This is a genomic window from Metabacillus sp. RB-C-LZQ-3-1, from assembly GCF_058315175.1.
The window spans coordinates 230686-343964 of sequence record NZ_JBZFLI010000006.1 but is presented as its reverse complement, the minus strand read 5'-3'; the positions used below and the strand labels follow the sequence as shown (position 1 = coordinate 343964).

The following is a 113279-nucleotide window of genomic DNA, read 5'->3' as shown; positions in this document are numbered from 1 at the left end:
AACTTTTGCATTGATTTAAGCTATAATAAATTACGTGAAAAGGCTTTAGGAGGGAAATTACATATGAGAATGGAAGGTACAGGAATAGAGGGTATTACGATAGATCTATCACGTTTAGATGAGATTATGGATGATATTGGATTAGTGCGTGCCGGGCAGTGGGATTATGAACGAGTTACATATGACCGTAAGATTGAGGCAAAAGGTGATGTTTTCTACCTACGTGTTCAAGCATTTGCTGTTGAAGGGGATGTTGGAGGACGACATGCTGTTGTAAAACTTATTACACCTCTTTTAGGAAAGCATTATTATCCACACGGTGTTGAGTATGGAGAAGGTGAAGAATTTCCTGCGGCAGTAGTGAATACTAGTAAGAACTTACTTGCACAAGTAGCAGAAGAACTAAAAAAAGTACAATCTTAAAGTAAATAGTTCTTATACCTAACAAAGTAAAAAAGCAGAGGACTTGTTCCTGCTTTTTTATTTTTGGTTTTTGTCAATCTCGTGACTTTTTCATCCTTTTTATACTTGATAAATTGGATGAAATTTCTTTGTTTTCTGTATGTTTCATACTATAATGAAATTAGAGATGTTTCATTAGAGAGGGGCACAATATTGACCAGCATTTTAAACAAAAAGGTTCTACTTATTATCCTATCAATTATTATTATTGGTGCTATTTTATTTTTCATTTTACCAATATCAGTTCCACTTATAGTCGCTTTTATCACTGCCCTATTTCTTGAACCAGCAATTCGATTGCTTCAGCGCAGAGGAAATATGAAACGACAGCTTTCTGTATTAATTGTCTTTCTCATGTTTGTGATATTAATAAGTGTAAGTGGTTATATTTTAACAACTAAAGTTGTTGGTGAAGTTGTTCAAATTGCAGAAAATGCACCAACTTATATTAATGAATTAACAAAGGTTTGGGAAAACTTAGAGGACGATATTGCAAACACAACACAAGATCTTCCCCCTATCTTTGTAGAAGAAATTAGTAACCAAGTGACAAACTTTCTTCAAAAAACAAGGTCTGAATTAACTAGCTATGTGAATATTGAAAATGCTAAAGCTCTTTTTACAAATATTCCAAACTATCTAGTTAATTTAATCGTCTACTTAATAGCTCTCTTCTTATTTATGATTGATTTACCGAGATTAAAAACTAAAGCTTTTTCTTATTTAACAGATAAGACGGCTGAAAAAGTCTCATTTATGATATCAAGATTAACTTTTGTTGTGGTCGGATTTATTAAAGCTCAGTTTTTAGTCAGTATTATTATTTTTGTGGCTTCCTTAATTGGGTTATTATTTATCACACCTGAAATTGCGCTTTTTATGTCACTAATCATTTGGATAATTGATGTCATTCCATTAATCGGTTCAATTATCATTATGGGGCCATGGACATTGTATCACCTAATAACAGGTGACGTTGCACTAGCGGCAAAACTTGGTGTATTAACAGTTGTATTGTTAGTCATAAGAAGAACTATTGAACCAAAGGTAATGGGAACCCATATTGGACTTTCCCCTTTAGCCACACTTATTTCTATGTACTTAGGCCTTAAGCTATTTGGTGTCCTTGGATTTTTTATTGGCCCTATGATTCTTATTATTTATAATTCTGCACGAGAGGCAGGGTTAATTAAAATCAAATTTAAGATCTAGACTAGCTTCCATATTAGCGAGTTTATTTTAAAAAAGAAAGAGAAATATCTCTTTCTTTTTTATTCCTCTCCCTTTTGAATTTCCCAAGTAAAAAATTCACCATCCTTTTTTGTACAAATAAATCCCAGTCTATCAAACAAACGTACTGATTCTTTGTCTTGTACTTCACATTCCATCACTATTTTTTTTACAGCCATTTGATATGTTAACCAGTCAATAAATGCATCAATTGCCTCATATGCAATTGTTTCATCTGTTGTCTTTTCTTCAATATGATACGTAAGTCTAACATTCTGTTCTTGAACTGGCTTTCCTTGCATGACAATATCTCCTATAATTTTCTTCTCCTCATATAAAATAATCATCCATACTCCACAATCTAAATCCTTTTCTTCTTTTTCTAAGCTCTCAATATAATATGGCAAGAATCCTCGTACAAAAGCAGACGGCCAACATGTTGGAATTTCTATAGGAGAACGTTTATCTAGCTCTTTTCGATGGAATACTAACGACTTGGCAATATCAAGAGAACAGGGAATAATCATTAACCGATTTGTTAAAATTTCAATCAAGCCATCCTCTCCCCTCTTCGTAATTGGAGCATTCTATAAAGAAAGCTCAAAAAATAGATCAAGCAATTTCCATCCTTAAATTTACAAATGGTGAATTCCTACCGTTCATATGAAATTTAAAAATAATACTTCCTTCGTATTCATTGATCATAACTAATTCACGATCCAATACACAAAAAAATCCATGCTGCTATTAGATATCCTATGATGCATCATGAATATTATCAAGAAAATAAAAAAATGGTTTAGAATATTTTATTCTAAACCACCTTGAAAATATGTTTAAAACCCTAAGATTGCTTTGATAACTGAAGTTGTTTCGCCACCATGATAAAAAACATATAGAAGCAAATATACAGCTACTCCTGTTATAGCAGTAAAAAACCATACAATACTTGTTACAGGCCCAAGCTTACGATGCTTTTGAAAATTCTTTTTATAACCAGTGATTAAAGAAATAATCCCCAATCCAGCTCCTACAGTTGCTAAAGTAATATGAAAAATAAGAAAAATTGTATAGTAAACTTTGATATCATCCGGACCACCGAATGCTGTATTCCCTATAAAAATTGTGCGAGAAGCATAAATTATAAAGAAGATAATTGCAGCAATAGCAGCCCAAAACATCACTCTCATATGCGCTTCGATTTTTCGCTGTTTTATTAAATACCACCCAATTGCAACTAATATTGCACTCAGTACAATAAATGTTGTACTTATAGTCGGTAAAATAGGTAATGATGTATTCATATTTGGATCCTTTCTGTACTGTTAATATTAAATGTATTTTCATATGTAAAGGCTGACGATTTTGTAGTCAGCCCCTCAATATTTTTCCTATTTAATCGGATCTGGTGAAAAGGTCTTTTTTAAATCAATCTCATCCTTTTCCCTTTCTCTACGGGCCCATTGAAAGAAAATATAAGCAAGAATTGATCCATATACAATTTCTTGAATGATTTTCATTAGCACACCACCTAATTGTTGGTCTTCAACAAGCGGTAATGTATTAAACATTTCGGGTCCCGTTAAATTCAACCCTGAAAGCATATCAGCAGGTACACATAATTGTAAGGCAGTTAACCATGCTTGTGGCTCAGAATAAGTTAAATAAAGTGGATCTTTTGCAAAAATAATAAGTGCACATGCTGGTGTTAACAAGACACCGTCAGCAAAGATATATCCAACTTTTTTAATCCCGGAAAGTGATTTCCAATCTGGTAGTGTAGTAAGTAATGGCCACCACATGCACATAGCTCCAAAGAATATAAGCGTTGTGATGATTGAATGATAAAGAGGATCTGTCTTCACAAAATCAAAGACTAATGGCACATGATATAAGGAAAAAACTCCATTAAAAAATATTAGTGCAACAATTGGTTTGGTAAAAACTTTTATAACTGGTTTTATTATTTTCCGATATAGCATCGCTTTCCAAAACCAATCCGGAATTCCCAAAATAAGTAATGGTGGAACAACCAAATATAAGACGGCCATCTGTGACATATGAGCACTAAACATGATATGACCTAAAAGATCAATAGGGCTACCTTTACTTATATAAAGAAATAGAACACCCAGAACAAATAATATCTGTTGTTTTAATGGCACTGGTGAGCTTTCTTTAAACTTAGTTCTCCAAGGTCCTATAATCATAAAATAAAGCGCAGTGATGACTAATATCACGACAATAAAATAAGGACTCCATAAAGCACGAAATCCAAATATATCAAAGCTCATGTAAATTCAGCTCCTTAAGCTAGTCCTTCTGAATTATTATACACTTCCACTAATTTTGTATCAATGAACGTTCTATGACAAATCTGTTAGTCATTAAAATGTTAACATTGACAGAGTATTACTGACATAAAAAGGAGCAATTAGCACCCATTTGCCAATTGCTCCTCTAAATTAATTACCACCAAACAATAGTAACAAACGCTAATACTGTTAAGGCTGCAACTCCAACTCCTGAAAAAAGAAATAATGCTGGAGTTTCATGACCTTTGTGGCTCATATGCATAAAATAATAAAGCTGAAAAATAACCTGTATCACAGCAAGAGTAATAATAAATGGAATCTTAAACCATTCACCAATTCCATCATAACCTACTGCTATAAAAGCTATAATTGTCAAGAAGATCATCATCCCAAATGTAACAACTTGGTGCTTCATATCTTCTGCATTTTTTTTACGTCGATAGGCTAAGTCTACTTTTGGGTTTGCTGAATTATGATTATTTGCCATCAGTTTATCCCACCATTCCCATTAAGTATACAACTGTAAAGATAAACACCCAAACTACGTCAATAAAGTGCCAGTACAAGCTAGCAACATAATATTTAGGTGCATTGTATAAGCTTAGTCCACGTTTGGCGTTTCTTACAATTAAAGTCGTGATCCAAAGTAAACCAAAAGCAACGTGAAGTCCATGTGTTCCAACTAATGTATAGAAGGATGAACCTAATGCACTATCAGTAATTGTAAAGTGAAACTCATGAACATAGTGATTGAACTCATAAATCTCTAAGATTAGGAATCCTAATCCTAATAGAACTGTAATAATCAACCACAATTGCATTTTTCCAAAATTAAAGTTTTTCATGTGATACATTGCGTACACACTTGTTAAACTTGATGTTAAAAGTAACATTGTTGCTGCGAATACTAGTGGTATCTCAAAAAGTTCTTGTGTTGTTGCTCCACCCGCAGTTGATTCTCTTAATGCTAGGAATGTTGCAAATAGAGTAGCAAACAACACAGTTTCTCCACCTAGAAATAACCAGAAACCAATAAATTTGTTCTTTCCTTCGAGGGTAGCTTTTTCAGGCGCAGCCGGAAAATTTTCAGCTGTTAATTTTTCTTCAACAGATGCCATTATGCTTTCCCTCCTTTATCTTCGTTAAGTAAATCTTCTTTATGGATATGATAACCGTGATCATCTATAACTGAACGTAGGAACATACATCCAAAAGTGATAAGGAAGCCTACAATAATTGCAGGAAATGCCCATCCGTAGTCTTCACGGTACATTAATCCGAAAGAAACAATGAATAAACCAAATGACATAATAAACGGTAAGATCGAACCGTTTGGCATATGGATGTCACCAAGTGGCTCAGCTGGTGTCATTTCTTTATTACCTTCCATTTTTTCAATCCATAATGCATCTAGTCCACGAACCAATGGAGTTTGTTTAAAGTTATATTCAGGTGGCGGTGATGAAATTGCCCACTCTAAAGTACGACCGTCTCCCCATGGATCTCTGCCAACCTTTTTACCTTTAACAGCTGTGTAAACAATGTTAATTAATAAAAGTATTGTGGCAGCTGCCATTAAGAATGCACCAATTGTACTGATAAAGTTTCCTGTATCTAAACCTTGACCAGGAAGGAATGTGAATACACGACGCGGCATACCCATAAGTCCTAAGAAATGTTGGATAAAGAATGTTAAATGGAATCCTGTAAAGAATAGGACAAAAATGATCATATTTAATTTTTCATTTAACATTTTTCCAAACATTGTCGGCCACCAATAAACAGCACCCGCAAATAATGAGAATACTACCCCACCTACGATTACATAGTGGAAGTGAGCGACTACAAAGTAACTATCATGGTATTGGTAGTCAGCAGCAGCGGCAGCAAGCATAACTCCTGTTACACCACCCATTACGAATGTAGGGATAAATGCGACTGACCATACCATTGGTGATGTGAAACGGATTGAACCGCCCCAGATAGTAAATAACCAGTTAAAGATTTTAATTCCTGTTGGAACTGCGATAGCCATTGTAGCTACAGCAAAAATAGCATTTGCGATTGGACCTAAACCAGTTGTAAACATGTGGTGTGCCCAAACCATGAATCCAAGGAATCCAATTAAAACAGTTGCAAAAACCATTGATGAGTATCCGAACAAGCGCTTTTTAGCAAATACCGGAAGAATATCTGAGAAGATACCGAATGCAGGTAAAACTAAGATATACACTTCAGGGTGTCCGAAAATCCAGAAGATATGCTCAAATATAACTGTATTTCCACCTAATGCCGGATCAAAGAAGGCTGTGCCAAACAAACGATCAAACATTAAGAATGCTAAACCTACTGTTAATGCAGGGAAAGCAAATAAAATAAGTGCAGATGCAACAAATGTCGTCCATGTAAATAATGGCATACGCATATACGTCATTCCAGGTGCACGCATATTAATTATGGTTACAAGGAAGTTAATCCCCGCAATTAACGTACCTAAACCTGAAACCTGTAAACCAAGCAAGTAAAAATCTACCCCATGGCCAGGTGATTCTAAAGCAAGCGATGCATATGAAGTCCATCCTGCATCAGGTGCACCGCCTAAAAACCAACTTAAGTTTAAGAAAACTCCTCCAAAGAAGAATAACCAAAAACCTAAAGAGTTTAAGAATGGAAATGCTACATCACGAGCACCAATTTGTAATGGTACAACCGCATTCATTAATGCGAATAATAAAGGCATTGCAGCTAGGAAAATCATTGTTGTTCCGTGCATTGTTAGTACTTCATTATATAATCCAGCACTAACAAAGTCATTATTCGGAACAGCTAGCTGAATGCGGATCAGCATTGCTTCTAATCCACCAACAAGGAAGAAGAAGCCACCGGATATCAGGTAAAGGATGGCGATTTTCTTATGGTCTACTGTTGTTAAGTAGTCCCAGATTGTCGCGCCAACCCCTTTTTTCTGAGTTAACGTGCTCACAGTGTTACCTCCCTTTTCATTTTGCTCAAAAATTAGTTGTCAGAGACTTTTAATCCCATTAAGTATTCAGTTAAAGCATCAAGCTCTTGATCAGTTAATTCCGGATAAGTTCCTGTCATTTTATTAGCCGGCTTATATGTCTCAGGATCTTCTAACCATGCACGAACATTCTCCTTATTGTGCTCTAGTACACCAGCTACACGGGCACGTTCTCCAAATGTTGCTAAGTTTGGAGCTGTTCTTGCTGCAGCAGGTCTTTCATCTGTTGGAGAAACAGCATGACATGCGATACATCCTTTTTCCTCAAACAATTGCTCGCCTTGTACTGCTAAGTCAGTTGACGCAACTGCTTGCGCATTTTCCATATCAGAGATCCATTGGTCAAATTCGTCTCTTGAAACGGCTTTTACTTTAAAGTCCATAAGTCCATGTGAAGGACCGCATAGTTCAGCACATTTACCGTAGAAATATTCACCAGCTTGGTCAGCTCTTTCAGAGTCAAATGTCAACCACATTTGGTTTACATTATCTACGTTCGTGTCCATCTTACCACCAGCTGATGGAATCCAGAATGAGTGCTTAACATCTGATGCAATTAAATTAAAGTAAACTTTTTCATCAGTTGGAACAATTAAATCTTGACTCGTAATAACTCCGTAGTCAGGGTATTCAAATTCCCACCAATAAAGATTAGCACGAACGTTAACAACGACCGCATCTTCAGGTTTACGGTTCTCATCATCAATAGCATCCACTTCCGCAAGTTTAAAAGTTGCAGAAACAACTGGAACAGCTAAGACAATAAGCAATAGAATAGGAATAACAGTCCAAATGATTTCTAGCTTATGATTCCCTTCAACTTGTACAGGAATGTTGTTTTCTTCCCCTTTACGTCTTCGGAATTTAACGACAACGTAAATGAAGATTACTGTTACGACTGCAATGACAACGACCATAATCAGTGTACTTAACACCATTAGGTCATACTGCATATCCGCTACTTCACCAGCAGGCTTAAGCGTGGAAAGAAACGGTTCACCACAGCCGGCCAAGACAAGCGTCATTAATGCAAATAATGAAAATAGACGCCACTTTGTCAGCCATTTTCTCATAGCTAAATCAAACCCCTCTTTCAGTAATTTAAAATTCCTATCATTTTAGAAATACAGGAACTCTTTATAAATAAATTCTTATTAAGAAAGAATTTAATAATTAAACAATGGTAAAAAGAACCATTGATACAAACAAAATTGTTAAGTAGTTGATAGAATAAACAAACATTTTTGTAGCCCACTTTAATTCTAATTCTTTGTTTTTAAAACCTTTTATACCTAGAACAATCCACCCTAGATTTAACACAGTAGCAAGGATTAAAAAACCAATACCTAATTCATATAAGTAGAATGGTAAAGGTAAAAGACAAGCAATCCATACCATAATTTGACGTTTTGTTACATCAAACCCATGTACAACAGGAAGCATTGGGATTTTGGCAGCACGATACTCTTCTGTTCTTCTCATTGCCAATGCCAAGAAATGCGGTGGTTGCCAGATAAACATAATTAAAAACAGCACCCAAGCCATAACACTTAAGTTAGAATCAATTGCCGCCCAACCGATTAATGGCGGTACAGCACCTGATACACTACCAATTACCGTATTGATTGTATAAAGTCGTTTTGACCACATTGTATAGAGGAATACATATGTGACCACTCCAACCATCGAAATAATAGTAGCGGTTAATGTAGTCATAAGCATGAGAGCGAATCCAACTGTTAACAAAAATATCCCTATCCACAATGCATGTAATGGATTCATTTTTCCGGTGACAGTTGGTCTTTCCTTTGTTCTTTCCATCAAGTGGTCTATATCGCGGTCATAATAATTGTTGATCGCACATGAACCAGCTATCACAAGAGAAGAACCAATCAAAGTAAATAATACAATATCTATATTTGCTAAAAATCCTTTACCACTAAAGTAAAGGGCTAGCCATATACCAGTAAACGTAGTAATTGCATTGGAATTTACGATCCCTACCTTAATAAGTGCAAGGAAATCTTTCCATAAGGTTGTTTCGTGTATATCATTTGAATGCTGCTTGACGGCTGCATCATCCAAAATTTTTGTATCAGCCAACTTATTACCTCCTTACCCCTTCACAATCCACTTCCTATGAAGTGAATTCTTTCAATACAAAAACTATCCTACTACATATTTTGATGGTGCTTTACTATAGAAGACAGCCATTATGAAGGCGGTTCCAACATACTAATTTTCTACATCTTATGATACTAAAAAAATGATGATTTAAAAACGGTCTACTTGATATTAAAACATAATTCTTCCATCAATTGTGAATAATTTATGAAGTATTTTTGTCGAAATTGTGAAAGGCACCATTCTTCTCAAATGATCGCCATATCCTTAAGCTACCCTATTTTAACATATTTTCTCAGTCAAATCTTTTAAAAATAAATAGTTTTTGTCGAAAAGCGAACACATATCTAGTTCTAGCAAACTCCTTTTAAATATTCAACCCTTTCTGTTCAATAAAGTAAAATTTTTGATAAATTTTCATAATGTTTTCTCTTCTTTATTATTAACTATTCAAATATTTTAAAGCGCTTAACAAAAATATCTAATAACTTTGTGAACTTTTTCATGAATTTATTGTCTTTTTCTTCTACATTGTGTACTATACGATGAGTATTTACTATTATTTATACCAATTATATAAGTAGGTGAACATTTTGCAACGTGCTCTTAACTGGTTCGCCGTTTTCACAACAATTGTCATGTTGTTAGTGTTAATTGGTGGAGCCCTTGTTACAAAAACTGAGTCAGGTGCAGGATGTGGAGATTCTTGGCCATTATGCCATGGTGAGTTAGTTCCAAGCAATATTACTTTTGAACTTGTAATAGAACTGAGTCATCGAATTGTTAGTGGACTTGCTGGGATAGCCGTTCTCATACTTTCAATATGGTCATGGCGCAAAATTGGCCATATAAGAGAAACGAAATTTTTAGCTGTTCTATCTATCTTTTTCTTAGTATTACAAGCATTGATTGGAGCGGCTGCTGTTATGTGGGGACAATCTGATGCTGTACTCGCTCTCCATTTCGGTATATCACTAATTTCCTTTGCATCTGTGTTGCTTTTGACATTATTGATTTTTGAGGTTGATAAAAAATTTGATTCGAAAGCGCTTATAATTGACAAAACTATGAAGTTCCATATGGTGGGGATTATTGTTTATTCGTATATTGTCGTATATACCGGTGCCTATGTAAGACATAAAGGGGCAAGCCTTGCATGTCCTAAATGGCCTGTATGCAGCAATAGAGCTGGTGGTTTTCCTACGACATTACATGAATGGATTCAAATGGGACACCGAATGGCTGCAGCTGTCATTTTTATTTGGATCACATATACAGCCTGGCGTGCCATTAAATATCATAAAAACCAAAAGGTTATTTATTGGGGTTGGATCATAGCTTTCATATTAGTTTCTATGCAGGTTACTTCAGGTGCGTTGGTCGTCCTTACTGGATTAAATTTATATGTATCACTCGCTCACGCCCTAATCATATCTTGTTTATTTGGCCTACTTAGCTACTTCCTGTTACTTGTTAGCAGAAGTAATATTAATGCTGAAATAAGCTCGACAAATGATCAACATTTTACTTAATACTTACATCACTTATAACAATAAAAGAAATGGACATATTCACATGAGAATATGTCCATTTCTTTTATAATTAAATTGATGTGTTCCTTTTAACTTGAACTGTTTTTAGAGTAGCTGGTGCTGGCTGTTCGGTTTGAACTGGTTTTTGATACGTGTCTCTGTATGTTGTAAACATTGAAACATTAACTAGGAGTCCCATTGAGATTAACAATAATAATATGGAAGACCCACCATAACTAATAAATGGTAGTGGAACACCTGTAATAGGTATTAATCCGGTTAAACCTCCTAGATTTATCATTGACTGAATAGCAATCATACTAGAGATCCCTACAGCTAATAAAGTTCCAAAGGGATCCTGGCATTTACGCGCAACTGCAAACCCCTTTAAGACTATAAACGTTAATAGGACAAGCACAAATAACACACCAAAAATCCCTAACTCTTCAGCAATTATTGCCATAATGAAATCTGTATGGGATTCTGGGAGGTATCCATATTTCTGTACACTTTGTCCTAATCCCAGGCCTTTTAATCCCCCTGCCCCTATGGCATAAAAAGAATTAACGAGTTGATAGCCTAAACCATCTTCGTGGCCAAATGGATCTGAAAATCCAACAAATCGATTTAATTGCACTTCACTAAAGAACCCCTTCAAAATAATATATGGTGACATTAATACACCAAATATTAGAAAAAGAGAAACAAGTTTAAGCATACTTTTTAAATTCATTCCTGATGAAGCAATCATACATAATGAAATCATACCTATTATAAAAGCAGTACCAAAGTCAGGCTGAATGACAATTAAAAAGCATATAATTCCAGTAAAAATGATCGGAGGCAAAACACCTCGTCCAAATTCGTTAATATATGTTTGCTTTTTGTCATAAACAGCTGCCAAATAGATAATCACACTTAATTTAACAAACTCCCCTGGCTGCATACTCAAACCGCCAATTTTAATCCAACTTTGTGCATTCCCAGCAACATGTCCAATAAAAAACAATGAAATCAAGAGCCCGATAGATCCAAATACGATCATTTTTAATAATTTGCTATTTAGAAATGCCCGGTATGGAAAAATCATCATAGCTATAAAAGCAATTCCTCCTGCTATGAGAGCAAGCTTTTGCCTTTGAAAAAAATGATCAGGCTCATATCCGTAACGTGCAACTGCAGTAATCATGCTAGAACTGTAAACCATCACAAGGCCAAAACAGCATAATAAGATGATGGCCAATATTAATGAATAATCATATGATTTTAATACCTTCTTCACCATTAGTATCTCTTCCTTACTTAGAAACATAACGTTAATCTTGTTGTTTTCATTTTACTATAACTTCTACTATAAATGAGCATAATCCTTTAAAAACATTACTATATTCACATATATTTTAAATTAAACATTGGTGTAAGATAAAAAAACTCAAACTAATCAAATAAGTTTGAGTTTTAGTTTATTATTTTGTTGTAAATGCATCATGTAATGCAGACAACTCGCGCTCTAGTGTATCGAGCAATGCTTTACCCTCACGTTCCTCAACAAGGCCTAGTCTTACAGCGAAGTCTATTTCTCTAGATAAACCAAACATTTGAGTATCTAAAACCTCTTCATACAGTGGACATTGAGGCATTGTTAAATTATCCATTTGAACCTTGATCAGTCTCATGATCTTGTCAGCATCTGCCTTTAGTACCGCAAGTGCTTTATCTCGATGATTAACAGCAATCTCAGACGCCAAATTAATCCCTCCGTTTCCGAGCGATTACCCTATTCTATGTATTAATATTAAAGCCAATAAGAGAAAAAAGCAAGGACAAACCGACTAAAGAAGCAACTTTGCTCATATTTGTGTTTTTTTCTCCATAATATGTGACAAAGTTTACATAAAAGCTTATACTTATCGTGAAAAGGGGTGTGCTTTAAATGAACTCAATTATTTTGTTGAAAGGCAAGGTAGATTATCAAATTACCTTAGATCCTGGAGTTTGGATTTTTGATGATAGAAAAATTGATTTAACAACCTATTTTCAACAAGAACAAGAAGAACAAAATGAACTGGAAGAATACACAAAAGCAGTTTCTAAACATTGGGAAAGAGAAATAAGAGAAGGTGCTATTTTTCCACCAACACTAAAAACTGAACGAAAGTATGAAAAACAAAAAGTATTAACTGGAACTTTTGGTATACCATTTAAGCCTTTTCTTTTAAATGCTGAGATCCAAGACGACGCGACAGAAGTAAAATTCATAACAGAAGAACGAGAAATAACTGTTCCTCTATCTAAAGCTACCAATTTGATCTTCGGATTCAGTAAAGAAGGTAAGCCGTTAAAAGAAGATGGACCCATACATGTATATTATGGGGATGGTTCAAATGTTGAAAATCCAATTAAAAAAGTAAAAGAAATCATTGTACAGTAATATCCGCCTGAAAATGAGCTAACAATTTGTTAGCTCATTTTCTATTTTCATGTGAGACAGTTCGCAATCAGAGCAAATCTGCTGCTAACTGAGCTAAACCTGACCGCTCACCTTTCACTAATTTTACGTGTCCTGCAATTGGTTGTTCTTTAAATTTCTCCACCACATAAGTAAGACCATTGTTATATTCGTCTAAATATGGATGGTCAATTTGCTCTGGGTCTCCCATTAAGACAATTTTACTTCGCTCCCCTACTCGAGTTAAGATCGTCTTCACTTCGTGCTTTGTTAAGTTTTGCGCCTCATCAATAATGATAATTTGATCAGGTATACTTCTTCCTCTTATATATGTTAACGCCTCTACTTCTATAGATCCCATACCTGCCAAAATGGCATCCAGCTCACCTGGTTTTTTTGTATTGAAAAGATATTCTAAATTATCAAAAATCGGTTGCATCCAGGGTCTTAGTTTTTCCTCTTTTTCTCCAGGAAGAAATCCTATATCTTTTCCAACCGGAACAATCGGGCGTGCAACAAGCAACTTTTTATATGTGCCTAAATCTTCCGTTTGCATAAGACCTGCTGCTAATGCAAGCAATGTTTTCCCAGTCCCGGCTTTTCCAATTAAAGTAACTAAAGGCAAGTCCGTTCTTAACAGGAGCTCAAATGCCATTGTTTGTTGAACATTCCTTGGTCTAATTCCCCAAATATGGTCATGATCAAAAACAAGACGTTGTATTTTCTTACCTGTATGATCTACTTTTCCTATTGCGGAAGAAGATCCACCAAGAGCATCCTTCATAACAACAAATTGATTTGGATAAAAAGGATGATTGGTTATTTCAGATAAAATCAATTCATTTTTTTCATAAAATCGATTTAAGTTTTCTCCACTAATATACAGATCGAGAAAACCTGAATAAATATGATCAATTTCAACGACACGATCACTCAGAAAATCCTCGGCTATTAACCCAATTGCATCTGCTTTGACACGAACTAACGTATCTTTACTAACTAAAATAACAGCTCGGCCATCTTCCTTTGTTTGCTCCTCTAATGATAAGTTTTTTGCTACCGCTAATATACGGTTATCGTTTGTTTTTTCAACAAAAATCTCTTGGAGCTGATGAAATGACCGATGGTTAAGTTCTATCCTTAATGTGCCACCATTTGGTAATGGTATCTTTTCATGTAATTTTCCCGTTTCTCTAAGTTGATCAATTAATTTAGAAACTTGTCTTGCATTTCTGCCGATTTCATCCATATAACGTTTTTTTGAATCAACCTCTTCTAAAACCACTGCAGGAATGACAACCTCATTTTCTTCGAATGAAAAAATGGAATTCGGATCTTGCAATAATACATTTGTGTCTAGAACATAAATCTTCCTCAAACCTCCGCCTCCTACTCCGTTGCTATTTTTTTATGGAGTGAAACAATTAGGGTGAAAAAAGTCAAGCTGTGAATGAAGCGTTGCTAAAATATATGAAAGAATGAATAAAGATAGAAGGTTTATTAGACAATAAAATTAAAAAGCAGGAAAAAAACCATCTTTCAGCACTTTCATAATGTTCATTCTAGAGACAAAAGTGTTATTTTTTTAGGATTCCTGTAAGAACTACACCATTTTCTACAACCAAGATTTTCATAAGAAAAAAGGAGTGATAACATGAAATTCTTACTTACGATATTGTTGATTATAACCCTTACCGGATGTACAGCTAATCAAGGTGCTCCTAAAACTGATCAAGAAAATAAAAATGGTAGCCAACCTATTAATGTGAAAAACAGTGTTGAAGAACATGTCGATCGTAAAACTGGACAAGATATTTCAAAGCACCTTGTTGATATTGCAAATGAGGTTCCTGAAGTAAATGATGCTACCGCTGTTGTTTTAGGCCCATATGCTGTAGTCGGTATTGATGTTAATTCAAATCTAGATCGTAATAAAGTGGAATCAATTAAATATACAGTTGCAGAAAGTCTTATGCATGATCCATATGGTTCTAGGGCGATCGTGATTGCTGATGCAGATACAAATGTAAGATTACGTGAAATGGCCAATGATATTCAAGAAGGTCGGCCAATTGTTGGAATACTTGATGAATTAGCTGCAATTGTAGGGCGAATTGTTCCAGAAATACCAAGTGAGGTCCTTGATAATCAACAAAAACAACCTACTGAGCAAAATAATGATCAACTAAATAAAAAAGAACAGCAAAATTTAGAAAAAGAACAACACGATCAATCAAATGATCATCTAAATAAATAAATAATGAAAAGACTGCCATAAATACCCTCGGATCTTCTATTATCATTTAGTTGATATAATGATCTCATGATGGTAATGAAACGGCAGTCTTTGTTATATATGATAATTCTTCAATGCATCTAATACTTGTTTATCAAGTTTAGCTGCTGCTTTTTCGTCATAGGTTTTTTCGTATTGAGGTTCGGTTGAAATTTTTGAACCATAGAACATGACATCTCGGACATCTAAAATCGAAAGTTCTATTAATGTAAGTTTTAAAGGAACATTCTCTAATTTTTCAACTTTAAGATGTGCATTTCCATTAATGGAGTATGTTGATTCATTTGCGATCAAAGTTAAAACAACAGCAGGATGCTTCTTAATATTGTCAACAATTCTTGACCTTTGATCAATCGCAAATAATATATGTTTTTGATCTGGCGCATACACCCATGAGATTGCACTAACATTTGGTGAGCCTGTTTCATGATCAATTGTAGAAATTGTAACAAATCGTTCTTTTTGCAATTCCTTAAACAATGGATCGATGAGTACTGTTTCTACTTTGTTTGGCATTTCAACCCTTCCTTTCCACTTTATACAATCATCATACCTGTTTTTTTGCTCTGTTCCAACTAAAAAATTCAAGTAAATCTTTTAGATTTCTTCTGTGGTATAATATCTTATGTATATTGACCAAAATTAGGGCCTTATTCGTTTATATACGATAGTCTACAAAACGCAGAAGATTATATAATAGAGGTGTTTTATGAGAGTTAAATGTGTCATATGTGATCTTGTGGAATCAATTGAAGATGAGACAATAGTCGCGAAAAGATTAAGAAACCGTCCAATTCATACATATATGTGCAGTGCATGTCAGGAACGTATTACTGAGAAAACAAATGCAAGAATTGCAACTGGAAGATTTCGTTTGTATCGTGATAAAAAGACTGAAGATACCTGGTAAGAAAAGCACAGGATCTAAGCAATCTGCGGCAAGCATAAAGCGAGTAGGAATAGAAGGTGTTTTTCACCTTCTATTCCTACTTGACCAGACCTAGAGGCAGTCTAAACAAGCGAAACGTTAATCTCCATAACTGCACTTGTACGTCCTCTGCTTCGCATGTGTGGCGTTAAGCTAGACACTAAAACTACGTACAAAATCTTATACATTTTTTCCTTTCGAAAAAGGGTCAGACATTGATTCAATCGTCAACCGATTGACAAGTCTAACCCTTTTTTTATTATCGAATATCTTCTGTTTCTTGTTTTTTAGATTGATGAAGACGAATTTTATAAATAATAAGGATAAGTGCAGCTACAACTAATCCTTCTGCAACAGGTAAAAAGATTCCTAAAAAAGTCAACACCGTACAACCTAACGCTAAAAAAATATAGATAACAGCGGACTTTAAAATCGGTAGTTTTTTAGCAAATCCTAGTTTATAAACTAAAATCGATAGAAACAAAATCGTCAAATATAGCATCCACATTCCTAATTCAGGATGATCAATAACACGATATAAGCTTGGAAAAAACGAGAGCCTTTCTGAAACATCCATTACCTTATCCTCCTTAACTTTAAAGAAATAGGCTGATTCAAAACCAAAGAATCCTCTAGTAGAATCAGCCTTTTATATGTTTTTCTTCTATTACATTCCAGCTAATTTCTTTTTCTTAGCTGCTTTTTCACGTTCATTTTTATCGAGAATTTTCTTTCGTAATCGTATAGATTCTGGAGTTAATTCACAATATTCATCATCATTTAAATACTCTAACGCTTCTTCTAATGACATGATACGCGGTTTTTTCATTGTGCTAGTTTGATCTTTTGTCGCTGAACGAATATTCGTTTGCTGTTTCATTTTACAAATATTAACCACTAAGTCATTTTCACGTGTGTGTTCTCCGACAATCATTCCTTCGTATACATCAACACCTGCTTCAACAAAGATGACTCCTCTGTCTTCAACACCTTGTATACCATAAGTTGTTGACTTACCATTTTCCATTGAAACAAGAACTCCTTGACGGCGGCCACCCACTTTTCCTGGTTGCATTGGTTGGTAGCTATCAAATGTGTGGTTGATAATCCCGAAACCACGAGTTAATGACATAAACTCTGTTGAGTAACCAATTAATCCTCTGGCAGGAACATTAAAGATTAAACGAACTTGACCATTTCCGTTATTAATCATATCAATCATTTCACCTTTACGAGCTCCAATTGATTCCATTACACCACCTGTGTGTTCTTCAGGAACATCAATTTGCACACGCTCAACAGGCTCACATCTCACACCATCGATTTCCTTTACAATTACTTCAGGTTTCGATACTTGTAATTCATACCCTTCACGACGCATATTTTCAATTAATATGGACAGATGTAATTCACCGCGACCAGAAACAACCCATGCATCTGGTGAATCAGTTGGTTCAACACGTAAGCTCACATCTGTTTGTAATTGAGCTAATAAACGTTCTTCAATTTTACGTGCTGTAACAAATTTACCTTCTCGGCCAGCAAAAGGACTATTATTAACAGCAAACGTCATCTGAAGTGTCGGTTCATCAATACGTAAAATCGGAAGTGCTTCTTGGTGCTCAACAGGACACACTGTTTCACCAACATTGATGTCTTCCATACCAGAAACAGCAACTAGATCCCCTGCAACAGCTTGTTCAATTTCAACACGCTTCAGCCCTTGGAAACCAAATATTTTTGATACGCGGAAGTTTTTAATAGAGCCATCGACCTTCATAAGGGATACTTGTTGTCCAACCTTCATCGTTCCGCGGAACACTCTTCCAATTCCAATACGCCCAACATAATCATTGTAGTCAAGCAATGCTACCTGGAATTGAAGAGGCTCCTCACGATTATCAACTGGTGCGGGAATATGACCCACAATAGCATCGAATAATGATGCCATATTTTCTTCTTGATCAGCAGGGTCTGGACTTGTGCTGGCAGTTCCATTGATTGCAGAAGCAAATACAACCGGGAATTCTAATTGATCTTCATTTGCATCAAGCTCAATAAATAAATCTAATACTTCATCTACTACTTCTGATGGACGAGCAAAGTCTCTATCAATCTTATTAACAACAACAATTGGTGTTAAGTTTTGCTCTAATGCTTTCTTAAGAACGAATCTTGTTTGGGGCATACACCCTTCATATGCATCAACAACAAGTAAAACACCATCAACCATTTTCATGATACGTTCTACTTCCCCGCCAAAATCAGCATGTCCTGGGGTATCCATAATATTAATGCGAGTGTCTTTATAATTAATTGCAGTATTTTTTGCTAAAATTGTAATTCCACGTTCACGTTCAAGATCATTTGAGTCCATTGCACGTTCAGCAACCTGCTCATTTGTACGGAATGTTCCAGATTGGTGTAATAATTGGTCAACTAAAGTTGTTTTCCCATGGTCAACGTGGGCAATAATAGCAATGTTGCGAATATCATTTCGAAGTTTCACTATTTCATCTCCTAAAAATATATAATAACAAGAATGAGTATAACTATTTATTTAATAAATGATCTAACCCTATTCTTGCCGTATTCCGAGTGAATATCATCAGTATTTCAAAATCACCTTCGATATTATACCATAAACAATCTAGAAAAGCTGAAAGTTTTTAAGTAAACTGTAGAAAGAGGTAAAATATTTGTTGTATGTTGGGGGCTGTCTGTTGAATGAAACAAGTAAAGTGGATTTTTCTCTTTTTAGCTATTTTAGCGGCTATTAGTATGATCGGTATTGGAATAGCAGTAGGTGAAAGAAGCATTATTGGCATTTTATTAGCTATTATCGCCTTAAACGGCGTTATGGCGGCAGGCTTTATTTTGAAAAAAAGAATGCGGGAAAAAGGGTTAATTTAACAAATTAACACGAAAAAAAACACTTAAAAAAGAAGGGATCTTAGCGATTCCTTCTTCTCATTTACAGCGGTAAAACAGATATCATGTATTCCTTTTGTGTAGCCTCGTCTTTTTCTACCTTAAATTGTTCAAATCCACATTTCCCAAGGAATTGAATCCAGGAAGCCCTCTGAACGGGACAACCTGCAAACAAAACTTTATGGCCTTTTTGTGATAATTCTTCCTTGTAGTGATCTATGATCAATTTTCCATATCCTCTGCGATATTTGGATGGATGGATTAGTATTGTTCCAATCCAAGGCTTTTCATTTGATGGCGACCACTCAACCAAGTAGCTAATTCCTATACAGGTTTCTCCTTCATGCCAGATTCTCCATTTTCCATTATACATTTTATACGAAAGCAAATAAGCTTCCAGCTTGTCACTTGTACATTCCTCTTGCTGCCATTCTAAACTGCTATTTATTAATTCCTGAAAAAAAGGAAGGTCACTCGATTGATAATCTCGAGCATTTAAAATCTTCACTTTCCTAAATATTCCTCAATAATATGTTGATGAAGGTGCTTTTCTCCAATAAAGAAGCTGTTTTTAGATAATAGATCAAGAGGTTGTCCATCTAATGTAGACACGCTGCCTCCCACTTCTTCAATTAAAATAATGCCAGCAGCAAAATCCCATGGAGCTAATCTCATTGTTATATATGCATCTAACCTGCCTGCAGCTACATATGCACACTCAATTGCAGCAGAGCCATATGAACGAGTGCCTCTTACCTTTTTCACAATAGGGACAATTAAATTATGATCAATTCGTTTGTTTTCGGTTACCCAGACAGGGCTTATACTAATAACCGCTTCTTCGATCTTTACTCGGTCCAGCTTTGGTAACGGGAGTTCATTCATGAAAGCACCATTTCCCTTAAATGCATGATAAAGCTCTTTATGAACAACATCATAGATCAATCCTATGTATCCAATTCCATCGCCGTAAATACCAATAGAAATGGCGAAATTACGTTGTTGATGAACAAAATTCATTGTCCCATCAATCGGATCAATAATCCAAATAACACCATCAAGATTCGTTACGTCGTCTCCATATCCTTCTTCACCGAGTATTCGATGATTGGGATATGTTTCTTGAATTTTCCCTATGAGAAACTGTTCTACTTCCTTATCCATATTCGTAACCAAATCATTTGGATTTGATTTGTATTGAATAGAAAGCGTAGATTCAAAAGACGATCTAATCATCTCTCCGGCTTCTTGTATCCATTGTTTTGCATTTTGATCAATTTCCTGCCAATTCGTCATTAAGCGACCTCTTTTCTATGTAAAATCTCACACTTCTAATTGTAGGATACTGTATGGAATTGACTGAAATCAAGTATGAGCGACTTTGTCGCGCAGATAAAAACGAACCTTATCTTTAGGTTCGTTTGTAGATAAACTTAACTCCACCTATGCCTGGAGCTTCATCCACTCTTTTCTAAGCTTCTCTAATTTTTGTTTACATTCTATTTTTTTCTTTTGATCTTTATTTTGCATTGCCTCATAAAGGGTGGCTAATTCGTAATCAAGTTCGAGCCTTAACACCCCAATACGATTATTCATCATTTTCTGACCACTCGTCTTTACAATTTGTTTCATTTTTACCGCCCCTTTCATTCATGTGGTTATTTAAAAAAGGTACCAACTAAGCGATTTCAAAGAGTCTATTTAGGTTTTAATAGTTTTTTTATATAATATGTGCTTATAAAAAAAGTTGGAACTGCTTAGACGAAATTGTGTATTTACCTAGTTAATACCCCTATAAAAAGGTTCAAAACGTTGTTTACCTATTTATAAACAGAAAAGAATAACAAAAGATACGTGTACAAATCATTGTAGAAAAGCCCCTGATTGGTTTATAATTAATAATTATTATAAAAAGAGAATGTATCTAAGTAGGAGGAAACATGAGATGAGTAGTTTTGACGGATTCACAAAAGAAGATTTTGAAACATTTACAATAGATGGTCTTGACGAAAGAATGGAAGCTATTCGCGAGCGCATTCAACCTAAATTCAGAGAGCTTGGACAAGCCTTAACAGACGATCTTTCAGCAAGCTTGCAAACTGAAATGTTTTTACATATTGCCAAGCATGCGAGAAGGACAGTCAATCCACCAAAGGACACTTGGTTAGCAATTGCAGGCAATAAAAGGGGGTATAAACAGCATCCTCATTTTCAAGTTGGTTTATTTGATGACCACTTGTTTATTTGGTTAGCCTATATATATGAATTACCAAATAAAAACGGTATTGCTAAAACGTTTTTAACTAATATCGATGAATTTAACAAATTTTCAAGTAATGATTATTTCATCTCTCTCGATCATACAAAAAAAGATGCAATGCCAATCGAGAAAATAGATCTACCTCGTTCATTAGAACGCTTGAGGGATGTAAAAAAGGCAGAATTCCTTATCGGTCGTCAATTTCAAGCAAATGATCCTGTTCTTCAAAATGGTAAGAAGTTATATCAAATCATTCGTGAAACCTTTGAAGAATTAACACCATTATATAAACTCTCCTTTAAGTAAAATTTAAATTGGCTAATTGCTTGATTGTAGCTTTTATTAATAAACCTAATAAACGCGTAAAAGGTCTGATTCCTAAAGTGGATCAGACCTTTTTATATTTATTACATTTTGATTGAAATTTCATCAGAATCTTTCCCTTTTTTTACAACTTTATAAGCTGAGTACCCACTAACTTCTTCAAATTCGTTACAAATTGTTTTTTCTTCTGCTTTACTTGGTACGATTTCTTTAAACCTTCGATAAGAAGCCATTAATAGTGACCTCTCAATTCCATTTTCATATGCTTTTTCAATACATTCAAAAAATTTTATCACATCTACAATTTCTTCTGTACTCCAATCAAGGGAGATGGGATATTGATAATCCATAACATTTACCTCTCTCTCATTTTATCCGGACCAATGTGCTCTAATTCTTTCCGCATCTTTAATGATACGTTCTAATAAATCTTGAACAGAAGGGATATCGGTAATCAACCCCATAACTTGCCCAGCCCATGCAAAGCCATTATCTATCTTACCATCATATATGTATCTTTTGTTAGCAACACCACTTATATAATCCTTTAATTCCTTATATCCACCGTTATTTTTTTCTATCTTCAAAATTTGATCTGTCCAGTTATTTGCGAGAGCTCGCGCTGGAGCACCTATCGTTTTCTTAATGACGACGGTTTGGTTTTCATCACTTTCTACTAAGGCTTGCTTGTATAGAGGATGTGCGTGCACACACTCTTTTGTTGCAATAAAACGTGTACCCATTTCAATACCTTCAGCTCCTAAACTTAAAGCAGCCATAAAGCCTCGTCCATCACCAATTCCACCTGATGCGATAACTGGAATGGAAACAGCGTCAACAACTTGAGGAATTAAAACCATTGTTCCAACATCGGTTCTGCCTAAATGACCTCCCCCTTCATGTCCTACCACCATAACAGCATCTGCACCTAGCTCTTCTGCCTTAATTGCCTGCCTTTTGGCAGCTACAAGAACTAACTTTTTCGCATCCACACCTTGTAACATCTCAAAAATAGGTGCGGGGTTTCCACCAGTCATTGAAATGACCGGAACTTTTTCATCAATAGCTACTTTTACTAATTGTTCATAACCTTTACCATGCTGCCCGATTGCAAAGTTAACTCCAAATGGATTTGCCGTTATTGCTCTAGTCCTTTTTATTTCATCTCTTAGTGCTTCAGGTGAATCTAATGACATTGCTGTTGACCTAGCCCTCCTGCATTTGAAACGGCTGCAGCTAGCTCGGAATATGCTAAATATGCTAAGCCTCCCTGAATAATAGGATAACGAATACCTAAGATGTCAGTTATTCTCGTCCTCCAATTCATCTTTTCCCCTCCTTACCATTTATGTAAATAGCTATTCTAGATTTTTTAAAAAATCTCCTTTATTTATCAAACACATTATATCTAATAAATTTTGAATTCTATTTTCATATTATTTTTATTGACTGACCTAGTTGATAACGATATAATTCATTTGTTTTATGTTAAATAAATAGTCAGATTTCGACACAAACTCTACATAATAGAACATGTATCTGAAACTGAATTGACTAGGTTAATGACATATCAAATGCAAGTATTTGTCATGTAAACCATTTTAAAATACGATTAATAATGAAAAAGAAGGTGGAAAAACGTTGTCACAATTTGAAACACCATTGTTTACAGGTTTAGTTGAACACGCAAAAAATAATCCAATCCAATTCCACATCCCCGGTCATAAGAAGGGGGCAGGAATTGACCCTGATTTCAGAGAATTTATTGGTGATAATGCACTATCAATTGATTTAATTAATATTGGACCATTAGATGATTTACATGCACCTAAAGGGATGATTAAAAAAGCACAGGATTTAGCGGCTGAGGCTTTCGGGGCTGACCACACATTTTTTTCCGTACAAGGAACAAGCGGAGCCATAATGACGATGGTAATGGCCGTTTGCGGGCCAGGAGATAAAATTATCGTTCCAAGAAATGTACATAAATCCGTCATGTCCGCTATTGTCTTCTCAGGGGCAACACCAATTTTTATACACCCTGAAATTGATAAAAGGTTAGGAATTTCACACGGAATAACAACAGATGCAGTCGAAAAGGCTTTAGAACAACATCCAGATGCAAAAGGTGTTTTAGTTATTAATCCTACTTATTTTGGAATTTCTGCTGATTTACAAAAGATTGTCGAGATTGCTCATTCATACTCTGTTCCTGTATTAGTAGACGAAGCTCATGGTGTACACATACATTTCCATGAAGACCTCCCTTTAAGCGCGATGCAAGCGGGTGCAGATATGGCTGCAACAAGTGTACATAAACTTGGCGGGTCAATGACTCAAAGCTCAGTTTTAAATGTTAGAGAAGGTCTTGTGTCACCTCAGCGTGTTCAATCCATTTTAAGTATGATGACAACAACTTCTACTTCATATTTATTATTAGCTTCACTTGATGTAGCTAGAAAAAGATTGGCAACAGAAGGGCATGAATTAATTCAGAAAACCATTGATTTAGCTAATTATACACGAGAGCAAGTGAACCAAATCCCAAACATTTCTTGCATTGGAAAAGAAATTCTCGGCACAAAAGCAACCTTTGATTATGACCCTACGAAATTAATTGTTCCTGTTTATGAACTTGGTATTACAGGCTACGATGTTGAAAAATGGTTACGCGAAAATTATAATATTGAAGTAGAATTATCCGACTTATATAATATTCTTTGTATTATTACACCAGGTGATACGAAAGCAGATGTTGATATGTTAATTCGTGCCTTAAAAGAATTGTCACATCATTTTCAACCAGCTCATGAACAAGCAACATCAAAAGAACGCATCTTTTTACCAGATATACCTGTGTTAGCACTAACTCCTCGAGATGCATTTTATGCTGAAACAGAAGTTGTTCCTTTCAATGAATCTGCTGGTAGAATAATTGCTGAATTTATTATGGTTTATCCTCCTGGTATCCCGATCTTTATTCCCGGAGAAATCATTACGGAAGAAAACTTAACTTATATAACTAAAAATTTAGAAGTAGGCTTGCCTGTTCAAGGGCCAGAGGATCCTACTTTAGATACAATTAGAGTCATTAAAGAACATCGTGCAATTAGATAAAGTGAATCCTCCATCAGTGGGGATTTTCTTTATCCCCCACTAATGGTTAGTTTAACCAATCGGACCTTTACGGGCAGTTATCCCCCAAGTTATCTTCTTTGTAAACTTAAAAGCTTGACGTGGGTATTACTGCACGTTAAGAGTGGGGATAATATTTCAAACAATAAGGGACAGCCCCAATAGAATATATATCTTCCTCTTCCAGGAAGTACTATATATTCATATTTTTTGGGACTGTCCCTTCATTTTTATGCAAAAAACAATGGGAATATATATGGAACCCCTTTTATTTGCCCTTAACTTTTACAAGATTTTGGCTTTGGTTACAACAATCATGATGACTACATTTCCCATACAAAGTTGTCACTTTTTCCCCTTCAACATGACCAATTGTAGAGTTGCAGTTCTGACATACGATTGTTCCCATCTCCATACCCCTTTTCAATCAAATTTTAACTCTCAAAATCTCCAAAACTTTGAAAGCGTTTAACATTTCTTATAATCATAATAATATAACACATTGAGTTCGTCAATACCCATTTTGTATAACACATTATAAAATAATCATCATATTTTGAAGATTTATGTTACATTCAAAATTATTAGCTTCATTTATGTATAGATTAAACACAGTTGTCTAACGATAAAGTCAGACATTGTATTATTTGTGCACTAAGATGCTCAAAGGAGTGTTTAACTAAATGAAAAACTTCACCCCGGTTTTTATCCTTTCTGTCATTGTAACAACTCTCTTTATTATTTGGGGACTAATACCTCAAAATGTTTTACCTAATGGGAATATTAATGTAGTGACTTCCACTGTTCAAGCATTTATTATTGAAAAGTTTGGATGGTTTTATTTACTTACAGCAACATTTTTCCTTATCTTTGCGATTAGTTTAATTTTTTCAAAATACGGTCATGTTAAACTAGGAAAGGATACCGATGAACCAGAATACAGTTATCTTTCTTGGTTTGCTATGCTTTTTAGCGCAGGAATGGGGATCGGTTTAGTCTTTTGGGGCGTGTCAGAGCCAATCTTTCACTATAGTGGTCCACCTGCTGGTGAAGGATTTACTAATCAAGCAGGAAGAGATGCCCTGCGCTATTCATTCTTTCATTGGGGCTTGCATCCTTGGGCTATTTATTCAACAATAGCTTTGGCGCTGGCTTATTTTACTTTTCGACACGAACAAAATGGTGTCATGAGCAATATTTTACGACCGATATTAGGTGATCGTGTTGATGGAAAAATCGGCATTTTGATAAATTTCATTTCCGTATTTGCCACGGTATTTGGGGTTGCCACTTCAGTTGGTTTTGGTGCTGCACAAATAAGTGGAGGTATTTCTTATTTAATAGAAGGGATTGAAAATAACTTTTCAACGCAACTTATCATAATTATCATTGTGACGGTTTTATTTATGATTTCAGCACAAACAGGGTTAAATAAAGGGATCAAATATTTGAGTAACTTAAATGTTATATTAGCAATTGCACTTATGCTCTTTTTGTTATTTGCTGGTCCTACTAATTTTATTATGGACCTATTCACAACAACAATCGGTAGTTACCTGCAATATCTCCCATCTATGAGTTTTAAGATGACCCCCTTTCAAAGTGGAAACACATGGGTTCAGGATTGGACGATCTTTTACTGGGCATGGTGGATTTCTTGGGCACCTTTTGTTGGTACCTTTATTGCAAGGATTTCACGAGGAAGAACAATTAAAGAATTCGTAATTGGTGTTTTAGCTGTTCCAACGATATTTGGAGCTTTATGGTTCTCGGTTTTCGGCGGTTCTGCAATTTATTTAGACTATTTACAAAATGTGCCGATCGTTGAAATTGTGAATGAACAAGGTAAAGAAGTTGCGTTGTTTGCTGCTTTAGACCACTTTCCTCTTGGAACATTTATGTCGTATATCGCTATTTTTTTGATTAGTACTTTTTTTATTACATCAGCAGACTCAGCTACATTTGTTTTAGGAATGCAAACAACAAATGGAATGTTAAATCCTCCAAATAGAATTAAGTTAATTTGGGGGCTTATTCAATCAGCTTCAGCAGCCATTCTCCTATGGTCAGGGGGCCTAGAAGCTTTACAAACTTCTGCTATTATTGCTGCATTGCCCTTTGCTGTTATTATGATTTTAATGGTTTTCTCCTTACTAAAATCTTTGCAGCAAGATATAAAAAAATCATATAAGTAAATTTCATTTATTCAGACTGTTTAAGGCTGGACATTTTCTTCTTGTTTGGAAATTCTCCATTAAAAGAAGAGGTCATATTATAAGTAGAAACACCTTGTAGGAGATAACGAAAGATATAAAAGATGAAATAGAAAAAAATATCGCAGCCTTCCTCGTTTTCATCATTGAAAATGCAATCAAATAAGAGAGATAAAAAAACATGAGCAGCAAGATTGTTTTGGCTAATAAACTGTCTTTATTTGAAATCCACTCAATAACACTGTAGCTGCTCCATAATATAAGATGTGTACAAGACAATAACCCCCACGTAATTTTCATTTCACAATACACCTCTTCAAACTATATGTTTTCCTTTTGCAATATAGAATTTCTTCATACAAAATTAGGTCTCCCAATTGGGAATTTTAAGTATTTGTATAGGTAAAACGTAATATTTTTCATTTGTGTAACAAATAGATGACAAGGGAAGGTTCAATCAATATGTATGATAAAATAGGAGTAATTTAACATATTGTACGAATCTAGTTATTTTGAGCCCAACTGTACATACTATTTTTGAACTATTTAATTTATTTAAAAGAGGTGGACATGGATGAAAAGATCAATTCTTATTATTTTCATTATTCCAGTCGTTGTTCTTTCCTCCTGCAAAAACATTTTATTTTCAGAGGGGCCCTCAGATTTTACAATCAATCGAGATAAACAAATTGTATTTTTTTCTGACGTTAAAAATATTGATAAAGAAGCCATTTACTATGATGCACTATTAGATATCAAGGAAGAATTCCCAGAAGAATTTAAGAATATGAGAGTGATATCCGAAAATAAAGATAAACATAGATATGAGGTTGAGACATACCCTTCCCTATTGGTCGTATCTAAGGAAGAAATTCTTGTTCAAATTGAGGGAACGGTTTTATCAAAAGAAGAAATATTAGAACCAGTTTCTAATGCATTATTAGAGTAAGTGTTAAATAGCCTCTTATTTTTTAAATTATTGGTCTCAATAATTTTTCTAAAGGATCAAAAAAAGATGCTAACTTTTGAGTTAGCATCTTTTTTATATGATTATTTTACAATATGGATTGGGCTACCAATTGCAACTTCAGCAGCTTCCATTGTAATTTCACCTAATGTAGGGTGAGCGTGAATAGTCATCGCAATATCTTCAGCTGTCATGCCAGCTTCGATTGCTAAACCAAGTTCTGAGATCATATCAGATGCACTTGGGCCAGCAATTTGTGCACCAATGACTAATCCATCTTCTTTACGAGTAATAAGCTTTAAGAAACCATCTGTATCATTTAATGATAATGCGCGGCCATTAGCAGCAAATGGGAACTTAGCAGCAGTTACTTCGATTCCATCCGCTTTAGCCTCTGCTTCTGTGTAACCAACAGATGCAAGCTCAGGCTCAGAGAATACAACGGCAGGAATGCCAAGGTAGTCGATTTCAGCTTTTTCTCCAGCAATTGCTTCTGCAGCAATTTTTCCTTCATAAGAAGCTTTATGTGCTAATTGAGGACCTTCAACAATATCACCGATCGCATAAATGTTAGGGATATTTGTGCGGCATTGCTTATCGATTTTGATAATGCCTCTATCAGTCATTTCAACTCCAACTTGCTCTAAACCAAGTTCATCAGTGTTTGGACGACGGCCAACAGAAACTAATAAGTAATCAGCTTCAATTGTTTTTTCTTCGCCATTCACTTCAAATGTAACTTTTACGCCATTTTCATTTTCTTCAACACTTTTAGCTGAAGCTTTTGTGTGAATTTCAGCACCTTTTTTCTTAAGGTTACGTTTCACAATTGCGCTCATTTGCTTTTCAAAACCTGCTAGAATTTCATCCGCAGCTTCAATGAAAGTAACTTCTGTACCAAAGTTAGCGTAAGCAGAGCCAAGCTCAATTCCAATTACGCCGCCACCGATTACAACAAGCTTTTTAGGAATTTCTTGAAGGTTTAAAGCACCTGTTGAATTGATTACGCGCTTCGTATATTTGAAAGTTGGAATCTCAACTGGGCGTGAACCTGTTGCAATAATACAGTTTTTAAATTTGTAAGTTTGTGAAGATGTTTCGTCCATAACTTTTACTGTTTCATTGTCAACGAAGTACGCTTCACCAGAAACGACATCAACTTTATTACCTTTAAGTAATCCAGCTACACCGCCAGTTAATTTTTTCACAACACCCTGCTTGAATTCTTGCACTTTAGAAAAATCAACTGTTACGTTATCAGCTTTAATTCCCATTTCTTCAGAGTGTTTAGCTGTTTCATAACGGTGACCAGCAGCGATTAATGCTTTAGAAGGAATACAACCTACGTTCAAGCAAACTCCTCCAAGTGTTGCTTTTTCTACTACTGTTACTTTTTGTCCTAATTGAGCGGCGCGGATCGCTGCAACGTATCCGCCCGGGCCTGCTCCTATGACAAGAGTATCTGTTTCAATTGGGAAATCTCCAACTACCATCGATTACGCCTCCATTAAAATTAATTGTGGATCGTTTAGTAAACGCTTGATGTGGTTAAGAGCATTTTGAGCTGTAGCACCATCGATCATTCTATGGTCGAAACTTAAAGATAATGCTAATACTGGAGCTACAACAATCTCTCCATCACGAACAATTGGTTTCTCTGCGATACGACCAATACCTAAGATTGCAACCTCAGGGTGGTTAATAACAGGTGTAAACCATTGTCCACCAGCCGAACCAATGTTTGTGATTGTGCATGAAGCACCTTTCATTTCATTTGGTGCAAGCTTGCCTTCACGAGCTTTTGTAGCTAGTCCATTAATTTCATCTGAAATTTCAAAAACAGATTTACGTTCTGCATTTTTTACAACTGGTACAAGAAGACCTTTTTCAGTGTCTGCTGCAATTCCAATGTTGTAATAATGTTTTTGAACAACTTCTTCTGTTTTATCGTCAAGAGATGTATTAAGAACAGGATACTTTTTAAGCGCTGAAGTAAGAGCTTTCACTACGTACGGTAAATATGTTAACTTAATACCTTGCTCTGCTGCAACATTTTTGAATTGTTTTCTGTGAGAAACTAAATTCGTTACATCTACTTCATCCATTAATGTTACGTGTGGAGCTGTATGTTTTGAGTTAACCATTGCTTTAGCGATTGCTTTACGGATTGGGCTCATTTTTTCACGAGTCTCTGGGAAATCGCCCTCAGAGATTGCTTGAGCTGCTGCTGGCTTCGCTTGTTTTTCTTCTTGTCCAGCTGGTGCTTCCGTAGTTGCTGGTTGTGTACCGGCTACTGCTCCACCTTGTAAGAATGAATCAACGTCTTCTTTCAATACGCGACCATTTTTTCCACTGCCGGATACTTGGCGAATATCAACATCTTTCTCACGAGCATATTTACGTACTGATGGCATAGCAATAACACGTTTATTAGGATCTACCTCAGTTTCAGCTGGAGCTGGAGCTGCAGCTTCTTGCTTTGGTGCTTCTTCTGCTTTTTCTTCTTTCTTAGGCTCATCATCACCGTGGTCGCCTTTGAATTTTAAGTCCTCATAACCTGGTGCATCAAACGTAATAATTGTTTGACCTACAGTCGCAACTGTACCTTCTTCTACGTTAACTTCTGTTACTGTCCCTTTTACTGGTGATGGGATTTCAACAACTGCTTTATCATTTTGTACTTCAGCTAGGACATCATCTTCTTCAACAGTGTCGCCTGCTTTTACAAACCACTTTACGATTTCACCTTCGTGGATACCTTCACCGATATCAGGCAGTTTAAATTCGAATGCCAAATCATTCTACCTCCTAGTAATTGTTTTATGTCATTCATGATTAATGGTTCAAATTAGAAATTGATTACTTTTTTAGCTGTTTCAATAATATCTTTGTAAATCGGAAGCCAAACATTTTCAGCTTCAGTAAATGCATAAACCGTATCAGGTGCAGCTACACGTAATACTGGTGCTTCTAGACTTAAGATCGCACGCTCTGTAATTTCAGCTACTACGTTAGCTGCAATACCAGCTTGTTTCTGTGCTTCTTGTACAACGATTGCACGACCAGTTTTTTCTACAGAAGCAATGATTGTTTCAATATCTAATGGGCTGATTGTACGTAGGTCAACTACTTCTACAGATACCCCTTCTTTTTCTAATTCTTCCGCTGCTTTTAATGATTCATGAACCATCGCACCGTAAGTAATAATAGAAAGATCAGTACCTTCACGTTTTACATCTGCTTTACCGATTTCAATTGTGTATTCTTCTTCAGGAACCTCCTGACGGAATGAACGGTATAACTTCATGTGCTCAAGGAATACAACTGGATCATTATCACGAATAGCAGAAATTAATAGACCTTTAGCATCGTAAGGTGTTGAAGGAATAACTACCTTTAATCCCGGTTGTTGAGCAACTAGACCTTCTAAGCTATCTGCGTGAAGTTCTGGTGTATGTACAAATCCACCAAATGGAGATCTGATGGTAACCGGTGCTGTCCAACGGCCACCTGAACGGTAACGCATACGTGCTAATTGACCATTTAAAGAATCCATTACTTCGTAAACGAATCCGAAGAATTGAATTTCCATAACAGGGCGGAATCCAGTTAAACCAAATCCTACTGTTAAACCACCAATCCCTGATTCAGCAAGTGGAGTATCGAATACACGATCTTCACCAAATTCTTTTTGAAGTCCTTCCGTCGCACGGAATACCCCACCGTTCACACCAACGTCTTCACCATATACAAGGACGTTTTCATCATTTTTTAATTCGGTGCGTAATGCATCAGTGATGGCTTGAATCATTGTCATTTGTGCCATGGATTATTTCGACTCCTTTGCTTTGTAAATTTCATATTGCTCTTTTAAGTTATAAGGCATTTCTTCGTACATGATTTCCATCAAGTCCGTTACCTTCTGTTTTGGATATTTATCCGCTTTTTGAATCGCTTCTTTAATATCTTCTTTCGCTTGTTCAATTACCTTGTTTTCTTCTTCTTCATTCCAGATCCCTTTATCCTCCAGGAACTTACGGAAACGTACTAATGGATCTTTTGCTTCCCACTCATTTTCTGTTTCTTTTGTACGGTAACGTGTTGGATCATCACCTGCCATAGTGTGTGGTCCATAACGGAATGTTAATGTTTCAATTAAAGTTGGCCCTTCACCATTGATTGCACGCTCACGAGCATCGCGTACAGCAGCAAATACTGCCAATGGATCCATTCCGTCTACTTGAACACCTACGATTCCGGCAGCAACCGCTTTTTGAGCAATAGTTTGTGCTGCAGATTGTTTTTCAACTGGAGTTGAAATTGCATAACGGTTATTTTGTACAACGAAAATAGCAGGAGCTTTATATGCACCAGCGAAGTTAATTCCTTCGTAGAAGTCACCCTGTGAAGCACCGCCGTCACCTGTATAAGTGATCGCAACAGCTTGTTTCCCTTTCTTTTTAAGACCTAGAGCAACACCAGCTGTTTGGATGTACTGTGCACCAATAATGATCTGTGGAGATAATGCGTTAACTCCTTCAGGCATTTGGTTACCATGGAAATGTCCACGAGAGAATAAGAACGCTTGATATAATGGAAGACCATGCCAGATGATTTGTGGAACATCACGGTAACCTGGTAAAATCCAGTCTTCTTTTTCTAATGCAAACTGTGATGCAATTTGTGAAGCTTCTTGTCCAGCTGTAGGAGCATAGAAACCTAAACGACCTTGACGGTTCAAAGAGATAGAACGTTGGTCTAGAATTCGTGTATAAACCATGCGACGCATTAACTCTTTTAATTGTTCGTCACTAATTTCAGGCATTGCCGCTTCGTTAACGACTTTACCTTCTTCATTTAAAATTTGGAATGTTTCAAACTGCTTCGAAATAGCTTCAAACTGTTTCTTACTGTCAACAACAGCGCTTTTTGTTTTTGCAGCCATCTTATAACCTCTTCCTTTCCGTTTTAAGAGTTGTTCAATATTGATTAACATGACATAATTTCAACATTGAACTTCATTTAGTTTAGTAAGAGAATTCCAATATTCACAGCAATAGGTTACCCTAAAATCATTTGGATGACACAATTTTTTTGAATTCAACTCTTCTTACCTTTTAAACCACTCACGAGATGCCTAAACCGTTCTCTATGTATGGTGCATGAACTTTAAAAAGTCCATTCTGTATTAGTTTAAATTTTAAATAAACTAATACACGTTAACAATTCATTTACAAGTTTACACTAATGATTTCATCTGCGTCAATTAGTTTGTATAAGGATTTTTTAAAGAAACCTCTTTTTAAAAATGTAAATCAAAATACTGATTTCCAATCTGTATTATTACAAAAAGAAAATCTGTAATAGTGTAGTTGATACAGTTTTCTTTTTTACGCCGGAAATGAACTGCCACTTATAAATTTAAACAAAAAAAGAGGATAACTCTTTGATTGAGTCATCCTCTTTTTTTTATTCACTACTAACCTCAACATTTAACTCCGCTTGTTGATAAAACGAAATTTTTTGGTCATTATACTGTTCTGTTAACTTATTAAATTCTTCATTTTGCTTCATGACAGATTTATAAGCTGTATTGATTTCGGAAATTTGAGTGTCTAGCTCGTCAATCGTTAAATCTTCTTTTTGAAGCATTGTATATAATTCCTTATCAAGTGAGAGAGAAGTTTTATAATTCTCATAAAGCTTTTCATAGGAGCTGTATCGCTCTTCCATTGTTGTTTGTAACTGTTTGGCAGATTCAAGTAATTTTTCATCTTTTATTTTTTCAATTTCTTCATTTATATCTTGGAACTTTTTCTTTGACGACATAATGCTATCATACTCAGATTGAATTTTTTTTTCTCGTTCTTCAACAACGGTTATCGCTTCTTTTGACAAAGAAACAACCTGATCAAATTCGGTCATCCCTAGATCCATAATTTTGTTATAAAGCTCAGACTCTTTCTTTTCAAGCTCAAGAAGTGGTTGCTGTTGTTTTTGAAATGTTTCCTCTATTGAAGCGACCTCCTCCAATGTTTGATAAATATTTTCTTCTGGTGAGGGACCAAAACAACCTGATAATAAAATAGTACTTATAAATAGCGTCAAAATCGTTTGTTTTTTAATCATTTTAAGCCAATTCCCCCTAATCATTCAGACATTTTCTACTATAATCTGTTCCATTTATTTTCACAATGCTTTTTTAATATTTAATGGAATAAAATGGAGATAAACAAACCGTAACATATTATATGAATGCTTGTCTTTTCTTTAGACCAATTATTTTTCAAAAACGTGCCTGGCCGGGTAATCTCTTATTTTTCTTACCCAACATCTGTTTACTTTTTTATTTCTGAGAAAGAAAAGAACTTGATATAAGCAACTGTTATAATGTTTATCCTGTGAAATATCGTTTGAGCATGTTATTTAGGCTCATAATCTTCATAAACGTAAAGAACCTCATTTCATTGGTTTTTCACGTTTCCCTTTTCGTTTTCTATCCCTTCATTTATAATCAATATATATATTTTAGTAAGGGGCATTTTTACATAAAAATACGTATAAGTACTATAAAACAATAAATTGTCGCCGTGTTAAAAGGAGTGTTACATCATGATTACAATGGAAGATATTATTAGAGAAGGACATCCAACGTTAAGAGAAGTAGCGAAGGAAGTTACCTTACCTGCGTCTGATGAGGATAAACAAACGCTAACAAATATGCTTGAATATGTGAAAAATAGTCAAGACCCTGAAATTGCAGAAAAATATGGCCTACGTCCAGGAATTGGTCTGGCAGCTCCGCAAATAAACGTGTCAAAACGTATGATTGCCATTCATACGTTGGACGAAAAGGGAAATCAGCACAGTTATGCACTTTTCAACCCGAAAATTGTTAGTCACTCTGTTGAGAAAAGTTTCTTAACCTCTGGTGAAGGCTGTTTATCAGTTGATCGTGCCGTTCCTGGGGTCGTTCCTCGATATGCTCGTATTCGTGTAAAAGCTACAACCCTTGAAGGTGAACAAATAGATATACGTTTAAGAGGGATGCTTGCTATCGTCTTTCAACATGAAATAGATCATTTAAATGGAGTCATGTTTTATGATCATATTAATCAGGAAAATCCATTCCAAGAACCTGAAAATGCAATTCCAATTGAGCGTTAAGAAAAAGAAAAAGCAAGGGCTTAGCCCTTGCTTCTCTTCATTCACACATCCACTTAAAAATCTTATATCTCTCCACTTACCTTTCTGCGCCTAGCTGAGCTCAAATAAACACCACCAAAAATAAACATTAATCCTATCATCATATTTACCGTTATTTGTTCACCTAGGAGTAAACTGCCCCAGATCATTGCCGTTATTGGAACAATATAGGTTACAAGGGATGCGAATTCAGCACTCCCCTCTTTCACCATATAATAATAAAAAAGATATGCAATACCAGTTCCAAATACACCGAGACCCACTAAGGATAAAAAGATATCGAACGAAGCAAGACTTGATACACGGATTGGCTCGTTAGTAATCAGCATTAGGATAAAACTAATGAGTGTTGACATAGCTAAAGTAGAAACAGAAACAACAGTAATTGGTATATTCTGCAAAAACTTTCTAGCAAGTTGGGCACCTAGTCCATAACAAAAAGTTGCTAATAACATTGTACCTGCACCAATAAAGCTTGCTTCTATTAAACCTTTTACATTTACGTTTAATAAAACTATGATTCCTAAAAAGCCAATTGCAATACCAACCCATTGCCTTTTATTAACCCCCACTAAGAAGAAAACAGACCCAATAATCATTGTCCAAATTGGCGTTGTTGCATTAATAACAGAAGCTAAACTACTGGAAATGTTCAATTCACTCATTGCAATAAAACCAAATGGAAGTGCATTATTAAATAGTCCTACAAAAAATAAAGCAAACCACGGTAATTGTTTTAGATTTTTCACATCATGTTTTTGAAAAATAAATAAAATAAAGGCAAGCGTCAGTGTTCCAAACAAACAGCGCCAAAATACAACTCCCCAAGGCCCAAGGTCCACCACTAACAATTTAATAAATAAAAAAGACATTCCCCAAATCATACTTAGAATAAGTAAAGAACCATATAACCTTTTCATTCCATATCCTCCCAGCATTAACCAAACCTGATACTAAGCTAAGGCAAAAAGAAGAAACTGTCAATTATTTCACAATAATTCCCACTAATCATGGTGTAAAAGAAATGAACCTTCTCCATATACTATAAGTGTATTAAATATTGGACGGCCCCTCATTAAATCTTAAAAAAAGGAGGTTATCGCTATGCTGAAAAAATTAAAAAAATCACTCCGTGAACAATGGAACCAGTTACTTAAAAGAAAACTAATCGCTTAAAAACACTGATTTAAATGGATTTAAACCCTAAAAGTTTGTCAAAAATAAACGATTAACTATTAGTTATAAAAAAAGAACTGTCCACACTTTTCTTGATATACTTGGCTTGGATAAGAATATCGAATATAATAGAAAAAGTTAGTCTAACATTCGGTAGTTAAGGAGAGATTTGGTAAATGATTTTTAAAGTGTACTATCAAGAGAAAATTTCTGAGGTGCCTGTTCGAGAAAGAACAAACACTCTATATATTGAAGCAACATCTGAAGAGGATGTTCGATCTAAATTAAAAGAGCGTGGTTATAACATCGAATTTATCACTCCAGTTGATGGGGCATATTTAGAATATGAAAAGCAAAGTGAAAACTATAAAGTATTGGAGATCTGATTGTTATGAAATTTGTGAAAAATGACCAAGTTGCAATCTTTGCACTAGGTGGACTTGGTGAAATCGGTAAAAACACGTACGGTGTTCAATTTCAAGATGAAATCATCCTTATCGACGCCGGAATAAAGTTCCCTGAGGATGAGCTTCTTGGAATTGATTATGTTATTCCTGATTATTCGTATTTAGTAAAAAATGAAGACAAAATTAAGGGATTATTTATTACGCACGGACATGAGGATCATATTGGAGGTATTCCATATTTACTACGTCAAGTTAATATCCCGATTTACGGTGGGAAATTAGCTCTAGGGTTACTTCGAAACAAATTAGAAGAGCACGGACTTTTACGTCAATCAAAATTAATTGAAATTCAAGAAGAAGACATTATTAAGTTCAGAAAAACATCTGTTACGTTTTTTAGAACCACACATAGTATCCCTGATTCTTATGGAATTGTTGTCAAAACACCTCCTGGAAACATCGTACATACGGGTGACTTTAAATTTGATTTTACACCTGTTGGTGAGCCAGCCAACTTAACAAAAATGGCAGAAATTGGTCGTGATGGTGTACTATGCCTTTTATCCGATAGTACAAATAGTGAGATTCCTACCTTTACTATGTCAGAGAGACGTGTTGGTGAAAGCATTCATGAAATCTTCCGCAAAGTGGATGGTCGTATCATTTTCGCTACATTTGCATCAAATATACATCGACTTCAACAGGTAGTCGAAGCTGCTGTTTCACACGGCCGAAAAATTGCGGTATTTGGCAGAAGCATGGAAGCAGCGATCCAAATTGGACAAGATCTGGGGTATATCAGCTGTCCAAAGGATACATTTGTTGATGCTCATGAGATTAACCGCATGCCTGCGCACCGCGTGACAATTCTATGTACAGGTAGCCAAGGTGAACCAATGGCAGCTTTATCTCGTATTGCGAATGGAACTCATAGACAAATTCAAATTATACCTGGAGATAATGTTGTCTTCTCTTCTTCTCCAATCCCGGGAAATACGCTAAGTGTCAGCAAAACAATTAATCAACTTTTTAGAGCAGGCGCTGAAGTCATCCATGGACCACTTAATGATATTCATACATCAGGACATGGTGGACAAGAGGAACAAAAGCTCATGATCCGTTTAATGAAACCAAAATACTTCATGCCAATTCACGGTGAATACCGAATGCAAAAAATGCATGCAAAACATGCTGTTGATTGTGGTGTTGAAAAAGAAAATTGCTTCATTATGGATAATGGTGAAGTCTTAGCGATCGGCGAGAGAGAAGTTGGAGTTGCAGGTAAAATCCCTTCAGGAAACGTATATATTGACGGAAGCGGTATTGGAGATATCGGGAATATCGTCCTTCGTGACCGACGGATCCTTTCAGAAGAAGGTCTTGTCATCGTTGTTGTGAGTATTAATATGAAAGATTTCAAAATCGCTGCTGGCCCAGACATAATCTCAAGAGGATTTGTGTATATGCGTGAATCAGGAGATTTAATTAATGATGCTCAAACTCTAATTACAAAACACTTAAATAAAATCATGGAACGCCGTACAAGTCAATGGTCTGAAATCAAAAATGAAATCACTGATACTCTGTCACCATTCTTATACGAAAAAACGAAACGTCGTCCTATGATTCTTCCTATAATAATGGAAGTTTAATCATATCCTTACATAAGAAGCCTTCACATCCTGTGAAGGCTTTCTTAATCCTTTTCTGTAAACTGTCTACTTAAAGTTTCCCTCTTATCCAAGTAATCGCTTTTCAAATCGATTTATATCGGTATCTGCTCCAATAACGATGAGAATATCATTTTTTCTGATGATCTCATTTGCTTGTGGTGAAACTATAATATCTTTATCCCTTTTCATCGCCACGATATTAATCCCATACTTAGCACGAATATCTAAGTCAATAATGGAATGACCATCAAGTCTTTCATTTGCGACAATTTCAACAATACTGTGTTCATCAGAAAGCTCCAAATAGTCTAATACATTGTTTGATATAATGTTATGGGCGATTCGTTTCCCCATATCTCTTTCAGGATGAACAATTCGATCAGCACCTATTTTCGATAGAACTTTTTCATGGTAATCATTTTGAGCTTTTACTGTAATATGCTTTACACCTAGTTCTTTTAAAATTAATGTCGTCAAAATGCTCGCTTGAATATTATCACCGATCGCAACAATGACATGATCAAAGTTACGTATACCAAGACTCTTTAGCACTGATTCATCCGTTGTGTCTCCTACAACAGCATGTGAAGCAATATTAGCAAATTGATTAACCTTATCTTCATCCGTATCAATCGCCATGACTTCCATACCTTCCTCACTTAATGCGCGGCAAATACTTCCTCCAAAGCGTCCGAGTCCAATAACTGCAAATTCTTTTCCCATAAATATTCCTCCACCTAGTCACAGTTAGAAATGCTTGGCTTGTCGCCAGGTACTAATGGCAAAAACCTTCGTTTTTCTTTTCCAATCTTCCAATTTTTTTTGTAAAAGTATTAATAATTTTTTCTGATAAATACCATGTAATTCCTACTCTCAAAATGGTACCATAAAACCCCACTCTTTTACAGAAGAACTCTGTAATGACAGATTCAGGAATTATGATAAAATAAAAAGAATAATATAATGGTATCTATAAACAGTTTACCTAGTTAAGTTTATTTAATTATTTTTTCGTAAATATTGGAGGAAAAGACTATTGAATAAAATAAATAACATTGTTTTCCCATACTTAATTGGGTTTTTAGGTGGTTATATCTTCTACATTTTCCATATTCCACTTGCTTGGATATTAGGCCCAATGACCTTCTTAATTATATGGCGCTCAATCTTCACAAGCAATTGCCAATTCTCACAACCTACCTTTCTTAAAAACGGATCTTTTATTATTCTAGGAATATCGTTCGGGCTTTCCTTTACGAAAGAAACATTCCTTTTAGTAGGACCGTATATTCTACCCTTTTTAGGAATCACTATTTTGTTAATTATCATAAGTGTTATAAATGGTGTCTTGATTAGTAAGATTGTCAATGTCGACCGAAACACAAGTATTTTCGCATCAATACCTGGTGGTCTAACTGAAATGGTTGCAGCTAGTGAATCGGTTCAAGCTAATTCTTCTCTAGTTACCATTTTTCAAACCGTAAGACTCTTAACTGTTGTTTTTTTGGTCCCTTTCACGATCCAGCATTTGTTTGAACCACATCATATTGTTCAAACAACGGTTAGCTTAAATGATCATCCAAGCATTTTTTCATTTGGATGGTACATAATCGCAGGCTTTATTGGATGGATTTTGAGAAAAGTATTACCTGCTTCCTTTGTCATTGGACCACTTCTTACAACAGCCTTTTTAAATATTATAGGCATATCTTTACCTTCAATTCATGAGTTATTTTTCATTTTTGCTCAAGTATCAATTGGTGTTGGATTTGGTTTAATGATTACATTTCGTGATCTGAAAAACGGTGGAAAATATTGTGGTCTTTATTTCACAACAACTCTTTTATTAATTTGTGCTAGCTTTGGTTTTGGTTATTTATTTTCACTATTTACTGATTTAGATTTAGGAACTGCGATGCTTTCATTCGCTCCAGGCGGTCTGGTTGAAATGGTGTTAACAGCATCTACTATTGGTGCAGATCCCGCAATTGTTAGCTCCCTGCAATTTATTCGATTATTATTTATCATTAGCTTTGTTCCAAGTATATTAAAATTCAGTATGAATAAAGTACAAAACAACCACCTTAGTGCATAAGAAAAGCTCAAGCGCCTTGGTCAGCCTCGGACAAAAAAGCCGCAAATGAAATGAAGACGTTCCTTGTCTTCATTTCATTTGCGGCTTATGCCCCCATGGGGCTAGGCGCTGGAGCTGGACACCTACACTAAGTACAAAACTTATAAATTCTGATATTAAAAAGAAAACTCACCGATTGGCAAGCCTGAAAAGGTAAAGACAGAGGCCAAGTTGCCCTTATACTTCATACTTAAAATTGGCCACTACTCGAATAATCTTCCACGTTGACAATTTATAATTTCTTACGTCAAAAAAATGCACACATCTAATCATTTCAATCTTAAATAGATGTGTGCATTTCTTTTTAATTATTGATTTCTTCCATTCGTTGTTTACAAATAGCTGCTTTAATTTGAAAATAGTTGATATTATCTGGCAAATTGTCCTTAAGCGGCTTTAATAGTTCTGCTCCAATTTCTTGAATTTTCTCTTTAATTAGGACCTCTTGCTCATCTGTTAGAATACGCGACCAATCAACTAATTGTCCCTCTTCGATAGCACGAATAATATGATTTTGAACAGTGATTTCAGTTAAACCCCGTTGTTCGCTAATCTGTTTAATAGTGGAGTCATCATTAAACAGTTGAAATGTTAAAAGATGACTTGGCGTTTTATCATTGTTAATTGTTAATTTTCCCCCTATAACTTGATGGCCAGGTTCAGTTCTTTCCACTTTAGCATATTCACAGATTGCATTAATAAACTGCTCACCATAGCGTTCTAATTTTGTTTGAGCAACACCTTTAACCTCTAAAAATTCCTGTTCATTTGTCGGGCATTTACTACTCATATCTCTTAAACTACTATCTGAAAAAATAATATACGGCGGTACACCTAATTCTGATGCTAACTCTCTTCTTATCTCCTTTAATTTTTCAAATAAATCATCATTCGCTTGAATAGCCTGTACTGTTATTTGCTCTTTTTTGAATACTTGTTTTTTGTCAACTATTACTGATAAAGCTTTTTTAGTAAGTAATAATACAGGGTATTGAGCATTTGTTAATGATAAATATCCCTCTGCAATTAAAAAGTCAATAAAATCAACTATTTGTTTTTCTGTTTTATCTTTCATTAGACCATATGTTGACAATTTATGAAATTGAAATTGGGTAATTCGCTTATTATTCGACCCCTTTAATACTTGTGCAACTAATGTTTTTCCAAATTTCTCATTCATTCGTTTTACACAAGAAAAAACCATAAGGGCATCTCGAGTTACATCAATCTTACTTCGTGTATCGCGACAATTCATACATTTTCCACAATTTTTTACAGGGCTTTTTTCTCCAAAATATTCAACAATATAGGATTGAATACATTTTTCTGTATGACATAAGTCCACCATTTGTTGAAGCTTTTGATATTCATGTATCTTCTTAACATCATTTAAATTGGATTGCTCAATTAAAAATTTCTGAAGCTGAATATCTTGTCCAGCAAATAATATAAAGCATTCACTAGGTTCCCCATCTCTTCCAGCACGTCCTGCCTCTTGATAATACGCTTCAATATTTTTAGGTAGATTATGGTGGATCACATAACGGACATTTGATTTATTGATCCCCATACCAAAGGCATTTGTTGCGATCATGACCTGAAATTCATCAAATAGAAATAGATCCTGCTGCTTTGCTCTATCCTTTTCAGACATCCCCGCATGATATTTCCCGCAATTCATCCCACTTTTCTTAAGAAATTGTGATAATTCATCAACTTCCTTACGTGTTGCTGCATATATGATGCCTTGTTCGCTTGGATTTGCTTTTAGATATTTTAAAATAAAATCACGTTTATTTTCCCCTTTTATCACATTAAAGGTTAAATTTTCTCTAGTAAAACCAGTTACAAATGTATGGTCATGATTTAGATCCAACAATTGACAAATATCTGCTGTTACTTCCTTTGTTGCAGTAGCTGTTAAAGCGATAACCAACGGCTTTTCAGGAAGCGAAGCAATCATATTTTTAATAGATCTATAGCTAGGGCGAAAATCATGTCCCCATTGTGAAATACAATGTGCCTCATCAATTGCTACAATAGAAATCGGAATAGAAACAAGTAGTTCTCGAAATGCTGCTGCCTCTAGCCTTTCCGGGGCAATATATACAATTTTATATGCTCCATCCCTTATTTCGTTCATTCTTTCATTCAGCTCATGAGCAGATAAACTACTATTTATAAAAGCAGACGAAATACCTATACTTAAAAGTGCATCTACTTGGTCTTTCATTAGTGAAATTAACGGTGAAATGACAATCGTGACCCCGTCCATTAATAAGGCAGGGATTTGATAACATACTGATTTCCCCCCGCCTGTTGGCATAATGGCTAAAGTATCATTTCCTGATAATAGATTCTGTATGATCTCCTCTTGTCCCTTACGAAACGATGTATAACCAAAATATTCTTTTAAAAGTTCCTCTGCTTTTTGAAACATCTTATCACCCTTGTATCTATTGGTTCTACTTGCTAAATATAAATATAAGTATAACACGATATTCATTTACTGTATTTTTATGTAATCCTTCTTTTTTACCATAAAACTGTTTTTATATGGTTCAAAATGGTCATATGATAACCTTACCATTAAGTTTTACTTATAAAAATGTATTTTAATCCTAATTAGAAAAGTTTGGATTTTCCCTATGTGTTAATGGCAAAAAAAGCTAACTCATTTCCTCTCTTTAAAGGAGAGGATGAGTTAGCTTTGCTTTTATCTTATTTGTGAATCCAAACAGCACCTGCCGAGTTATCTTTCGCTTCTCCAATTACCTCAAACTTTAAGCCATGATTAGGAACAATACGACCAGCATCTGGAATCGCAGAGTCGATGTAACTATTTGAATCATCAAATTTTGTCACACCGTTGAAACCAACAAACTCATAAGCTCCACGTGTTGGAGAGTCTACAATGAAACTTGGTGTTTTATCTAATGAGAACGCTGCATCGGCAATTTGATATCTAGTACTTTGTGCAATCGTCTTATCACCATTTAAAGTACCAAATACTGCCTCAGGATGTGAATCTACGACACCTAGGAAGCCTTGTCCTGGATGTACTCCGACCCAGTTATCTGTATAACTCTCATCAGCATACCAAACAACTAAACCAGTGTTATAAACTGCCCCGCGTGAGTAAGCTAAGGCTTTATCAGAGCCAGCGTAATTTCTCCACTCTAGATAATAATGATTGTTTGCTTTTGAATAACCATTTGACACAATAAATCCATCTAATGCAACTTGTGCTTCCCCTTCAGCTCCATCAGAAAAGATTTCCTTGCCATCTGCTGTTACAGAAATATTATCAAGTGCAAATCCTTCTGGCGCTAAGCCTCCGTCTGTTACATATTCAAATACAAGCTTTACTTTTTTACCGGCAAATTGACTTAAGTCATATGTTTTTTCAACCCATTCACCGTTTGTTGTTTCCATTCCACCTTGAGTATTTTCATCTCCGATAAGATCAAGCTCAACTGTTTGTCCATCGCTTGTTACTGCATTTACATAAACGTAGTCGTAATCATATTCTACTTCAAACCATTGCAATGCCTTGAATTCTGCAGTTGTTGCATTTGTTAAATCGAATTCAGGTGTTTCCAGAGCTGTATGAAGGTCATCACCTTTTGTGCTGTAGTAATAGTTTTCCCCACCAGCTTCTGAAGGCATAAAGCCTTTTACATCTTTTTGAGGTAAATTCACTTTTACAATTCCAGGATTATTAGATTTAGTTACACTCTGGTCAATATATGCCGCAACACCATTTTTCGTAATATCCTCATAGTCTACCTCTACCATGTTAGCCCAGTTTCCACCCATGACGTTTTGGAAAAATTCCTTATTTTGCGGTGAAAAACTTGTAGGAGCTGTTCCAGCAATATTACCATTCCAGCTTCCACCACTCATAATAGACCAAGATGCAACAGGTTCACCATGACCTGTATATTGTGTATCATATTCATCAGGTAGTCCTAAATCATGACCAAATTCATGAGCAAATACACCGACAGCACCATCTTCCGGTTGAATTGTGTAATCATATGCCCCCATTTGGCCACCCCAGTAATTAACTTCTGCTTGAGAACCTGGTACCGCATACACTCCATTTAAAGCCCAACGGTGTGACCAAATAGCATCATCTCCAAGCTGACCACCACCAGCTTCTTGACCTGTACCAGCATGAATAATCATCAAGTGATCAACAAGTCCATCTGGTTCATTTTGATTCCCGTCACCGTCTAAATCATATAAATCAAACTCATCAAACTCAGCTAAATCAATTCCAGATGTAACCGCAGCATCAAGTGCTCTTTTTACTAAATCACGTGGTCCTAGTGGATTCAGGTTGTCATGACCGCCCTCTGGATTATCATCACCATAATCAGCTGCATTACCTGGAACCGTTAACCATTCAGAAACAGTTCCATCAACAGTGTAACTGCCGCCTGATTGTTCTTCATAATACTGTTTAAACGTTTTCACTTTATCCCCATTAAATAAAGTGAATTCTTCATCTCCAAACATTAATTTTTCATAATGCTCACGGTTAAAGTCATCTGCATACATATATCCTTCTTCTTGCACGACATTATTATGTTTAAAATCCTCGAACTCAGTCAACAAAACCAGTACTTTATCAGTACGTACTTCTCCATTGTATGGAGCCTGTTTTGCAGAATTCACTTTCACTTCACCATTTGGATTACCCTTTTTAAAATTTTCATGCCCTTTGCTAAGTTGTTTCGTCAGCTTGTCCTTTTGTTTTGTAAGGAAATCCTTTGTTTTTTTGTCCATCAGTACTTCGTCGCTAGACTTATGTGAAACCTTACCAGGCTTTTCGCCTTGTTTCTTTTCGACATATTCCTTTACGGCATTTTTCACTTGTTCGTTACTAGCATTCTTCGAAATTATTCCTTGTTCTTTTAATGAGTTAGCTAATCTTTCTTCAGGAATAATATTCCAATCGATAGGCGCAGATTCTTGAATAGTGCTAGCTGCTTGAACGTTTGAACTGCCAGGTAAATATGTACTAAATAAAAGTCCCCCCATAACGATAGAGCTAGCAGTAATTTTTAAAGTCTTTTTCCACCGCTTGTTTCTCGCTTGAATTCCTCTTTTCAACTTTCTCAATTTAATCCCCCTTCATTTTAGTAGAAATCTCCCAGAGCATATACTCACTAAATGGTTTCTACTAAAATATTAATTATTACAATATCATTATAATCTTTATATGAATATAATAAATAGTTCGAAAATTCTATTTTCTGAAAATTTAAACAGGTTCTTTCTTCCTATATCTTCCTGATTCGTAGGTCATTATATCGAGAGATAACGCAAGTCAAATAAACCTTTAATATTCAATAACTTCGATAGTTTTTCTTACAAAAAATATATCTTAATCCAGCATCCAGCTTAAGTCATAGTAATAAGTTCATTTTGTCACTATTACTTTAAAATACTTTAGCTTTAAAGCTTTTAATTATTAAAGAATATTATTTCAACAAAAATACCACATTATAAATATTACATTTATGACAAAGCGATGACGTTCTCTTTTCATCTGACCAAAAGCCCCCAAAAAACTGCAAAGTTCTACAAAATCTATAAATAAGTATTGATGAAAAGAGGTTTAATATATTATGTTTTCAACAACTGAAATTGGAATAGATTTAGGAACTGCAAATATACTCGTTTATACAAAAAGCAAAGGAATTGTTCTAAATGAACCTTCTGTAGTAGCAATTGATACTGTTTCCAAGAAGGTATTAGCTGTTGGTTCTGAAGCAAAAAGCATGATTGGAAAAACACCGGGCCAAATTGTTGCCGTTAGACCCCTAAAAGATGGGGTTATTGCTGATTATGATGTTACAACCGATATGTTAAGACAAATCATGAGAATTGCATCAAAGAAACTAGGAATGTCCGTGAGAAAGCCGACTGTTGTCGTGTGTACACCTTCTGGAGCAACATCTGTGGAAAGAAGAGCGATACAGGATGCAATACGTAGCTCAGGAGCTAAACAAGTTTATTTAATTGAAGAACCTGTAGCTGCTGCCATCGGAGCTGATTTGCCTGTAGATGAACCTATAGCAAACGTCATTGTCGATATTGGCGGAGGGACAACTGAAGTTGCCATTATATCGTTTGGCGGTGTTGTTACATGTCACTCCATTCGTATTGGAGGTGACCAATTAGACGAGGATATCATTCAATACGTACGTAAACATTACAACCTATTAATTGGTGAGAGAACAGCCGAACAAATGAAAATGGAAATTGGTTATGCATTAATTGAGCATGAAAAAGAAACCATGGATATCAGAGGCAGAGATTTAGTAACAGGATTACCAAAAACCATCACCGTTTCATCAACTGAAATGCAGGAAGCGATGAAAGAGTCACTCTTACACATTTTAGAAGCCATTCGAGCAACCCTTGAGGATTGTCCGCCTGAATTAAGTGGTGATATCGTAGATCGTGGAGTTATTTTAACTGGCGGTGGAGCACTAATGAAAGGCATTCAGGAATGGGTAAGTGGAGAAATGATCGTCCCAGTTCATATCGCTCCTAATCCATTAGAGTCTGTTGCAATCGGTACAGGCAAATCTCTCTCTGTTATTAATAAATTATTAAAAGCCGCAAAATAAATTATTTTAACATTTATGAAAGGATTAAGCACTCTACATCTTAAGGAACCAAGTATGTAGCGGGTTTGATCCTTTTTTACTCTCTATTCCTTTCGCCTCTTTTTCTACCTTTTACACAAACTTTACAAAATAAGTTGCATCAATTCTCTTATTCTTGAATACATTATATCTGGCTTACTAGTGAAGTAAGGAAAATCCTTTTTTGAAACAATGGCTGAATTTTTTTCGTTTAATTAATACAAACCAAAGGAGGCACATGAGTGAAAGATCTAAGTAGACGTATTATCATCAGTTTAACATTAGCAGTCATTATTATGGGAGGAATGAGCGTTTCAATTGCAAATATGCCAGGTAAACCATCTGATGATGAAATTGTTCAAGTTGTTAGTGAATAAGACAAAAGCGAGGTTTTATATGACGATGTTTTTTTACAACAAATCCACTATTCAACATATGATACCGTTTTGCTTTCCAATTACAGCTCTATTTCTTCTCTTTAGCGGGTGGGGAGGTTCCTATACAATTCCTGTCTTTGTCATTCTCTTATTACTGGGTTTTACCTATTCATTTATGTCAATGATGACCAAAAAGGCATTGATTGGATCTATTATTAACCTTTACGTAATCGGCATTTTAATGTTTGGGAGTGCAGTGATGTATATGATCACAATTGCATCAGGTGTATAAGCGTACATAAGCTATATACATATTAGAAAACCTAAGGCTTGTCGCCAATACTAATGGCGTAAGCCTTAGGTTTTCTTTTTCTCAAAAATAAGCATTTATGTGACAACCCGTCTATTTTAATGCTTTATTTCTTTACTCTCTAAACGCTCTGTCGCCTAAAATCTTATATGTGATATCATCAGAAGGGGGATTATGCAACCCTGCTCTAACATCGCGATAATACCTTTGAAGTGGGTTTGAATAGTACAAGCTTTGTCCCCCTACAATTCTCATAGCCAAATCCACTACTTCTACTGCTGTATTTGTAACGATCGTCTTGGCAATGGCCAAATCGTAAGCTAGCTTCCCTCTCTCATCTTCAGTCATACTATCCCATTTTTCAGCGGTTGAATATAATAATGTTCTTGCAGTTGTTAACTTAATATCCATTTCCGCTACCTTTCTTCTTACCTCTGGCACATCTTTGATTGGGTGAGGCAAGCTTGTTGGTTGATAGGTTTTCCCAAAGCTAACAGCTTCATTTCTTGCAGCAACTGCAATTCCAATGTAACATGCAGGAATATGCAGGAGCCATCCTTGAGCTGACGGTCGATCCTTCTTCTCTTTCCTTTCCACTAATGCATTCTCTGGAAGATAAACATCCTTTAAGATAAGATCATCACTTCTTGTTCCGCGCATTCCAACAGTATCCCAAGTTTCCTCAATCGTTACACCTTCTGTTTTCCTCGGAATTAGAAAGTCACCAATTTCTCCTGTTTCTTCAATTGTTGCGGGAACGATAAAGTAATCCAAAGCAGGAGCCAATGAAGTAAAAATTTTCTTTCCATTAATGACCCAATTACCATCTTTTTTAACCGCAAGAGTTTCTGGCTTCCCGCCTCTAGCAGGACTTCCAGAATTAGGTTCGGTTGCGGCACTATTTATTAAAGTTTTATTTAAAATTACGTCCTGACAAACACGTTTATAAGTTTCGTGATCCCATTTTTTTGTTACATGCAAGTGCATCATTAAACCTAAATGCCAACCTAATGACAAGGCAGTAGCAGCATCGCCTTGAGCAATTTTTTCCTGAACTAATAGAAAATCATAAAGACGGGCCCCATGTCCTCCATATTCCTTTGGTATGGTAAGGTGAAGGTAGCCTTCATCTTTTAATACATCAAAATTTTCAAATGGAAATGCTCCATTTCGATCATAATAATCTGCCCGTTTTGCGAATACTTTGGATAGCATATCTGTTTTTGCTAGCCATTTCTCTTGATTCGATGTTTTAATAAATTGTTCATCCAAATAGTTCACGTTATCACCTCAATACTTCTTATTGTATTCATTTTCCATTCCAACTGAAAGTAATTTGGCTTATGTGTTGGCTTTTTGATTTCTTCTAGTGAATAGTTTTGTTACAATTACCCTAAAGCAGTTTATACATATTTCCTGATACGAAGGAGTGTTTACTTTGACTAATTTTCAAAAAAACCTAGAAAAATATGCTGACCTGGCTGTTCGTGTAGGAGTTAATCTCCAACCAAATCAAAACTTAACAATAAACGCATCAATAGAGGTCGTTGATTTCGTTCGATTAGTTGTAAAAAAAGCATATGAAGCGGGTGCTCGAAATGTATATGTTGAGTGGAGCGATGATGTAATCACTAGAACTCGCTTTGAACTAGCTTCTGAAGAAGCTTTAAGAGATTATCCTGAATGGAAAGCTAAAGGATTAGAAACATTAGCAGAAAACGATGGTGCATTTATGTCCATTATATCTTCCGATCCTGACCTTTTAAGTGGTATTGATCCTAAGAGAATCGCTGCTTCAACCAAAGCCGCTGGAATGGCACTTTCAAAGTACCGAAATTACCTTCAAGCTGATAAAGCAAGCTGGTCTGTAATTGCAGCTGCCTCAAAGAAATGGGCAGAAAAAGTATTCCCAAATGAAAATGAGGACCAACAAGTTAAAAAGCTTTGGGAAGCGATATTCAAGACAACACGTGTGGATCAAGAGGATCCTGTTGCAGCTTGGAAGCAGCACAATGACAACTTACATACAAAAGTAGAGTACTTAAACAGCAAAAAATATAAAAAGCTTCACTATACTGCTGAGGGAACAGATTTGACGATTGAACTTCACGATACTCACACATGGGTTGGGGCTGGAAGCGAAAATGAAAAAGGAAATTTCTTTATGGCTAATATGCCAACAGAAGAAGTATTTACTGTTCCACTAAGAAATGGTGTAAATGGGGTTGTTCAAAGTACGAAACCTCTTAGCTATAGCGGGAATTTAATTGATAACTTCTCCTTAACGTTTGAAAATGGAAGAATCGTTTCTGTAAAAGCGGAAAAAGGTGAAGAAGTGTTAAAACAGCTTGTGGAAACAGACGAAGGATCACACTATTTAGGAGAAATTGCATTAGTTGCACACGATTCTCCAATCTCTCAGTCTGGCATCCTTTTTTATAACACGCTATTTGATGAAAATGCATCAAATCATTTAGCGATCGGAAATGGGTATGCATTTTGTGTAGAAGGCGGAAAAAAAATGTCTCGTGAAGAATTAGAAAAAGTAGGCGTAAATTCAAGTATTACACATGTCGATTTTATGATCGGTTCAGCAGATATGAACATTGATGGTATTATGGAAGATGGGACATCAGAAGCCATTTTCAGAAATGGAACGTGGGCTTTTTAACTTTTTAAATGGGGCTGACAGTTGTCAGCCCTTTTCAAAAGAATAAGAATATGACAAAGGTTTTTACATGGATAAGGAGATTTTTTATGAAGCAAGTTGAAGTATATATATTATCTGGTTTTTTAGGAGCAGGAAAAACTACGCTTCTTCAAAACATACTTTCAGAGGAACAAAAGAGTGACCGCAAAATAGCTGTTGTTATGAATGAGCTTGGTGAAGTCTCAATAGATTCTGATGTGATTCCCGAAGAGACTCCTCTTAAAGAATTACTAAATGGCTGTGTATGCTGTACAATTCAAGGACAACTTGAAGTACAATTAGAAAATATGCTCCGTGAATATGACCTTGATGCGCTCTATATCGAAACAACAGGGGTTGCACATCCAATTGAGGTTCTCGATGCCTGCTTGTCCCCGCTTTTCGCTGACCGCCTTGATGTAAGAGCCATTTTAACGATTGTTGATGCGAAAAGATGGCAAAGCCGAGATAGTCTCAGCATTCAATTACGTAAGTTACTTATGGAACAAGTTGAACATGCCGATGTTGTACTTATTAACAAAGTCGATTCTTTATCTGAAAATGAAAAAGCTGCGATCATCTCTGAAATTCAATCATTAAATAAAAATGGAAAACTGTTTATGACTGAGTTTGCCAAAATTCCTCTTTCATCAATTCAAACGAGTAAAATCAGCAAAAAGCATCAGCATGAACAAGCACATGTACATAACCACCTTCATTTACGGAGCTATGTTCATTCTTTTACAAAACCAGTTGATTTAGGAAAATTCGAACAGTTTTTAAGAGAAATGCCAAATACCATATTCCGTATTAAAGGGTATATTCGTTTTAGTCATTCAGAAGATTCATTTCTTTTCCAATATTCCTATGGCATGCCCTTATATATGAAGGAGCCTATGAAGAGAAAACAAACCCTTGTCTTTATAGGAGAAAATTTGGATCATATCACATTACAAAATCAATTAACGGATATAGAAATAAAAGCTTAATAAACGGCAAAAGCCCAGCAACTATTATAGATGCTGGGCTTGATCTTGATTATAATAACTTATTTATACATAAAGCTCTTTTACTTGCTTTTGAACTTGTTCATCTTCAAGAAATTCATCGTATGTCATTTGTTTGTCCACAATACCATTAGGTGTGATTTCAATAATACGATTTGCAATTGTTTGAACAAATTGATGGTCATGAGATGTAAAGATCATTGCGCCTTTATAAGCAGTTAAGCCATTGTTTAAAGCTGTAATAGATTCAAGATCTAAGTGGTTTGTTGGTTCATCTAATAAAAGAATATTTGCCCCGCTTAACATCGCCTTGGAGAGCATACAACGAACTTTCTCTCCTCCAGATAATACGCTTGGTTTTTTTAATACTTCTTCACCTGAGAATAGCATTCGACCTAAGAAACCACGTAAAAAGCTCTCACTTTGATCATTTGGAGAATATTGACGCAACCAATCAACTAAAGTTGGCTCATCACCTTTGAAATACTCTCCATTGTCTTTTGGAAAATAAGCCTGTGACGTCGTTACACCCCATTTAAATGTCCCGCTATCTGGCTCCATTTCCCCTGCTAAAATTTTAAATAAAGTAGTAATCGCAATCTCATCACGACCAACTAACGCAATTTTATCTTCCTTGTTCATAATAAAGCTAATATTATCTAATACTTTTACTCCATCAATTGTTTTAGATAATCCTTCTACACGTAACACATCGTTTCCGATTTCACGTTCTGGTGTGAAGTTTACATATGGATAACGACGAGAAGAAGGTTGAATATCATCTAAAGTGATTTTATCTAATAATTTTTTTCGTGATGTTGCTTGCTTTGATTTAGATGCATTCGCACTGAATCTAGCAATGAAGTTTTGAAGCTCTTTAATTTTCTCTTCTTTTTTCTTATTAGCTTCCTGACCTAATTTTAATGCTAATTGACTTGACTCATACCAGAAATCATAGTTACCAACATAAATTTTGATCTTAGAGAAGTCAAGGTCGGCAATATGGGTACATACTTTATTTAAGAAGTGACGGTCATGCGATACAACAATAACAGTATTTTCAAAGTTAATTAGAAACTCCTCTAACCATTGAATTGCATGGATATCAAGGTGGTTAGTCGGCTCATCAAGTAGAAGAACATCAGGCTGTCCAAATAGTGCTTGTGCTAATAAAACCTTGACCTTATCTCCACCAGTTAATTCTGCCATTTTTTTCGTATGAAGTTCTTCACTAATTCCAAGACCCTTTAAAAGAATCGCTGCTTCACTTTCAGCTTCCCAACCGTTCAGCTCTGCAAATTCTCCTTCTAGTTCAGCTGCCTTCATACCGTCTTCATCTGTAAAATCTGCTTTCATATAGATCGCATCTTTTTCTTGCATAACCTCGTAAAGACGTTTGTGACCCATAATGACTGTTTTGAGAACTTCAAACTCTTCATATTCAAAATGGTTTTGTTTTAAAACAGCCAAACGTTCACCTGGTGCCATACTGACATCACCGGTTTGGGCCTCAATTTCTCCTGATAATATCTTTAAGAACGTAGATTTTCCGGCACCATTTGCTCCAATTAAACCATAGCAATTACCTGGAGTAAATTTAATATTTACATCTTCAAAAAGCTTTCGATCACCAAATCGTAAGCTAACATTTGTTACTTGAATCATAGAACTCCTCCAATAATAAAGGGTTGTAACCCTATTTCTTTAAAATAATAAAGGGTTGTAACCCTATTTCTTTAAAAGTTAGTATTTTTCTCTACTATATACACTTTTATGAACATGCCTATTATAATGGATAATCCTAGTGATCGCAATGGATACAAAGAAACCGTCCAAACTGAATCTTCATTGTAACAGTACGGTGATCGTCTGTTTAATACGATTGATTAGGTAACTCTAATGAACGTATGATATGTAATAAAGGCATCCATTTGCTTCATGGATGCCCTTTCCTTTTACATGGATAACGCTTTTTGTGCAAGGTTAATATCATTATTTAAAAGCTTTTGTAAATTATAAGATGGATAATAACCTCTTTCTAACATATAATTATAAATTCTCGCATGACTATTAACAGCTAATTGTAATTGCTTAGCTAAAACGTTTCTTAATTCAGGTGTAGCAGTTTCAGTTATGGCTACAGCGTAATTTCTAACAGCTGTTTTAGTGAAGGCAAGTAAATCACCCGCATAAAAAGCCTTATCCAGATCTCTAACTTCATCTCCATCGCGTGGAGCTAGAGGATAAAATTGTAATAACTCCTTTATATTCCTTTCAAGTTCACCTATCGATTGCGAATAGATAGACCTTAATGTTGGACACTTTATTTTTCCAATACCTTTTTTTAGTTTTATTAAACCAATGGAAGAAAATGCTACTAGCTCATGCAGCTCTAATGTTTCATGCCAAGCAAGTTGCCTCGGCTGGCGCTCCATCTCATATGGATATTGTTGATAATACACTATGACTCCCCCCAAATATGTTAATCTTTATACTAATATTCAATAATATAGAAATGGACTATTGTCCTTTCTGAAATGGGCAAAATAAGAAATTTCGTTTTTCCCTCAATCCTCATTTGCTTTTTTCACCATTATCTGTTATTCTATTAAAGAATTATTTTTGTTCGGTCTGTAAGGAAAGAATAAGTGGTTTAAACTTTTCGCCTTTGATATCTAATTGAGCAAGGATAGTAATAAATTGTGGTAATTCCACACGGGAGGCAACAAATTATGCAACAAGGTACAGTAAAATGGTTTAACGCAGAAAAAGGTTTCGGATTCATCGAAGTTGAAGGTGGAGACGACGTATTCGTACATTTCTCAGCTATCCAAGGCGAAGGATTTAAATCTTTAGATGAAGGTCAAAAAGTTTCTTTTGAAACTGAGCAAGGTCAACGCGGTCTTCAAGCAGTTAATGTTGTTAAATTATAATTAACTCTTTTTAATAAAGAAGGTCTCTAATTTAGAGGCCTTCTTTTTTTATAAACAGCGGGTATAAAAAAGCCACTCATAAATGAGTGGTCGAAGTGTTGCTACAAGTATTAAATGGTTACCTCAAGCATACCACATAATCAAGAATATACCTAATTCTTCCCCAATTTATTGTTCTTTTGCTTTATCCCTCTATTTCATGTATAGTTCACTGAAAATTTGTAAACGATTTTATGTATGGAATGGAGGTATTTTATTCTTGTTTTCAACTCGTGGGGACGCACATAAATTGTACTTAAAGTTTAAAAAGATAACTGATGACGGTGAATCATTACACGAATTAGATGAATTAAGAGAGATTGCTGAAATGAAAACATTTTATGAAAAGATCGAAACCCCTACTTTAGAGAAAATATATTATAGAATTTTAAAGGAAAAGAATGGAATGGGGATGATTCCAGTTTTTGTTTCAGCAGGTCCTTGGCTGCTGTTTCTTTTCTCCAAACAACTACAGGAGTTTTTATTTAAAAACGGAAGCATTCCCTTTTTTATTTTTATTACATTCTATTTGACCGTTTTAATCATTAGCGTAATTTTACATTTCCGTGAAAAGGCATGGGCATCGATTCATTTGACAATGATCGAGCACATTCTAAAAAAGCGGTCATGAGTTCATGATGTCAAAAAGCGTGCACGATGGCACGCTTTTATCAGTATCCAGTACTTTTATTTTTTCTAAAAACTATGATAGAAAAGATAATCCCCGTTACAATTGTTGTTATTGTTGAAATCATTGCATTTACATTTGTGGTTACAAACAAAGAAGGAATATCGCCATAAACAGTGTCCTCCATTGTTAAAAATAAACAAAGAAACATATTATTTGCTGCATGTGCTCCAATTGAAAATTCGGAACTATTTGTTTTGATTGAAATATAGGTCCAAATAAAGCCCATCGACAGGTAATCTAACGCAACCCAAAAGGCACCGTATTCCATCTCCGGGTTAAAAAAATGGAGACTTCCAAAGATTCCCCCAACAATTAATGTTAAGATAAATGGATTTTGCGTAAATTTCCCTCCCCATTGAAGAAGAAAACCTCTAAACAGTAATTCCTCTGAAGTTGTTTGAATCGGTACAAGTAAAATAACAGCAACACATAACCATATGAACCTTGTCAGATTAAAATCATTTAAGTGGTATTCATGCGGGAAGATAGCAAAATCAAGCAACGAAAAAATGATGAGGATAATAAGAAATACAATAAAACCATAGCCGATTTTTCCCCAATTCAGCTTATCAGCAGGTGTAATAAGCGAAATAAATCTTCTTTTTAAAATAAATTTAACAGCAATAAATAATCCTATAACTAATAAAATGCTTTGAAGATGCAATAAATATAGATCAACAAGGGGATCTGTTACTAGTCCTGTTTCGATATCGAGGAGACCAGGGTTTATTATTTCACCTATAATTAAAGCGATTATGTAGAATAATGAACCTAATATAAGCATAAAAGCTAATATAACAAGAAGAGAACTAATATATCTCTTATGTGTATTTTTCCCTTCCGTCATTTTTATAAAATTCTGATTCATCATCAATCTCCTTTTAATAAAATAGTTGTTAACTCTCTAACTTTAACATTTTTTTAAACAATTCTTAACATCCAAAGACGAAAAAAGCTATCCAATAAGATTGTTTATTTATTGGATAGCCTTTTTTGTTTCAGACATTCAAACACTTTAAACATTCTCCATGTATCATCACAGACTTTCCCAAAGTCCTCAATACTCCAATATAAACTTATGATGGAATGGCAAAAACCCCATAAAATAACCCTCTCTTTATTTAAATCCAATTGCTCAACTAGAATATCAATCCGTTTTTCTATAACCTCTAACAGATTCTCAGATGGGACTTTATTCAAAAGAAATTGAATAATATCATATTCTTTTTCTCCAATAAAGCCTTTCGGATCAATTACAAGCCATGTTTGATCATTTACAGATAAAACATTGTGATGATGAAGGTCACCATGAAGCAAAAATAATTTATCAATTGATCTTGTTAACATAGAGAATATTTCTTCAGCCTCAGCCAATATACGCGCTGTAAGAGGTCCAACCCCATCTTTATAAAGATGGCGAATTTTTTTAAACGCTTCTTCTCTTTGAAAGATCGTTTCAAAAGAAGTGTTTACAGTGGGAGCTTCAATCCATAATTTTTTCATTACTGATGCCATGATCAAGGTAGCCTCTTTATCATCAGGTAGGGAATAAAGCTTCTCGCCTGGTGAAATATGTTCTAAAATCATAATGCCTTTTTCTACTTCAGCATCTAGTAATGAAACCATTCCATTACCCTGAAAATATCTTAAAGCCTCCACTTCTTGGATAATACCTTCTCCGTTCGGTACAACTAATTTCACAACGATATAACTCCCGTCTATTTTAACTGCAGGAGCAACAAAATTATATGACAACTCATAAGGCTGCAGAATTTGACATTCCCATTTTTCTTCACAATAACTCTTTAAATGATCAAATTGCTTTAACCATGTATCTCCCTTCTCCTTATGAATGGATTTGATTGTGTTGACAAAATGATCAGGTAAATAATTCATCTTTTCCTCCTAATCCCTACAGTCTATCCACATCTTCTGTATATCTCTCCTTTTTTCCTTTTAATTTTGAATAGAACGTTCTAAATGGAAGATGACCTCCTCACTTAAATAATTAATCCAACTATGGTAAAATAGATTATCTATACTATATGAGGAGTACCAGCATGAAATTACATACATTAATTGAATATTGTTTACTTATCTTTTTTTCTGGAATTTACTTTGCATTTCTTGGCTTTCAATCCAATGGAATTACATTTATTATTGGAGTAATCTTTATTTACTTTATCATCACGTTGTCATTGAAACGAATTCTTCCACACTATCATATTGAGAATAAAAAGCTCTCAATACTAGTAAGTGTTGCTTTAATAAGTGGCAGTGTTTTTATTACGATGCTTATCTTAACAATATTAGCAACTGATTAATATATTTATTCCTCTGTATTTTTAGGTGGTTGCTTTTGTTGCTTTCTTTTTCTTTTCAAAATAAACCAAATAACAATAAGTATGCCACCTAATATGAATAGAACTGGCAAGCTGCCTATAAAAAACACTACGAATGAAGAGATTGCCCGTAAAACGAAATTAAGTGTCTCCATAAATTGTTTTTTAGTTTCTTTCCATGTGTTTAATTCATTATTTTCAAGATCTGGAACATTTACTTTACTTTCATTTATAAAAATGGATATCGTTGCTAAATTTACTTGGTTATCTAAATAATTCATTCTGCCTTTTAGTTGTTCAATTTCTTCCTGAACTTTTGCAAGATCTGTTGATATTTTTAATAAATCCTCTGTCTTTTCTGCGGTTTCCATAAACTCTAGTAACCGCTTTTCAACCACCTGTTTTGATTTTAATCGCGAATCTAAATCAACATATTCTTCTGTCACATCTTGACCATTAATTGATTCATCTATTACCTTTGTACTTCCATTCTCAACGGTCTTTAAAAATGCTTGGAAGTGTTCCTGAGGAACTCTAACCGTAATCGTCCCTTCAGTTGAATCATCTTCGACTGAATATGAGTTTGAATTAACGATATATCCATCTAATGTTCGAAGTTCTTTTTGGATGAAAGCTAATGTTTCATCATAGCTTTTAACCTGAATAGAAAGATTCGCTGTATAAATGACCATCCGATCTTTTGTACTAGTTGCCTGAGTGGTTTTTGTTTCAGAACTTACTGTCTCACCACGATCTGAAGAAACCTCCTCCTTATTTTCTAATTCAGCCGCTATCTCTGGTCCTGTATGATTTTGGGGTGCACTATTACTTTGATCCGCTTGACTCTCCTCACTTGAATGACTACTGCAACCACCAATAATGATAGCTAGTAAAAATGAACAAACGATCACCATCCACCTTTTCATCTCTCAACACTTCCCTTGTTGTAATCTCTTAGATGTAGACGGATAGAAAAATAAAATGTTACAAAAAAATATCATAAAAAGAGCCGAAGCTTGGGAGCAACGGCATTATGTATTATTCTGTTTTACGAAAATGATCAAATGGATAAAAAATGAATTCAGACTTACCTAAAATACGGCTTGATTCAATGAGCCCTAAGCCATTCCGACTGTCCATACTATTTAGTCGATTGTCTCCCATAACAAAATAGCTTCCTTCTGGTACTTCAATCTCTTCAAAATCTCCTGTTAGAACCATCCCTAACTTCTCGGCTTCTTCACGGTTTTCAGCTAGATAAGGTTCCTCTATGAGTTGGCCATTCACATATACTTGTCCTTCCTCTGCACGGACCTTATCACCAGGTAAACCAATAATTCGTTTAACATACCGAATATCTTCTTCTTTACCATCAATAATGACGATATCCCCTTTTTCAATTTCTCCAATAAATTTTAATGTTTTATTTACAAATAGACGATCACCATCATGTAATGTTGGATCCATAGATGAGCCTTCTACAAGATATGGCTCAAATAAAAAGAACCTTATAATCATCGCTAACCCTACAGCTAAAACGATGGCCTTAGTCCATTCCCATATTTTGGATTTAGTTGTTTCAGTTTCTGTTTGTGACATAAATAGTCCTCCTAAATTCAATCCTCTTCCTTATTATACCTCTTTACAGGGCTATTTGTTAAATTTTTAAAAAATGCTTTATCTTTTCTGGGTGATCCCCCTAAAATAGGAATGTATTGGAAAAAAGAGTATTGGAGGAAAAAATTATATGGAGACCTTATTTTATATAATACGATTTTTGCATATAATTGGAGGATTTGTCGCATTATTTGTATTTTGGATACCTATTGTGACTAAAAAAGGCGGGCAACTTCATCTCATCTCTGGATGGATATATGTATCTGGTATGATTGTTGTTGCTATTAGTGCTTTTTATATGGGGATTTATCGTATTTTCCTCGATACAACATCATCAACCGATGTGATCTCTTTTTCATGGTTTCTTATTTTTATCAGTATTTTAAGTTCCGCTAGTGCTTACTATGGCATTCGAGTATTAAAATTTAAAAAAAGAAAAGGGCGTCATACCCATCTGCTTGATATTGGCTATCCAATGCTTTTACTAGGATCAGGAATCGGAATTAGCTGCTATGGATTTAGTCAATCTTCTCAGTTATTAACTTGGTTTCCAATGGTAGGAATTTCATTAGGAATAATCCAGCTTCTTTATTGGTTTAAAAAACCAACCCGAAAAATGCATTGGTGGTTTGAACATTTTTCCGGCATGTTAGCTTGTTGTATTTCTACAATTACGGCTTTTACAGTATTCGGGGCTCCAAGACTTCTGAATATCGATTCTATTAATATCTTACTGTGGTTTTTACCAACGATCATCATAACACCTATAATCATTGGCCTTGGGATTTATTATGAAAGAAAATTTAATAAACCTAAAAAAATCGGGTTATAAACCCCATAAAAGCAAGCCCTGCCATCATATCTTTATAAGGGCTTGCTTCTAAATGTTTTATTTATTACACAACAACCTCAAGATCTACATTAATATTTCCTCTTGTTGCTTTTGAATAAGGACAAAATTCATGAGCTTTTTCAACCAGTTCCTTAAGCTTTTCCTTTTCAATGCCTGTCCCTTTTACTTGTAAGGTAACCCCAATCTTAAAGCCATCATCTGAATCATCTTTAAGTAGAGATACATTAGCCGTTACTTCAGATTTAAAATCAACTTTTTCTCTTTTCGCGATAAGCTGAAGAGCTCCATCAAAACACGCTGAATATCCAGCAGCAAATAATTGTTCAGGGTTTGTTGCATCAGGATGTTCTTTGGCCTGAGGGGAACCCGGCATTGCCAATTTCATGTTAATTTTCCCATCGGAAGACTCTACTCTTCCATCTCTTCCCCCAACAGCTTTTGCCGATGATGTAAATAATGGTTTTGACATGATTTGTTTCCACCTTTCCATTTGATTATTAGAGCCATTACTAGAATGTACCCTACTTTTAAGATTTCTAACCAAAAAAAAGCTGATTTGATTCAAATACTCGAATCAAATCAGCTTTATATTTTATTGATTAACAGGTTTTTTCAAAATTCCTAGCATAATTGCAGTCACAACTGCACCAATAACAATAGCAAGTAGATATAATAATGGATTACCTTCTACTAATGGGATAACAAATGCACCACCATGAGGAGCACGTAAACCATTTCCAAAGAACATTGCTAAAGCTCCAGCAACAGCTGATCCCGTCACAACGGAAGGAATCACACGACCTGGATCAGATGCTGCAAATGGGATCGCACCCTCAGTAATGAAAGAAGCACCCATAATATAACATGTAATACCTGATTGACGTTCACGCTCAGTAAACTTGCTCTTAAATAACGTTGTAGCCAACGCAATTCCTAATGGAGGGACCATTCCTCCTGCCATAACAGCAGCATGTGGAGCAAAATTTCCTGCATCGATCATAGCAATACCGAATGTGAAAGCAGCCTTATTAATAGGACCACCCATATCGATTGCCATCATTCCGCCTAATAATAATCCAAGAAGTACTAAGTTGCCAGTACCTAAACCACCTAAGAAATCACTAATTCCTGCATTTAGCGCACTTACTGGTTTGTTAACAACGAAGAACATAATCATACCAACTGAAAAAATACTTAACACAGGATATAGCAATACAGGTTTAATTCCCTCTAACGAAGCAGGTAGTCCTGATAGAACTTTCTTTAAGAGAACAACAATGTACCCAGCTAAGAAACCAGCAATTAGACCACCTAAGAAACCAGCTCCACCTTGAGCAGCCATAAATCCACCAACCATACCAGGTGCTAAACCAGGACGGTCAGCAATACTTAGTGCGATAAATCCGGCTAATACCGGAATCATTAAACCAAATGCATTACCGCCACCAATTGTATTTAATGCTTCAGCAAAAACGTTATGTGAAGGATCGTTAGGATCTGATGCGTGGATTCCAAATAAGAAAGATAGGGCAATTAAAATACCGCCACCAACAACAAATGGGAGCATATTTGAAACACCGTTCATTAGATGTTTATAAAAACCTGTTCTTTCACTTCCACCTTCCTCTTTTCTTCCTTCACCATTTCCTTTATAAATAGGTGCATCTTGTTTAACAGCTCGATCTAAAAGCTCCTTTGTTTTACGAATTCCATCCGCTACAGGAACAATAATAACATGTTTTCCCTTAAAACGTTCCATTTCAACTTGTTTATCTGCTGCAACAATAATCGCTGTAGCTTCTTCAATTTCAGCTGCAGTTAATACATTTTTCGCTCCACCTGAGCCATTTGTTTCAACTTTAATTGAGAGATTCAACTCTTTTGCTTTTTCCTTTAAAGCATCCGCAGCCATATACGTATGTGCGATTCCTGTTGGACATGCAGTTACCGCAAGAATTTTCCCTGAATTTGTATCCTTTACTTCTTCACTTTCCTCTTGAACATCGTATTTATCAATAATACCCAACACATCTTCAGGTGTTTTAGCTGCCAATAATTGATCTCTTACTTCTTGCTTCATCAAAATACTGGATAATTTTGATAATGCTTCAAGGTGAGTATTATTTGCACCCTCTGGAGCAGCAATCATAAAGAATAAAAAGCTAGGCTGACCATCTAATGCTTCATAATCTACACCATCAACTGATCGACCAAATACAATCGCTGGTTCCTTCACAGCACTTGTTTTAGCATGCGGAATCGCAATACCATCACCGATTCCAGTTGTGCTTTGCTTCTCTCGATCTAACACGGCCTGTTCGTATACAGCTTTATCAGATAGTTTTCCAGCACGGTCTAAAACTTTTACTAATTCCTTTACAACATCACTTTTAGTTGATGATTGGATACTTAATGTAATTGTATCTTTTGTTAATATCTCTGTAATTCTCATTTTATTTCCCCCTCTATATCTTCTTCACTTCTATTTGAGGTAATAGCTCTTCTATTTTTTCTTTTGTACAAAGTTCAAGTGAGAAAGCTGTTGCACTTCCTGAAGCTACCCCAATCTTAAATGCCTGTTCAATAGGCTGGTTTGTTGAATAGGCGCTTAAAAAGCCCCCAACAACAGAATCACCTGCACCGACTGAATTCAAGACTTTACCTTTTGGAACATTTGCAACAAAACTGCTTGTTCCTGTAACTAGTAACGCACCCTTTTCAGCAAGAGAAACAATGACGTGTTGAACTCCCTGATTAACTAGCTTTTTCGCGTATCCATGTGCTTCCTCAACCGATTCAATAGTTGTATTAAATAATTCACCTAATTCGTGATGATTTGGCTTAATTAAGAAAGGCTTTTCGGACACAACCTCTTTCAAAGCATCCCCTGAGACATCTGCAACCACTTTAATCTCTTTTTCTTTACAGATATCTATAATTCTCTTATAAATGGATGATGGCAATGTTCCAGGGATACTACCTGCTAGTAAGACAATATCGTTATGATTCATTAGTTCAAATTGTTGTAAAAATTGTTCTAATTGCTCATCAGAAACACTTGGACCTAAGCCATTAATTTCAGTTTCAACATCTGTTTTTAATTTTATGTTAATCCGTGAATCACCTGATACTTTAATAAAACGATGATGGATATATTCAGTAGTTAAAAAGTCTTCAATAAAAGCACCGGTAAAACCACCTAAAAAACCTATTGCCTTTGATTCTACACCTAGTCGTTTCATTACTCGTGAAACATTAATTCCCTTACCACCAGGAAATTTAGAATCTTCAGACATTCTGTTCAAAGATCCTAATTCAAGTTGTTCTAGTCTAACAATGTAATCTACTGATGGATTTAACGTAACAGTATAAATCATGAATTCACTACCTTTATTACTATATTTTTTGGATAATGTACTTCTTCATTCATCCATAATGATTTAGTGTCTTTCATACTGAAAATCTATTATTAAACAGGAATGATCAGGAGTTACCATATATCAGCACTCTCCAACCTCTTGTAAGCGAATACATCAATTGCTTACAATTTATTATACTGTCACTTTCAGTCAAAATCAATCATAAATTATCGAAAACTATCATTTTTATCATTTATTTAATTTATATCAATCAAAAACAATCACATGATAGAATTAACAAAATATTCCCTATATTGAAATAGGTTTATCTTAAACTTTCTAATACTTTTAAAATTCCACAACAAAAAACCTCACTTAAACCAAATAGATTGATTAGTGAGGTTCTTCTGATTTATTCATATCGTAAAGATTCAATCGGACTTAACCGGGCAGCTTTGTTTGCAGGAAGCATACCAAATACAATTCCTATTACCATCGAAAATAGTAATCCTCCTGTGACAACTTCCCATGAGATTAGTGGCGGCCACCCAGCAAAGATGGATACGATATTGGCTGCCACAGCACCTAAAATAATACCAAAAATTCCCCCGATAAGCGTAAGGGTTACAGATTCAATTAAGAACTGGGTTAGAATTTGACGTTTTGTTGCTCCTAATGCCTTACGAATACCAATTTCCCTTGTCCTTTCTGTTACCGAAACAAGCATAATATTCATTACACCTATTCCGCCAACAACAAGCGAAATCCCTGCGATGGAACCAATAATTAATGTCATAATTGTTGTAATTTGGCCAATTCCTTCTGCCATTTCTTCCATATTAAAGACTTTATATGAATCTTCAGTATTGTGGGCAGTATTTAAAAGAGTTGTTGCTTTCTCACCAACTTCTTTCATCACATCCGCATTAATTGCTTGTAACGTTATTTGGTTGTATTCATTATGACCAAACGAGTTTCGAAAAGTATTCCAAGGGATATAAACTTCCATTGCCCCAAATGCAAATAGGCCGGTAGGTTTATCTAAGACGCCAATAATTTCTATTGGCTGACCTTTAATCCAAATGACTTCTCCTAAAGCAGACTTATCATCGAACAATTCTGTACTAAGTTCAGCACTAATGATCCCTACTCTTGTTCCTCCAATATAATCACTTTCCAAAAGGTTTCTTCCGGACTGAACGGTTAGTTTATTCACTTCCATATAAGCTTCATTGATTCCATAAACACTAGTATCAGTTGTTTCTTCTCGGTATCTTGTTTGAAAATATTCTGTTGAAGAAGCAACTACCTTTTTCACTTCAGGTATCTCATTTAATTTATTGACATCATCTTGGGTAAAAGCAGCATTCATGTAGGCGTTTGGATTTGATAACAGTTCTTCTTCACTTGGTTCATAATAAACTTCAATTGTATTTCCTGGACCTGTGATCGATGTTTTCAACAATTGTTCTCCACCTTGCCCTATGGCCACAACAAGAATAACTGATGCAACACCAATAATGATACCTAACATTGTTAATATGGAACGCAATTTATGAGCGAGAACTGAGCCTAATGCCATTTTAAGATTTTCTATTAAACTCATCTACGATCTCCCCCGCTCTTCATCAGAGAGAATAATCCCATCTCTAACAGTGATAATTCGGTTTGCGTACTCAGCAACTTCTTGTTCATGTGTGACAAGGATGACAGTGGTGCCTTCTTTATTTAACTTTGTAAATTGTTCCATTATTGAAATACTTGTTTTAGTATCAAGTGCACCTGTTGGCTCATCTGCCAGAATAATCTTTGGCTCATTCACAATCGATCTGGCAATCGCTACGCGTTGTTTTTGTCCACCTGACAACTCATTTGGTAAGTGATTCATTCTTTCAGCCAAGCCAACCTTCTCAAGTGCTAGTTTAGCTCGTTCCTCTCTCTCTTTCTTTTTGAAGCCTGCATAAACCATTGGAAGTTCTACATTTTTTAATGCCGTTAATCTAGGTAATAGCTGGAATTGTTGAAAAACAAAACCAATGGAGAGGTTTCGTACTTTTGCAAGCATTTCATCATTATATGTTGATATATCCTCTTGATCTAATAAGTATGTTCCTGAAGAGGGGTTATCCAAGCAACCAATTACATTCATTAGAGTAGACTTACCTGAGCCTGATGGGCCCATAATAGCAACAAACTCTCCATGTTTTATTGTTAGATTAATACTTTTTAGCACCTCTAATATATCTTGACCTACTTTATAGCTTTTCGTAATAGATGTTAACTCAATCATTTTTCGTTCACTTCCAAGTTATCTCGAACTTCTTCTGAAGGATTAATGATGACTTTTGAGCCTGGTTCCAGACCTGATATGATTTCCATATATTGATCACTTGCTGATCCTATTTCGATTTCTTGACGGACTGCCTTTCCTTTTTCAACTATGTAGACAAAATAGTTTTCCCCATCTTGTTTTACTGCTTCTAAAGGAGCTGCTAAGGCTGAGCGTTTTTCAGTCTCAATATCCATAATTAGCTTAAATCCTGGTTTTGCCTCGATATTGCGATCTCCAATAGAAGCTTCGATTGAATATTGAACGGCTGTTTCTTCATTGTTAATCGCATTTTCATTTTGTACAGGTAAATAACTGACCTTTTTTACTGTTCCTTTCCATTCCTTGTCCGTAAGAACATCAGATCTTAATGTAACTGATTGCCCTTCTTTTATTTTTAAAGAGTCATATTCTGAAATTGTTCCTTTGACAACAAGTTCTTCAGAATTTCCTATATGTAAGATAGGTGATTGAGAGATACCTTTTCGTGCATCCTCATCTATGGATAGAACTGTCCCAGCTATTTCACTTTTCACCACTAAATCTTCCAGCTTACTCTCAATCGTTTCTTTTTGAAGAAGTATCTGTCTTGCTTCAAGGTCCGCCCTCTTTAAATCAGTTTTGAGTTGATCACGCTCATTATCGACTTGCTTTTTGGCCTCCTTTTCACCTAATTGCTCCTTTATCTCCTTTTCTTTCGCATCTAAATCATTGATTTGATCTTTTATTTGATTGATTTGTAAATAGGAAGATTCTAAAGATAGTCCATTTTGTTCTTTCTCTAATTGTAACTGCTCGTTTTCATATTTTAATAAAGGAGTTCCTACTTCCACCTTATCCCCCTCATTAACAAGAACCTCCGTTACCTCGCCATTTTCAGGCACTAAGTAAACAAAATTCTCTTGACTTAAAGAGAGCGTGCCGGGAACCATCACATTCCCGGTTAGTTCACGTTCTTTCACAGTCGAAGTTTCAACTGAAAGAACATCTTGATTAGAAGCCTTATAGATGTTTACTCCAACCAAAAGTGCAATTAACGTCACGACAGCAATTGAAATCCATATTTTTTTCTTCATTATAATTGGGTCAGCCCCTCTAAAGCTCCAGAAGCTGCGGCCACGATAAGTCCTAAAATAAAGAAGATAACTGTAATGGTATAAGCTGCCGGTTTAGATAGCTGCGCTACTTTGACAAGTCCTAATCCCAGTAAGATATAATACCAAATATTAAATACTTCAATCGCTCCTAGTACTGCCCCAAGAGCTCCTTCAGCTCCTATAAAACTATTTATACTTGTTAACATGACCGTCGGATCTGAACCGATCGCATAAATAATAAGTTGGTTTAATAATTGCCCGATTGTAGAAATAATGCTAGTAAAAATAATTAATGAGAACATCTGCTTAAATGTAACGGGGGATTTTGCTATTTTTGTGATTCCAAATAATATTCCACCGAAAATTAGAAATCCTATTGGCGTACCAAATAATGCACCAATACCACCAAATATAATCCCAAACATTTTTGATAATTCGATTTGGTCAGCTGGCATTCCTTCCATTCCCGGAACTGTTGAATAATCGACATTGAAAGCTGCTAGTACTGCTATGACAGTACCTAGTAATGATATAATGATTAACGGTAGCCAAATAACTGGTTTTTCACGAATTCTTTCAAATTGTTCCTCTGGTTGAAAAATCATCCCAAATAATGACGGTTTTTTTGTTTGTATTGTTTCTTGGTCCATCGAGTAATCCCTCCAAAATATATTTTCATTTACTAATACGAGGGGAATTGGAAATAGTTTCATAATATAGGAGTTTATTTGAAAAAATTTATTAAAACATAATTTTCTAAAATAAATACATCTGCAATACAGTCAAACCATTCGATCTGTTCAACATGTGTTTTCCACAATACAAAAAACTCTTAAGTACCATCTCCCATATAACCTACAAAGCCGTGGTTATACAGAATATGGACTTAAGAGTTCTACTTATTTATTCTCTTGTAAAATTTCTTCTTTATACATATCTTTTCTTGCAACACCCGTTTCATGAGCTGCTTTTACCACTGCTTTTCGAACCTTTTCCACAACCTTTTGATTAAAGACACTAGGTACAATATATGTTTCACTTAACTCATCGTCTGAAACAACATCCGCAATAGCTTTCGCAGTTGCAATTTTCATTTCTTCATTGATTTCAGAAGCACGACAATCTAATGCACCTCGGAAAATTCCTGGAAAGCATAGAACATTATTAATCTGATTTGGAAAATCAGATCTTCCAGTAGCCATTACCTTCACATATGGCTCTGCTATTTCAGGATCAATTTCCGGATCAGGGTTCGCCAATGCGAATACTATAGGGTCCTTTGCCATTGATTGTAAGTGCTCGACCGTTAATACTCCTGGGGCAGATACTCCGATAAACACATCTGCATCTTCTATAACATCTGTAAGTGAACCGCTAAGGTTATCAGGATTGGTTATTTGGGCAAAAGCTGTCCAATTTGGATTTTCATATGTCTCATTTCTGTTAATGGCTCCCATACGATCAACTCCAATAAGTTGACGTACACCTGCAGCTAACAACATTTTCGCACAAGCTGTCCCTGCAGCTCCCACACCATTCAGCACAACTTTAATTTCTTTTATGTTCTTGCCTGTCAACTTTAAAGCATTATAAAGTCCTGCTAATAATACAACAGCTGTTCCATGCTGATCATCATGAAAAACAGGAATATTTAATTCAGCTTTAAGTGCTTCTTCAATCTCAAAACATCTTGGTGAAGAGATATCCTCCAAATTAACGCCACCAAAAGCAGGTGCAATTGCTTTGACAATTCTGATGATCTCATCTGGATCTTTTGTGTCAAGGCAAATCGGAAAAGCATCCACATCAGCCATCTGTTTAAATAGCATAGCTTTCCCTTCCATAACTGGCATTGCAGCTAACGGACCAATATCACCAAGCCCTAACACTGCTGTACCATCCGAAACAACAGCAACCGTATTTCTTTTAATCGTTAATGAGTGAGCTTTTTGTGGTTCATCTGCTATAGCATGACAAACCTGTGCAACTCCTGGTGTGTAAACTCTTGATAAGTCATCTCTGTTTTTAATAGGATTCTTCGGTGTAACTTCAATTTTGCCTCCAAGATGTAAAAGAAACGTACGATCTGAAACCGAAATAACCTTTACACCTTTTAGCAGCCCAAGTACATCCATTACACTTTGACCATGCTTCTGATTTTTCACTGTGATCGTGATATCACGGACTGTTTGTGTTTTACTAGTAGAGATCACATCAATTCCGATTATATCTCCGCCAACCTCACCTATAACTTTTGCAATTTCACTAAACGTAATTAAGTTTTTCTGAAAATGCAATCGAATAATAATGTTTGTGCTAGCATTACTTAATTGTGACATCTCTGACCTCCGTATCTTTTACCTTTAAAGGGGATATTAAAACAACTTATGTATTTCATCATTTACCTCAAAAGATTTGGAAGCGTTTTAATATCCTTTTTCCATTGTAGTACAACTTTTCTTCCTTGTAACTGTTTTCTAACTTTTTATCTTAAAATTCTTTTTTGTTACTTAAATGTGTGTTATTTAAGTAATCAAAAATTCTTACAGATAGTACAAAAAAAGCTGGCTCCCCTTGCAAAGGGAGCCAGCATCATGTTTTTATGGATGAACAGCTTCTAAAATCTGATCGTTAAAATAGACAACATGCGAGAGAATTGTTCTACCTTTCATTTTCTTCAGAGATTGTTTGGCCTCTTCTTCATTATCAAACTCGTACATTTTAATATTCTCTTCATCATATAAGGTTATGACCCACATTTTCCTGTTGTGCCTCCAATAATTAGTGGATTTAAAAGTAGACTTTACTTCCAAAGAGAATAATATCTCTAATTTTAAGTAATGTAAATAGATAGGATCATATTTTATATAATGTTCAAATATTAAGAAAAAAGGCGTCCGGTGGACGCCTTTTTTACCCTACCTCTAACATATTAAATTGTGCTTTCACTAAGCCATAATAAATCCCTTTTTTCTCCATTAGCTGCTGGTGATTTCCTTGTTCCATGATGTTACCGTGATCCAGGACGATAATATTATCCGCTTCTCGAATCGTAGAGAGACGATGAGCAATCATGATCGCAGTTCTTCCCTTTAAAAGTGTTCTTAAGGCATGCTGAATTTTCACTTCTGTTTCAGTATCAATACTAGCTGTTGCCTCATCTAAAATGATAATACGTGGATTTGCAAGCAATGCTCTAGCAAATGAAATAAGTTGTCTTTCACCTACAGATAAGACATTCCCTCTCTCTTCAACCTCGGTAAAATACCCATTAGATAAGTTCTTAATGAAATCATCTGCCCCAACCGCTTTTGCTGCTTCAATTACTTCTTCATCAGAAGCACTTGGACGACCAAAGCGTATATTATCAATAATCGTTCCAGAAAAAATAAAAGTATCCTGAAGAACTACACTGATTTGTGCTCTTAGTTCCTGAATTGATAAGTCCTTAATATTGATATCATCAATTTTTACTGTACCAGAAGTTGCATCATAAAAACGGCTTATCAGATTTGCAATTGTCGTTTTTCCAGAACCTGTATGCCCCACAAGTGCGACTGTTTGACCTGCATCAATTGTAAGGGAGATCTCATGTAAAGCTTTTCGAGAGGAATCATATGCAAATTCAACTGATTCAAATGTAATTTTCCCCTCTATATTTGTTAAACGAATTGGACTTTTAGATTCAGCAATAATAGGTCTTTCATCAAGAAATTCAAAAATCCGTTCAGATGAAGCCATTCCCATAAGCAGTTGATTATATACCTGGCCTAATCTTGAAATAGGCTCCCAAAACATGCCTAAGTAAAATGCAAATGATACGAAGGTACCAATTGTTATTGATTCATTTGCTATTAAACTCGCACCGTATGCAACTAAGATTGCGGTCCCAATCGCATTCGTCATTTCCACCATCGGTGTAAACATCGCATTTCTTTTTGTGGCATTCTGCCATGCACGAAAGTTTTCGGTATTAACACCATCGAAAAATTCGATATTTTCCTTTTCCTGTGTATAAGATTGTGTCACTCGGATTCCTTGAATAGACTCATTTAAATGTGAATTTAGCTTGGATTGCTTTAACCTAACATTTTGCCAAGAGCGACGTATTTTTTTACGTAAGCTTGTAGAAATGAAAAACATCAGTGGCACAATAATTAAAATCGCTAGAGTAAGTTCCGGGCTTAGTGTAAATAATAAAGCAACTACTCCAATTAAGAGGATAAAATCCATTAATAGATTAATAACCCCGCTTGTAAACAATTCTTGTAGTGAATTAATATCATTCATAATTCGAACAAGAATAGAGCCCGCTGATCGTTGATCAAAAAATCGATGTGACAAGGTTTGAACATGTGTAAATAAATGCTTCCGAATATCATAAATAACATTTTGTCCTAGCATATTCATCCATTTAATCCGGAATTTATTTGCAATATATGATAAGATATAGAGCCCCGCTATTGTCAAAACTAAAATGGTTAATAAATTAATATCTTTGTTGGCAATGGCATAATCGAGAGTGTATTTTCCTATTAAAATTGGTGCAATCAATCGGACAAGTGCTGATATTAATACTGCAACAAATGCTCCTGGAAGCAGGGTTTTTGAATATGGTTTTAAATACCTAAGCAATCTCCACATTTGCTGCCAGTTAAACGGTTTTTCAATAATTGTATCTGCGGAGTAATGAAATCTCTCCATAATTTTTTCTTTTTTATCTTTTTGATCCATTTTTTCACCTACCCAGCCGTTGACTGTAAGACAGCCTTTTGGTCTTTATATTGAATATCATAAATTCGTTTGTAATATCCATTATTTCTAACTAATTCATCGTGTTTCCCTCTTTCAACAATTGAACCGTTTTCAAGAACAAGAATCTCATCTGCATGCTTTAATGACGAAATGCGATGTGCGATAATAAAGGTTGTTCTCCCCTTCATAACTTCCTTTAAGGCTTTTTGAATATTAAATTCTGTTGTCATATCAACCGCACTAGTTGAATCATCTAAAATCAATATACTTGGATTCATACAAATGGCACGTGCAATCGCAATCCTTTGCTTTTGGCCACCAGATAATCCTAGACCACGCTCACCAAGCATTGTGTCATACCCATCAGGTAATTCCATAATAAAATCATGTGCTTGAGCTCTTTTTGCCGCATCTATAATCGTCTCCATCGAAGCATCTGGACGACCATATGATATATTCGCTTTAATTGTTGAAGAAAATAAAAATGATTCCTGTAAAACAACCCCAATATTTGAACGTAATGTTTTTAAAGAGTAATCTTTTATATCTCGATTATCGATTAATATTTGACCGCTTGATGGGGTATAAAATCTTGTTAAAAGTTGAGTTAAACTGGTTTTTCCTGATCCCGTAGCACCAATTAATCCAATGGTCTTCCCTGATGTTGCTTCAAATGATATATCACTAAGTGCAAGCTCATCCTCATCCTTATATCGAAGGCTTACATGATGAAACTTAACATTCCCATTTATCTTATTAACAGGAGCTACCTGTTCCATGTCTCTGATGGTTTCATCAGCATCAAGAATTTCGAGTAATCTTTCCCCAGAAGCCTTAGATTGAGAGAATAAGTTGATGACAAATCCTAAGTGCATGATTGGGCCCATTAAATACCAAACTAAACTAAAAAAGGCAACGAGCTCACCAGGCTGAAGTCCCCCCTGAATGACTAGAACACTTCCGTATGCCAGTAAGGCAACAACACAAATATTTCCGATGAGTTCCATAAGCGGAAAAAACTTAGCCCATATAAATGAAGTTGTTAGTGATTTTTCCTTATAATCTCCATTTGCTTGGTTAAATTTATTTATTTCAAATTCCTCTCGTGAAAGTGCTTTAACTGTCTGGATCCCACTAATATTCTCTTGGACATTCGTATTCAATTTACCAAACGATTTTCGAATATTCCGGAAAGACGGATGAACTCGTTTATCAAAATGGTAAACAGCCACAGCTAAAAACGGTAAAGCTGCGATCGTAACCAATGTTAGCGGAACAGAATAAATGAACATAACGGTTAATGTACCACCTACTAAAAGAACGAACCGAACGAGCTCTGAAAAACCGAAGGATAAAAAAAATCGAAATCCTTCAACATCTGCTGTTAGCCTAGACATTAAGTCACCTGTTTTGGCGTTGTCATAATACATAAATGGAAGACGTTGTAGTTTTTCATATAAAGCATTCCGAAGTTTGTATACAGATTGAATTCCAAACATATCACCTAAATATTGATGAAAAAAAGCAGATACCCCTTTTACAACCATTAATGCTAAAAATCCACTCACAATCCACGGAATATATTCATATTGTCCTTTTAACACAATTTCATCAATCGTTAATTGAAGAACAATCGGATAGACTACAGTAATGGCTGTGATGAATAGAACAAAAAATAATGACCATAAAAAATATCTTTTGTATGGCCAGTAAAAGCTTTTCAGCTTTTTAAAGGTTTCCATATATACCCTCCCCATTTACATGTTTCCATTTTTCAATCACATTAACTATAAATATAACGTGATACGTTTAAATATATCGGGAATCGAAATATTTTTCCAGAGATTTCTCTGAATCTTCCAAAAAACACGTCTATGGAAGGAAATTCCCTCATCCAAAAGGATGAGAACAGTTAATTTCCCATAAGAATTAACAATCAAGGTGAAAATAAAAGCTTCCTCCACATCATGTCACAATATGCAGAGGAAGCTTTTTTATTCTTTCAAAAACATATCAATCTTGGCTTTTTATGATAAACTATGTTCATATTAAGCTCGAGAAGGATGTGTCATATTGAATAGATTAAAAATTATTATTCCAATATCAGTAATCGTTTTCATTTTTGCAATAAGAGTTCTTGACCAGCAATTTGGGGATGATATTTCAATTGAAATAAGAACAATCATCGCCTTAGGAGGAGCATTATTTTCCGGCCTTATCTCCTATTTTCTTTTCCCAAGCAAACAAGATCAAAAAAACTAACAAGTCATTCGAAGGATGACAATTCATGGTTGGTATCCTTCGAAATGACGTGTCTATACTCCTTTAAATGCTGTGACCCCAAAAGTATCATCTCGAGCATACCCATTTAAGTGAATATCTAAATCATGAAATAAACGATGCAACTGTATCATTGCTTTACGGTTATCACTTTCAATAATCTTTTTTGCCGAATTTTCAATTTGTACAAAGTCATTATATAAATCCTCATTATTAATCTTAATTCCTTTGAAAACTTCGACAATTTCAAGTGCTTTATCTTTTTGTTCTTTATAATTCGCCGTATTTACTCTTCCCCAACAAAGAGTATTGTTGTAATACTGATGAAAATCTGTAATAAATTCATGTCCGTCCGTAAATTCTCCAGTTGTGAATGAAATAATATCCTTTGAAGCAGGCTCATGAATGACTTCTGTCGGGATATCTTTTTGTTGTTGTTCACTTTGTATTGCCGGGACATTCCCGCCTAACGTTGCCTTTTGTTCAGTTTTACCAGATGAAAAAAGGAAAAATCCACCATAGGCGCCAGCAGCAATCAGCATGATCCCAAGTGGTATAATGATTTTCCAATATGTCTTCATCATTCCTCCCCCTTCCATATTTTTGATGTTTATATTTTATAGTATCAGTTGTATTCAAATGGAATCAATCTTTATGCCCTGATCTTGCTCAAACTTATATAAAAATAGTCCTAACAATAAAAGTCTTATACTTCTCCCTTTTAAAAGTACAAAAACTAGCCAATTAAGCAATCGCAAAATTAGCTAGTTTACTAGTTTAGAATTTTTACACCTTAAACCGATCTATTATTAATTGAAGTTCTTCGGCCATATCTGTTAGCGATTTTGATGCCATTGTGATTTCCTCCATGGAAGCGAGCTGCTCCTCTGTTGTAGCAGCTACTTCCTCAGAAGTTGCAGAGCTTTCTTTTGCTATAACAGCCAATTCATTTGCCGAGGCACTAACTTCTTGTACAGCTGCAGTGATTTCCTGTACAACTGCTGAAACTTCATCGATCTGTGGTGTCATCATGTTCATTCGATTCATGATCAAATCAAATTTTTCTGAGGTTTCTATTGAAATGGCAAGTCCTTGTTCAGCATTTTTTGAAACTTCATCCATTACTTCAACAGATTGATTCGTATCTTGTTGAATTGATGAGATAAGAGCAGAGATTTGACCTGCCGACTGTTGGGATTGCTCAGCTAGCTTTCGTACCTCATCCGCAACAACTGCAAAGCCTTTACCATGTTCGCCAGCTCTAGCAGCTTCAATCGCTGCATTAAGAGCTAATAGGTTTGTTTGATTTGCAATTTCTGAGATTGCATCTAATATTTTTCCTATTTCATGTGAACGATTCGAAAGAGATTGGATAACTTTATTAGACTCTAAAACAGAAGCATGAATAAATTTCATCTGTTCCAAACTGTTCTTGACATATTTTCCGCCAATTGCCGCCTCACCTAATGTTTCTTGAGCTAACCCGGATACACTTTGAGAGCTTGAAGTGATGCGAAGAACACCTTGAAGTACTTCTTCTAATGCCTTATTATTCTCCTCAATTTTGAGCGTTTGTTGCTCAGCGCCTGCTGCAACTTCCTGAATCGCCTCTGTCACCTGTTTTGTCCCAGTTGTCGTTTGATCAGCACTTGCAATTAATTCTTCAGATGATGAACTAACACGTTCAGAAGCTGATTGTAAATTGGTAATAACATGACGTAAGTTTTCTACCATTACATGGAAGCTTTTAGAGAGTTTTCCTATCTCATCATTTGAGTTAGTATCAATCTCTATTCCTAAGTCACCATTTGATATTTGATCAGATGTATGAATTAGCTTACGAATAGGTTGTAAGATTGAACGTATAATAACAAATATGATGATACCTCCAATGATAAAGGAAGTGAAAATAACAATTAATGTATCTAGTAAAATTCCGTTTGCAACATCTTTCGTTTCACTTGAATACATCGTACCAGCAATTTTCCATCCGGTAAGCTCATTTGTCGTAAAATCCATTTGTTTGTCTGTACCGTCTATTTGATACGAAAAATTACCCTTTTTACTTTCAAATAAATTTCCTACCCAGTTTCCTGTTACTTTTTCACCTTGCATCGTTGGGTGAATTAAATATGTTTGAGTCTTATCAATAATTGTGACATACCCTTCACTTCCAACCTTAACGTTACTCGTTAACTCACTTAAAGAGTTGATATCAATATCAACCGCTACTACACCAGTGCCATCATTAAGAACCTTTGCAAACGTAACAGATATTTCGTTTGTATCAGCATCAATGTACGGGTCTGTTATGACAACTTCACCTTTATTTTCCATTGCAAGTGTATACCATGGCCGATCTCTTGGATCATAATCCTCTGGTAGGTCAACAGACATTGGTGAGATGATCATATCTCCTGTATTAAAGCCAATGTAAATCGCCTGAGCACTTGCTTTGTCTGGATATATTGATTAAATTTCATCATAATTTTCTCAAGATCTTGCGCCTCTACTTTTGCGTTAGCTGTTTTGGCTGTTTGCGCAAAATATTCGACATCTTCTTTTATCGGCTCCAACTGTGTTTTTATGGATGAATTAATTAGCTGTACACTTTCCTGAGCCGTTTGCAACATGCTCTTCTCCAGCTCCGATTGTGCAGATTTATAGGAAATTAATCCTATCAGGACACTGGGTACAAGTAAAATAAATACAAAAGCCAAGATTAACTTTTTCCTTATTGTTAAATTCGCATTCAACTTTTTACGAGTATTCTTCAAATGAACTAGCATGTCCTTCATGGTGCATATCTCCTTTTACCTAATTATGTATGGAATAATAAAACATTTATTAAACGATTAGACTCACAAAATCACTAGTCCTATCATACTACTTTTACATTTATTTAACCATAAAATATTCTCAATTAAGTAAATTCAGAATTAATAATAACTCTAACCCTTTTTTAATTTTTCCCTACAAAAAGGACAGCCTTAGTTGCAAAAACTGAACTAGGACTGTCCCTTATTAAAATATGCACCTTTTACCATATTCCCAAAATTAGGCAATGGTATATCGTTCATAAAGATCCTTTAATGAATGACACCCTTTTTGCTTGAGCTTATTTACATAGATACTCCAAAGTTGTGCTGTTAACTTCGCGTCATAAAGAGCATGATGTCTTCCATGGATTGGTATACCGTTATGCTCACAACATTCCTCTAAAGTGACCAGCTTTTGATCAGGCTCTGCAATTCGATAGAGAAAAGACATATCGACAAGACGATGTTTGAATGGGGCCCGATATAACTTCCAAGATGCATGTTGAAGGAACACTTTTTCATGATTCGCATGATGCGCAACAAGAGTATAATCCTGAGCATATTGAAAAAATTGAAAAAGCACCTCAGACAATAAAGGAGCATTAGCTAATTCTTCGTTTGTTAAACCTGTTAATTGACTGATTTCCTCTGAGATTTGTTTTTCTGAGCGAACAAGCGAATAAAAAGTTTCTTTTTCTTTAATTTCATCACCTTTAACTTTAATAGCCCCTATCGAAATGATTTGATCTCCTTGATCGGGATAAAAACCAGTCGTTTCAATATCAAACACAATGACATTAAGGTCTGTTAATCTTATATTAAGAGTTTCCTCGACCTTCATTTCACGTTGCAATTGTCTCAAATAGGCAACTTGCTGATGAGATTGGCTTCCTTGAGCTCCACCGAGTTTTCCTTTCATGAAAAAGAACGGATCAAATGTCATGTTAAACACCCTTTATCAATAATCCCTTGTACATATTGATGAAGTTTTTTTCCATCCCTTAAAATTGTTTTCATGTCACGTTTTTCTTCCTTTGACATCTTTTTGATGTTTAAGTAATGTACATCATCATACGATGTAGCGTTTTTAAATAGCATCACTCTGTACTTAAGAAGTTTTTCAAAATTATGTTTATAATGGGGCATATCTTCCTTATATTCACTTATTTTCGACAAGCGATCTAACCTATCTATAGTTGACGTTTCAAAAACACCTTCTTTCATTGCCAAAACTCTTATCGCATTCACATAGGGTAAAAATGCTGTTTTCTTTAAATCGATACATCCTTCGTACGGACCATTTTGCTCTACATAAATTTGCCCTAGAGGACCAACTGATTGTTTAATATGCTGAATATTATCCATAAAGCGCTGCAAAAGCTTTTGTTCTTGTCTTTGATAGTCAAAGATGGCCTTCTTCAAATCTTTTACAAAATCACTATTTCCTACTAAACTTCTTGAATCATAAAAGATTTGCAAATATCTTATCGACTCCCAGCTTTTTTCATCCATCCAATGAATAAGCTGGTCCTTCCAATTCTGTAATGATTTGCACCACATGGGATTTGAGCTCATCACTTTTCCTTCACAATAGGGATAACCAATGAGAAAAAGTCCTTTTGATAACTCTTCTCCAAGTTTCTTAAAATATTCAATTGCTTGACGGGAATGTTCCTCATAAATTAATCCATGATCCTGGTCACTTATGATCCCTTGTTCAAAACGACCTCCACTTCCTGTTATAAACCAGGAAAAATAACAGGGTGGCTTCCCATACGTTTTTTCATGATGAAAGAGTGCTATTCTACTAGCACTCCTCATCATCTCATCATGAAATTCATTTAAGCCTCTAGTATCAAGCTCATAATTGTGAATATGTTCATCTTTCCATTTTTTAATTGATTCATAGGAATCAAAATTTCCTTTCATGAGAGACACTTCCTCACGTTTTGTCAAAATGAGTGTTGTATTCCACTTATCCTGATTATGAACCAACATTTTGATTTTTGGAAGCAAATACTTCTGGATACCCATAGCTTCCGTGCTCACTTATATCTAATCCCATTACTTCTTCTTCTTCTGTTACACGTAAGCCATTCATTACTTTCTTTGCAATGGCAAGAATGACAAACGATACAACAAATGCGTAGATACCTGATACAGCTACCCCCATAAATTGTACTCCAAGTTGATCAAAACCGCCGCCATAGAATAATCCTGGTTTACCAACAGAAGCTAATTCAGGTGTTGCGAAGAATCCTGTTGATAATGTACCCCAAACTCCTGCTACACCGTGAACAGATAATGCAAAGATAGGATCATCAATTTTTCTCTTTTCAAAGAATCTTGCACTGTAGAATACTAGTATTCCAGCGATAAATCCAATTACAACAGCTGCCCATGTGTCCACGAATGCACATGATGCTGTGATCGCAACTAAACCTGCTAATGCACCGTTAAGCATAGTTGGTACATCTGATTTCCCTAAAACCATCCAAGAGATAAGTAGTGCTGCAACTGCACCTGCTCCAGCAGCTAAGTTTGTGTTTAATGCAACAAAACCAAAGAACCCTTCATCAACCGCCACTGTACTACCGGCATTAAATCCGAACCAGCCTACCCAAAGAATTAACACACCTAATGCTGTAAATACTTGGTTATGACCTTGAATATTGTTTGCAGAACCATCTTTATTGTATTTTCCGATACGAGGTTTTAGAAGAATTGTTGCTGCAAATGCAGCCATTGCACCAGTTAAATGCACAACAGTTGAGCCTGCAAAATCTTGCTTACCGTGCTCAGCTAACCAGCCTCCACCCCAGATCCAATGAGCTATAACAGGATATATAAGTGCTGAGAATAAAATTGTAAACACTAGATAAATAGATAATTTTGCACGTTCAGCAAATCCACCTAAAGCAATTGTAATTGAAATACAAGCAAACGCACATTGGAATACAAAAAATACCGCCGTTGATAAACTTGCACCTTCTGCTTGAGCTCCTGAATAAAAGAAGTCTGTTAAACCAACGAAAAAGTTACCATTCCCACCAAATGTAAACGCATATCCTACTGCCCAATAAACTAATGATGCAAGACCAACCGTAAAAATTGTTTTACCAGCAATATGACCAGCATTTTTCATTCTCGTTGAGCCTGCTTCTAGTAAAATAAACCCACCTAACATAAAAATCACTAAAATTGCTGCGAGCATAACCCAAAGGCTATTCATCAAAAACAAAGTGTCCTCCATTACATTTCCTCCTGTCTGATAACTTTACTTACGATGTTAGAAAATATAACATCTGTTTCTTATTTACTATTCTATACGATATTCAATAAGTGTCAACCCGTTTTGGAAAGTTTCTGATAATTGTATGTAAGAATATCTAACACATTAAACAAATTGCTACACGCAAAAATACATCCCACAAAAAGTGAGATGTATCAAATTATCTTTTTACCATTTTCTTTCTTTTTATTTCACCACTAAAGTCCTTAAGTATTGAGAACGACATCGCAATTAGGACAAAAGTCAGAGGAAATGCACTGACTATAATCGCTGTTTGCATCGCATCCAACCCACCTGAAAGCATTAAAACGATTGCTGAAGCTGAAAGGAAAAATCCCCAAACAGTTTTCACAATATTTGGCGGGTTTAGACTTCCATTTGAAGTTTGCATTCCTAATACAAATGTCGCAGAGTCTGCTGATGTTACAAAGAAAGTCGTAATTAACATTAAAGTAATCACAATCAATAACCCTGATAACGGCAATTGCTGATACACAAAGAATAAAACTGTTTCTAATGTTTGTCCACTTACATCTAATCCCTCAAAGAATTCGAAATAAATACCTGTTCCACCGAAAACCGCAAACCAAAAAGCACAAACAAGAGTAGGAATGATTAAAACAGCAATCATGAACTCTCTAACAGTTCTCCCTTTTGAAACACGGGCAATAAATGTACCTACAAATGGCGCCCAGGCAATCCACCATGCCCAATAAAAGATTGTCCAGTCTTGAATCCAAGTAGCATCTTCTTTATTAAAAGGCGCAAGCCTTAATCCCATACTCGGTAAATTTTGTATATAACTTCCTAATGTTGTGGTAAATAAATCTAACAAAAAGCCGGTAGGTGCAAGAATTAAAAAGAGTATAAGCAAAATAACAGCCAAAATTAAATTTGCATTACTTAAATATTTAATCCCTTTTTGAATACCAGTTGTAGCAGATAACATAAATAACACTGTTACGATCGAAATAATGATTAATTGGATTGTAAAAGTAACTGGTATTCCAGTTATATAATTTAGTCCACTATTAATTTGTGCGGCTCCAAGTCCTAAAGAAGCTGCTACACCGAATATTGTGGCAAATACAGCAACAACATCAATAGCAATTCCAAGTGAACCGGTTGCGCGTTTTCCTAGTAATGGAGTTAATGTAACACTCATTAAACCTGGCTGCTTTTTTCTGAATTTGTAATAGGCTAATACTAATGCAATGACAGCGTAAATGGCCCATGCATGAAATCCCCAATGCAAGTATGTATAGCGCAGAGCTACCTTTGCCGCTTCGGCAGTACTTCCTTCTCCAATTGGAGGACTCGCGAAATGAGATACCGGTTCTGATACTCCAAAAAACAATAACCCAATCCCCATTCCAGCACTAAACAACATCGCAAACCAAGTGGCACGTTTAAATTCCGGCTTTTCATCATCAGCCCCAAGCTTAATTTTTCCATACTTGCTAAAAATTAAAAACAAAGCAAAAATTAAAAAGAATGTAGCAGACAACTGGTAAAACCAACCGAAATTACTAAGAAAAAAAGCTTTCGTTTTATCCATCATTACTCCGAGATGATTAGGAGCAATAACACCCCACCCAACAAATAGTGTGGCAATTACGATTGAAATCCAAAAAACCTTTGATACTTTTTCCATTATCTATCTCCTTTTTTATACCCAGGAGAAGAATTGACAAATTCGATTTTCATCCTGAGTTAACTCAATTTCATCGAAATTAATATAAATAGATACTTGTATCCTTCCCATTTTCCATACCCTGTTATGCTAGAAAAAACATGTTATAAAATTGCAATTTGGCTTATAGGTAAGAAAAGGCTATAATATTAATACTTATGTTCAAGTGTATACTGAGTTAAGAAAGAGGTATTGATATGAAGATTATTGAAGCAACAATCGAAAAATTAGAGGATCCGTTTGGGATACTTCCTGGAGAACGTTTTGAAATTTTCCTTAAATTAGATGTTGAAGAAGATGATGAGCTATATAGTGAACTCGGAGTTACACTGAAACTTATTTTCGCTATTGAAAACAATCAATCTAAAATCGCCCAGTATGATTTTATTGAAAACACGACTGATAAAGTGTTAGACTTCGCTTTAGAAGAAGCTGAAGAAAAAGAGATTATAGCTCATTGTGAAGAACTTGTTGCTGCATATTAAAACAAAAAAACACTTAACGTCATATTAATTGTACATATCTACAATTTGAAAACTTAGCATTTTCTTTACAAAAAAGAGGACATCCTTTCGCAGGATGTCCTCTTTTTTATACTACCTGTTTATCTCGTAAGATTTTCCTAATAAATATTGAGTCTTTATGTTTAGGTTCTTTTCTAACAATGATAATAAGTTGAATGATAAGAAAAAATAATAATGACTTTTTATACACTAAGTAACGTGGTGACCAATCAGTTGCAAACTTCGCCTTATATCTGCGTAAACCTTTAAAATTATAAAATCTACAACCATTTAAAAAAGCATATCTAGCTATTTTTTCTTGATAAGGAGAGTTTGGATCTATTCCTACATTTGATAAAGGAGACATCCCTAAACTACAAACAGAATACCCCTTCTCTTTTGCCCAGAGAATCGTCGAAACGAATACCATATCCATAGCTCCCCTCGGACTTTCATTACGGTATCTCATCAAGTCAATACTTAAAGATTCTTCTTGCTGATGATTAGAAGGTAAACTTGCAAATGCTAGTAATCGCCCATTTGGATCACGAAATAAAGAAACTGGAAAATGACCAATATAATTCTCTGAAAAAGCACTAACTGAAAACCCCTTTTCTTTTCGCCCATTTAACCAATCATCTGAAACAGACTTCATTTCATCGATTAGATCCGAGTCGAACGGAGGATATGCTATAGAGAAAAGATACCCATCTTTAGTAAACTTATTTCTTAAATTTCGAATATTCCTAAATTTCTTCCCTTCGATTGCAAATTTTTTCAAATCCACCTTAGCTTCTTCACCAACTTTAAACAGCCTATAACCATACTTTAAATAAAACGAGGTATATTTATTAGTGGCTTGATAAAAAATAGGTGTCAGTCGCTGTTTTGCACCATACGAAAAGAACTCTTCTAATCCATCGTGATGTTTTTCTTCATCTCCAATCGGATCTCCTAGTACAAATAACTTTTTCCCCTTTTGCTTATACGAAATTAATACTGAGTCATTCTGTGCTAAAAACACTTTTTTATCTTCTAAAAACAGAAGATGTGACAAGGTATTCCCGCCATATTTTTTTATAAATGATAATACAAAGGAGCTGTTTAAATGATGATCACCTGTTCTTAGGGATTTAGTAAGTAGGAACGTAAAAACTGAAATGATAAAAAGCAATATCATGATTGTTGTTAACAATTACCTCAAACCCCCTTTTTCTCTTTATACAAGATAACATACCTAGACCTTTTAGAAAATATATTTTAAATTTCAGTTTATTCTAGCATAATTCCCTTAAAGTCGGACATCGTAAAAATAGACTAAAATACGAAATTCAAGATTATATTGCAATGAATATGCATCAAAAAGGAGAGTATGAAATGAATGTAAATCGAGCAAAGGAAATAGCAAGTATGGGCGAAATGGTGAATGTCCAATATGAAGGAGAGTCAATTTATATTCAATCAGTAGATGAGGAACAAGGGACAGCACGTATTTTCCCATTAAATAATCCACAGTCAGAAAAAAGCGTCCCTGTAGAGGGGTTATCAGAGCAATAATAATGAACAAACAAAAGGGGGCTGACAGAATGTAATGTCAGTCCCCTTTTATATTTATGCTTATAATTTCACTACGTCTTCTGCTTGAGGACCTCGGTTTCCTTCAACAATGTTAAATTCAACTTTTTGTCCTTCTTCTAACGTTTTAAAACCTTCACCAGTAATAGCACTGAAGTGAACGAATACATCATTTCCTTCTGCAATCTCTATAAACCCAAAACCTTTTTCTGAATTAAACCATTTTACATTACCAGTTGTTTTCATAAGTAGAACCCCCAAAGATTTTTTCATATGTTGCTCACTTTTGTTTGAAGAACTCGACTTCTCACTTAACCGGAAGGCGGATGTCGTAGTTTCCAATCACATCTATCAACCTAGATAGTGATAGGTTTAAAAATTCACAAATCATTTGTGATCGAATGTTGCCCCATATTTATCACTAGAATATATATTTTCATCTATTGTATTCTATATCGAAATTGCAGTTACTCAAAACAACGAAAGCCCTGCCTCTCTTTCGTCCTTGCGGATCCTTGTCCGCGCCAGCGTGAATTGAAAGCATATCATATGTTTCATCCACAAAATCACTATAAAAGTGAAGAGATAATAAGCATGAAAATTAATTATATTACAAATCTCTTCCAATGTCAAAATTATTAATACGCTTTGTTATTTAACCATTGAACGATTAATAACATACTTGAAGAAATAAGTATCATCGAAAACACCCATAACCATGCCATATCCATCTCTCCACTATCGATCGCAACATAAATAGCTGTTGAAACTGTTTGTGTTTTTCCGGGAATATTGCCGGCAAACATGAGTGTTGCACCGAATTCACCCAGTGCTCTTGTAAAGCTTAAGACAAAGCCTGTTAAAATATATTTCATCGTTAATGGAAGAGAGATCAGAAAGAAAACCGATCTCTCATTTGCACCATCAACACGTGCTGCGTTTTCGATATCAACATCAACATGCTCAAACCCAGCCTTTGTAACTTGATACATTAATGGAAAAGCAACAACAACTGCGGCTACAACACCTGCCCACCAAGTAAAAATCACAGTGGAATGAAAGACCCTCTCAATAAAATGCCCGATTGGACTATTTGAACCAAAAATGACAATTAATATAAACCCTACTACAGATGGAGGCAGCACTAATGGCAAAATCAACAATGTTTCAATAACCATTTTCCCTTTAAACGTTGACCTTGCCATAAATTTACCTATGAATGTTCCCATAATAACGACAAGAACACTCGCTACGATTGCAATTCTTATTGAAAGTATAATTGGATCCCAAAACTCAGTCGTCATTCTTACTCCTCGTCCGCTAAATAAAATCCGTGCTTCTCAAAAATATCAATCGCACTCTTTTTCAGTAAAAAATCATAAAATTGTATTGCTTCTTCTTGGTGATTAGCAGTTTTAAGAACTCCTACAGGATAGACAATTGGGGAATGCAATGAATCTTCAAAACGTTCAACTACCCTTACATTATCTGTACTTTTAGCATCTGTTTGATAGACAATCCCAGCTGTCACATTACCTGTTTCAACATAAGACAAAACTTGCCGTACATCCTTTGCGAATATTAATTTATCTTGTAAAAGATCCCATATTTCAAGATTCACTAGTGTTTCTTTTGCATAATCTCCAGCTGGTACTGTTTCAGGGGTCCCGATTGCAATTTTATCCGCTTTTCTCAGATCCTCTATCGATTGAATAGAAGATGAAGATGAAGCAATTAACACCAAATCATTTTTAAGCAATTTTCTTTTCTCATTTTCAAGAACAAGACCCTGCTCAACTAATTCTTCAAAGCTTTCAAGGTTAGCAGATAAAAACACATCTACTGGTGCTCCTTGTTGAATTTGTTTACTTAATGTACCTGAGGAAGCAAAATTAAAATGAATATCTGTTGAAGATCCTTTCTCATAAACATCTTCAATTTCTTGCAAAGCTTCTTTTAAACTTGAAGCTGCTGATATTGTTAGCTCTATTTGTTTCGAATTGTCCTTGGAACAACTTGTTAAAAAAATCAAGATACAACAAACAAAAAAAAAGGTTTTGACCCTGTTCATAGAGATTACCCTCCACTAACAGGGGGAATAAACGCTACTACATCTCCAGATTTAACAACATCTTCATCAAGTGCATACTCTTCATTCACAGCTACCATAACATTTTCTAACGATCCTAAGTCAAAGGTTGTCATTATTTCATCTCTAATTTCTTTCACGGTAGCAAAATTTTTTTCAATACTTATGCTTTCTTGTCCTACTTTTTCTTGTAAATGAGCAAATAAAAGTACTTTTATCATTCTTTCTCCTCCACTGGCTTCCCATCTGGATATGGTGTTTTTTCTAATTGGTCCCCAATCCATGATTCTCCGTTCTCCCAAATTTCTTTTTTCCAAATCGGGACAATTTGCTTAATTCTTTCAATCGCGTATTCATTAGCTGCATAAGCATCTTTACGATGTGGTGTAGATACAGCAATCACAACAGCAATTTCCGTAATTTCTAATTTTCCAATCCGATGAGTGATCGCTACTTTCGAGTCATTCCATTTCTCATTGATTTCTTTCCCTATTTGTTCAAGTTTTTTCACAGCCATTTTTTCATAAGCCTGATATTCCAGGGATAGGGTACGTTTTCCATGGGTAAACTCCCTCACCGTTCCGATAAAAGTTGTAACCGCTCCTGCTTCATTTCGAATGACTTTGCTTGTAATTTCTTCTATTGAAATTGGACCCTTTACAATTTCAAACATTGGAGTTGTCAATCTGTTCACCTGCTTTGTTAGTTATTAACCACTTTATACATTGATCTCGATTAGAAAACGTCAAGTATGTATCTTCGACCTCGATAGGTAATGCAAAATCAGCCAAAACACACTTTATATTTTGTGCTTTTTGAAGCATTGGGAGATCCTCCTTAGATCGAAGCAAAACAACCTTTGGGTATTTTTCAGTTTTAAATCCTTCTACTAAAATTATATCTAAGCTAAATACACTGTACATAGAAATCATTTGAGGAAGAGTTAACCCAATTTGATCAGAGGATAAAATAAAGGAATCATTTCCTTCGATAAACGTCACTTGAGCACCTGCATCACGATGCTTCCACGTATCTTTACCATCATCACCCTGGATTAAAGCTCCGCCATGTCCATGATGCTTTATTGTACCTACTCTTAGCTTATATTTTACTGCTTCTTTTATATACTCAGTGACAAATGTTGTTTTTCCACTATTTTGGTATCCAACTACTTGAAGGATTCTGCCCAATGAGTGTCACTTCCTATTTGATCTTCGAATAGCAAAAGATCTATCTTGTCCCCTGCCTTATACCCTCTAGTACCACCTGGTAAAACTATGAACACATTAGCATCAGCTAATGAGGAAACAACATTTGATTTATCTAATCCCACAGGACTTGCGAAAACTTGTCCATCTAATAATTGGATTGATCCCCTAACAAACCTTGTGAACGGGTTTGGCTTTAAGAAGTCCTTCCCTAAAATAGCCGATACCTTTTGAAGATGCGGGCGAGATGAATATAAGTAATGTCGAACAATTGGCCGGACAAACAATTCAAAACCAACATAACATGCTGATGGATTACCGGAAAGTCCGAATAATAACTTGCCATTATACTCAGCTACCGTTGTCACACTACCAGGTCTCATGGCAACTTTATTAAAAAGTACTTTTGCCCCTAATCGTTGATAGATTTCCGGCAAATAATCATAATCACCAACCGAGACTCCACCAGTTGTAATTAAAAAGTCGACCTTTTCTAATGCCTCGACTATAGCTTCATAGCAAGTCTCAAAATCATCATCTAATTTGCCAAGGTAAATTGGATTTGCTCCTGCCCTTTTGGCTTGTGCTTCAATCATAAATGAATTACTATTTCTTATTTTTCCTGGTTGAAGCGGTTCACTAACTTCTAATAATTCACTGCCTGTTGCGATAATACCAATCCGTGGCTGTCTTACTACCTGAACCTTGTCATAACCAAATGTGGCGAGCAATGCGATTGTTCCTGGTGTAATAATCGTTCCTTTTTTGACTAAGACACTGCCTTCTGGAGAATCTTCACCTTTAAAAGACACATTGTCTCCTTTATGAAATGGTCTTTTTAATGACATATATGTTTTGTTATCTTTTTCATAGACCTTTGTTAATTCTAGCATGACGACTGAGTCGCTTCCACTTGGCATTTGTGCACCTGTCATGATTCGGACCGATTGATATTTCCCAATAGTTGACTTACTAACACTACCTGCACCAATTTCATCAATCACCTCAAATTCAACAGGTTGATCAGCTGTGGCATCAGCTGTATCCTGTGCTCGAATAGCAAATCCATCATATGGTGAACGATCAAAAGGTGGTACTGGATGAGTAGCAATTAAATCTTCTGCTAAATATCTTCCAAAACTATTTTGAAGAGAAACTTGTTCTATTTCTCCAGTTTTTGCAAAAGTCATCACATTCTTAATTGCTTCTTTTACTGGTAATGGTTTTCTTTTTTCAATCATATAACCCTCTCCGCACAAAATAATTTATTCAGATTCTACTATTTTACCATTGTTTAATAGCATACCATAATCATTTGGTGAGTTAATGTTACAAAATATCTTAGGGTCTGTCTGCAATTCCTTTTCTGTTACATAGCAAACCTCGACTTGACTTAGTAATGTCATCATCTTCCGTTCTTTATTTTCCAATTGTCTCTCAATTAGGGGAAAAACAGAATAATGATACACGCCTACTAAAGGATGCAACTTTCCTTTTATGTTTGGGATAATTATTTTTTTGTCAGGAGAAATAAATGATTGCAGTTTATGAACCAATTCAGCAGAAATTAATGGAATATCACACGACAAAATCATATACCACTCTGATATTTCATATTTCATCGCCGTATATATCCCAGCCATAGGTCCATCCCCTTTGAATTTAGGATCATCCGTTAGTACTATTTCTTCAGTTTCTTCTTTAAATCGTTCCAAGAGATTTTGGTGACTTATGATTAACTGATGTTCTGTTGTTTCTTTCAAAGCCTGCATTGAATACTGCCAAAAGAATTTACCGCTATATTCCGCGAAAGCTTTAGGCTGGCCAAATCTTCGCGATTCCCCTCCCGCAAGTAAAACACCTATTATCTGCGTCATATTTAAACACTCCCTATCAATTAAGTTATGCAAAAAGTCAGTTACCAAAATGAGGTAACTGACTGGTTATAATCTACTCTCTATTTTTCTTAGTTCTGTTAACCATCCAAGTTCCTATTGATTCAGGAAAAAGGCACATGTATTTCATTGCTATTTTTTGTAGAATAAAAAGGCTGACCATCCTTTTTATTACTTATAGAGTCGCTTGTCCTGGTTTCCAGTTTACAGGACAAAGTCCGCCAGTTTGAAGGGCTTGAAGTACACGTAATGTTTCATCAACATCGCGACCAATATTATTGTGATTTACTACTGAGTATTGAAGTTCGCCTTCTGGATTAATAATAAACAAACCACGAAGTGCTATTCCTTCTTCCTCAATTAACACTCCATAATCACGTGAAACTGAATGGTTTGTATCAGCTGCTAAAGCGTATTTTAAATTACCTAAACCATTATCTTTACGATCTGTTTTAATCCAAGCTAGATGTGTGTGAATCGTATCAGTTGATACTCCAATTACTTCCGCATCTAGATCTTCGAATTCTTCATAACGATCAGACAGTGCGATAATTTCAGTTGGGCAAACAAATGTAAAATCCATTGGATAGAAGAATAGTACCGTCCACTTATCGTTCTTCATGTTTTCTTCTAAGCTAACTTTACCGAATTCTTTATCTGCTAATACTGCATCCATTTCAAACCTTGGGGCTTGTTTTCCTACCATACGATCTGCCATTATGTCATCCCTCCACATTATATTACTCATGAGTGTATTTTTGAATTCTTATATTGTTTGTCTATGTAGATATTATGATGATGAGCCATTAAGAGACAATGTCCACTTTTTTCATGAATATTAGGTGAAATGATTAAACATATATAGTATGATCGTTATTCGTATCTACTATTCAATTTGAATTCTCTTCACTATTAAACTTTCGACAAAATAAGCTTAAATCCTTCATTTTCGAACAAAATATGTTTAACATGGAAAGAGACAGGTATTAAAAGTATGTTCTTTCTTACAGAAAAACGGAATTGAATCCTTTTGTACTGAAGAACATGTATTTCGAGAAAGGATGTTGATGTATGGAGTTTTTAGAAAATATTGATTGGTCGGGGCTAATGACCAATGCAGGTATTATTATTTTGAAATTACTTGGAATTGTTATTGCTTTTCTAATTGTTAAAGCAATTGGTAACAAAGTCATTAGAAAAATGTTCAATAGGTTGCAAGAACGTGACAATATATCAAATGGACGAGCGTTAACTTTACAGAGTTTAACCTTAAATATATTTTCTTATGTCTTGATTTTCATTTTTATTGTTATGATTTTTGAAGTTTTTAATTATAATGTTTCTGCATTAATAGCCGGAGCAGGTGTTGTGGGGTTAGCCATCGGCTTTGGTGCACAGGGACTTGTTAGCGATGTAGTTACAGGCTTTTTCCTTCTATTAGAAAAACAAATTGATGTAGAGGACTATGTTACTGTAGCAGGCTTTGATGGGATTGTAGAGCAAGTTGGGCTTCGAACTACCCAAATTAGAGGTTTTGATGGTACACTTCACTATGTTCCAAACAGGGAAATCACTAATGTAAGCAATCATTCACGAGGTAATATGAGGGCACTAGTTGATATTGGGATTTCCTATGACGATGATATCGATAAAGCTATTGCGGTATTACAGGATGTATGTGATAAATTTGCGGCAGAGAATGAGAATATTGTAGAAGGTCCAAACGTCCTTGGTGTACAAGCTCTTGGTTCTTCAGATGTTGTCATTAGAGTACTAGCAAAAACAAAAAACATGGAGCAATGGGCTGTTGAACGAAATCTCCGCAAAGCAATGAAAGAAGCATTTGATGCGAATGGAATTGAAATACCATATCCACATCAAGTAAATGTGAATAAAAAGTAAATAAATGATTTAGAAAAAATAAGGCTTGTCGCATGTGCGAAAGGGACAAGCCTTATTTTTTTCCTTTTTTGTCTTACATGGTGAAACTATAAAAAGACGCATGCGCTCGATCTAGTGGTCTCTCATAAAACCTATTCGCTAAATAAATAAAATGGAGAGCAATTTTTTCACTCTCCATCATCGATTAATTAGCGATTTAATTTACTTTCTACTTGTTGGCAGATTTCATCTGCAGATAAGCCACTAGCCTGAATAACAGATCCAGCTGTTACTGCGTTACTGATCCCCATTACATTAGAATCTTGACCAGTGATCACACAGCAATCACAGCCTTTTGCATCATTTTCATTGTTTAATTGGACAACATCATAGCCTTTTTGTTGTAATGCTGAAGTAACATCAGATAATGATTGTTCTACACCGATTTTTGGCATTATTTATCCACCTCCTACATGTATTGTGTACACGGTTGGATAAAATATACTTTGTAAATTGGTGTTGAGTGTATCTTTAAGCGGAAATTTTTTTACCCTCAAAACTTTTATCTTCGATTTTTAAAATTTATCTTCGGTTCTCAAATTTTATCTTCGATTTTTTAAATATATCGACTATTAGACATTATCAACAAGACGGCAACTTTCCCGATGCAAAAAAATAGCAATCGGATCCCAACCGATTGCATTTTCATTTCATTGATTTGCCTTATAAGAAATATATTTACACATAATATCAACTGCAACCTCAATAGCCGACTCATCCGGCTGTAGTTTTGCATGATGTAATCCATAAGGTGAGCCTACACCCAGCCAAAACATAAACCCTGAAATTTGATCAACCATATATCCAAAATCTTCTCCGGTCATGGCTTCTGAACATTCTCTTACAACATAGCTCGTTTGCTCAGAAATATATTGCATAAATTCTCTTGTCAGCATCTCATCATTGTCCACTTGGTGGTACATTGATCCATAATCAATGGTTGCTTTACATGAATAACCTATTTCGACCCCTTTTACAATCGCTTCAATTCTTTCCTTAACCTTTTCCATTGATTCAACTGATAAAGTTCGAATTGTCCCCTCAAGTCTTGCATTTTCGGCAATAATATTTTGTACAGTTCCACCTGTTATTTTTCCGACAGTGATAACTGCACTATCTAAAGGATCGATATTACGGGCAACGATTGTTTGAAGCTGAGTAACTAGTGAACATGCTGCCACAACCATATCATTTGTTGTATGAGGGTACGCCGCATGTCCACCTTTTCCTTTTAGATCGATAAACAATTCTGATGTGTTAGCAAACAGTAAGCCAGGCTTTGTTGCAATTGTTCCGACCGGGAGCTCTGGTGCTATATGCAGAGCTGTGATTATATCGGGTTTCCACTCTTTAGCAATGTCACTATTTAACATCGGCTCTGCTCCACCAGGTCCCTCCTCTGCAGGCTGAAATAAAAACAATACATGATCAGAAATTGGATTTTGCACAAAATATGTTAAAATCCCAATCGCAATTGTCATGTGAAAATCATGTCCACAAGCATGCATAAACCCTGGATGTTCAGATTGAAAGTCATAGTCTGTTTCTTCTGTTATTGGCAACCCGTCGATATCTGCTCTATAGCCTATCGTTTTTCTCGGATTTAATCCTTTCACTAACGCAAATATACCTGTTTTCCATGTTTTTATTTCTAGGCGATCTTCCGGAAATTGCTTTAAGAGATTTAAAAGATATTGTTGTGTTTTAAATTCCTGAAAACCAATCTCAGGAATGCGATGAAGATCCCTTCGAATTTTAATGAGGTGTTCTGTCCCCACAATGACCATTCCTCTCTATATAGAAGAGGATGACTATAATAGTCCCCCATACATTAGTGGGTAAGAATATTTAAAGTCATCCTCATGTTTCTTATAATTGTCTTAACTCTTGCATAATTTCAGTTTTAGATTGTGTTTGAGCATCGATATCTTTAATTTTACGAGCTGGTGCACCGTAAACAACGGTGTATGGTTCAACATCTTTAGTTACAATTGATCCGGCACCGACAACAGCACCTTTACCAACTGTTACACCCTCAAGAACAACGCAGTTAGCTCCGATTAATACATCATCTTCAATAACTACTGGTTTAGCAGAAGGCGGCTCGATTACACCTGCCAATACAGTTCCTGCACCGATGTGACAGTTCTTACCAACTGTAGCTCGTCCACCTAGTGTTGCGTTCATATCAATCATTGTTCCTTCTCCAATGACAGAACCGATATTAATTGATGCCCCCATCATGATAACAGCATTATCGCCAATTTCAACTTGATCGCGGATAATTGCACCCGGCTCGATACGCGCTTTAATTCCTTTAAGATCTAGTAAAGGGATTGCTGAATTACGACGGTCGTTTTCAATCACGTAGTCTTCAATATTGCCTTTGTTGCTCTCTAATGCTGCTTCAATTTCTGCCCATTCTCCAAAAACAACTCCAGTGTTTCCAGTAATAAATGTTTGAGCAGTTTCACCAAAATTTATTCCTTCAAGGTTTCCTTTTACATAAACCTTTACAGGTGTTGATTTTTTACTGTTTTGTATAAATGAGATAATCTCATTTGCATCCATCATTTTCATATGTATATCCTCCTTGTACTATATCAATTCATTCTTTACTGTATCAAAGGATCAAACCGTTGACAAGAGATCTATTAAATTTGTCTTATTGTTGAATTGATCTGTTTCAATTTTACATACTTAATCACTCTTTTGTTGCTCCTCAACAATTTCAAGGAATGCTTTAACCTGTTTTAATCCAAAAGAAGACTCAAAACCTAACAGCCAAGTATCCCTTTCAATTGGTTTTCCGTCTTCATCAAGGAGCGGTATTTTAAAAACCCCATGTTCCTCGTCTTGTAGTGTGACGGAAGGAAGGATTGCATAACCAATTCCATTTAAAGCCATTTGTTTACAAGTTTCAATTTGATCAACGACAATTGTTCTTTTAGGCGATGTATTAAATTGACGATGCCACCAATCTTGTATTTCTTGATAATAGGAAGAATCACTTTTGAATTGAATGAAAGGTCTTTCTGTCCGGAGTACCTCTTCAATATTTTGTATCTCAGTATCAACTAGGTAAAGTGTGTCGGTCAATAGGTGCTTTTTTAGCCCTTTCCATTCAGGATTTCCACGAATAATCCCTAAATGAACATGATCTTCATACATACTTTTTAAAATTTCACTGCTCCATCCGGTAATAAGAGATATTTTTGCATGTGGATATTTTCTAACATATGTTTTTAACACACTCGGTAGCCAATGTTGACCGATTATAGAAGCGACCGCAAGTTTTAAAGTTCCATGTACCTCACCTTCTAAAGCTAGTATTTCCTCTTTCACTTTTTCTTCTTTCAAAACAACTTCTTGGGCATAGGCAATAATTTTTTCACCAGCTGGAGTTAGTGTGAGACCCTTTTGTGATCGTATAAATATTTGCAGCCCCCAAGATTTCTCGATTGTTTGTAAACGCTGTGATAATGCTGGCTGGGAGACAAATAATCTCTCTGCCGCTTTCCTCATATTCATTTCTTCAGCTAAAACAACAAGCATTCTAAGTTCTGATGTTTGCATACACTCACCTACTAAATATAATAAGTTTTTCTTATGTAAAGTATCAAAAAAATTCTAATTTTATTATGAGATGTCTTTAGTATCATAAGGATATAAGGGAATTTTGTAAAGTATTATTTAGTAGGAGGTTAGTATAGATGGGCATTTCGATTAAAGGGTTAGACCACTTTCAGATTTGTGTTCCAGTTGGGGAAGAAAACACCGCTAGAAGCTTTTATCTAGATTTGTTACAGTTTGAAGAGATTGAAAAGCCTGAAGTATTAAAGAAAAATGGTGGTTTTTGGTGTAAAGCAGGGGAAGTTCACCTTCATATAGGTGTAGAACCATTTGAAAAAACGGTTAGTAAACGTCATCCGGCCTTTCTTGTGGATAATATTGAAGAAGCCCGTAATATTTTGCAAAAACACAATGTCCCAATAAAAGAAGAGACACCAATTCCAGGTATCGAACGTTTCTCCTTTTTTGATCCTTTTATGAACCGAATAGAATTTCTTCAAAGGACATCTACTGATTGATAATAAACGAACTAAGGACTGCCCCACAGATGGAGCAGTCCTCATTATATTTTTTCTTTCCTAGGCAAACATGAAATAAGGATAAAACTCAAAATAGCAAATCCTAACACAACTAAAAAAACATTATGGAGAGCATTTTCAAGGCCTTCCTGGAGAAGCTGTCTTGCCTGAACAGTTAGTGATGTTCTTTGGCTATCATTTAATAGCATTGTTGTTGAATCTAGATTTAATTCATCTTCAACACCTTTGCTAGAAAAAAACAAAAGAAGCTGACTGTTTAAAATACCACCTAATAACGCTGCACCAATTGTGCTTCCTACATTCCGCATAAACATATTGGTTGCTGTTGCAACCCCTCTTTTATTCCACTCTACTGTACTTTGAATCGAGACAATAAAGGCAGTTGTTGTTAATCCCATTCCTACTCCGATTAAAAAAGAATCAAAAGCAGCAAAGATCGGGCTATCGCCGCTTGAAAGAAAAATGAAAACAATGCTTCCCAGAATTAGAGATATTCCCCCAAATATTGATGTTGTTCTAAAACCAATCTTCAATATAGCCCTACCGGAAATTGTTGCAGCAATCGGCCAGCCAATCGACATTGTGGTTAAAGTAAATCCAGCAACTATTGGCTTTTCCTCCATAACTCCTTGTACAAACGTTGGCAGAAATGTTGATAATCCAATCAACATAACCCCTGTTGTTAAGGAGGTAAGATTTGCTATTAAAATAGATCTCTCTTTCCAGAGCTCGAAAGGCATCATTGGTTCATCTACTTTTCGTTCATAAAGAACAAAAAAGAAGAAGCTTATTAAAGTAAGTGCACCCAGCAAATAGACTGGTGTCGATAGCCAATCAAAGCGAACTCCTCCCTCTACTAAGATAAACATAAATGAGGTAATAGCAATTGTTAGAAAGGCAGCCCCGCCATAATCAATTTTCGGTTTGCGTTTTTCTATGTTTTCATGAAGAAATAGATACAGTCCAATTATAGCAAAAATTCCAAGGGGAACATTCATCCAAAAAACAAATCTCCAACTTACAAACTCCACCAGCAACCCGCCGATAGCAGGCCCCAATATAGCCGAGATTCCCCAAACACTAGATAAATAACCTTGAATCTTCGCTCTTTCTTCCTTTGTATAAATATCACCTACAATTGTCGTGGCAATTGGCATTACTGCTCCAGCACCAAACCCTTGTACAAAACGAGCAAAAATTAGCATCTCCATAGATGATGCTACTCCACATATAATAGAACCTATAAGAAAAATGATAATTCCGACCGTTAATACCGGCTTTCTTCCAAATAAATCTGATAATTTCCCGTAAATTAACACAGTAACGGCATTCATTAATAAATAAGATGAAAATACCCAACTGTAGAGAGAAAAATCTTCTAATTCTGCAACAATGGCCGGCATTGCAGTAGCTACTATTGTAGCTTCAATTGCTGCCATAAACATGGCTAACATAACTGTGGCTAGTACATAAGGCCGATTCGTTTTTTGTTCCTTCGCTTTAAACTGTTCTTCTTCCATTGAAAATACCTCCTTTTAAAAAGGTACTATATGTAATAGTCTTAATAAAAGGGACTGTCCTAAGTTTTTGTGAAGTGAGGACGGTCCCTTTCATTTGTCATTTAATTTTTTTCAATCATCATTCGCTTATATGGTCATTTTGATAATGTTGAATTAGTTTTTTTACTTTCTTTAAGATCGCTCTTCTTGTAAAGATTCCTTCAAATATATTGCTTTCATTTACAACACAAACAAATGGATGATTGACGACAAGTTCTAACCCTTTTTCAAGAGAATCATGTAAATACAACCTAGGGATGTCCGTATTCATCACTTCTTCCACTTTCATGTTTTCTAACTTTTCGAACTCGATTCTTTCAAGCCCAAAAATATTATCCATGATTAAGTTCATTCCAATAAGTCCATGCAATTTAAATGAGGGATCTAAAACCGGAATGGCCGTATAACCTGTTTTTGTTAAAACAAGCAACGCATGCTCTAAATTATTCCCAATTTGGACATGAGCTACTTTATCGCCTGAGATCATTAAATCTTGTATAGTTAACCCTATTAATTCATTTGCATCTAAGCTAAACATGTTGTTCTTCCTCTCTAAAAAAGCTATTTTTATCCACAAAGAGGTGTGTTAAAGTTTCCTAATTTATCATATCATAAAATGAAACTCTATTTCTTCCTTCAGTTTCCTATTTAGGTGAAAGATTCAAAAACTTGTCACCGAGTCTTATGGCAAATGTGTTACACATTCTGACACACATACTATTTTTCTTTTTGATCATATAAAAAAATGATACCCTTGGTGGAGTATCTTCTTTTCGGTACTTATTTAATTCTTAGGCGCTCGTAAAGAGATTTTAATTGCTGATATGAATGCTCATCTATTGCCTTTTTACCACACTCAATGTCATTTAGTTCACTGCTAAGCAACTCTATAACGTAATTTTGACTTAATAGTGTTTTAACTAATAATTTTTGCTCATCATCAGTAAATCTCTCCATCATATGCACACAATTGCCCCCCATTAAAAATAACTCCTAAAAAAAGCATACTCAACATTTAAGAAAGTCTTCAAACGCAAGATTCGACATCAACCTGCTGTTCTTTATTCATTTTGTATATCTATTAGCATAGCTAAAAGCAGTATAAGAGTCTGGCTTTATTTTAGCCTCGATTCCCATTGCTTCTATTCTACCAGTCATTTCTTGAATTAATTCCTTTGTCATGCCCTTTCTCCCAATATCCAAATGAATCTCAAAAATTAAATCTGCTCCCTCATCCGCAAAAGGAATCAAAATATCAGATAATTCCATTAAATGCTTTGATGTAAAGTAGTAAGCAATTTCTTGACTGAGTGCTGTTTCCATTGAAATTTTTTCTCGAATACTAGAAATTGGCCGTTTCACAGTATGGTTTTTCAAGCACCCCCATGCACCTTTTCCAACTCTATGAATGTGGATAGCCGTAATGAACTTCGTTTCAGATTGATGAACATGTGAGTCTGATCCTATGGACAATACATATTCAGAACGTGGATCCTTTAACATAAAGCCTTTTATACGCTCAAGGACAGTCTGAAAGCACATTTTTTTCTCAGAGACATTATAAAAGGTGAAAGAATCGTTCATCTCACAACTCCTTGTCATATTTCATTTTTAACCTTCGAAAACAACTTTTTCGATACTATACTATATGACGAAGACAGTGAGTAATATGAATAAAAAGCATTAGAATAAAAAATAGCCATACCAGAGGTATGGCTATTTCCCTTTACTTGTCTCAATGTTTTTAATTGATTCATGACAATGAGCGCACGTAAAGATTACATTTTGGTTAGATTGAGCTGTTAATGATTTTGAAAGTGGTCCTTGTCCATGACAAAATGGACAAATAACAGTAGGATCTTTTTTCATTTTGCCTCCTTAGTCAAACGCGATTATTGGAGGAGATCGAAAATTTCCATAGCAATCATATCGATATTATCGAATTGATAAGATTGAGGCTTTTCACCCTTTTGATAAACCTCAAGCTCAAACGTACTATTTTTGTCAAAATATTTTACACTACAACGTTTTTCACCTTCAACCTCAAAAAAACGTTGCACAGGCTCGCCTGAACCAGAATTTTCTTGAAGATTTTGAAGTCTTGTAATAATTCCTAAAAGTTGTGACACCAGATATCCCCCTTCCGGAAGAGTTAACGTATAACTAATTCCTTCATTTTATTGTTTTACACTACCACTCATTCTATCCACTAAACAACGATTCAATAATCAGCATCTTTACTTTGTGCCATGTCAATTTTACACTATGTATGTAGGGATTTCCAAGAAAATTATCTAATGATGTTAAACTTCCTTGAATCTAATCGACTTTTTGATTAAATTAGATTAAAATGTCGTTTATTATTTCCGATGGAAGAAGTAGCCCGTATAATTGTATCACAATTCCCTCCAACGTTCATAATCTAATTTAATTCCCTTGGTACCAAGTTATTTTTAGTAAAAAACACACTAAATGTTTAATTATGTTAAAATATCCTTTGGATCAATATGTACTATAAGAATTTATTGTTTTGGGAGAGATAAAATTGAAAAAAGTAATTGTTTATACTCAACCTAGCTGCCCTCCGTGCCAAGTTGTAAAACAATTTTTAGATCATCATCAAATTATTTATTCTGAAAAGGATGTTTCTGTCGATTCAGAAGCTCGTCGAATTCTTGTTGAAGACTTACATTCGACCTCAACACCAACAGTTACGGTCGATAATGAGGTAGTAACTGGTTTTGATTTAAAAAAACTTGAGGAATTATTAGGATTATAATGATTGGAATCACTTGGTATTTAACATTGTTCTAATGGCGTAAACCTAGTTTTTCTAAAATGATCATCCATTATTTTTTGTTTTCTGATAGTATAAAAAAGAAAAAAGCTTGGTGACCAGCCAAGCTTTTTCCGCTCTATTAAAGGGGTTTGGGGAAAAACGAGAGTTTATGACTAATCAAATCCCTATGTAGCAATAGGTTTTTATTGATTATCTTTCTCATTTATAATGATAATGATTATCACTTTCATTGTCAATCTTTTTTTAAAAGTTTTTTAGAAGAAAAAATCATGTAAGATCGTTTTTGTTTTCGAATAAAGGTAAGGCATTAAGATTTGATTTAATGTTTGATCTAAGAAAAAACTTTTTTCGGTCTGTTTATTTTCGGTTGTTCGCACAATAGAACCATCTTCTAAATTGTTTTGTTTTGGTGTGAAGTCCATTTCTTCCAAGTTTTTTGTATAATTATTAATTTCAGATATCTTTAATCCTTTTGGTGTTTTCAATAATTTAACCCATTCATAATGATCATCAAAACTTACTGGACCATCGGTAGATGCTGGGAAAAATTCATACACAATGATATGATCTTGCTTTTCAATAATCTTTGTCTTCTCGTCATAAGAAAAAAACGGAATCACGTAAATCGGGAAATCAGTGCCATAGATAATATATTGACCGTTTTCTTCAACCATATTTTCTTTTAAATATTGATTTATTAGCCCTTTGTCGAAATAATCGGATAGGATATGAACCATTTCCTCTTTTTCTCTTGGCTTTTCTGAAAGTGCTTGTTGTGCATTAAACGCATTTTGAAGATGAGATAGGATGTTTTCTCTACTCATATTTTTTTGTTCAGACCCAGATATAGGTTGAGAAAACAAGAGAATAATGGCTATTAATAATAAGCTGTGATAAAGGTATTTTTGTCTCATACAGTTCCATCCTTTCTCATAAACGATTTGGACAAGCAATGTCTCTTCCCTCATTTTACCAACTTTTTTGTCAGAATAGTGATAGGAACGTTCGTAAAATCTATTCAATTTATGACAACAACCTTCATTATTCTCTACCCAATTTGACATAACTCTAATCAAAAAAGCATTCAGATATAGAAATAAAAAAAACAGTGAACTATTGTCCACTGCTTACCATGAAATTGTAAAGGCTAAATAAAAAATATACGCTAATGCAAGAACGGCAGCAATCATATATGCTAAAAAAACAGGATTACGCGTATATGGATGTTCTTGTACCTTTTCATTTAATTGTGTATCATACTTCGCTTTTCTTTCACTAACAAGCTTCCCGATTTTAAATGTATAAATTAAGCTTGTTGCCAAGATTAGTAATGCGACTACACCAAGAACCATTGTAAAATAGGTCATCTTGCTGTCACCCCTTCTATAGATAGGATGACTCACTTATTAAAGAAATATGCCTTATATGTCCTTGGAAAAACTTATAGAAGACCTTCCTCTTCATATAAATAATCGTATGATAAATCAATAAATAAATAATGATTTTGATTTAATGGAAACGAAAAAGTTCGAATTAATTCTCCTGTTTCAATATCACTATACACATCACTTAAAAAACCTTTTTGGTCAAATCTCATTCTCATTATATTAGCCAAAAAATAAGGTCGCCAACTCCAGTTATTTAAATAATATTGAGGTTGAATCTCCCAATTTTCTTGTTTGAATATATTGACAGATTGTTGAAACCCATCTTCATCACAGATATAAATTCTAAAGCTGCAGTCATCTAGATGTTTTGATAGCTGTTGTAGTAAATCTTGATAATCATCAAATTGCTTCCCGACTTTTTGAAGAATTTGCTGTACTCGTTGATTAAAATTCTCTGTGAAAAGATAAAGTTTTTCAAGCTTCTTTTTTTCAGAATGGATGTATGTCTGAAATTCGTGCTTTAACATATCTTTACTATCATCTATTTTAGTAAATTCTCGTTGTGGTTTATTTAGATAAAAACCTTGATAATACCGACCACCATTTTTCCAGGCATATTGAAGCTGGAAGTTTACTTCGATATCTTCATACAACAAAGTGGCTCCAATTTTCCTTGCTAGGAGTGAGATTGAATAAAGTACATCATAATATGATTGTGATGGGGAGCTTAACCGTAATGGCTGTAGATCTATCTTTAAGATTTCTGGTGATAGAAGACCAATTCGATCTAAATTACTACTGGCCTTCCCAATATTATCAATAGCAACTTTAATTCCATATGTTCTGTAATATAATAAAAGGTGATAAAGCTGTTCAATATCTCCACGAAAGTTGTGTTCCGTAATTTCCAATACAATTTGATTAAGTTCTAAGCCTTTTTCCTGCTTCTCTAAAAGGATGTCTAAAAAGCTTTCACCATGATCAATCATCAGTAAATTTGCATCTCGGTTAACAAAAAGGAGAAGATGTGATTCCTTCAATTCTAGAAATTCATCAATTGCCATATGTAAGATAGAGTCATCGACTTCAATCCTATATTCATCTGGAATGTTTTCATCCTGAAAAAATTCCCCGAGGCTTTCTATCTCATCATTTAGTTTTATTCTTCCTAATACTTCATATCCAATTATTCGTTGTTCATCTGCGCTATAAATTGCTTGGTAATTAGGAATAACCTTATCCAGGTTTGTTAATACATCTAACGGATCCATTGCAATCCCCTCACCTATCTCTATCTGTATCAGCATTATTATAGCATATTAAAGGAAGGATTAGAGGTTTTTGCTCATCAATAGATGGTTCTATGATAATTATTTTTATCTGAAGGGACATCATCTTTTCAGAATGGATGCTTATTTAACCACTGAGCTCCATCCATAGTAATACATTCACCATTTATATATGTTGCATCATTTGAAAGAAGGAAAGATGCTAAAGAAGCAATTTCCTCGGGAGTGCCCAAGCGACCTAGTGGGACACTATTAATGGTTCTTTTCGCCGCCTCTTCGGATTCCCATAATCGCTCAGCCCCGCCTGTTCTTTCGATGGGGCCAGGTGCAATAGCATTTACACGAATTCCATATTTTGATCCCCACTCTACAGCAAGTGTCCTTGTCATAGATAACACACCAGCCTTTGCTGCAGCCGAATGAATGACACCAGCACCTGCTCCCCATGCATATGTTGCAACCATGTTAATAATGGAACCGCTTAATTGTTTTTCAATCCAATACTTTCCTACAGCTGATGAACAATAAAAGCTTCCATTCAAAACGATATCAATGACAGACTTCCAGCCATTTATTGAGAGTTTTTCAGCTGGACAGATAAAATTCCCTGCAGCATTATTAACTAAACCATCAATTCTGCCACATGTAGAATCAACGAATTGAATCAATTCTGACACTTTTTCTGAATCTCTTACATCTAACTGAAAGGATAAAACCTGTCCACCTGACCCTTCTATTTCTTTTCGAGCTTCATCAAGCCTTTCTTGATTTCTGCCGACAATCACTACTTTTGCACCCTCTAATGCAAATCGTTTTGCCATTGCCTTGCCCATACCACTGGATCCCCCAGTAACAATAATGACTTTATTCTTCATCCTTATCCCCCTTACCATATTATGAATGACCATTCATTCACATTTTATCATAACTTTTACCTATTATCTAATGAAACTGTTGATTCATCTTTATCTTATGAATAGAACTCTCTCATTAAACCGTGCTATACTTAATAAAAATAAATTAACTATAGAAAAATGCTGGAGAATGGTTGGTATTCAATGTCAAAACTTTATTCTAGAAGATCTTTTCTTAAAGGACTTTTTTCCTTTTCCATTGGAGGTGTCTTAACTTTAGCCGGAGGGTACACCTATTCACGTTATTTCGAACCTAGGTTTTTAGATATAAAAAAACTAACAATTACCCATTCAACAATACCTAAATCGTTTGACGGTTTTAAAATTGTTCAATTTAGTGATACTCATTTAAGTGATTATTTTACAATCGATCGACTTAAGACAATTGTAGATAAAATAAACTCTCTATCTCCAGATTTATTATTTTTTACTGGTGATTTAATGGATGAGCCTAATCAATACACACAAATAAACAAAATAGTCCCCATTCTTGAAAAATTAGAAGCTCCTTTTGGAAAATTTGCTGTTTATGGAAATCATGATCATGGTGGATATGGGACAGATATTTATCGAAATGTTATCACGATGTCAGGTTTCACCTTATTACAAAATGAAGTGCGAAATATTTCTATGTTAGACGGGCATAAAATATCTGTTTCCGGAATTGATGATCTTATGTTAGGGAAACCAAGCTATGAAGGAACATTAGGAAACCTAAAGGAAGATACGTTTAATATTTTATTGGCTCATGAACCAGATGCCGCTCTTGAAGTAAAAAAATATCACGTTCATTTGCAATTATCGGGACATAGTCACGGTGGCCAAGTTCAGTTGCCATTTTATGGCCCGCTTATTACTCCCCCATATGCAACTGAATATTTTGAAGGATTATATGAGATAGATAATATGAAGCTCTATGTTAATCGAGGTTTAGGAACGACAAGACTTCCTTTTCGCTTTTTATCTACACCAGAGCTTACTCAACTAACACTTAAATCACCAACATAACAAGAAAAGAGGACAAATTCATAATTGAATTTGTCCTCTTAGTTATTTAAGTAAAAAGCTAGAATTTTTTATTCTTCATCCTCTAAAACCTGATAGGCTCTGCTAAATAATGTGAGCTGGCTATCAACAATTGGCTCATTCTCTTTGCGTTTAACATAATGATAAACACCATTTTCGTCTTGTTCCCTTGCTTTTACATTGTCAGTTAAATTAAGAGCCAATACCTGGTTAAGTCTCATTTTTATATGACCTTCATAGATTGGAAATAAAATTTCAACACGTTTTTCCATATTTCTAGTCATCATATCTGCTGAAGAAAGGTATGTCTTCTCTTCACCATTATGATGGAAGAAATAAATTCTACTATGCTCTAAGAATCGACCAACAATACTTCGAACTCGAATATTTTCACTTACGCCCTTTATTCCTGGTCGCAGGCAGCAGGTTCCGCGAACGATTAAATCAATTTTGACACCTGCATTAGACGCTTCATATAGCTTTGTGATGATGACTTTATCCGTCAAGGAATTCATTTTTGCAATAATACGTCCATTGGAAAATCTCTTTTGAAAATTAATTTCTTGATCGATTAACTGTATAAAGTCCTTTCTAATATCAAAAGGTGCCACTGATAGATGATGAAACTCCGGCTTCTCAGTGTAACCACTTAAATAGTTAAAGAAGTTGGTTGCATCAATCCCAAATTTACGTTTAGACGTAATTAAGCCCATATCCGTATATATTTTGGCTGTTTGATCATTGTAATTTCCCGTACCCAAATGAACAAACCGCTCAATTCGATTATTTTTCCTTCTCACAACAAGGGTTATCTTACTATGTGTTTTTAAGTACGTCATACCATAAATGACATGGCAGCCTGCTTTTTCTAATTCCTTTGCCCATTGAACATTGTTTTCTTCATCAAAACGAGCTTTTAACTCAACTAAAACAGTTACCTGCTTGCCATTTTCTGCTGCACGTTTTAAGGCATCAATAATAGGAGAATCTCCACTTACTCGATACAACGTCTGCTTAATAGCTAATACATCAGGGTCATCGGCAGCATCAGAAACAAACTCTATAACAGGTTCGAACGATTCATAAGGATGATGGAGAAACACGTCTTGCTCTGATACCTTCTCGAAAATATCTTCGTCAGAGGCAATATCCTCTGGCGGTTGAGGAATTAAAGCTTCAAATACCAAATCTTCTCGAAGTTTTGACATTTCCTTAGCAAAGCCAAAAAGGAAGGTAAGATCAAGGGGCCCATCAATTTCATAAACATCTTTTTCATGGATTTCAAGCTCTTCTGTTAAATAACGTAGTATGTTTTGGTCAAATCCATCTTTTTGGATTTCAAGCCGAACAGCAGCTCCCCATTTACGTTTTTTGAGCTCTTTTTCAATCTCTTTTAATAAGTCACGAGCACCTTCCTCGTGAATGGTCATATCAGCATTTCTTGTTATTCGGAAAACCGATACTGACACGACTTTATAACCTTTAAAAAGCTTATGAATAAATGTACTGATAATATCTTCTAATAAAATAAATTGAGTACGATCAGAGGAAGTATGTAATTTAACAAATCGCTCTAAAACAGCTGGAACCTGAACAATTGCTGTTTTATAGCGATTTTCTTCAAATCCATCATCATCTTCAATTACAATGGCTAAGTTTAAGCTTTTATTTAATAACATCGGAAATGGACGATATGCATCCACTGCCATAGGAGTTAATACCGGGAAAATTTGCTCATCAAAATATTCTTCAAGACTTTTATATTGTTCAGAAGTGACATCAGACATTTTTAATATTTCAATGCTTTCTTCCTGCAGCTTCGGAATAAGTAAATCATTGTATGAATCATATTGCATGCCAACAAGCCGATGCGCATTAAGACCAATTTGATTTAACTGTTGTTTAGGCGTCATTCCCGCTTTATTTTCCGGCTTATTGTATCCAGCCTTTACTTGGTCTTTTAATCCCGCTACGCGAACCATAAAAAATTCATCTAAATTAGAGCTAAAGATAGCTAAAAACTTTAACCTCTCTAATAAAGGGTTACGTTCATCTAAAGCCTCTTCTAAAACACGTTCATTAAATGCCAGCCAGCTAAGCTCTCTATTGTTATAATAAAGTGGACTTTGAAGATCTAAAGCTTTTTGATTGGTTGTATTCATGTTTGTTCACCCTTTTTCGACAATTTCTATTATTTCATCATAGCATTAAGGGACTTATACAATTGTTAAATTTTTGTAAATGTTTTGTTGTTTTTTTGTAAAAGTAGAATCAACCCTTGATTTTTACCCCTCAGAAAAAGTAATCGTTATTGGCTTTTTCAATAGCTTTTCTAAATGCTTCTTTTGCTTTTCAGCTTGATATTGTTCCGGTTTCCAATCATGATGACAAGTTATTTTGAAAGACAATCCATCTTTTTGAGTATGTAAATCAACCGACTTAACAATATTTCTTTTCGTTGCATTTAAGCTATACGAAAATTTTAAGATAGCCCCTAGTATCCTATAGGTTTGTAACTCTTCTTTTGAAAACCATTGACTATATGGAGCAACATACCTTTTAAAGCCTGATTTGCTTGTATAAGAAGCGATAAGGGCAACAATCATACGATCTTTATGAAACAAACCATCGATTGTGCGATTCGCTAATAAATAAAACGTATGTTGACTGCTCGATTCAGAATCAATATAGGAGCCAAGATTATAAACAAAAGCTCCTCTTTTAAGAAATAACTCGTCCTGTTTTGTTGTTGAAATAATCCCTGCTTTATTTAACAATTCTGTTATCATAACAGCATTATTTGTAACATGAAAAACATGATTTAAATTTATATTGTAATCAGTAGCAAGCTCGTAAAAGCTTTCTTCTATAACATTAGGAAAAACGGAAATACCGAAATCCTTTGTTAATTCCTCGAAGAAGACTCCATCACGTAATCCTTTTCTACTTAGTGCGAAATGTCTAGCTCCTACAATGTTAATTAATTGACGAAATACTTCCACCGCGGGAATAATAATATCAGAACGGTCTTTAGAGAGTCCTTCTACCTTTTGCAACTCAGAAAATGATAGAGATTGAAGATATCGATTCATCTCCGAAACATCTTCCCGGCTCATTAAATATTGATGGACACCCGCAACTGGATATGCAATATACTCCTGATGAATTTGGACCATATTACGTGCGCTCCCCCCGATTCCAATAATCGGAAGATATTTATCCCTCACCCAATCTAATTGACTAAATTCGTTATAGATAAAATTACGAAGTGTCATTAACTCTGTCTCAGTGGGAACATCTCCCATAATAAATTGCTTTTTTAATGACAGTGCTCCAAATGGAAAACTATGATAGTTAATAAGCTTCCGGTCATGGAAGTACGTTACTTCTGTGCTTCCTCCACCTATATCAATGGTGATTCCACTATTAAAGGGTGTTGTATTGACTACTGCTAAAAATCCAAAGTAAGCTTCCTCATATTCTGATAAAATACGAATGGAAAAATCAGTGTCTTTTTTCACACGTTCAAGTATTTCCTGTTGATTTTTCGCTTGACGAATGGTGGCTGTTGCAACACATTTTACTTCATCCAATAAATGATGGTTTGTGACTTCCCGAAAACTTAGAAGTGTTTCAACGAGAACATGAATACCTTTCTCTGTTAATATTCCATCTTCTGAAAGAAAATTTCGTAATCGTGCAACAACTTTTACATTTTCAATTTCTTTTAACCTACCGCTTTTCTCACGTAAATAAATCACCAAACGCATTGTATTTGAGCCGATATCAACAATTGCATATTTTTCTCTATCCAATATTCAACACCCTTACTATGTAATTTCAAAATCAGCTAAAAACTTTCCTATTTTTAAATAGAAACGAAGTAACTAATATACACAATCTTCATGACTAAAACATAGAAATGATTAATGATAAATTAATGTACATTATACCACATTCAACCATAAGTTATATTAAGTTTTAACAAGCAATCCTTTATTCCTAGGGCAATTTCACACCAAAAAGGGGGGGCGTTGATGATTCATACTGTTCAAAAGGGAGAGTCATTGGCTATCATTGCAGCCAATTATCGAACATCCTTACAGCAGCTAATAACTGTTAATAGAATCGTAAACCCAAATCTAATTTATATTGGGCAAAAAATTACAATACCAGGTATACCAGATCCAAACAGTATTCCTTTTTCTATAGAGGTTTCTGTTGCAAGGAAACAATTAACGTTAAGGAGAAGCGAGCAGGTCTTGAAAGTATATCCTATAGCAGTTGGAAAAATCGTCACAGCCACACCGGTTGGAGACTTTGTCATTGTTAATAGAGAACCAAACCCAGGAGGACCTTATGGAGCAATGTGGCTTTCTTTATCAAAGCTTCATTACGGTATACATGGCACAAATGATCCCTCTTCCATAGGAAAGGCCGTTTCATTAGGATGCATCAGAATGTATAATGAGGATGTTTTAGAACTTGCTTCAATTGTTCCAAATGGAACTAGAGTTTCAATAAGACCTTAAGAATTTATTAAGATTTTGTAATTTACGTATCAAAAAAACAACTATTACCTTATAATGACAAATGGAATAATGTCATATAAGGAGCAAACTAATGAAAATCTTTCGCAATCGAAATTTTGTCAAATTGTTTTTTGCAGCGCTTTTCTCTCAAATGGGAACGACGATCGGGAACATGGCTTTTGCTTTTTATTTACTAGATCACTTTAGTCATCAACCTTCATATGCAACAATCGCTGAATTAATGTATTCACTGCCAACAATCCTAGTGTTCTTTATTGTTGGAGTAGTTGCAGATCGGTTCGACCGAAAAAAAGTAGCGGAAAATTGTGATTGGATCCGAGCAGCCTTAACGGCCCTCCTTTTTGGAGCTCTTTTCACCAATTCGATTCCACTTATTTTCCTTGTTTTATTCTTTAGAAGTGCAGTTACAAAATTCTTTTTCCCTGCAGAGAACAGTCTTGTGCAAGGAATTCTAAATAAAGAGCAGTATGCCCAAGCTGCAGGCTTAAATCAAATGCTTTTTAGTATCTTTATGGTGTTTGGAGTTGGTTTAGGTGCTGCCATTTATAAAACCGTCGGGATTCACGGGGCAGTCGTAGTCGATTTTATTAGTTTCGTTTTATCTGCTCTCTTAATTCGTTCATGTCAAATACCTACTTCTGCACGGCTACCAAATGGGAAAGTAAACTGGAAAGAGGTAAGTATTAAATCATCTATCAAAGACTTTAAGGATGGAATTCTCTATATTGTTAAAAACCGCTTACTTTCAGTCCTGATATTTGGATTTTTTGTATTTGGCTTCTTCAATGGAGCTTTTGCCATTTTGCCAATGTTCACCATGAAATATGAACTTTCACCGACGAACTATGAATGGTATGCTTCTTTATTCGCTATATCTTTAGGGTTTGGACTATTAACAGGTAGTGGACTCGGTACATTAATTGCTTCCAAATTTAAACCGCACCAATTAATGGTTTTTCCTATTTTCCTAACAAGTCTACTCATTTTCTTTTTAGGTTTTACTGATAAACTTGTTATTTTCTTAGTGATTGTCTTCATTATTGGGACATGCTTAGGACCCATTAATATCGCAATCGGTGGATGGATGCCAAAAATTGTTCATCCAAAGCTAATGGGACGTGTAAGTGGCTGGATTGACCCTTTAATGATGTTCGCTCAATCGTTAACTCTCGGTTTGATTGCTTTACTCTTCCCTAAGTTCATAAACGAAATTGATTACTTATATTATGGTATTGCCTTTGTTATCTTATTGGTTTCCCTATTCTATGCTTTTACTCTTCCGAAGTTAAGCGAAGCCTTTGAAAAAAAGCAAAAACTACTTCAGCCTAAACAAAAGGCACAAAATGCAAGTAATATCCCATCCATATAAAGAAAAATGTATCTGTACACTTTGAAGTGTTAAGCAGATACATTTTTCATTTTGTTTAACTAATCGTTCTTTCGTTTGCTTACAAGAAGGAGAAACCCATTGTTAATATAAGATTTTTGAAGATAAAGTTTTAGCGAATTTTTCAAAATAAATACCGCAATTAGTTGCATTTTACTATATAGCAAGTATAATTTAACTAAGAAAGTTATAAACTGAAAGTGTACCAAGAAAAGGAGAGAACCAATGGAGGATCATAATCGACTCGATCCAAGTAAACAACTATCAATAGAAAACCTCGCGCGTGCTATTTATGTCGTTAATAGACATGCCAAAACCGCACCAAACCCAAAATTTCTTTATGCTTTAAAAAAGAAAGCGTTATTGAAGCTAGTCCACGAAGGGAAAGCTGAAAAAAAAGGACTTCACTTTTCAAACAATCCGAAATATAGCAAACAACAATCAGATGTATTAGTTTCAGCTGGAGAGTATTACTTTCATATGCCTCCTACAAAAGATGACTTCGATAAACTTCCACACTTAGGTTCTTTAAATCAAACCTATCGAAATCCCAAAGCACATATGTCATTATCAAAAGCAAAAATTCTATTACAAAACTATGTTGGTATGAAAGAAGAAAAAAAGCCTGCTCAATCATTTCATTCAAAAAAAACACGTACATATGAAAAGCCTGTGTTTAAAAAATTAGGTGAAAGTTACAGGTAAAACCCTTAGTTTTTCATAACCTACCATTCATAAAGATTTCATACTTTTGATCGTATGGAAAAGGCTATCATGTTTGTTTTATACATGATAGCCTTAAAACTATAAGATATGTTTATCAATTTGTTCGACGAGTTGATTAATTTCAGGTTTACTAATTTGCGAACTAGCTCCAACCAATTGTCCTTTGTGCCGAAGATCCTCCGTGATCAGTGAAGAAAAAATAATAATAGGCAATATATTCAAGGACTGATCATCTTTAATCCGCTTTGTTAAATGATGACCATCCATTTGAGGCATTTCAACATCAGTAATGAGAAGTTGTACTTCATCCTCAATAGCTTTTCCAGATTCCACAATTGAATTTAAGTAAAATAAGGCATCTTTACCATTTTCAAAAAACTCAATTTGATGAAAGCCTGCCTCGTTTAATGTTTCTTGCAGTAATTTCCTAAGCAGTGGAGAATCCTCGGCAATAACTAGTTTCTTTTCAGATCTTTCTCTTTGTCCTAATTTTTTTATATTTTCAATGTTAATACCAGATTCTGGATTTATATCAACGACAATCTTTTCAAAATCCAAAAGCAAAATCATTTGATCATTCATTTTCACTACGCCTGTTATTTGACTTTCAAGTCCTTGGTACATAGCTGATGGTTTTTCAATTTTATCCCATGAGATTCGGTGTATTTGTGTAACCGAATGAACATGGAAAACTACTTTTGTTTGATTAAATTCGGTCACAATAAACTTCTCATCCATTGGACTGTCACTCTTAGGATAGCCCAGAGCTTTAGCTACATCTACCACAGGAAGAATTTCTCCTCGTATTTCTATTATTCCTTCAACATTCGGATGGGAATGTGGAATCTTGGTTACTTGAACAGGCTGAATAATTTCTTTTACCTTAATAACATTAATCCCAAACTTACTTTGCCCTATACTAAATTCCACTATTTCAAGTTCATTTGTGCCGCTTTCAAGTAAAATGCCTTTTTGTTGGTCCATGCTATCTATACTTCCTTCCATTAAAACATTAGTAGTCTATATATCGGCATAATTTACAGAAATTGAAGTATATTTTTAAATGGTTAAAGATGAGATTTATGATAGCACGTAGAGTATGTACATTAAGTGTAACTTGGGGGGTTATTCCAAGCTTTGTTATCAAAATAAGAAATTTAATAGTCTATCATCTGCTAAATTTGTATCAACCTGATATTGATTAGCATCCCGTCCATATTGCCACACCCATACATTCGCTTTGCAATTCGGAATTGCAGGATTAAATCTTGGTGCCTTTCTTTCTGATGTAGCACCTGTTTCAGGTTCAACACTCCATAGAATTGCTTGGATTGCAACTTCATTATTTTCTTTCGCTGCTTGGCAATATGCTTTAGCAAAATCACCATGTAATGAGTCATAATAAAATCCTGGCCTATAGCCTGTTGGAATAAGTGTTTCCACCCACACCCTGATCCATAATGAATCAACATGAATAGAGTTTTCAATGTTGGCAAACAATATAGTCTCTTTTGGAAATCCTAACCTCCTTGCATGGTATACCGCATTTCTAACCCCAATTTGTGCCTGATCGTATCCAACAGCCTCTTTTATGACATTATATATCGGTAATACCTTTATTCCTTTATCTCTAAGAAAGCTTATTTCTTCTTTTGTTAAGCCGCTTGACACATTCGGAATTTCAGAAAGATATCTTCCCCAATATTTTGGCAAACCAAATTGACTTCTTACATAATTAAACAATTCCTGATCAACAGTGCCGGCAGAATCCACTCCCCATATCTTGCGTGCCAGAGACATCACGCCCTTTCTCTCTAAGCTCTACACATATATATGTATACGAATAGTTGTCTCAAGCATAGAAACGAATAAAGTTTGATCTTTTTTTACTTTACTAAAACTGCGTCTAATGATTTTCGTTAAACAAAAATAAGCTCGATGTTACTTGCAAGCCTACATGTTTTAATCCTTTTTAAGCCATCATAATAAACGATCTACATTTTTTTCTGATTTCACTAATGAAAAAATGATGCAAACTTGTGATACTCCTGATATAATCCATTTGTAAATTGTATAACATACGATTTACAGGGTGGGTTGAGGGTTACACTTAAGGAAGGTAAACATTGGATAAATTTTTTCGATTAAATGATAATAAGACCTCTATAAAAAAGGAATTACTTGCCGGGACAGTCTCCTTCTTTACGATTGTTTATATTGTCGTTGTAAATGCCTCTATCTTATCTGATGCAGGAATCCCATTAGAGGCCGGTATTATAGCAACTGTTTTGACATCCATTGTCGGCTGTCTTATTATGGGGTTTTTCGGAAACACACCGATCATCCTTGTACCAGGTATGGGGGTCAATGCACTCTTTACCTA

Annotated in this window: 116 protein-coding genes and 1 pseudogene (1 of these 117 running past the window's edge); 35 read left to right on the top strand and 82 right to left on the bottom strand. The window is 35.1% G+C overall.

The window, feature by feature from the left end; genetic code table 11:
- Positions 1 to 63: 63 nt before the first annotated feature.
- Positions 64 to 423 (top strand): YugN family protein, encoded by a 360-nt coding sequence (locus AC4GZ8_RS12765; RefSeq protein ID WP_491082238.1) that lies wholly within the window; start codon positions 64 to 66, stop codon positions 421 to 423.
- A 192-nt stretch (positions 424 to 615) separates the two neighbouring features.
- On the top strand, positions 616 to 1674 hold the full coding sequence (ytvI, locus tag AC4GZ8_RS12760) for a sporulation integral membrane protein YtvI (RefSeq protein ID WP_491082223.1): 1059 nt from the start codon (positions 616 to 618) through the stop codon (positions 1672 to 1674).
- Positions 1675 to 1733: 59 nt separating this feature from the next.
- Here ytvI and AC4GZ8_RS12755 read toward each other — a convergent pair whose 3' ends face one another.
- From AC4GZ8_RS12755 to cyoE, 8 genes are all read right to left on the bottom strand, one after another.
- Positions 1734 to 2246, bottom strand: a complete 513-nt coding sequence (locus tag AC4GZ8_RS12755) for a GNAT family N-acetyltransferase (protein ID WP_491082222.1) — start codon at positions 2244 to 2246, stop codon at positions 1734 to 1736.
- A gap of 282 nt (positions 2247 to 2528) precedes the next feature.
- Positions 2529 to 2996, bottom strand: a complete 468-nt coding sequence (locus tag AC4GZ8_RS12750; RefSeq protein ID WP_491082221.1) for a DUF420 domain-containing protein — start codon at positions 2994 to 2996, stop codon at positions 2529 to 2531.
- An 87-nt stretch (positions 2997 to 3083) separates the two neighbouring features.
- Positions 3084 to 3986, bottom strand: a complete 903-nt coding sequence (gene ctaG, locus AC4GZ8_RS12745; RefSeq protein WP_491082220.1) for a cytochrome c oxidase assembly factor CtaG — start codon at positions 3984 to 3986, stop codon at positions 3084 to 3086.
- 175 nt (positions 3987 to 4161) lie between these two features.
- Positions 4162 to 4494: a cytochrome c oxidase subunit IVB gene (ctaF, locus tag AC4GZ8_RS12740; protein WP_491082219.1), complete on the bottom strand. Its 333-nt coding sequence runs from the start codon at positions 4492 to 4494 to the stop codon at positions 4162 to 4164.
- Positions 4495 to 4498: 4 nt separating this feature from the next.
- A complete protein-coding gene (gene ctaE / locus AC4GZ8_RS12735) occupies positions 4499 to 5125 on the bottom strand; it encodes a cytochrome c oxidase subunit III (RefSeq protein ID WP_491082218.1) in 627 nt (208 codons plus the stop codon).
- Positions 5125 to 6990: a cytochrome c oxidase subunit I gene (gene ctaD, locus AC4GZ8_RS12730; protein ID WP_491082217.1), complete on the bottom strand. Its 1866-nt coding sequence runs from the start codon at positions 6988 to 6990 to the stop codon at positions 5125 to 5127. Before ctaD ends, ctaE begins: the two co-directional genes overlap by 1 nt.
- A gap of 32 nt (positions 6991 to 7022) precedes the next feature.
- Positions 7023 to 8102: a cytochrome c oxidase subunit II gene (coxB, locus tag AC4GZ8_RS12725; RefSeq protein ID WP_491082216.1), complete on the bottom strand. Its 1080-nt coding sequence runs from the start codon at positions 8100 to 8102 to the stop codon at positions 7023 to 7025.
- Positions 8103 to 8202: 100 nt separating this feature from the next.
- Entirely contained in the window at positions 8203 to 9132 is a 930-nt protein-coding gene (cyoE, locus tag AC4GZ8_RS12720; protein ID WP_491082215.1) for a heme o synthase, read from the bottom strand.
- Between the two features lie 614 nt (positions 9133 to 9746).
- Between cyoE and AC4GZ8_RS12715 the strand changes: the two genes are divergently transcribed.
- The gene (locus AC4GZ8_RS12715) at positions 9747 to 10685 is read left to right on the top strand and encodes a COX15/CtaA family protein (RefSeq protein ID WP_491082214.1); all 939 of its coding nucleotides are present in this window, start codon (positions 9747 to 9749) and stop codon (positions 10683 to 10685) included.
- 70 nt (positions 10686 to 10755) lie between these two features.
- Here AC4GZ8_RS12715 and AC4GZ8_RS12710 read toward each other — a convergent pair whose 3' ends face one another.
- A complete protein-coding gene (locus AC4GZ8_RS12710) occupies positions 10756 to 11970 on the bottom strand; it encodes an FtsW/RodA/SpoVE family cell cycle protein (RefSeq protein ID WP_491082213.1) in 1215 nt (404 codons plus the stop codon).
- Between the two features lie 181 nt (positions 11971 to 12151).
- Positions 12152 to 12433, bottom strand: a complete 282-nt coding sequence (locus tag AC4GZ8_RS12705; protein WP_491082212.1) for an Fpa/YlaN family protein — start codon at positions 12431 to 12433, stop codon at positions 12152 to 12154.
- Between the two features lie 185 nt (positions 12434 to 12618).
- Between AC4GZ8_RS12705 and AC4GZ8_RS12700 the strand changes: the two genes are divergently transcribed.
- Positions 12619 to 13116 carry a peptidyl-prolyl cis-trans isomerase gene (locus tag AC4GZ8_RS12700; RefSeq protein ID WP_491082211.1) on the top strand — a complete coding sequence of 166 codons (498 nt, stop codon included), beginning with the start codon at positions 12619 to 12621 and terminating at the stop codon, positions 13114 to 13116.
- A gap of 67 nt (positions 13117 to 13183) precedes the next feature.
- On the opposite strand, the gene AC4GZ8_RS12695 is transcribed toward AC4GZ8_RS12700, so the two are convergent.
- Positions 13184 to 14512 (bottom strand): PhoH family protein, encoded by a 1329-nt coding sequence (locus AC4GZ8_RS12695; protein ID WP_491082209.1) that lies wholly within the window; start codon positions 14510 to 14512, stop codon positions 13184 to 13186.
- Positions 14513 to 14788: 276 nt separating this feature from the next.
- Between AC4GZ8_RS12695 and AC4GZ8_RS12690 the strand changes: the two genes are divergently transcribed.
- Complete coding sequence (locus AC4GZ8_RS12690; RefSeq protein ID WP_491082208.1) at positions 14789 to 15391, top strand: YhcN/YlaJ family sporulation lipoprotein; 603 nt, start codon at positions 14789 to 14791, stop codon at positions 15389 to 15391.
- A gap of 93 nt (positions 15392 to 15484) precedes the next feature.
- Here the strand turns inward: AC4GZ8_RS12690 and AC4GZ8_RS12685 are convergent, their stop codons facing one another.
- Entirely contained in the window at positions 15485 to 15946 is a 462-nt protein-coding gene (locus AC4GZ8_RS12685) for a pyridoxamine 5'-phosphate oxidase family protein (protein ID WP_491082207.1), read from the bottom strand.
- Positions 15947 to 16139: 193 nt separating this feature from the next.
- On the opposite strand from AC4GZ8_RS12685, the gene AC4GZ8_RS12680 reads away from it, so the two are divergent.
- Positions 16140 to 16340 carry a YlaI family protein gene (locus AC4GZ8_RS12680; RefSeq protein ID WP_491082206.1) on the top strand — a complete coding sequence of 67 codons (201 nt, stop codon included), beginning with the start codon at positions 16140 to 16142 and terminating at the stop codon, positions 16338 to 16340.
- A 277-nt stretch (positions 16341 to 16617) separates the two neighbouring features.
- Here AC4GZ8_RS12680 and AC4GZ8_RS12675 read toward each other — a convergent pair whose 3' ends face one another.
- A complete protein-coding gene (locus AC4GZ8_RS12675; protein WP_491082205.1) occupies positions 16618 to 16935 on the bottom strand; it encodes a YlaH-like family protein in 318 nt (105 codons plus the stop codon).
- Positions 16936 to 17025: 90 nt separating this feature from the next.
- A complete protein-coding gene (typA, locus tag AC4GZ8_RS12670) occupies positions 17026 to 18867 on the bottom strand; it encodes a translational GTPase TypA (RefSeq protein WP_491082204.1) in 1842 nt (613 codons plus the stop codon).
- Positions 18868 to 19085: 218 nt separating this feature from the next.
- Here typA and AC4GZ8_RS12665 point away from each other — a divergent pair, with 218 nt between their 5' ends.
- Positions 19086 to 19271, top strand: coding sequence for a DUF5325 family protein (locus AC4GZ8_RS12665; protein ID WP_491082203.1), 186 nt, complete (start codon positions 19086 to 19088; stop codon positions 19269 to 19271).
- 61 nt (positions 19272 to 19332) lie between these two features.
- Here the strand turns inward: AC4GZ8_RS12665 and AC4GZ8_RS12660 are convergent, their stop codons facing one another.
- From AC4GZ8_RS12660 to AC4GZ8_RS12650, 3 genes are all read right to left on the bottom strand, one after another.
- On the bottom strand, positions 19333 to 19797 hold the full coding sequence (locus tag AC4GZ8_RS12660; protein WP_491082202.1) for a GNAT family N-acetyltransferase: 465 nt from the start codon (positions 19795 to 19797) through the stop codon (positions 19333 to 19335).
- A complete protein-coding gene (locus AC4GZ8_RS12655) occupies positions 19794 to 20585 on the bottom strand; it encodes an inositol monophosphatase family protein (RefSeq protein WP_491082201.1) in 792 nt (263 codons plus the stop codon). Before AC4GZ8_RS12655 ends, AC4GZ8_RS12660 begins: the two co-directional genes overlap by 4 nt.
- A gap of 147 nt (positions 20586 to 20732) precedes the next feature.
- On the bottom strand, positions 20733 to 20921 hold the full coding sequence (locus tag AC4GZ8_RS12650) for a YkzI domain-containing protein (RefSeq protein WP_026560515.1): 189 nt from the start codon (positions 20919 to 20921) through the stop codon (positions 20733 to 20735).
- A 313-nt stretch (positions 20922 to 21234) separates the two neighbouring features.
- On the opposite strand from AC4GZ8_RS12650, the gene AC4GZ8_RS12645 reads away from it, so the two are divergent.
- Positions 21235 to 21855: a YktB family protein gene (locus tag AC4GZ8_RS12645; protein ID WP_491082200.1), complete on the top strand. Its 621-nt coding sequence runs from the start codon at positions 21235 to 21237 to the stop codon at positions 21853 to 21855.
- Positions 21856 to 21956: 101 nt separating this feature from the next.
- Here the strand turns inward: AC4GZ8_RS12645 and AC4GZ8_RS12640 are convergent, their stop codons facing one another.
- Positions 21957 to 22223 carry a UPF0223 family protein gene (locus tag AC4GZ8_RS12640; RefSeq protein WP_491082199.1) on the bottom strand — a complete coding sequence of 89 codons (267 nt, stop codon included), beginning with the start codon at positions 22221 to 22223 and terminating at the stop codon, positions 21957 to 21959.
- A 21-nt stretch (positions 22224 to 22244) separates the two neighbouring features.
- Positions 22245 to 23200, bottom strand: a pseudogene (locus AC4GZ8_RS12635) (NAD(P)H-dependent flavin oxidoreductase).
- Positions 23201 to 23514: 314 nt separating this feature from the next.
- On the opposite strand from AC4GZ8_RS12635, the gene AC4GZ8_RS12630 reads away from it, so the two are divergent.
- Entirely contained in the window at positions 23515 to 24990 is a 1476-nt protein-coding gene (locus tag AC4GZ8_RS12630; RefSeq protein WP_491082198.1) for an aminotransferase class I/II-fold pyridoxal phosphate-dependent enzyme, read from the top strand.
- A 286-nt stretch (positions 24991 to 25276) separates the two neighbouring features.
- Here AC4GZ8_RS12630 and AC4GZ8_RS12625 read toward each other — a convergent pair whose 3' ends face one another.
- Positions 25277 to 25417, bottom strand: coding sequence for a GapA-binding peptide SR1P (locus tag AC4GZ8_RS12625; RefSeq protein ID WP_491082197.1), 141 nt, complete (start codon positions 25415 to 25417; stop codon positions 25277 to 25279).
- 274 nt (positions 25418 to 25691) lie between these two features.
- Here AC4GZ8_RS12625 and AC4GZ8_RS12620 point away from each other — a divergent pair, with 274 nt between their 5' ends.
- Both AC4GZ8_RS12620 and AC4GZ8_RS12615 read left to right on the top strand, forming a co-directional pair.
- Positions 25692 to 27203: a glycine betaine uptake BCCT transporter gene (locus AC4GZ8_RS12620; RefSeq protein WP_491082196.1), complete on the top strand. Its 1512-nt coding sequence runs from the start codon at positions 25692 to 25694 to the stop codon at positions 27201 to 27203.
- A gap of 592 nt (positions 27204 to 27795) precedes the next feature.
- Positions 27796 to 28170, top strand: coding sequence for a hypothetical protein (locus tag AC4GZ8_RS12615; RefSeq protein WP_491082195.1), 375 nt, complete (start codon positions 27796 to 27798; stop codon positions 28168 to 28170).
- Positions 28171 to 28271: 101 nt separating this feature from the next.
- On the opposite strand, the gene lpdA is transcribed toward AC4GZ8_RS12615, so the two are convergent.
- From lpdA to AC4GZ8_RS12590, 5 genes are all read right to left on the bottom strand, one after another.
- Positions 28272 to 29681, bottom strand: a complete 1410-nt coding sequence (gene lpdA, locus AC4GZ8_RS12610) for a dihydrolipoyl dehydrogenase (RefSeq protein WP_491082194.1) — start codon at positions 29679 to 29681, stop codon at positions 28272 to 28274.
- Between the two features lie 3 nt (positions 29682 to 29684).
- Positions 29685 to 30983: a dihydrolipoamide acetyltransferase family protein gene (locus AC4GZ8_RS12605; RefSeq protein WP_491082193.1), complete on the bottom strand. Its 1299-nt coding sequence runs from the start codon at positions 30981 to 30983 to the stop codon at positions 29685 to 29687.
- 53 nt (positions 30984 to 31036) lie between these two features.
- Positions 31037 to 32014, bottom strand: a complete 978-nt coding sequence (locus AC4GZ8_RS12600) for an alpha-ketoacid dehydrogenase subunit beta (RefSeq protein ID WP_491082192.1) — start codon at positions 32012 to 32014, stop codon at positions 31037 to 31039.
- Between the two features lie 3 nt (positions 32015 to 32017).
- The gene (gene pdhA, locus AC4GZ8_RS12595; RefSeq protein WP_491082191.1) at positions 32018 to 33133 is read right to left on the bottom strand and encodes a pyruvate dehydrogenase (acetyl-transferring) E1 component subunit alpha; all 1116 of its coding nucleotides are present in this window, start codon (positions 33131 to 33133) and stop codon (positions 32018 to 32020) included.
- Positions 33134 to 33657: 524 nt separating this feature from the next.
- Positions 33658 to 34317, bottom strand: coding sequence for a YkyA family protein (locus AC4GZ8_RS12590; RefSeq protein ID WP_491082190.1), 660 nt, complete (start codon positions 34315 to 34317; stop codon positions 33658 to 33660).
- 483 nt (positions 34318 to 34800) lie between these two features.
- On the opposite strand from AC4GZ8_RS12590, the gene def reads away from it, so the two are divergent.
- Complete coding sequence (gene def, locus AC4GZ8_RS12585) at positions 34801 to 35355, top strand: peptide deformylase (protein WP_491082189.1); 555 nt, start codon at positions 34801 to 34803, stop codon at positions 35353 to 35355.
- Between the two features lie 62 nt (positions 35356 to 35417).
- Here def and AC4GZ8_RS12580 read toward each other — a convergent pair whose 3' ends face one another.
- Positions 35418 to 36314 (bottom strand): DMT family transporter, encoded by an 897-nt coding sequence (locus tag AC4GZ8_RS12580; RefSeq protein ID WP_491082188.1) that lies wholly within the window; start codon positions 36312 to 36314, stop codon positions 35418 to 35420.
- Positions 36315 to 36746: 432 nt separating this feature from the next.
- Between AC4GZ8_RS12580 and AC4GZ8_RS12575 the strand changes: the two genes are divergently transcribed.
- Positions 36747 to 36956: a DNA-dependent RNA polymerase subunit epsilon gene (locus AC4GZ8_RS12575; protein ID WP_491082187.1), complete on the top strand. Its 210-nt coding sequence runs from the start codon at positions 36747 to 36749 to the stop codon at positions 36954 to 36956.
- A 5-nt stretch (positions 36957 to 36961) separates the two neighbouring features.
- Positions 36962 to 38629 (top strand): ribonuclease J1, encoded by a 1668-nt coding sequence (gene rnjA, locus AC4GZ8_RS12570; RefSeq protein WP_491082186.1) that lies wholly within the window; start codon positions 36962 to 36964, stop codon positions 38627 to 38629.
- Between the two features lie 84 nt (positions 38630 to 38713).
- On the opposite strand, the gene AC4GZ8_RS12565 is transcribed toward rnjA, so the two are convergent.
- Positions 38714 to 39373 (bottom strand): potassium channel family protein, encoded by a 660-nt coding sequence (locus AC4GZ8_RS12565; protein ID WP_491082185.1) that lies wholly within the window; start codon positions 39371 to 39373, stop codon positions 38714 to 38716.
- Positions 39374 to 39686: 313 nt separating this feature from the next.
- On the opposite strand from AC4GZ8_RS12565, the gene AC4GZ8_RS12560 reads away from it, so the two are divergent.
- Entirely contained in the window at positions 39687 to 40745 is a 1059-nt protein-coding gene (locus AC4GZ8_RS12560; RefSeq protein ID WP_491082184.1) for an AbrB family transcriptional regulator, read from the top strand.
- Positions 40746 to 41088: 343 nt separating this feature from the next.
- On the opposite strand, the gene recQ is transcribed toward AC4GZ8_RS12560, so the two are convergent.
- Positions 41089 to 43224 carry a DNA helicase RecQ gene (recQ, locus tag AC4GZ8_RS12555; protein ID WP_491082183.1) on the bottom strand — a complete coding sequence of 712 codons (2136 nt, stop codon included), beginning with the start codon at positions 43222 to 43224 and terminating at the stop codon, positions 41089 to 41091.
- Positions 43225 to 43505: 281 nt separating this feature from the next.
- Positions 43506 to 45833, bottom strand: a complete 2328-nt coding sequence (locus AC4GZ8_RS12550) for an immune inhibitor A domain-containing protein (RefSeq protein ID WP_491082237.1) — start codon at positions 45831 to 45833, stop codon at positions 43506 to 43508.
- A gap of 590 nt (positions 45834 to 46423) precedes the next feature.
- Here AC4GZ8_RS12550 and mreBH point away from each other — a divergent pair.
- From mreBH to AC4GZ8_RS12535, 3 genes are all read left to right on the top strand, one after another.
- Entirely contained in the window at positions 46424 to 47431 is a 1008-nt protein-coding gene (gene mreBH, locus AC4GZ8_RS12545) for a rod-share determining protein MreBH (protein ID WP_491082182.1), read from the top strand.
- 260 nt (positions 47432 to 47691) lie between these two features.
- Complete coding sequence (locus AC4GZ8_RS12540; protein ID WP_491082181.1) at positions 47692 to 47826, top strand: protein YkpC; 135 nt, start codon at positions 47692 to 47694, stop codon at positions 47824 to 47826.
- Positions 47827 to 47845: 19 nt separating this feature from the next.
- Complete coding sequence (locus AC4GZ8_RS12535; protein ID WP_491082180.1) at positions 47846 to 48118, top strand: hypothetical protein; 273 nt, start codon at positions 47846 to 47848, stop codon at positions 48116 to 48118.
- A gap of 132 nt (positions 48119 to 48250) precedes the next feature.
- Here the strand turns inward: AC4GZ8_RS12535 and AC4GZ8_RS12530 are convergent, their stop codons facing one another.
- The gene (locus tag AC4GZ8_RS12530) at positions 48251 to 49417 is read right to left on the bottom strand and encodes an acyl-CoA dehydrogenase family protein (RefSeq protein ID WP_491082179.1); all 1167 of its coding nucleotides are present in this window, start codon (positions 49415 to 49417) and stop codon (positions 48251 to 48253) included.
- A gap of 157 nt (positions 49418 to 49574) precedes the next feature.
- Here AC4GZ8_RS12530 and AC4GZ8_RS12525 point away from each other — a divergent pair, with 157 nt between their 5' ends.
- Positions 49575 to 50807: an aminopeptidase gene (locus tag AC4GZ8_RS12525; RefSeq protein WP_491082178.1), complete on the top strand. Its 1233-nt coding sequence runs from the start codon at positions 49575 to 49577 to the stop codon at positions 50805 to 50807.
- Positions 50808 to 50893: 86 nt separating this feature from the next.
- A complete protein-coding gene (locus AC4GZ8_RS12520) occupies positions 50894 to 51814 on the top strand; it encodes a CobW family GTP-binding protein (protein WP_491082177.1) in 921 nt (306 codons plus the stop codon).
- A gap of 63 nt (positions 51815 to 51877) precedes the next feature.
- Here AC4GZ8_RS12520 and AC4GZ8_RS12515 read toward each other — a convergent pair whose 3' ends face one another.
- Together AC4GZ8_RS12515 and AC4GZ8_RS12510 are read right to left on the bottom strand one after the other, a co-directional pair.
- Positions 51878 to 53497, bottom strand: a complete 1620-nt coding sequence (locus AC4GZ8_RS12515; RefSeq protein ID WP_491082176.1) for an ABC-F family ATP-binding cassette domain-containing protein — start codon at positions 53495 to 53497, stop codon at positions 51878 to 51880.
- Between the two features lie 290 nt (positions 53498 to 53787).
- A complete protein-coding gene (locus AC4GZ8_RS12510; protein WP_491082236.1) occupies positions 53788 to 54267 on the bottom strand; it encodes a spore coat protein in 480 nt (159 codons plus the stop codon).
- A gap of 297 nt (positions 54268 to 54564) precedes the next feature.
- Here AC4GZ8_RS12510 and AC4GZ8_RS12505 point away from each other — a divergent pair, with 297 nt between their 5' ends.
- Positions 54565 to 54765, top strand: a complete 201-nt coding sequence (locus AC4GZ8_RS12505; RefSeq protein WP_491082175.1) for a cold-shock protein — start codon at positions 54565 to 54567, stop codon at positions 54763 to 54765.
- Positions 54766 to 55024: 259 nt separating this feature from the next.
- A complete protein-coding gene (locus tag AC4GZ8_RS12500) occupies positions 55025 to 55435 on the top strand; it encodes a hypothetical protein (RefSeq protein ID WP_491082174.1) in 411 nt (136 codons plus the stop codon).
- A 40-nt stretch (positions 55436 to 55475) separates the two neighbouring features.
- On the opposite strand, the gene AC4GZ8_RS12495 is transcribed toward AC4GZ8_RS12500, so the two are convergent.
- Together AC4GZ8_RS12495 and AC4GZ8_RS12490 are read right to left on the bottom strand one after the other, a co-directional pair.
- Complete coding sequence (locus AC4GZ8_RS12495; protein ID WP_491082173.1) at positions 55476 to 56363, bottom strand: CPBP family intramembrane glutamic endopeptidase; 888 nt, start codon at positions 56361 to 56363, stop codon at positions 55476 to 55478.
- A 104-nt stretch (positions 56364 to 56467) separates the two neighbouring features.
- On the bottom strand, positions 56468 to 57391 hold the full coding sequence (locus AC4GZ8_RS12490) for an aminoglycoside phosphotransferase family protein (RefSeq protein WP_491082172.1): 924 nt from the start codon (positions 57389 to 57391) through the stop codon (positions 56468 to 56470).
- 164 nt (positions 57392 to 57555) lie between these two features.
- On the opposite strand from AC4GZ8_RS12490, the gene AC4GZ8_RS12485 reads away from it, so the two are divergent.
- Positions 57556 to 57819, top strand: a complete 264-nt coding sequence (locus AC4GZ8_RS12485) for a hypothetical protein (RefSeq protein ID WP_491082171.1) — start codon at positions 57556 to 57558, stop codon at positions 57817 to 57819.
- Between the two features lie 5 nt (positions 57820 to 57824).
- Here the strand turns inward: AC4GZ8_RS12485 and AC4GZ8_RS12480 are convergent, their stop codons facing one another.
- Together AC4GZ8_RS12480 and lepB are read right to left on the bottom strand one after the other, a co-directional pair.
- The gene (locus tag AC4GZ8_RS12480; protein ID WP_491082170.1) at positions 57825 to 58763 is read right to left on the bottom strand and encodes a DUF4349 domain-containing protein; all 939 of its coding nucleotides are present in this window, start codon (positions 58761 to 58763) and stop codon (positions 57825 to 57827) included.
- 112 nt (positions 58764 to 58875) lie between these two features.
- On the bottom strand, positions 58876 to 59436 hold the full coding sequence (gene lepB / locus AC4GZ8_RS12475; protein WP_491082169.1) for a signal peptidase I: 561 nt from the start codon (positions 59434 to 59436) through the stop codon (positions 58876 to 58878).
- A 148-nt stretch (positions 59437 to 59584) separates the two neighbouring features.
- Between lepB and AC4GZ8_RS12470 the strand changes: the two genes are divergently transcribed.
- Entirely contained in the window at positions 59585 to 60286 is a 702-nt protein-coding gene (locus tag AC4GZ8_RS12470; protein ID WP_491082168.1) for a DUF2306 domain-containing protein, read from the top strand.
- 64 nt (positions 60287 to 60350) lie between these two features.
- On the opposite strand, the gene AC4GZ8_RS12465 is transcribed toward AC4GZ8_RS12470, so the two are convergent.
- The 11 genes from AC4GZ8_RS12465 to AC4GZ8_RS12415 all read right to left on the bottom strand — a co-directional run bounded on the left by AC4GZ8_RS12465 (position 60351) and on the right by AC4GZ8_RS12415 (position 73589).
- Positions 60351 to 60776 (bottom strand): organic hydroperoxide resistance protein, encoded by a 426-nt coding sequence (locus AC4GZ8_RS12465; RefSeq protein WP_491082167.1) that lies wholly within the window; start codon positions 60774 to 60776, stop codon positions 60351 to 60353.
- Between the two features lie 123 nt (positions 60777 to 60899).
- Positions 60900 to 62759 (bottom strand): PTS fructose transporter subunit IIABC, encoded by a 1860-nt coding sequence (locus tag AC4GZ8_RS12460; protein ID WP_491082166.1) that lies wholly within the window; start codon positions 62757 to 62759, stop codon positions 60900 to 60902.
- 13 nt (positions 62760 to 62772) lie between these two features.
- Positions 62773 to 63684, bottom strand: coding sequence for a 1-phosphofructokinase (gene pfkB / locus AC4GZ8_RS12455; protein ID WP_491082165.1), 912 nt, complete (start codon positions 63682 to 63684; stop codon positions 62773 to 62775).
- 394 nt (positions 63685 to 64078) lie between these two features.
- On the bottom strand, positions 64079 to 65272 hold the full coding sequence (locus AC4GZ8_RS12450; RefSeq protein WP_491082164.1) for an ABC transporter permease: 1194 nt from the start codon (positions 65270 to 65272) through the stop codon (positions 64079 to 64081).
- Positions 65273 to 65956: an ABC transporter ATP-binding protein gene (locus tag AC4GZ8_RS12445; protein WP_491082163.1), complete on the bottom strand. Its 684-nt coding sequence runs from the start codon at positions 65954 to 65956 to the stop codon at positions 65273 to 65275.
- A complete protein-coding gene (locus AC4GZ8_RS12440) occupies positions 65953 to 67071 on the bottom strand; it encodes an efflux RND transporter periplasmic adaptor subunit (RefSeq protein ID WP_491082162.1) in 1119 nt (372 codons plus the stop codon). Before AC4GZ8_RS12440 ends, AC4GZ8_RS12445 begins: the two co-directional genes overlap by 4 nt.
- Positions 67071 to 67742 (bottom strand): YknW family membrane protein, encoded by a 672-nt coding sequence (gene yknW, locus AC4GZ8_RS12435; RefSeq protein WP_491082161.1) that lies wholly within the window; start codon positions 67740 to 67742, stop codon positions 67071 to 67073. Before yknW ends, AC4GZ8_RS12440 begins: the two co-directional genes overlap by 1 nt.
- A 249-nt stretch (positions 67743 to 67991) precedes the next feature.
- Entirely contained in the window at positions 67992 to 69431 is a 1440-nt protein-coding gene (locus AC4GZ8_RS12430) for an NAD-dependent malic enzyme (protein WP_491082160.1), read from the bottom strand.
- Between the two features lie 261 nt (positions 69432 to 69692).
- A complete protein-coding gene (locus AC4GZ8_RS12425) occupies positions 69693 to 69851 on the bottom strand; it encodes a hypothetical protein (RefSeq protein WP_491082159.1) in 159 nt (52 codons plus the stop codon).
- A gap of 154 nt (positions 69852 to 70005) precedes the next feature.
- Positions 70006 to 71826, bottom strand: coding sequence for an ABC transporter ATP-binding protein (locus AC4GZ8_RS12420; RefSeq protein WP_491082158.1), 1821 nt, complete (start codon positions 71824 to 71826; stop codon positions 70006 to 70008).
- A gap of 8 nt (positions 71827 to 71834) precedes the next feature.
- Positions 71835 to 73589, bottom strand: coding sequence for an ABC transporter ATP-binding protein (locus tag AC4GZ8_RS12415; RefSeq protein WP_491082157.1), 1755 nt, complete (start codon positions 73587 to 73589; stop codon positions 71835 to 71837).
- 331 nt (positions 73590 to 73920) lie between these two features.
- Here AC4GZ8_RS12415 and AC4GZ8_RS12410 point away from each other — a divergent pair, with 331 nt between their 5' ends.
- Positions 73921 to 74109 carry a histidine kinase gene (locus AC4GZ8_RS12410; RefSeq protein WP_491082156.1) on the top strand — a complete coding sequence of 63 codons (189 nt, stop codon included), beginning with the start codon at positions 73921 to 73923 and terminating at the stop codon, positions 74107 to 74109.
- Positions 74110 to 74162: 53 nt separating this feature from the next.
- Here the strand turns inward: AC4GZ8_RS12410 and AC4GZ8_RS12405 are convergent, their stop codons facing one another.
- The 7 genes from AC4GZ8_RS12405 to AC4GZ8_RS12375 all read right to left on the bottom strand — a co-directional run bounded on the left by AC4GZ8_RS12405 (position 74163) and on the right by AC4GZ8_RS12375 (position 81892).
- Positions 74163 to 74708: a hypothetical protein gene (locus AC4GZ8_RS12405; RefSeq protein ID WP_491082155.1), complete on the bottom strand. Its 546-nt coding sequence runs from the start codon at positions 74706 to 74708 to the stop codon at positions 74163 to 74165.
- 205 nt (positions 74709 to 74913) lie between these two features.
- The gene (locus tag AC4GZ8_RS12400; protein WP_491082154.1) at positions 74914 to 76539 is read right to left on the bottom strand and encodes a methyl-accepting chemotaxis protein; all 1626 of its coding nucleotides are present in this window, start codon (positions 76537 to 76539) and stop codon (positions 74914 to 74916) included.
- A complete protein-coding gene (locus AC4GZ8_RS12395; RefSeq protein ID WP_491082153.1) occupies positions 76536 to 76925 on the bottom strand; it encodes a hypothetical protein in 390 nt (129 codons plus the stop codon). Before AC4GZ8_RS12395 ends, AC4GZ8_RS12400 begins: the two co-directional genes overlap by 4 nt.
- A 259-nt stretch (positions 76926 to 77184) precedes the next feature.
- Positions 77185 to 77889: an exonuclease domain-containing protein gene (locus tag AC4GZ8_RS12390; protein WP_491082152.1), complete on the bottom strand. Its 705-nt coding sequence runs from the start codon at positions 77887 to 77889 to the stop codon at positions 77185 to 77187.
- Positions 77886 to 78875, bottom strand: coding sequence for a DUF294 nucleotidyltransferase-like domain-containing protein (locus AC4GZ8_RS12385; protein WP_491082151.1), 990 nt, complete (start codon positions 78873 to 78875; stop codon positions 77886 to 77888). The genes AC4GZ8_RS12390 and AC4GZ8_RS12385 overlap by 4 nt, the downstream gene beginning before the upstream one ends.
- Before the next feature lie 55 nt (positions 78876 to 78930).
- The gene (locus AC4GZ8_RS12380) at positions 78931 to 80199 is read right to left on the bottom strand and encodes an ammonium transporter (protein ID WP_491082150.1); all 1269 of its coding nucleotides are present in this window, start codon (positions 80197 to 80199) and stop codon (positions 78931 to 78933) included.
- A 199-nt stretch (positions 80200 to 80398) separates the two neighbouring features.
- Positions 80399 to 81892 (bottom strand): glycine betaine uptake BCCT transporter, encoded by a 1494-nt coding sequence (locus AC4GZ8_RS12375; RefSeq protein WP_491082149.1) that lies wholly within the window; start codon positions 81890 to 81892, stop codon positions 80399 to 80401.
- Between the two features lie 236 nt (positions 81893 to 82128).
- Here AC4GZ8_RS12375 and AC4GZ8_RS12370 point away from each other — a divergent pair, with 236 nt between their 5' ends.
- A complete protein-coding gene (locus AC4GZ8_RS12370; RefSeq protein WP_491082148.1) occupies positions 82129 to 82416 on the top strand; it encodes a DUF6509 family protein in 288 nt (95 codons plus the stop codon).
- Between the two features lie 106 nt (positions 82417 to 82522).
- Here the strand turns inward: AC4GZ8_RS12370 and AC4GZ8_RS12365 are convergent, their stop codons facing one another.
- Entirely contained in the window at positions 82523 to 83629 is a 1107-nt protein-coding gene (locus AC4GZ8_RS12365; RefSeq protein WP_491082147.1) for a phosphatidylglycerol lysyltransferase domain-containing protein, read from the bottom strand.
- A gap of 182 nt (positions 83630 to 83811) precedes the next feature.
- On the opposite strand from AC4GZ8_RS12365, the gene AC4GZ8_RS12360 reads away from it, so the two are divergent.
- Positions 83812 to 83991, top strand: a complete 180-nt coding sequence (locus tag AC4GZ8_RS12360) for an H-type small acid-soluble spore protein (protein ID WP_491082146.1) — start codon at positions 83812 to 83814, stop codon at positions 83989 to 83991.
- Positions 83992 to 84051: 60 nt separating this feature from the next.
- Here the strand turns inward: AC4GZ8_RS12360 and AC4GZ8_RS12355 are convergent, their stop codons facing one another.
- The 9 genes from AC4GZ8_RS12355 to AC4GZ8_RS12315 all read right to left on the bottom strand — a co-directional run bounded on the left by AC4GZ8_RS12355 (position 84052) and on the right by AC4GZ8_RS12315 (position 89919).
- Complete coding sequence (locus AC4GZ8_RS12355) at positions 84052 to 84255, bottom strand: cold-shock protein (protein ID WP_491082145.1); 204 nt, start codon at positions 84253 to 84255, stop codon at positions 84052 to 84054.
- Positions 84256 to 84647: 392 nt separating this feature from the next.
- Positions 84648 to 85313, bottom strand: a complete 666-nt coding sequence (modB, locus tag AC4GZ8_RS12350) for a molybdate ABC transporter permease subunit (RefSeq protein WP_491082144.1) — start codon at positions 85311 to 85313, stop codon at positions 84648 to 84650.
- Between the two features lie 2 nt (positions 85314 to 85315).
- Entirely contained in the window at positions 85316 to 86080 is a 765-nt protein-coding gene (modA, locus tag AC4GZ8_RS12345) for a molybdate ABC transporter substrate-binding protein (RefSeq protein WP_491082143.1), read from the bottom strand.
- Between the two features lie 5 nt (positions 86081 to 86085).
- A complete protein-coding gene (moaD, locus tag AC4GZ8_RS12340; protein ID WP_491082142.1) occupies positions 86086 to 86319 on the bottom strand; it encodes a molybdopterin converting factor subunit 1 in 234 nt (77 codons plus the stop codon).
- The gene (locus tag AC4GZ8_RS12335) at positions 86316 to 86771 is read right to left on the bottom strand and encodes a molybdenum cofactor biosynthesis protein MoaE (protein WP_491082235.1); all 456 of its coding nucleotides are present in this window, start codon (positions 86769 to 86771) and stop codon (positions 86316 to 86318) included. Before AC4GZ8_RS12335 ends, moaD begins: the two co-directional genes overlap by 4 nt.
- Entirely contained in the window at positions 86764 to 87288 is a 525-nt protein-coding gene (gene mobB, locus AC4GZ8_RS12330; RefSeq protein WP_491082141.1) for a molybdopterin-guanine dinucleotide biosynthesis protein B, read from the bottom strand. Before mobB ends, AC4GZ8_RS12335 begins: the two co-directional genes overlap by 8 nt.
- Entirely contained in the window at positions 87267 to 88547 is a 1281-nt protein-coding gene (locus AC4GZ8_RS12325; protein WP_491082140.1) for a molybdopterin molybdotransferase MoeA, read from the bottom strand. Before AC4GZ8_RS12325 ends, mobB begins: the two co-directional genes overlap by 22 nt.
- Before the next feature lie 24 nt (positions 88548 to 88571).
- Positions 88572 to 89183, bottom strand: coding sequence for a molybdenum cofactor guanylyltransferase (locus tag AC4GZ8_RS12320; RefSeq protein WP_491082139.1), 612 nt, complete (start codon positions 89181 to 89183; stop codon positions 88572 to 88574).
- A 193-nt stretch (positions 89184 to 89376) separates the two neighbouring features.
- Complete coding sequence (locus tag AC4GZ8_RS12315; protein WP_491082138.1) at positions 89377 to 89919, bottom strand: peroxiredoxin; 543 nt, start codon at positions 89917 to 89919, stop codon at positions 89377 to 89379.
- Positions 89920 to 90272: 353 nt separating this feature from the next.
- Here AC4GZ8_RS12315 and AC4GZ8_RS12310 point away from each other — a divergent pair, with 353 nt between their 5' ends.
- On the top strand, positions 90273 to 91103 hold the full coding sequence (locus AC4GZ8_RS12310; RefSeq protein WP_491082137.1) for a mechanosensitive ion channel family protein: 831 nt from the start codon (positions 90273 to 90275) through the stop codon (positions 91101 to 91103).
- A gap of 188 nt (positions 91104 to 91291) precedes the next feature.
- On the opposite strand, the gene AC4GZ8_RS12305 is transcribed toward AC4GZ8_RS12310, so the two are convergent.
- The 4 genes from AC4GZ8_RS12305 to ccpC form a co-directional block, all read right to left on the bottom strand.
- A complete protein-coding gene (locus AC4GZ8_RS12305) occupies positions 91292 to 91537 on the bottom strand; it encodes a YkuS family protein (protein ID WP_491082136.1) in 246 nt (81 codons plus the stop codon).
- A 255-nt stretch (positions 91538 to 91792) separates the two neighbouring features.
- Positions 91793 to 92920, bottom strand: coding sequence for an N-acetyldiaminopimelate deacetylase (locus tag AC4GZ8_RS12300; protein WP_491082135.1), 1128 nt, complete (start codon positions 92918 to 92920; stop codon positions 91793 to 91795).
- A gap of 91 nt (positions 92921 to 93011) precedes the next feature.
- A complete protein-coding gene (dapD, locus tag AC4GZ8_RS12295) occupies positions 93012 to 93722 on the bottom strand; it encodes a 2,3,4,5-tetrahydropyridine-2,6-dicarboxylate N-acetyltransferase (protein ID WP_491082134.1) in 711 nt (236 codons plus the stop codon).
- A 120-nt stretch (positions 93723 to 93842) separates the two neighbouring features.
- Complete coding sequence (ccpC, locus tag AC4GZ8_RS12290; protein ID WP_491082133.1) at positions 93843 to 94718, bottom strand: transcriptional regulator CcpC; 876 nt, start codon at positions 94716 to 94718, stop codon at positions 93843 to 93845.
- 137 nt (positions 94719 to 94855) lie between these two features.
- Here ccpC and AC4GZ8_RS12285 point away from each other — a divergent pair, with 137 nt between their 5' ends.
- The gene (locus AC4GZ8_RS12285) at positions 94856 to 95233 is read left to right on the top strand and encodes a VOC family protein (RefSeq protein WP_491082132.1); all 378 of its coding nucleotides are present in this window, start codon (positions 94856 to 94858) and stop codon (positions 95231 to 95233) included.
- Positions 95234 to 95277: 44 nt separating this feature from the next.
- Here the strand turns inward: AC4GZ8_RS12285 and AC4GZ8_RS12280 are convergent, their stop codons facing one another.
- The 6 genes from AC4GZ8_RS12280 to AC4GZ8_RS12255 form a co-directional block, all read right to left on the bottom strand.
- Positions 95278 to 96774, bottom strand: coding sequence for an MDR family MFS transporter (locus AC4GZ8_RS12280; RefSeq protein WP_491082131.1), 1497 nt, complete (start codon positions 96772 to 96774; stop codon positions 95278 to 95280).
- Between the two features lie 118 nt (positions 96775 to 96892).
- Positions 96893 to 97351, bottom strand: coding sequence for a cyclic-di-AMP-binding protein CbpB (gene cbpB, locus AC4GZ8_RS12275; protein WP_491082130.1), 459 nt, complete (start codon positions 97349 to 97351; stop codon positions 96893 to 96895).
- Between the two features lie 242 nt (positions 97352 to 97593).
- Positions 97594 to 97770, bottom strand: a complete 177-nt coding sequence (gene abbA / locus AC4GZ8_RS12270) for an antirepressor AbbA (RefSeq protein WP_491082234.1) — start codon at positions 97768 to 97770, stop codon at positions 97594 to 97596.
- A gap of 108 nt (positions 97771 to 97878) precedes the next feature.
- Positions 97879 to 98397 carry a ribonuclease H-like YkuK family protein gene (locus AC4GZ8_RS12265; RefSeq protein ID WP_491082129.1) on the bottom strand — a complete coding sequence of 173 codons (519 nt, stop codon included), beginning with the start codon at positions 98395 to 98397 and terminating at the stop codon, positions 97879 to 97881.
- A 132-nt stretch (positions 98398 to 98529) separates the two neighbouring features.
- Positions 98530 to 98682 (bottom strand): hypothetical protein, encoded by a 153-nt coding sequence (locus AC4GZ8_RS12260; RefSeq protein ID WP_491082128.1) that lies wholly within the window; start codon positions 98680 to 98682, stop codon positions 98530 to 98532.
- A gap of 23 nt (positions 98683 to 98705) precedes the next feature.
- Positions 98706 to 98942 carry a YkuJ family protein gene (locus tag AC4GZ8_RS12255; protein WP_026562808.1) on the bottom strand — a complete coding sequence of 79 codons (237 nt, stop codon included), beginning with the start codon at positions 98940 to 98942 and terminating at the stop codon, positions 98706 to 98708.
- Between the two features lie 416 nt (positions 98943 to 99358).
- Between AC4GZ8_RS12255 and AC4GZ8_RS12250 the strand changes: the two genes are divergently transcribed.
- On the top strand, positions 99359 to 99592 hold the full coding sequence (locus AC4GZ8_RS12250; RefSeq protein WP_491082127.1) for a glutaredoxin family protein: 234 nt from the start codon (positions 99359 to 99361) through the stop codon (positions 99590 to 99592).
- 275 nt (positions 99593 to 99867) lie between these two features.
- Here the strand turns inward: AC4GZ8_RS12250 and AC4GZ8_RS12245 are convergent, their stop codons facing one another.
- The 4 genes from AC4GZ8_RS12245 to fadH form a co-directional block, all read right to left on the bottom strand.
- A complete protein-coding gene (locus AC4GZ8_RS12245) occupies positions 99868 to 100527 on the bottom strand; it encodes a DUF3993 domain-containing protein (RefSeq protein WP_491082126.1) in 660 nt (219 codons plus the stop codon).
- Positions 100528 to 100740: 213 nt separating this feature from the next.
- Complete coding sequence (locus AC4GZ8_RS12240; protein ID WP_491082125.1) at positions 100741 to 100980, bottom strand: hypothetical protein; 240 nt, start codon at positions 100978 to 100980, stop codon at positions 100741 to 100743.
- 74 nt (positions 100981 to 101054) lie between these two features.
- Positions 101055 to 102272 carry an EAL-associated domain-containing protein gene (locus AC4GZ8_RS12235; RefSeq protein WP_491082124.1) on the bottom strand — a complete coding sequence of 406 codons (1218 nt, stop codon included), beginning with the start codon at positions 102270 to 102272 and terminating at the stop codon, positions 101055 to 101057.
- A 128-nt stretch (positions 102273 to 102400) separates the two neighbouring features.
- Positions 102401 to 103165: a 2,4-dienoyl-CoA reductase gene (fadH, locus tag AC4GZ8_RS12230; protein ID WP_491082123.1), complete on the bottom strand. Its 765-nt coding sequence runs from the start codon at positions 103163 to 103165 to the stop codon at positions 102401 to 102403.
- Positions 103166 to 103348: 183 nt separating this feature from the next.
- Here fadH and AC4GZ8_RS12225 point away from each other — a divergent pair, with 183 nt between their 5' ends.
- Positions 103349 to 104212: a metallophosphoesterase gene (locus tag AC4GZ8_RS12225; protein WP_491082122.1), complete on the top strand. Its 864-nt coding sequence runs from the start codon at positions 103349 to 103351 to the stop codon at positions 104210 to 104212.
- 68 nt (positions 104213 to 104280) lie between these two features.
- Here the strand turns inward: AC4GZ8_RS12225 and AC4GZ8_RS12220 are convergent, their stop codons facing one another.
- Together AC4GZ8_RS12220 and AC4GZ8_RS12215 are read right to left on the bottom strand one after the other, a co-directional pair.
- Complete coding sequence (locus tag AC4GZ8_RS12220) at positions 104281 to 106392, bottom strand: RNA degradosome polyphosphate kinase (RefSeq protein ID WP_491082121.1); 2112 nt, start codon at positions 106390 to 106392, stop codon at positions 104281 to 104283.
- A 123-nt stretch (positions 106393 to 106515) separates the two neighbouring features.
- Positions 106516 to 108000 (bottom strand): Ppx/GppA phosphatase family protein, encoded by a 1485-nt coding sequence (locus AC4GZ8_RS12215; protein WP_491082233.1) that lies wholly within the window; start codon positions 107998 to 108000, stop codon positions 106516 to 106518.
- A 264-nt stretch (positions 108001 to 108264) separates the two neighbouring features.
- On the opposite strand from AC4GZ8_RS12215, the gene AC4GZ8_RS12210 reads away from it, so the two are divergent.
- The 3 genes from AC4GZ8_RS12210 (at position 108265) to AC4GZ8_RS12200 (ending at position 110875) form a co-directional block, all read left to right on the top strand.
- Positions 108265 to 108762, top strand: coding sequence for a L,D-transpeptidase family protein (locus AC4GZ8_RS12210; protein ID WP_491082120.1), 498 nt, complete (start codon positions 108265 to 108267; stop codon positions 108760 to 108762).
- 91 nt (positions 108763 to 108853) lie between these two features.
- The gene (locus AC4GZ8_RS12205; protein WP_491082119.1) at positions 108854 to 110152 is read left to right on the top strand and encodes an MFS transporter; all 1299 of its coding nucleotides are present in this window, start codon (positions 108854 to 108856) and stop codon (positions 110150 to 110152) included.
- A 243-nt stretch (positions 110153 to 110395) separates the two neighbouring features.
- Positions 110396 to 110875, top strand: coding sequence for a YkyB family protein (locus AC4GZ8_RS12200; RefSeq protein WP_491082118.1), 480 nt, complete (start codon positions 110396 to 110398; stop codon positions 110873 to 110875).
- Positions 110876 to 110974: 99 nt separating this feature from the next.
- On the opposite strand, the gene AC4GZ8_RS12195 is transcribed toward AC4GZ8_RS12200, so the two are convergent.
- Complete coding sequence (locus AC4GZ8_RS12195; RefSeq protein ID WP_491082117.1) at positions 110975 to 111880, bottom strand: chemotaxis protein; 906 nt, start codon at positions 111878 to 111880, stop codon at positions 110975 to 110977.
- 159 nt (positions 111881 to 112039) lie between these two features.
- Positions 112040 to 112690: a glycoside hydrolase domain-containing protein gene (locus tag AC4GZ8_RS12190; protein ID WP_491082232.1), complete on the bottom strand. Its 651-nt coding sequence runs from the start codon at positions 112688 to 112690 to the stop codon at positions 112040 to 112042.
- A gap of 332 nt (positions 112691 to 113022) precedes the next feature.
- On the opposite strand from AC4GZ8_RS12190, the gene AC4GZ8_RS12185 reads away from it, so the two are divergent.
- A protein-coding gene (locus AC4GZ8_RS12185; protein ID WP_491082116.1) for an NCS2 family permease crosses the window boundary here: on the top strand, positions 113023 to 113279 show its beginning. 1030 nt of this gene lie beyond the right edge of the window; only the first 257 of its 1287 coding nucleotides appear in the window; the start codon lies at positions 113023 to 113025; its stop codon lies beyond the right edge, outside the window.

Bases quoted from the DNA above. Each gene is read 5' to 3' on its own strand.
- coxB (WP_491082216.1), bottom strand. From the start codon at position 8,102: ATGAGAAAATGGCTGACAAAGTGGCGTCTATTTTCATTATTTGCATTA.
- AC4GZ8_RS12580 (WP_491082188.1), bottom strand. From the start codon at position 36,314: ATGAAAAGGTTATATGGTTCTTTACTTATTCTAAGTATGATTTGGGGA.
- AC4GZ8_RS12505 (WP_491082175.1), top strand. From the start codon at position 54,565: ATGCAACAAGGTACAGTAAAATGGTTTAACGCAGAAAAAGGTTTCGGA.
- modB (WP_491082144.1), bottom strand. From the start codon at position 85,313: ATGACGACTGAGTTTTGGGATCCAATTATACTTTCAATAAGAATTGCA.
- AC4GZ8_RS12615 (WP_491082195.1), top strand. From the start codon at position 27,796: ATGAAAAGATCAATTCTTATTATTTTCATTATTCCAGTCGTTGTTCTT.
- cbpB (WP_491082130.1), bottom strand. From the start codon at position 97,351: ATGTTTAGCTTAGATGCAAATGAATTAATAGGGTTAACTATACAAGAT.
- ctaF (WP_491082219.1), bottom strand. From the start codon at position 4,494: ATGGCAAATAATCATAATTCAGCAAACCCAAAAGTAGACTTAGCCTAT.
- AC4GZ8_RS12510 (WP_491082236.1), bottom strand. From the start codon at position 54,267: ATGGAGCGCCAGCCGAGGCAACTTGCTTGGCATGAAACATTAGAGCTG.
- AC4GZ8_RS12315 (WP_491082138.1), bottom strand. From the start codon at position 89,919: ATGGCAGATCGTATGGTAGGAAAACAAGCCCCAAGGTTTGAAATGGAT.
- pfkB (WP_491082165.1), bottom strand. From the start codon at position 63,684: ATGATTTATACTGTTACGTTAAATCCATCAGTAGATTACATTGTTAGA.
- AC4GZ8_RS12680 (WP_491082206.1), top strand. From the start codon at position 16,140: ATGAGAGTTAAATGTGTCATATGTGATCTTGTGGAATCAATTGAAGAT.
- AC4GZ8_RS12305 (WP_491082136.1), bottom strand. From the start codon at position 91,537: ATGCCAAAAATCGGTGTAGAACAATCATTATCTGATGTTACTTCAGCA.
- AC4GZ8_RS12515 (WP_491082176.1), bottom strand. From the start codon at position 53,497: ATGATTCAAGTAACAAATGTTAGCTTACGATTTGGTGATCGAAAGCTT.
- AC4GZ8_RS12285 (WP_491082132.1), top strand. From the start codon at position 94,856: ATGGGCATTTCGATTAAAGGGTTAGACCACTTTCAGATTTGTGTTCCA.
- AC4GZ8_RS12215 (WP_491082233.1), bottom strand. From the start codon at position 108,000: ATGCGTTTGGTGATTTATTTACGTGAGAAAAGCGGTAGGTTAAAAGAA.
- AC4GZ8_RS12700 (WP_491082211.1), top strand. From the start codon at position 12,619: ATGAACTCAATTATTTTGTTGAAAGGCAAGGTAGATTATCAAATTACC.
- recQ (WP_491082183.1), bottom strand. From the start codon at position 43,224: ATGTTTCAAAAAGCAGAGGAACTTTTAAAAGAATATTTTGGTTATACA.
- ccpC (WP_491082133.1), bottom strand. From the start codon at position 94,718: ATGCAAACATCAGAACTTAGAATGCTTGTTGTTTTAGCTGAAGAAATG.
- ctaE (WP_491082218.1), bottom strand. From the start codon at position 5,125: ATGGCATCTGTTGAAGAAAAATTAACAGCTGAAAATTTTCCGGCTGCG.
- AC4GZ8_RS12280 (WP_491082131.1), bottom strand. From the start codon at position 96,774: ATGGAAGAAGAACAGTTTAAAGCGAAGGAACAAAAAACGAATCGGCCT.
- AC4GZ8_RS12380 (WP_491082150.1), bottom strand. From the start codon at position 80,199: ATGGAGGACACTTTGTTTTTGATGAATAGCCTTTGGGTTATGCTCGCA.
- AC4GZ8_RS12690 (WP_491082208.1), top strand. From the start codon at position 14,789: ATGAAATTCTTACTTACGATATTGTTGATTATAACCCTTACCGGATGT.
- AC4GZ8_RS12565 (WP_491082185.1), bottom strand. From the start codon at position 39,373: ATGGGAAAAGAATTTGCAGTTATTGGACTCGGACGCTTTGGAGGAAGT.
- AC4GZ8_RS12625 (WP_491082197.1), bottom strand. From the start codon at position 25,417: ATGGGAACAATCGTATGTCAGAACTGCAACTCTACAATTGGTCATGTT.
- AC4GZ8_RS12485 (WP_491082171.1), top strand. From the start codon at position 57,556: ATGAAATTACATACATTAATTGAATATTGTTTACTTATCTTTTTTTCT.
- AC4GZ8_RS12400 (WP_491082154.1), bottom strand. From the start codon at position 76,539: ATGATCATCTCACCAATGTCTGTTGACCTACCAGAGGATTATGATCCA.
- AC4GZ8_RS12390 (WP_491082152.1), bottom strand. From the start codon at position 77,889: ATGACATTTGATCCGTTCTTTTTCATGAAAGGAAAACTCGGTGGAGCT.
- AC4GZ8_RS12575 (WP_491082187.1), top strand. From the start codon at position 36,747: ATGATTTTTAAAGTGTACTATCAAGAGAAAATTTCTGAGGTGCCTGTT.
- AC4GZ8_RS12675 (WP_491082205.1), bottom strand. From the start codon at position 16,935: ATGGATGTTTCAGAAAGGCTCTCGTTTTTTCCAAGCTTATATCGTGTT.
- AC4GZ8_RS12420 (WP_491082158.1), bottom strand. From the start codon at position 71,826: ATGGATCAAAAAGATAAAAAAGAAAAAATTATGGAGAGATTTCATTAC.
- ctaG (WP_491082220.1), bottom strand. From the start codon at position 3,986: ATGAGCTTTGATATATTTGGATTTCGTGCTTTATGGAGTCCTTATTTT.
- AC4GZ8_RS12195 (WP_491082117.1), bottom strand. From the start codon at position 111,880: ATGGACCAACAAAAAGGCATTTTACTTGAAAGCGGCACAAATGAACTT.
- AC4GZ8_RS12260 (WP_491082128.1), bottom strand. From the start codon at position 98,682: ATGAAAAAAGATCCTACTGTTATTTGTCCATTTTGTCATGGACAAGGA.
- AC4GZ8_RS12520 (WP_491082177.1), top strand. From the start codon at position 50,894: ATGAAGCAAGTTGAAGTATATATATTATCTGGTTTTTTAGGAGCAGGA.
- AC4GZ8_RS12225 (WP_491082122.1), top strand. From the start codon at position 103,349: ATGTCAAAACTTTATTCTAGAAGATCTTTTCTTAAAGGACTTTTTTCC.
- AC4GZ8_RS12310 (WP_491082137.1), top strand. From the start codon at position 90,273: ATGGAGTTTTTAGAAAATATTGATTGGTCGGGGCTAATGACCAATGCA.
- AC4GZ8_RS12650 (WP_026560515.1), bottom strand. From the start codon at position 20,921: ATGAAACAAATTGTAAAGACGAGTGGTCAGAAAATGATGAATAATCGT.
- AC4GZ8_RS12360 (WP_491082146.1), top strand. From the start codon at position 83,812: ATGAATGTAAATCGAGCAAAGGAAATAGCAAGTATGGGCGAAATGGTG.
- AC4GZ8_RS12200 (WP_491082118.1), top strand. From the start codon at position 110,396: ATGGAGGATCATAATCGACTCGATCCAAGTAAACAACTATCAATAGAA.
- fadH (WP_491082123.1), bottom strand. From the start codon at position 103,165: ATGAAGAATAAAGTCATTATTGTTACTGGGGGATCCAGTGGTATGGGC.
- AC4GZ8_RS12245 (WP_491082126.1), bottom strand. From the start codon at position 100,527: ATGAGACAAAAATACCTTTATCACAGCTTATTATTAATAGCCATTATT.
- abbA (WP_491082234.1), bottom strand. From the start codon at position 97,770: ATGGAGAGATTTACTGATGATGAGCAAAAATTATTAGTTAAAACACTA.
- AC4GZ8_RS12460 (WP_491082166.1), bottom strand. From the start codon at position 62,759: ATGAGAATTACAGAGATATTAACAAAAGATACAATTACATTAAGTATC.
- AC4GZ8_RS12470 (WP_491082168.1), top strand. From the start codon at position 59,585: ATGGAGACCTTATTTTATATAATACGATTTTTGCATATAATTGGAGGA.
- AC4GZ8_RS12335 (WP_491082235.1), bottom strand. From the start codon at position 86,771: ATGTTTGAAATTGTAAAGGGTCCAATTTCAATAGAAGAAATTACAAGC.
- moaD (WP_491082142.1), bottom strand. From the start codon at position 86,319: ATGATAAAAGTACTTTTATTTGCTCATTTACAAGAAAAAGTAGGACAA.
- AC4GZ8_RS12750 (WP_491082221.1), bottom strand. From the start codon at position 2,996: ATGAATACATCATTACCTATTTTACCGACTATAAGTACAACATTTATT.
- lpdA (WP_491082194.1), bottom strand. From the start codon at position 29,681: ATGGTAGTTGGAGATTTCCCAATTGAAACAGATACTCTTGTCATAGGA.
- AC4GZ8_RS12325 (WP_491082140.1), bottom strand. From the start codon at position 88,547: ATGATTGAAAAAAGAAAACCATTACCAGTAAAAGAAGCAATTAAGAAT.
- AC4GZ8_RS12490 (WP_491082172.1), bottom strand. From the start codon at position 57,391: ATGAATTATTTACCTGATCATTTTGTCAACACAATCAAATCCATTCAT.
- AC4GZ8_RS12710 (WP_491082213.1), bottom strand. From the start codon at position 11,970: ATGGTGAAGAAGGTATTAAAATCATATGATTATTCATTAATATTGGCC.
- AC4GZ8_RS12640 (WP_491082199.1), bottom strand. From the start codon at position 22,223: ATGGATTATCAATATCCCATCTCCCTTGATTGGAGTACAGAAGAAATT.
- AC4GZ8_RS12465 (WP_491082167.1), bottom strand. From the start codon at position 60,776: ATGTCAAAACCATTATTTACATCATCGGCAAAAGCTGTTGGGGGAAGA.
- AC4GZ8_RS12665 (WP_491082203.1), top strand. From the start codon at position 19,086: ATGAAACAAGTAAAGTGGATTTTTCTCTTTTTAGCTATTTTAGCGGCT.
- AC4GZ8_RS12205 (WP_491082119.1), top strand. From the start codon at position 108,854: ATGAAAATCTTTCGCAATCGAAATTTTGTCAAATTGTTTTTTGCAGCG.
- AC4GZ8_RS12405 (WP_491082155.1), bottom strand. From the start codon at position 74,708: ATGAAGACATATTGGAAAATCATTATACCACTTGGGATCATGCTGATT.
- AC4GZ8_RS12425 (WP_491082159.1), bottom strand. From the start codon at position 69,851: ATGTGGGTCATAACCTTATATGATGAAGAGAATATTAAAATGTACGAG.
- AC4GZ8_RS12590 (WP_491082190.1), bottom strand. From the start codon at position 34,317: ATGATTAAAAAACAAACGATTTTGACGCTATTTATAAGTACTATTTTA.
- AC4GZ8_RS12370 (WP_491082148.1), top strand. From the start codon at position 82,129: ATGAAGATTATTGAAGCAACAATCGAAAAATTAGAGGATCCGTTTGGG.
- AC4GZ8_RS12355 (WP_491082145.1), bottom strand. From the start codon at position 84,255: ATGAAAACAACTGGTAATGTAAAATGGTTTAATTCAGAAAAAGGTTTT.
- lepB (WP_491082169.1), bottom strand. From the start codon at position 59,436: ATGTCACAAACAGAAACTGAAACAACTAAATCCAAAATATGGGAATGG.
- AC4GZ8_RS12265 (WP_491082129.1), bottom strand. From the start codon at position 98,397: ATGAACGATTCTTTCACCTTTTATAATGTCTCTGAGAAAAAAATGTGC.
- yknW (WP_491082161.1), bottom strand. From the start codon at position 67,742: ATGGACCAAGAAACAATACAAACAAAAAAACCGTCATTATTTGGGATG.
- AC4GZ8_RS12495 (WP_491082173.1), bottom strand. From the start codon at position 56,363: ATGAATCAGAATTTTATAAAAATGACGGAAGGGAAAAATACACATAAG.
- AC4GZ8_RS12235 (WP_491082124.1), bottom strand. From the start codon at position 102,272: ATGGATCCGTTAGATGTATTAACAAACCTGGATAAGGTTATTCCTAAT.
- AC4GZ8_RS12415 (WP_491082157.1), bottom strand. From the start codon at position 73,589: ATGGAAACCTTTAAAAAGCTGAAAAGCTTTTACTGGCCATACAAAAGA.
- AC4GZ8_RS12655 (WP_491082201.1), bottom strand. From the start codon at position 20,585: ATGACGAATTGGCAGGAAATTGATCAAAATGCAAAACAATGGATACAA.
- AC4GZ8_RS12645 (WP_491082200.1), top strand. From the start codon at position 21,235: ATGAGTAGTTTTGACGGATTCACAAAAGAAGATTTTGAAACATTTACA.
- AC4GZ8_RS12220 (WP_491082121.1), bottom strand. From the start codon at position 106,392: ATGAATACAACCAATCAAAAAGCTTTAGATCTTCAAAGTCCACTTTAT.
- dapD (WP_491082134.1), bottom strand. From the start codon at position 93,722: ATGAAAATGATGGATGCAAATGAGATTATCTCATTTATACAAAACAGT.
- AC4GZ8_RS12445 (WP_491082163.1), bottom strand. From the start codon at position 65,956: ATGATTGAGTTAACATCTATTACGAAAAGCTATAAAGTAGGTCAAGAT.
- AC4GZ8_RS12620 (WP_491082196.1), top strand. From the start codon at position 25,692: ATGAAAAACTTCACCCCGGTTTTTATCCTTTCTGTCATTGTAACAACT.
- AC4GZ8_RS12320 (WP_491082139.1), bottom strand. From the start codon at position 89,183: ATGACGCAGATAATAGGTGTTTTACTTGCGGGAGGGGAATCGCGAAGA.
- AC4GZ8_RS12240 (WP_491082125.1), bottom strand. From the start codon at position 100,980: ATGACCTATTTTACAATGGTTCTTGGTGTAGTCGCATTACTAATCTTG.
- AC4GZ8_RS12685 (WP_491082207.1), bottom strand. From the start codon at position 15,946: ATGCCAAACAAAGTAGAAACAGTACTCATCGATCCATTGTTTAAGGAA.
- AC4GZ8_RS12375 (WP_491082149.1), bottom strand. From the start codon at position 81,892: ATGGAAAAAGTATCAAAGGTTTTTTGGATTTCAATCGTAATTGCCACA.
- AC4GZ8_RS12480 (WP_491082170.1), bottom strand. From the start codon at position 58,763: ATGAAAAGGTGGATGGTGATCGTTTGTTCATTTTTACTAGCTATCATT.
- AC4GZ8_RS12600 (WP_491082192.1), bottom strand. From the start codon at position 32,014: ATGGCACAAATGACAATGATTCAAGCCATCACTGATGCATTACGCACC.
- rnjA (WP_491082186.1), top strand. From the start codon at position 36,962: ATGAAATTTGTGAAAAATGACCAAGTTGCAATCTTTGCACTAGGTGGA.
- mreBH (WP_491082182.1), top strand. From the start codon at position 46,424: ATGTTTTCAACAACTGAAATTGGAATAGATTTAGGAACTGCAAATATA.
- AC4GZ8_RS12765 (WP_491082238.1), top strand. From the start codon at position 64: ATGAGAATGGAAGGTACAGGAATAGAGGGTATTACGATAGATCTATCA.
- modA (WP_491082143.1), bottom strand. From the start codon at position 86,080: ATGAACAGGGTCAAAACCTTTTTTTTTGTTTGTTGTATCTTGATTTTT.
- def (WP_491082189.1), top strand. From the start codon at position 34,801: ATGATTACAATGGAAGATATTATTAGAGAAGGACATCCAACGTTAAGA.
- AC4GZ8_RS12450 (WP_491082164.1), bottom strand. From the start codon at position 65,272: ATGAGTTTAATAGAAAATCTTAAAATGGCATTAGGCTCAGTTCTCGCT.
- AC4GZ8_RS12430 (WP_491082160.1), bottom strand. From the start codon at position 69,431: ATGTCACAATTAAGTAATGCTAGCACAAACATTATTATTCGATTGCAT.
- AC4GZ8_RS12535 (WP_491082180.1), top strand. From the start codon at position 47,846: ATGACGATGTTTTTTTACAACAAATCCACTATTCAACATATGATACCG.
- AC4GZ8_RS12440 (WP_491082162.1), bottom strand. From the start codon at position 67,071: ATGAAGAAAAAAATATGGATTTCAATTGCTGTCGTGACGTTAATTGCA.
- pdhA (WP_491082191.1), bottom strand. From the start codon at position 33,133: ATGGCTGCAAAAACAAAAAGCGCTGTTGTTGACAGTAAGAAACAGTTT.
- AC4GZ8_RS12395 (WP_491082153.1), bottom strand. From the start codon at position 76,925: ATGAAGGACATGCTAGTTCATTTGAAGAATACTCGTAAAAAGTTGAAT.
- AC4GZ8_RS12550 (WP_491082237.1), bottom strand. From the start codon at position 45,833: ATGGGGGGACTTTTATTTAGTACATATTTACCTGGCAGTTCAAACGTT.
- AC4GZ8_RS12385 (WP_491082151.1), bottom strand. From the start codon at position 78,875: ATGAAAGGAAATTTTGATTCCTATGAATCAATTAAAAAATGGAAAGAT.